The sequence below is a fragment of the Achromobacter sp. ACM05 genome (assembly GCF_019218915.1).
Taxonomy (GTDB): domain Bacteria; phylum Pseudomonadota; class Gammaproteobacteria; order Burkholderiales; family Burkholderiaceae_B; genus Achromobacter; species Achromobacter animicus.
The window spans coordinates 738,034-851,716 of sequence record NZ_JAHUWQ010000002.1 but is presented as its reverse complement, the minus strand read 5'-3'; the positions used below and the strand labels follow the sequence as shown (position 1 = coordinate 851,716).

Here is a 113,683-nt window from a genome sequence, read left to right as displayed (position 1 = left end):
AGAGCGGCGGCAAGAGCTGGTACTTCATCACCACCGATTACGTCTTCGGCAAATCGCTGGAAAGCAACGCGTCACGCTTCGTCGAGGCCGCGGGCGGCAAGGTCGTGGGCAGCACGCGCCATCCGCTGGGCGCGATGGACTTTGCGTCGTTCCTCATCCAGGCGCAGTCATCCAAGTCCGACGTCGTGGGCCTGGCCAGCGCCGGGGGCGACCTGGTCAACCTCATCAAGCAGGCGCAGGAGTTCGGCCTGGCGGGCGGCAAGCAGCGGATGCTGACGTTCCTGACCTTCATCAACGACGTCCATGCAATGGGGCTGCCCGTTGCGCAGGGGCTGACCTTCCCCACCGGCTTCTATTGGGATGCCGACGAGGACACCCGCGCCTGGACCCAGCGCTGGCAAAAGAAGATGGGCGTCACGCGCGCCCCCTCCATCGTCCAGGCCCTGAGCTACGTGGCCACCACGCATTACCTGCAGGCCGCGCAGGCCGCCGGCACCTTCGACGCCGCGGTGGTCAACCAGAAGATGCGCGAATTGCCCATCACCACCAAACTGATCAAGAATGCCCGGGTGCGCCCCGAAGATGGCCGCGTCATCATGGACCTGTACCTGGTCGAGGTGAAAAAGCCCGCCGAGTCCAAGCATCCGAACGATTACTACCGCATCCTGTCCACGGTGCCCGGCGAAAAGGTCTTCGTGTCGCTCGCCGACAGCGAATGCCCCCTGGTCAAGAAATAGGTCACGCCGGACGCGCCGGATTCCGGTCCGGCCGCAGGGTGCAGGCAATTACATAAAGGAGACAACCATGAAGTGCTATTGCGTCGTCAATTTCCGCGAACCGCTGCAGGAAATGGACCAGCCCACCCCCACGCCGCAAGGGTCGCAGGTCCTGCTCAAGGTTCGCGCGGCCGGCGTGTGCCACAGCGATATTCACTTGTGGGAAGGCGGCTACGACCTGGGCCAGGGCCGGACCCTGTCGCTCAAGGACCGGGGCGTGTCGCTGCCGCTGACCATGGGCCATGAAACGGTGGGCGCCGTCGTGGCGGCCGGCCCCGACGCGCAGGGCCTGGCCACCGACCGCAATTACCTCGTCTATCCGTGGATCGGCTGCGGCAAGTGCCCGTCGTGCATGGCCGGCATGGAAAACCACTGCACCGTGCCGGCCTGCCTGGGCGTCCACCGCGCTGGCGGCTACGCGGACCACATCGTCGTGCCGCATCCGCGCTACCTCATCGACATCGGCGACCTGGACCCCACGCAGATCGCGCCTTACGCGTGCTCAGGGCTCACCACGTACTCCGCGTTGCAGAAGATCGGCGCAGACATCTACCGCGAGCATCCCGTCGTGATCTTCGGCGCGGGAGGCCTGGGCCTGATGAGTCTGACGCTGATCAAGGCGCTGGGTGGCGCGGGCGCCATCGTGGTCGACATCGACCCCGCCAAGCGCCAGGCGGCGCTGGATGCGGGCGCGCTGGCGGCCATCGACGGCGCCGCCCCGGACGCCGCGCAGCAGATCATGCAGGCGGCGGGGGGCAAGCCGGTGCGGGCCGCGATCGATCTGGTCGGCGCACCGGCCACCACCTCGCTGGCGTTCGACTTCCTGACCAAGGGCGGCAAGCTCATCATCGTTGGCCTGTTCGGCGGCGGCTCCACCTGGCCCATCGCCTTGATTCCGATGAAGGCGCTGTCCATCATCGGCAGCTACGTGGGCAACCTGGCCGAACTGAAGGAACTGATGGAACTGGTGCGGGCGGGCAAGGTGCCGCCGATGCCCGTCCACCGCCACGCATTGGCCGAGGCGGACAGCGTGCTGGCCTCTCTGCGCGAAGGCAAGGTCGTGGGCCGGGCGGTGTTGACGGTTGATTGAAGCTTTTGCGGCGATTGCGACTGAACGCGCCCGGCAGCGGGCGCGTTCTTTTTGACGCCTGATTTTTCACGCCTGCCTTTGGACGCCTACGCCGGCCGCAACCGCGGATCGTAGACGAAGCGTTCGCGCCGCACCACCACGATATCCTCGGCGTCCGGATGCGCCGGATTGATCAGGAAATTGCAGTCCGGCACGCCGCGATACGGCACGATCGCGCTGGGCAGTTCCAGCAGCGCCGACACCCCCGACGCCACCCAGTTGTCGCCCACGGCCTGCGACGCTTCGGCAAAGGGCACCGCGTCCCAGAACGGATAATCGTCCTGCAGTTGCGCCAGCGACAGCGACTGGCGCGCTTCGAAGATGCTAGTGGGCACGGCCAGTTCAATCAGGTAGCGGTTGGCGTGCTCGGACGCGCGCGCGGCAAAATGCACCACCGTTTCCAGCACGGCCAGCGCCACACTGGCCGAGGCATACACCACCGGCGTGCCCGGGCTGTTGTAGCGTCCGCCCACCGCGGCCGCGCCGGCGCCGGAGAGGTCGTCCGCCCGGTACTTGCCCGCCGTGGTGCCAATGCGCCAGAGCGAAACGTAATCGGTCATGCGTAGACGCCCGCGGCGGCGCGGGCCAGCGTGTCTTCGACGATGCGGCTGCTGGCATCCGACGTCAGGAGCGACAGCGGCTTGACGTTGCCCAGCGCCGGCACGGGCGTGTTCAGCCACAGCACCGCCTCCTCGTCGCTGCCCAACACCTGACGGGCGACACGCACCACGCGAGCGACGCGGGCAAGCCGGTCGGATTCACCGAGCGGCAGCGCCTGCCCTTCGCGCGTCCAGCGCGACAGCGACGCCGCCTTGACCTCCGTGATCGCCATGATTTCCGACTTGGGCACCTGCAGGTAATCGGCAGCATCGTCGACCATCTGCGCGGGCAGTCCGCGGTGCACATCCCGCGCAATATCGGTCAGCGGACTGTCGATCAGGCCGCGAAAAAGCTGCCTGGGGCGCGGCGGGCGCTTGGTGGAGGCGCCGCGCTTGGCGGGCGATTTGTCAGTCAGCGCGATGGTCATGATCTGCTCCGGGCGCCGCGTGGACGAAGCGAAAGCCGGAGAAACCGGCCAGACTTGCTCAGCGGCTGAATTACCAAATTGAATTTATAATATCCCATTTGGAAATCGGCTTGCAAGACGGCGGATGCCGAGCCGGCCGCGGGCCGCGCTTTGCCCTCGTCCGCGGCCCCGTCATGCACCATATTTGGGCCTATCATAGGCGGCGGCAAATTCGCCCCTCGCATTTCTCTCAAGGACACGCAATGACGGACCGGCAGCTCACCATACTCGCGGCGATCAACCTCATGGTGGCGGTGGGCGCCGGGGCATTCGGCGCGCATGGCCTCAAGCGCATCCTGACGCCAGAACTGCTGGCCGTCTGGCAGACCGGCGTCATGTACCACCTGGTCCACGCCCTGGGCATGTTCATCATCGCGTTGCTGGGCGCCCGCTTCGGGTCGCCGTTGCTGTCGGCCGCCGGCGTTGTCATGTTCGTCGGCATCGTGCTGTTTTCGGGCAGCCTGTACCTTCTGACGCTGACCGGCACCCGCTGGCTCGGCGCGGTGACACCGTTTGGCGGAACGGCCTTTCTGGCCGCCTGGGCAATGGTCGCCATTGCCGCCTACCGCGCGCAGAGCTGAAAGGCCTTCGCGTTCTTCACCTATCCGTTCTTCACCCTCCGGCGGCAGGAACCGCCGCCCTTGCAGGTTTCAGATGTCCCCAAGCACCGCATTACCCGCCGTCCGTGAACATTCCGCCGCCGCAGGCATCGCCTGCGTGGCGGGCGGCATCTTCTTTCTGACGCTCAGTGACGCCAACGCCAAATGGCTGGGCGCCAGCTACAACCCGCTGCAGATCCTCTTTCTGCGCGCGCTGATCGCGCTGCCCTTCGTGACCGCGCTGGCCTTGTGGCTGGGCGGACGCCGCGTGCTGCGTACGACGCATCCCGGCCTGCACCTGACGCGCGGCGCCATCAACGTGGTCTCGGCCTGTTGCTTCTATCTGGGATTGCAGGCGCTGCCGCTGGCCGAGGTCACCGCCATCGCGTTCGCCGCGCCGCTGTTCGTCACGGCGCTGTCGGTGCTGATCCTGAAGGAACGCGTGGACGGCAAGCGCTGGCTGGCGGTGCTGGCAGGCTTTGCCGGCGTGCTGATCGTGGTTCGCCCTGGCACGCAGGCCTTCCAGGCCGCCACCCTGCTGCCGCTGACCACCGCCCTGCTCTACGCGGTCATGATGATCACCGCGCGCGGCATCAACCGCGCAGAAGGCATGCTGACCACCACTTTCTACATCGTGTTGGGACAACTGGTGTGCAGCGCGATCGGATTGCCGTGGGTGTGGCGCGCGCCGGCCATGGAGGACCTGCCCTATTTTGGCGGCGTGGCGCTGTTCAGCACGTTGGGCCTGGCGCTCATCACGCAGGGATTCCGCATCGGGCCCGCGTCTGTCGTGGCGCCTTTCGACTACACCGGTCTGGTCTGGGCCACGATCCTGGGATGGATCTTCTGGCGCGAGGCGCCCGACGCGTATGCGTACCTGGGCGCCGTTTTCATTGCCGGCAGCGGCGTGTACATCGCCGTGCGCGAAGCGCGCGGAAAATCGCGCCGGCGTGCCGCCACCTGAAGCTGCCCGCGTTATTCGGTGGGCGGCGGAAAGTGCCGCCGCAACACCCGGGCCACGTTCGGTTCCAACGCTGCTTCGCGGGCGACAGCGGTCAATGCCGGACACATCGCGCTGAACCACGACGGGCCGGGACGCCAATGCGTCATGACCGTCACATACAGGTCCAGCGCTGAAAAACGCCGCCCCAGCATGTGCGGCGCGCCGGCCTGGCGTTCCAGCTCCTGCCACAGCTCGGCGCGGCGCGTGTGGACCCTTTCGCGCAGCAGGTCCACCGCATCGCCCGGCGTCGTCCACTGCGCGGGATCGTCGCCGTACGTGAACGTCGGGTAGACCGCCGCCACGATCCGCACCAGCAGGTTCAGAAAGCGCGCCCGTTCCGGCTTGTCCGGTGCGGGGGCAAGACCGGCCTGCGGCGCCAGATCGTTCAGATGCAGGATCATCGCCGCGCTCTCGGTCATGACCTCGCCGTCGGGCAGGATCAGCGTGGGCACCTGCCCCAGCGGATTCAGATGCAGCAGCCGGTCCCGCTCGGGACCGGGCTTCAGGTACGGCACGTCCGTCAGGACGTGCGGCACATTGGCCAGCACCAGCGCCATCTCGACAATGGCGGAGCCGCACCCCGCGGACCCGATGAGCTCATAGGTCTTCATGACGGTCACCCTCCTGTTTCGGCCGGCGCCACCCGCAGCAGTTCGCCCGGGGAAGCGTCCGTCAGCACATACACATAACCGTCCGGCCCCTGCCGCACGTCGCGGATCCGACGCTTGCGGTCGACCAGCAGCCTTTCCTTCTCGACCACGTTTTTGCCGTCGACGGTCAGGCGGATCAGGTTCTGGTTGCCCAGCGCGCCGATGAAGAGCGAATTGCGCCAGGCCGGAAAGCGATCGGCGTCGTAGAACGCCATGCCACTGATGGCGGGCGATTTCGGCCACCAGTAGACCGGCGGCTCCATGCCCGGCAGCGTCTCGCCCTTGGCTTCCGGAATCTTCAAACCCGAATAGTTGATGCCGTAGGTCGCCAGCGGCCAGCCATAGTTCTTGCCCGGCTGCACCACGTTGATCTCGTCGCCGCCGCGCGGCCCGTGTTCGTTTTCCCAGAGCTCGCCGGTCCAGGGATTGAGCGCCATGCCTTGTGGATTGCGATGGCCGTACGACCAGATCTCGGGCCGCGCGCCCTGCTTGCCCACGAAGGGGTTGTCGTCAGGCAGCGCGCCGTCGGCCTTGAGCCGCACGACCTTGCCCTGCAGCTTGTCCAGGTCCTGCGCGGTTGGCCGCTGGTTGTTCTCGCCCAGCGCAATGTAGAGGTAACCCTTGCCGTCAAACACCAGGCGCGAGCCGAAATGCAGCCCGGACGACAGCTTGGGCTCCTGGCGGAAGATGACCTTGAAGTCTTCAAGTCCGCTGGCATCGTCGGCCAGCCGGCCGCGTCCGACGGCCGTGCCGCTCTTGTCGCCGTCCGACTCCGCATACGACAGATACACGTAGCGGTCGGTCGCAAAGTTTGGCGACAGCGCCACGTCCAGCAGACCGCCCTGGCCGCGCGCGGCCACCTTGGGCACGCCGGTCAGCGGCTTGGACAACCCGCCGGGCGTACGCAACAGCCGCAGATTCCCGGGACGCTCGGTGATCAGGATGCCGCCGTCGGGCAGGAACGCCATGGACCACGGATGATCCAGGCCGCCGACAACCGGCATCACGCGCGCAGGCGCCGAGGGCGGTTCCTGCGAGGCTTGCGCGATGGCGGGCGCAGCGGCGCAGGCGAGGGTCAAGGACAAGAGAAAGGGGATCGCGCGCGTGCTCGCGGCGGTGCGTGACTGCATGGACATCTCCGGCGGCGACAGATTGAAAAGCGGGCGCGGAAGGCATGACAGAGAGACGCGGGACCACTCGCGAATGGCATACCCGGTTGGCGTACCATAGCGCCCACGGACGGGAGCTCTCCCGTTCTTCCTTCCAGGAGTCTCCGACAGATGAAACTGTACTACATGCCCGGCGCGTGCTCGCTCGCTTCCCATATCGTGCTCGAATGGATCGGCAAGCCGTATGAAACGCACAAGCTCACCCGCGAGGCGCTCAAGGAGCCCGAGTTTCTGCGGATCAATCCGATGGGCGCCGTGCCGGCGCTGACCGATGGCGACTGGACCCTGACGCAGAACGTATCCATTCTGGAGTACCTGGCCGAACAGGCGCCCGAAAGCACGCTGCTGGGCGACGGCTCCGCACGTTCGCGCGCCGAAGTGCGCCGCTGGGTCGGCTTCATCAATTCCGACGTCCACAAGACGTTCTCGCTGCTGTTCGGCGCGCAGCGTTATTTGAAGGACGAAGGCGCGCAGAAGGAACTGGCCGCTTCGGCCTCGGCGCTGCTGACCAAGCTGTTCGCGCAACTGGACACGCAACTGGCCGGCAAGCAATACCTGGCGGGCGCCGCGCCTTCGGTTGCCGATGCCTACCTGTACGTCGTGCTGCGCTGGGCGCACGCCAAGGAAGTGGACCTGACCGGCCTTTCCAACCTGTCCGCGTTCTTCGAGCGCATGCAGGCCAACGCCGGCGTCAAGGCCGCGCTGCAGGCCGAAGGGCTGTAAGGGTCTGCGCTGCCCCGCTGACGCCCGGAAGCCCTATTCCGGCGTCACGCCGGGCAGCGCCTCGCTCTCGAGGATCTTCTTGACGGCGGCCAGAAAGCGCCGCGCCAGCAGGGGTGGCGCACTCAGGTTGGAATGCGTCGCCCAGATCTCAACGCTGGCCTCGGGCGTAATCGGACGCAGCGCCATGTGCGCGGCCTGGTCCGGCGTGACGCACCAGGCATCCACCAGTGCCGGGCCCAAGCCCTGCTGCACGAAGGAACAGGCGGTCACGGGCGAATGCACCTCGATCGCCGCCGCGCAGTGCGGGCCTTCGCCAAAGAACGGCTGCAGCGCGCGTCCCAGCGGCGTATCGCGGGGATAGCCGATCCACGCCGCCGACGAAAAGTCCTCCGGCCGCACCGCGTCGTGGCTGGCAAGCGGATGCCCGGGCGGCAGCACGCACACTACCGGCACCCGCGCCAGCCGGACCGACGTCAGGTTCGGATGATCCGGCGGCTGCATGGAAATGCCGATGTCCGCCTGTCCCGACAGAAAGTACGCCGCCAATTCATCGAACGTCACGCTGCGGTAATCGACGCGCGCGCCCGCATTGCGACCGCGAAACCGCTCCAGCGCCATGGGGATCAGGCGCTGCCCGAAACTGGCGCTTGCCACGATCTTCAGCATGCCCGCACCAGACTGCCCCAGGCTGGCGGCCAGGTCGTTCACGCGCTGGATGCCGCCGTACACCTGCTCGACCTCGGCATACAGACGCCGCGCCTCGGCCGTAGGGGACAGCCGGCTCTTGACGCGCTCGAACAGCCGATAGCCCAGACGGCTTTCCGTGAGGGCAAGCACCCGGCTCACAGCCGGCTGCGACACGTGCAGCATGCGCCCCGCTCCGCTGATCGAGCCGGCCATCATGATGGCGCGGAACACCTCGATCTGGCGCAGGTTCAGCGGCCGCCCGGCGCTCGGCCCGGCCTCGTCGGCATACGCATCGGCTTCCATTTCTTCCCCTTTTCCAATAACGAGGGATTATAGGTTTGAGACATTTTTCGATGACGCAGTGCCGCATGGCCGGGTGTAATCTGCCCGCTCCACAAAACAAAACCAGGGGAAATCCACCATGCGCAGCACGCTCCTTCGCAGTCTTTCCATGGCGGCGCTCAGCGTCGTCTTCGCCGGCGCCGCCTCGGCCGCCGGCTATCCCGACAAGCCCATCACTTTCGTGGTCCCGTCTGCCGCCGGCGGCTCGCCTGACGTGCTGTCGCGCCTGATCACCACGCAGATTGCCCGCGACACCGGCGCAACGATGGTCATCGAAAACCGCCCGGGCGCCGCCGGCAACATCGGCATCGCGCTCATCAAGCGCGCAGCGCCGGATGGCTACACGGTCGGCTACGGCAACATCAACACGCTGGCGGTGAACCGCTCGCTGTTCAAACGCCTGCCGTACGACGTGGACAAGGACCTGACGCCCGTCGCGCACATGTTCGACCTGTACAACGCCCTGATCGTCCCGGCCGACTCGCCCGTCACCAGCGTGCAGGACCTGATCGACCGAGCCCGCAAGGAGCCGGGCCGCTTGTCGTATGGCGCGTCGGGCGTCGGCACCACCGGCCACATGGGCGGCGAACTCTTCAAGAGCATGGCCAAGCTGGACGTGATGTTCATCCCCTACAACGGCGGCCCCGCCGCCATCCAGGATCTGCTGGGCGGCCGCCTGGACTACCTGTTCGTCAACACCTCCGAGGCCGCGCCGCTGGTCAAGAGCGGCAAGGTCCGCGCCATCGGCGTCAGCAGCCTGAAGCGCCTGGCGCTGATGCCCGACGTGCCCACGCTGGACGAGTCCGGCCTGAAGGGTTACGAGACAGTCGCCTGGGGCGGCGTGGTGGCGCCCAAGGGCACGCCCGACGACGTGGTGGCCACGCTGAACGCCGCCATCCAGAAGGCGCTGCAAGCGCCGGAAGTGCGCCAGGGTCTGGCAACGCTGGGCGCCGAACCGGCCACCGGCTCTCCCGCCGACTTCAAGCAGCTGATCGATCGCGAAACCGCCAAGTGGCAGCAGATCATCGACAACGCCGGCATCGAAAAACTCGACTGAGCACGCTTCATGACGGCAGACACCTTGCAGGCTGACTTCATTGTCGCGGGCGCCACGCTCATCGACGGCTCGGGCGGGCCCGCCACCCAGGGCGACCTGGCCGTGCGCGGCGGACGCATCGCGGCGGTGGGCAGCTTTGCCCATCCCGCCGGCGTGCCGGTCATCGACGGCCGGGGCCAGGTCCTGGCGCCGGGCTTCATCGACTCGCACACCCACGACGACGGCTACCTGCTGGCGCATCCCGACATGCTGCCCAAGGTGTCGCAAGGCATCACCACGGTCGTCACCGGCAACTGCGGGATCAGCCTGGCGCCCCTGGCGCGCACGCAGATCCCGCAGCCGCTCGACCTGCTGGGTCCGCCGGCGCTGTTCCGCTTTGGCACCTTCCGCGCCTGGATGGACGCTCTGCGCGACACGCCGGCCGCGGTCAACGTGATTCCGCTGGTGGGCCACACCACCTTGCGCGTCGCCGTCATGGACGACACTTCGCGCGCGGCCAACGACGCGGAACGGGCCGCCATGCGCGACCTGATGCAGGAAGCGCTGGATGCCGGCGCGTTCGGCGTGTCGACCGGCACCTTCTATCCGCCGGCCAGCGCCGCGCCCACGGACGAGATCATCGACGTGTGCCAGCCGCTGCGCGGCCGCGCCGGCATCTATGCCACGCACCTGCGCGACGAGGCCGACCACATCGTGCCCGCCATGGAAGAGGCCCTGCTCATCGGACGCGAAACCGATTCCCGCGTCGTGTTCTCGCATCACAAGCTGGCGGGCGAACGTAATCACGGCCGCACCCGCGAAACGCTGGACCTCATCAGCCGCGCCGCGGCGGCGCAGCCGGTCTGCCTGGACTGCCATCCCTATCCGGCCACCTCGACCATGCTGCGGCTGGACCGCGCGCGGCTGGCCAGCCGCACGATGATCACGTGGTCCACGGGCTACCCGGAGGCCACGGGCCGTGACTTCAGTGACGTCATGGCCGAACTGGGCCTGGACGACGAAGCCGCGGTCGCCCGGCTGGCCCCGGCCGGCGCCATCTATTTCCTGATGGACCCGGCGGACGTCAAACGCATCTTTGCCCATCCGCTGACCATGGTCGGCTCGGACGGCCTGCCCTTCGACCCGCATCCGCACCCCCGTCAATGGGGCACGTTCACCAACGTGCTGCGCACCATGGTGCGCGAGCAGAACCTGCTGTCGCTCGAATCCGCCATCCACAAGATGACCGGGTTGGCCGCCGCCCAGTACGGCGTCGCCGGGCGCGGCCTGCTCCGGGAGGGGTATCATGCTGACCTGGTGCTGTTCGATCCCGCCACCGTCACCGACGTGGCCACTTTTTCAGCGCCCATTCAGGCAAGCCGGGGCATCCACGCCGTGTGGGTCAACGGCAGGCAGGTCTGGGACGGGGAACGGACGGGCACCGAACGCCCGGGCCAGGTCCTGACGCCCGGTGATGCATGAGCACGGAGTACTTAAAGTGAAGACGTTTTCCCAGGGCTGCTACCTGGGTGTATTGGGCGGAATGGGCCCCATGGCCGGCGCGGCCTTTGCCCTTCGCCTGGCGGCGCTGACGCCCGCCACGGTTGACCAGCAACACATCCCTACCCTGCTGCGCAACGATCCCCGTATTCCCGACCGCTCCAGCGCCTACATGGCCGGCGGCGAGAATCCCCTGCCCCACATGGTCGATGGCGTGCGCTTCCTGGAACAGGCCGGCGCCCAGCTCATCGCCATCCCGTGCAACACCGCCCACCTGTGGTTCGACGACATCGCCGCGTCCACGCGTCTGCCGGTGCTGCACATCATCGAAGCGGTCATCGAAGACCTGCGCCGCCTTGGCCTGCCCAGCGGCCGCATCGGCCTGATGGGCACCGCCGCCACGCTCAAGCTCGGCCTCTACCAGCGTCACCTTGAAGCCCAAGGCTACGAGTGCATCGTGCCTGACGACGACGAAGTCGAACGCTTCTGCATGGGCTCGATCCGCGCGGTCAAGGGCAACCAGCTCGAAGACGCCTTTGCGCCCGCCGCCGAATGCATCGCCCGCCTTAAGGCCCGCGGCGCCGACGCCGTCGTGCTCGGCTGCACGGAACTGCCCCTGGCGGTCCCGCACGCCCTGCGCCCCAGCCTCGGCGTGACCCTCACCGACTCCATCGACGCCCTCGCCCGCGCCGCCATCGCGCACTACCAGGCCGACCAGCCGGCCGAACGCATCGCCGCGTAAAAAAAAAGGGCGCATCTTTCGATGCGCCCACTTCCTTCGCGGGGAAGAGGTCAACCGCCCAGGTACGCCTTGCGGACCTTGTCGTTGACCAGCAGGTTGGCGCCGGTGTCCTGCAGGACCACGCGGCCGTTTTCCAGCACGTAACCGCGGTCCGCCACGCCCAGCGCCTTGTTGGCATTCTGCTCGACCAGGAACACGGTCACGCCCTGCTCCCGGATCTCGCGGATGATGTCGAAGATCTGGGCGATCACCAGCGGGGCCAGGCCCAGCGTCGGTTCGTCCAGCAGCAAGAGGCGCGGCCGGGTCATCAGCGCGCGGCCGATGGCCAGCATCTGCTGTTCGCCGCCCGACATCAGGCCCGCACGCTGGCTGGCGCGTTCCTTCAGACGCGGGAACAGACCGTAGACGTGGTCAATCCCCGCCTCGATCTCGTCGCGCTTGGAAAAGAAGCCGCCCATCATCAGGTTCTCGGCGACCGTCAGGTCCTTGAACACGCGCCGCCCTTCAGGCGAAATGGCGATGCCACTGCGCATGATGTGGTGCGTGTCCTTGTTCGTGATGTCCTCGCCTTCGAACGTGATCTTGCCTTCGCGCGCCCGCGGATTGCCGCACACGGTCATCAGCAGCGTCGTCTTGCCCGCGCCGTTGGCGCCGATCAGCGTGACGATCTCGCCCTGGTTGACGTCCACCGACACGCCGTTCAACGCCTGGATCGCGCCATAGTACGTGTGTATGTTTTCCAGCTTCAGCATCATTCCTCCCCCAGGTACGCCTTGATGACGCGCTCGTCGTTGCGCACCTGCTCGGGGGTGCCGGTCGTGATGGGCTTGCCATGTTCCATGACCAGAATGCGGTCCGAAATGCCCATGATCAGGCTCATGTCGTGCTCGATCAGCAGCACGGCCACGCCGAATTCGCGGCGAAGCTGGTCGATGAGCGATTGCAGATCGCGCTTTTCCTGAGGATTCAGGCCGGCCGCCGGCTCGTCCAGCATCAGCAGACGCGGCTTGGTAATCATGCAGCGCGCGATCTCCAGGCGCCGCTGGTGGCCGTAAGCCAGATTGCCGGCTTCACGGTTGGCGAACTCGCGCAGGCCCATGAAATCCAGCCACTGCGCCGCACGCGACAGCGCCTCGGATTCAGATTGGCGGTAGCCGCGGGTCTTGAGCAGGCCGGGCAGCAGGCGCGATTCCACCTGCGTATGCTGCGCGACCAGCAGGTTTTCCAGCACCGTCAGCTGCTTGAACAGGCGCACGTTCTGGAACGTGCGCACCAGCCCATGGCGCGCCACCTTGTGGCTGGCAAGACCCGTGATGGGCTTGCCGTCCATGATGATTTCACCGGCGGTCGGCGCGTAGAAACCGCCCACGCAGTTGAACACGGTGGTCTTGCCCGCCCCGTTCGGGCCGATGATGGCAAAGACCTCGTCGGACATGACCTCGAAACCCACGCTGTCGACGGCCAGGAGGCCGCCGAACCGCATGGTCAGGCCGGAAACTTTCAGCAATGCCTCGCTCATTTAGCCAGCTCCACGTGGGGACGCTTCATGGGCAACAACCCCTGCGGACGCCACATCATCATCAATACCATCACCAGACCGAACATCAGCATCCGGTACTCGGCGAACTCGCGCGCCAGTTCGGGCAGCACGGTCAGCAGGATGGCAGCGAGGATCACACCGACTTGCGAACCCATGCCGCCCAGCACCACGATGGCCAGGATCAGCGCGGACTCGATGAACGTGAAGGACTCCGGATTCACCATGCCCTGGCGCGCTGCGAAGAACGCGCCGCCAAAGCCGGCGAACATGGCGCCCAGCGTGAACGCGGACAGCTTGATGCGGGTGGGATTCAGGCCCAGCGAACGGCAGGCGATCTCGTCTTCGCGCAGCGCCTCCCAGGCGCGGCCGACCGGCATGCGGATCAGGCGCGTGGACACGAACAGCGTCACCAGCGCAAGCAGCAGCGCCATCATGTACAGGTAGATCACCATGTCCTGGTTCTGGAACGTCAGCCCGAAGAACTCATGGAACGTGGTGCCACCCTCGGTGCTGGGCCGGCGCGTCATTTCCAGGCCGAAGAACGTGGGCTTCGGAATCCCGGAAATGCCGTCCGGACCGCCGGTGACCTGGTTCAGGTTGATCAGCAGCAGGCGGATGATTTCACCGAAGCCCAGCGTCACGATGGCCAGGTAATCGCCGCGCAGCCGCAGCACCGGAAAGCCCAGCACGAATCCGAACAGCGCCGACATCGCACCGGCAAACGGCAGCGCTTCCCAGAAGCTCCAGCCGCCCCAGTGATAGAGCAACGCGTAGGTATAGGCGCCGACGGCGTAAAAGCCGACGAAGCCCAGATCCAGCAGCCCGGCAAAGCCCACCACGATGTTCAGGCCCAGGCCCAGCATCACGTAGATCAGCACCAGCGTGGCGATGTCCACCGAACTGCGGCCCGCGAAGAACGGCCAGATCACCGCAATGGCAAGCAGCAGCACCATCAGCGGCTTGTGGTTGCGGGCCGGCGCCGACGACAGCGTGGGCAGGCCGGTCTTGAGCTTCTTGAACGGAATGGCAAGCCACGGACGCAGCAGCTGGAACACGAACACCACCGCCGCGGCCAGCGCCACCAGCGACCAGTTCGACTCCATCGACGTGCGCGCACCCTGGCGGATGAGCTGCAGACCGAAGACCGGGGTGACGATGACCGCCGTCAGCACGGCCGCCATCGTGGCGTTTTTGAGATTGTTGGTCGACATCAGACTTTTTCCACCTCAGGTTTGCCCAGCAGCCCGGTGGGACGGAACAGCAGAATCAGGACCAGCAGCGAGAACGCCACGATGTCCTTGTACTGCGACGATATGTAGGCCGCCGCAAAGGTTTCCGCCAGGCCCAGCAGCACGCCGCCCAGCATGGCGCCGGGGATGCTGCCGATGCCGCCGAGCACCGCCGCCGTGAAGGCCTTGATGCCGGCCAGGAAGCCGATGAAGGGATTGAGTTTGCCGATGGTGATGGCGATCAGCACACCGCCGACCGCCGCCAGGATCGCACCCATCACGAACGTGAACGAGATCACGCGGTTGGTGTCGATGCCCAGCAGGTTGGCCATGTGCATGTCCTGCGAGCAGGCGCGCGATGCGCGGCCCATACGGGAATACTTGATGAACAGCGTCAGCGCGATCATCAGCACCACCGTCACCACGATGATCATCAGGCGCGAGTACGGCACCGTCACATCGAAGTCCGAGCCCATGTGGAACTGCATGGCGCCGGACACCAGCGAGGGCACGGCCATGTCGCGCGCGCCCTGGCCGAGGGCCACCCAGTTCTGCAGGAAGATCGACATACCGATGGCGGAGATCAGCGCCACCAGACGGGGGCTGCCGCGCACCGGCCGATACGCCACGCGTTCGACCGAGAAGCCGTAGATGCCGGTAACCGTGATGGCCACGAGCAGCATGGCCGCGATGATGAACGGGGTCGGCAATCCGCTGTTGGTGCCGATCGCCGTCAAGGTGACCAGGCCCACATAGGCGCCGATCATATAGATTTCGCCGTGGGCGAAGTTGATCATCCCGATGATGCCGTAGACCATTGTGTAGCCGATGGCAATCAGCGCGTAGATCGCTCCCAGGGACAATCCGTTGAAGAATTGCTGGGTAAGTTGGGGTATGAGGTCGGACATGATTCCAATGCTCCAAATAGTTCCGGCTCCGGTAGTGAGACCCGGAGCCGGAAACCTGGGCGTATTTTATAAGGGCCTGCCGGCGCCGCCTTGCCGGCCGCACAGCGCTTTTGGCGCATCGCTACGCGGATTTCGGCAAGACGGAGACAGCAGGCCCTACACGCCGGCAACACGCCGGCGGGATCGCGAGTTTACAGCTGGGTCTTCTTTCCGTCCTTGTCCCACTTATAGACGGCGAACTCAAAGTCCTTCAGATCGCCCTTGGCATCGTATTCGACCTTGCCGATGCCCGTATTGAACGTGGTCTTGTGCATGTAGTCGGCAACCTTGGCCGGATCTTCGCCGACAGCGTTGATGCTGTCCGCCAGGATCTGGACCGCGGCGTAGGCCGGCATCTGGAAGGCGCCGTCCGGATCGCGCTTGGCGTCCTTGAAGGCCTTGACGATGCTTTCGTTGCCCGGCAGCTTGGTGAAGTCGGCCGGCAGCGTGACCAGCAGGCCGTCGATGGCCGGACCGGCAATGGCCACCAGATCCTGGTTGGCCGTGCCTTCCGGACCCATGAACTGGACCTTCAAGCCCTGTTCACGCGCCTGGCGCAGCAGCAGGCCCAGCTCGGGGTGGTAGCCGCCGAAGTAGACCAGGTCCACGCCAGAGGACTTCAGCTTGGTGATGATGGCCGAGTAGTCGCTGTCGCCGACGTTGATGCCTTCGAACAGCGCGACGTTGACCTTTTCCTTGGCCAGCGCGTCCTTGACCTGCGTGGCCACGCCCGAGCCGTAGGTCTGCTTGTCATGCAGCACGGCAACCTTCTGCGGCTTCAAGGTCTTGGCGATGTAGCCGGCGGCGTACGGACCCTGCTGGTCGTCGCGGCCGATCGTGCGGAAGAAGAAGTGCGGCTTGATCGTGTCGGTGACCAGCGGCGACGTGGCGCCCGGGGTGATGCCGACGATGCCCTCTTCCTCGTAGACCTTCACGGCGGCGACCGTGACGCCCGAGCACGCATGGGCCACGGCGAACTTGGCGCCGGAGTTGACCACGCGGTTGGCGGCGGGCACGGCCTGCTTGGGTTCGCAGCCGTCGTCGATCAGGATCGGCTCGAGCTTCTTGCCCTTGACGCCGCCCTTGGCGTTGATGGTCTCGATGGCGGTCAGCGCGCCGGCCTGGATCTGGTCGCCGTATTGGGTGTTGGGACCGGTCATGGGCTGGGGAATGCCGATCTTGATCGTGTCGGCGGCGTGCGCGGCGCCAGCCAAGGCAAGTGCCCCAAGCGCCATGGCTACCGGGGTAAGGCGATTCAGAAACTTCATGCGGAGTTCTCCAGCGAGGTTTTGAGCGGCTCTGTCCAACACGGTTTATCGGGAGAGTACCCCTACGTCCGCATTGCCCGTCGCCGGCTTCTTGGGCAAAAACACGGTGTGGGCGGTATTCTGAAAGCAAGCCGTCATACTGTCACTGCGTGTAATCCCCAATATTTCACGCGGGGCTTTTATTCGTGACGGATAGGCCGCGTAGTGCCGTGAATTCGTTGGAGAAATCGCAATTCCGGCTACGTTGTCTGCTGGCGCTTTTCCGGGATTTATGGTTGGGCGATTAATACCGAGTGGATTAATACGGTGTTTAAACTCGCATTTAAATACAGTGCTTACGCGGGACTTACTACATGCCGCGGAAAGGCCTCAGACATAATGTCCGGCGCATTAATGAAAAACGCGCGCCCTGCTGAGATCAGCATCGGACGCGCGCATTCATTACGCCGCGAAGGCGGGTTGAAGTTTGGCTAGGCGTTTGCAGGCTTTGCCAGATTCCACATCAAGGCACGGAATGGCGCCAGCATGCTGATATTGACGACCAGCTTGATCGCCAGATCGCCCAGCATCCATGTGACCCACGGCGCCCCGGTAGCGGCGAATGCCACGCTGAAGAACACCGCCGTATCCAATATGGCGCCCAGCACGCCCGACGCCAGCGGCGCGCGCCACCAGCGCTGGTCGCGCAGGCGGTCGAACACCTGGATGTCGACGAGCTGCGCACATATATAAGCCAGCCCCGACGCCAACGCAATGCGCGGCGACGCCACCCAGACCGACACCGCCAGTGCGGCGGCAAAGCCAAACCACACCACGCGCCGGGCGGCGGCCGGGCCGAATCGCCGGTTGAGAACATCGGTGACCAGGAAAGCCACCGGATACGACAGCCCGCCCCATGTCAGCCAGTCATTGAGCGGCACCTGGACCAGGATATTGGAACCCACCACGACGGCCAGCATGCACAGCACCGAAATGCCGAACTGCAGGCGCGTCATGGCGGGAAAGCGCACGGCGGAAGGTTTCATTTGCGACCCGCCTCGGCCGCGCCGCGCGCCCGTCCGGCGCTCGCCATGCGCGTCATCGGCCCGTCAATGCGCGACGAATGACGTCTCCAAGCCGCAACACCTTGCATGTTCCGTGTCGCGCCGGCGAACAGCCCGCCAGCATACGCGCGCGGGGCGCCACAAACCCGCACACCGGCCGTGTCACGACCCTGCCCGGCACCGCGCGCTTGCTCGTTTATGTCAATGACATGAACGCCCCGCACGGCGCATACTTTGGCAGCCGCGCGCGAGGCCGTCGCAGGCGGCCGTCTGCCCGCGCCGGTGAACGCAATCGAAAGTTCGTTTTCCATAGGCGGCGATTGTAAACGGTCGGCTCCCTGCGGATAGCGCGGCGAAATGTTCGTTCGCGCCTGAAACGCGCAATTTGACAGGCGCAGGGAGTGATGTGAAAGTCACGGTTTTGTCACAAACAATTCATAAGGTGTCGTGTTTCATGCGGCCGGACAACCCGTTCGCAACACGCCCAACTGGAGAACCCTTTATGCGATCCCATCGTATTGCACTGACCTTTGCCGCCATCATGACGGCTTTCGCCGGCGCTTCCGCGCAAGCAGCCACCGAGATCCAGTTCTGGCATTCGATGGAAGGCGCCCTGGGCGACCGCGTCAACGGCCTGGTCGAGGAATTCAACAAGCAGAACCCCGACTACCAGGTCAAGGCCATCTACAAGGGCAACTACGGTGAATCCATGAACGCCGGCATCGCCGCGTTCCGCGCCGGCAACGCGCCGGACATCCTGCAGGTATTCGAAGTCGGCACCGCCACCATGATGTACGCCAAGGGCGCCATCAAGCCGGTGCAACAGATGTCCGAAGAAGCCGGCAACCCGATCGATCCCAAGGAATTCATCGGCGCCGTGGCCGGCTACTACTCGTCGGCCGACGGCAAACTGGTGTCGATGCCGTTCAACAGCTCGACCGTCGTCTTCTACTACAACAAGGACGCCTTCAAGAAGGCTGGCCTGGACGCCGACAATCCCCCCAAGACCTGGGAAGAACTGGCCGCCGCCGGCCAGAAGCTGAAGGCCGCTGGCCAGGAATGCGGCTACACCACGTCGTGGCCGTCGTGGACCCAGCTCGAGACCTTCTCGGCCTGGCACAACGTGCCGTACGCCACCAAAGACAACGGTTTCGGCGGCCTGGATGCGCGCATCGCCATCAACACCCCGCTGCACGTGCGTCACCTGGAAAACCTGGCCAAGCTCGGCAAGGAAGGCATCTTCATGTACGGCGGGCGCGGCGACGAGCCGAACTCGCTGTTCATCAGCGGCAAGTGCGCCATGATCACCGGTTCGTCCGGCCTGCGCGCCAACATCGCCAAGAACGCCAAGTTCGAATTCGGCACCTCGACGCTGCCCTACTACGCCGACGTGCAAGGCGCGCCGCAGAACACCATCATCGGCGGCGCCTCGCTGTGGGTCTTTGCCAACAAGAAGCCCGAAACCTACAAGGGCGTGACCGCGTTCTTCAAGTTCCTGGCCAGCCCCGAAATCGCCGCCCGCTGGCACCAGCAGACCGGCTACGTGCCCGTCACCAAGGCCGCCTACGAGCTGACCAAGAAGGAAGGCTTCTACGACAAGAACCCGGGCACCGAAGTCGGCGTCAAGCAATTGAACGTCGAAACCACCGCCCAATCGCGCGGCCTGCGTCTTGGCTTCCTGCCCCAGATCCGCGAAATCGAGGATGCTGAAATCGAACGCATCGTCTCGGGCAAGGTTGCTCCCAAGGACGGCGCCGAGAACATCGTCAAGCGCGGCAACGAGCTGCTGGAAAAGTTCGAGAAGAGTGTAAAGTAACGCCCTTTCGCGCGACTTGACCGCCGCCTTGTCAATCGGCATTTTCCATGTTGCGACAAGGACATACGAGGCTTAAAGCCCTGGTTTTTCAGGGGCTTTAAGCCTATCGTGCTTTTTATGAGTGCCGGTGCTTTCGGGCTCCGGGCGCCACGCGCGACACGCGCGCTGGCGGTTTCAGGCGGCGGTTATTTCAACCGCCGCTTTTCTGTACCTTGGGTTCCCCCTATGGAAAAACGCGTTGTATTCGGGCACAAGACCTTGCCCTATCTGCTGCTCCTGCCGCAGCTGATCATTACCGTGGTGTTCTTCTTCCTGCCCGCCGGACAAGCCATGTGGCAGTCCATGCGCCTTGAAGATCCCTTCGGTCTGTCCTCGCAGTTCGTCGGCCTGGACAACTTCATGGAACTGTTCTCGCAACAGAGCTACCTGGATTCCTTCCGCGTCACCGCCGTATTCTCGGTGCTGGTGGCCGGCGTTGGCCTTGGCGTGTCACTGGTGCTGGCCGTGATGGCCGACCGCGTGATCCGCGGCGCCGGGCTCTACAAGACCCTGCTCATCTGGCCGTATGCCGTGGCGCCCGCCGTCGTCGGCGTGCTGTGGCTGTTCCTGTTCTCGCCGTCGGTCGGCATCCTGGCCGTGGCCCTGCGCAAATCGGGCGTGGACTGGAATCCCCGCCTGGACGGCAACCAGGCGATGACCCTGGTGATCATCGCGGCCGTCTGGAAGCAGGTGTCGTACAACTTCCTGTTCTTCCTGGCCGGCCTGCAATCGATCCCGCGCTCGCTCATCGAAGCCGCCGCGATCGACGGCGCCAGCCCCGCGCGCCGCTTCTGGACCATCGTCTTCCCGCTGCTGTCGCCCACCACGTTCTTCCTGCTGGTGGTCAACATCATCTACGCCTTCTTCGACACGTTTGCCGTGATCGACACGACGACGCAAGGCGGCCCGGGCACGGCGACCTCGATCCTGGTCTACAAGGTGTACAGCGACGGCTTCCGCGGTCTGGACCTCGGTTCGTCCGCCGCCCAGTCCGTCGTCCTGATGTTCATTGTGGTTGCCTTGACGGTCGTACAGTTCCGGTACGTCGACCGCAAAGTGCAGTATTGATCTTGTCCGAGGCTGATAACAATGGTTGAACGCCGTCCCTGGCTGGATATTCTGGCCCACGTCATTCTGCTTTGCGGCGTGGCGATGGTGGCATTTCCGCTCTACGTCACTTTCGTCGCGTCCACCCAGACCGCGCAGGAAGTTGCTCAGGCGCCGATGTCCCTGATTCCCGGTCCGCATTTCGTGGACAACTACATGCAGGCGCTTTTTGGCGGTTCGTCAGGCGGCTCGTCGGGCGCGCCCGTCGGCCGCATGATGTACGTGAGCCTGATCATGGCGCTGGCGATCTCGATCGGCAAGATCGCGATCTCGCTGCTGTCGGCTTTTGCGGTCGTGTACTTCCGCTTTCCGGGCCGCATGTTCTTTTTCTGGATGATCTTCGTCACGCTCATGCTGCCGGTCGAAGTCCGCATCGCGCCCACCTACAAGGTCGTGGCCGATCTGGGCCTGCTCAACAGCTATGCGGGCCTGACCCTGCCGCTGATCGCGTCCGCCACGGCCACGTTCCTGTTCCGCCAGTTCTTCCTGACGGTGCCGGACGAGCTGATCGAGGCTGCGCGTATCGACGGCGCCGGTCCCGTGCGCTTCTTCTTTGACGTGCTGCTGCCCTTGTCCAAGACCAGCATCGCCGCGCTGTTCGTGATTCAGTTCATCTACGGCTGGAACCAATATCTGTGGCCCCTGTTGGTCACCACGCAGGAAGACATGTACCCCGTCGTCATCGGCATCAAGCGGATGATCAGCGGCGGCGACAGCGTGACCGAATGGAACATCACCATGGCCACCGCCATGCTCGCGATGATCCCGCCGGCGCTGGTCGTCATCCTGATGCAGAAATGGTTCGTCAAGGGTCTGGTCGACACTGAGAAGTGATCGCGCCCATCCCTCGCCTACCGAAAACGACTTCGAACACGAATAACTCATGGCTACTCTCAGCTTCCGCAACGTCAAGAAAACCTATGCCGGCAACGTGCCGGTCATCCATGGCATCGACATGGACGTCAAGGACGGTGAATTCATCGTCATCGTCGGCCCGTCGGGCTGCGGCAAATCCACGCTGATGCGCATGGTCGCCGGCCTGGAAACCGTGACCAGCGGCGACATCGTCATCGACGACAAGGTCGTCAACAACCTGGAACCCGCCGAGCGAGACATCGCCATGGTGTTCCAGAACTACGCGCTCTACCCGCACATGACCGTGTTCGAGAACATGGCCTATGGCTTGAAGATCCGCAAATTCTCCAAGGACGAGATCAAGAAGCGCGTCGACATCGCCGCGCAGATCCTGGAACTGGGTCACCTGCTGGACCGCCGTCCGCGCGCGCTTTCGGGCGGCCAGCGCCAGCGCGTCGCGATGGGCCGCGCCATCGTGCGTGAACCCAAGGTGTTCCTGTTCGACGAGCCGCTGTCCAACCTGGACGCCAAGCTGCGCGTGGCGATGCGTCTGGAAATCATGAAGCTGCATCGCCGCCTGGGCACGACCAGCCTGTACGTGACGCACGATCAGGTCGAGGCCATGACGCTGGCGCACCGCATGATCGTCATGTATCAGGGCGTTCCCGAGCAGATCGGCACCCCGATGGAAGTGTTTGAAAAGCCCGCCTCGACATTCGTCGCCGGCTTCATCGGCTCGCCCCCGATGAACCTGATGGAAGTCCAGGTCGCCGGCGACGGCACGGTGCAGACCGCCGACGGCAACCAGCTCGAGATCTCGCCGCTGCAGGTTCCCTCGCAGGTCCGCGGCCGCAAGATCATCATGGGCATGCGCCCCGAGCACATGCTGCTGAACACCCAGGGCATTCCCGCCGAAGTCGAAATGGTCGAGACGTTGGGTTCCGAGCAACTCGTGCACGCCCGCTGCGGCAAGAGCACGCTGGTCGTGCGCTGCACGACGCGCCAGCTTTCCGAGTCGTCCGCCAAGGTCGGCATGCAGGTCAACGTGGGCCCGGACGGCCGCCATCCCCTGCACTGGTTCGAGGCCGACACCGGCCGCCGCGTCCAGGGCCTGTAAGTCGGCGGGGCGTCAGCCTTCTGCCCCACGCCCCGCAAAAACAAACCGGGCCGCAAGCTGATCGCTTGCGGCCCGGTTCTCTTTTGCAGCGCCTGATGCGTGTGGCCAGATGCGCTGCATCCAACACGCGCCGCCGTTCGTTCGCGTGAAGCGGGCCTGGAACGGCCCGCCGCGCAGTGATTTACTTGTAGACGGTCTTGGAGCCGTCCTTGTGCCAGGTGAACACGTCGAATTGGAAGTTCGTCAGGTCACCCTGCTTGTTCCACGACACCTTGCCGATCGGCGTGTCGAAGGAATTGGCGTGCAGGTACTTGGCCACCTTGGTGGGATCGTCCGAGCCCGCGCCCTTGATGCCGTCCGCGATGACTTGCGTGGCCGCGTAGGCGGTCATCTGGAACGCGCCGCTGGGATTGCGCTTCTTGGCTTCGAAAGCCTTGACGATGTCGGCGTTGGCCGCGTTCTGCGTGAAGTCGGCCGGCAGCGTCAGCAGCATGCCTTCGACGGCGTCGCCCGCGATGGCGTTGATGTCCGGGTTGCCCGTGCCTTCCGGACCCATCCACTTGGCCTTCACGCCCTGTTCGGCCGCCTGGCGCAGCAACAGGCCCATTTCGGGGTGGTAGCCGCCGTAGTAGACGAAATCCACGCCCTGGCTCTTGAGCTTGGTGATGACCGCCGAGTAGTCGCTGTCACCCGCGTTGATGCCTTCGAACACGGCAACGGCCACGCCGCCCTTTTCCAGGTCGTTCTTGACCGCGGTGGCGATGCCCTGGCCATACGACTGCTTGTCGTGCAGCACGGCGACCTTCTTGGGCTTGATCTTGTCGAGGATGAACTTGGCGGCGGCGGGACCTTGCTGGTCGTCACGGCCAATGGTGCGGAAGATGAACTCGTAGTTCTTGCCGTCGGTCAGTGCCGGCGACGTGGCCGACGGGGTCACCATGACCACGCCTTCGTTGTTGTAGATGTCGGCGGCGGCAATGGTGGCGCCCGAGCACACGTGGCCCACGACGAAACCGATCTTGCTGTTGACGACGCGGTTGGCGGCGTTGGGACCCTGCTTGGGTTCGCAGCCGTCGTCGATGACCACGGTTTCCAGCTTCTTGCCATTGATGCCGCCAGCGGCGTTGATGCGCTCGACCGCGGTATCGACCCCTTCACGGACCATATCGCCATACTGCGTGACCGCGCCGGTGGTGGGGCCGACGACGCCGATCTTGATGGTCTGCGCGTGCGCGGCCGCGCCAAACGTCAAACCAGCGGCGACGCCCAGCGCTGCGATGACCGGGGTCAGACGGAAAACTGGCTTCATGAGTGGACTCCTCGAATGACTTTTAATCGTTGATCCATCAACGGGCTGACGGCCGGAAACGTAGATGTCATGCCCGTTGGCGGTGCATTTGCCCGGCAAGCATACACTGAAATTTCGCGGCTTTTGGGCCGGTTGGCGCAGGGTTTTCCGGGGTTTTTTTATTGCACCGCGGCATGACTCGCACCGCCGGCCTTATTCCGAACGCCGTATATGCAAAAGACCATTAATTCGTTTGAGTTACTAAACGGCGGCGGCATCATGTGCCGCATGAGACTCCAACCGATAATCGTCCCGGGCTGGAAAAACTCCGGCCCCGACCACTGGCAGTCCCGGTGGCAGGCCCTGTTGCCCAACGCCCGGCGCATCGAGCAGCACGACTGGGAAAATCCCCGCGCGGCCGATTGGATATCCCGTCTGACCGCCGAGGTCGACGAAGCCCGCAGCCCGGTCCTGCTCGTCGCGCACAGCCTCGGCTGCCTGATCAGCGCCGCCCTGCCCGTGCCCTTGCGCGCCAAGGTCGCAGGCGCGCTGCTGGTCGCGCCCGCCGACGTCGAACGCGCCGACATGCCCGAATGCCTGCGCGCCTTCGCGCCCATTTCGCGCCAGCCGCTGCCTTTTCAGAGCGTGGTGGTTGCCAGCGACAACGATCCCTATTGCACGCTGGAACGCGCGCGCGTCTTCGCGGCGGACTGGGGAAGCCGTGTCGTCGTCCTGCCCGGCGCCGGTCATATCAATGCGGAAAGCGGCCTGGACGACTGGCCACAGGGGCTGAAACTGCTGGGCGCGCTGCGCCGCAGAGCGTCGTGGCGAATTCCGCCGCCGGCCAAACGCATTCCGCCGATTCCGGTGTACGACTTGTAGCTGGAGTCCCGTTGTTAAAAAAATGGCCGCCCATCCGGACGGCCATTTAACTTGAGCCTGAGGAATCGGCCGCCCTTCCTTGAAGAAAGCCGGCCGTACCGATTACTGCAGCAGGCTGCGCAGCATCCACGCGTTCTTTTCATGCACGTCCAGACGTTGCGTCAGCAGGTCGGCCGTGGGCTGGTCGTTGGCGGCGTCGGCCTTTTCGAAGGCTGCGCGGGCGGTCTTGGCGACCGATTCGTTGCCGTCCACCAGCAGGCGCACCATTTCCAGCGCGTCCGGCACGGTTTCCGGTTCAGAGATCGATGACAGCTTGGCGTATTCGCGATACGTGCCCGGCGCGTAGTGGCCCAGCGCGCGGATACGCTCGGCGATGCTGTCCAGCGCGTTCCATTCTTCGGTGTACTGCGTCATGAACATCTGATGCAGCGTGTTGAACATGGGCCCCGTGACGTTCCAGTGGAAGTTGTGCGTCATCAGGTACAGCGTGTATGAATCGGCCAGCAACTTGGACAGTTCGCCGGTAACCGCGGCGCGGTCCTTGTCCGAAATACCGATGTTGATGCGCGGAACGCTCGAGGTCTTCTTGGTGGACTTGGCCATTGCTAGCTCCTATGGAAAAAGGCGGAAATAAGAATACCACTGCAAACACGACAGAACAGGCGTTGTGGAGGCGCCGTTCTCACGATGGGCTGCGACCAATTGACGCGGTGCATGGGGCGCGTCTTTCGCAATGACGCCCACGCAAAACCGCGCCGGCCATTGGCCGTCGTTTAGCGTTCAATCTTGCACGGCCGCCGCTTCGCCGGCCAGCATCTTCACGCCCGGCAGCTCGCATTCATAGACGGCCTGCGCCAGCGCTTCGATTGCCGCCAGGCGCGGGAAGCTGCGCCGCCATGCAAGGACGACGCGGCGCTCGGGCACATGGCCTTCGAACGGCAGATAGCGCAACAGGCTGTTGGAGGGCGGGTTTTCGGGGACGGCGGTGACCGGAAGCACGGTGACGCCGATGCCGGCCGCGACCATGTGGCGGATGGTTTCGAGCGAGGAGCCTTCGAAGGTGCGCTGGATGCCATCGCTAGCGGCCGAAAAGCGCGACAGTTCCGGACAGACTTCAAGCACCTGATCGCGGAAGCAATGGCCACTGCCCAGCAGCAGCATGGTCTGCTGTTTCAGATCCTGGGCGTCGATGGACTTGCGCTGGGCCAGTTCATGGTCGTTGGGCACGGCCACCACGAAGGGCTCGTCGTAGAGCGGCTGCATGACCAGGCCGGCTTCGGGCAGCGGCAAGGCCATGATGGCGCAGTCGATCTCGCCCTGGCGCAGCAGTTCGACGAGACGGACGGTGAAGTTTTCCTGCAGCAGGAGCGGCATCTGCGGCGTGCGGCCGATCTGCACGGGCACCAGCTTGGGCAGCAGGTAGGGTCCGATGGTGTGGATCACGCCAACGCGTAGCGGGCCGGCCAGCGGATCGTGGCCCTGCCGGGCGATCTCCTTGATGCTGGCGCTTTCCTCGAGCACCTTCTGCGCCTGCGCGACGATGCGCTGGCCGATGGGCGTCACGCCGACTTCGGAGCCGCCGCGTTCGAACAGGGTCACGCCCAGTTCGTCCTCGAGTTTGCGGATGGCCACGGACAGCGTCGGCTGGCTGACGAAACAGGCCTCGGCCGCGCGGCCAAAGTGCCGCTCGCGGGCGACGGCGACGATGTACTTGAGTTCGGTGAGAGTCATGGTGGACTACGCCCCCGGGGTTACGCGCCGGCCCGGTGGCCGGCGCTTGAGGATTCAAGAGAGTGGATGGGCCGCATGTCAGGTGCGCAGGAAGTCTTCGCGGCCACGCATCCAGCGGGCCAGATGGGCCTCGACGACGGCGGGATGTTCGGCGCGCAACCACACGGCAGCGTCGCGCGCGTCTTCGGCGATCGCGGCGTCGGTCTCCAGGTCGGCAAAGCGCAGGAGCGCCATGCCCGACTGACGTGTGCCCAGGAATTCACCCGGGCCGCGCTGTTCCAGGTCGCGCCGGGCGATCTCGAAGCCGTCGGACGTTTCGAACATGGCGCGCAGCCGTTCGCGCGCAACCTGCGAAAGCGGCGTCTGGTAGAGCAGCACGCACACGGACTCGGCCGTGCCCCGCCCCACGCGCCCGCGCAACTGGTGAAGTTGGGCAAGGCCGAAGCGCTCGGCGTGTTCAATCACCATCAGCGACGCGTTCGGCACGTCCACGCCGACTTCAATGACGGTCGTGGCGACGAGCAGGTCGATGTCGCCGTCGCGGAATGCCTGCATCACGGCGGCCTTCTCGGCCTGCGGCAGGCGGCCGTGCACCAATCCGATCCGCAGGTCCGGCAGATCGGTCCGCATGCCTTCATAGGTGTCGACGGCGGTTTGCAATTCGAGGGCTTCGCTTTCCTCGACCAGCGGACAGACCCAATAAGCCTGCTGGCCGCCGCGCGCGGCCTGCGCGATATGGGCGATAACCTCTTCGCGCCGCGCGTCCGAGACCAGTTTGGTCACGACGGGGCTGCGGCCGGGTGGCAACTCGTCGATCACGGACACGTCCAGATCGGCGAAAAAAGTCATGGCGAGGGTGCGCGGAATGGGCGTGGCGCTCATGTTGAGCTGATGCGGCACGATGCGGCCGCGGACAGTTTCACCTTTGCGTGTCAGCGCAAGACGCTGGCCGACGCCAAAGCGATGCTGCTCGTCGACGATGGACAGGCCCAGCCGGTGGAACTCGACGTGATCCTGGATCAGCGCCTGCGTGCCGACCACAAGCTGCACGCTGCCGTCGGCAGCGGCGGCCGCGGCTTCGCGCCGGGCTTTCGCGGTCAGGCTGCCGCTCAACCACGCGACGTTCACGCCCAGGGGGGAAAGCCAGGACACCAGCTTGCGAAAGTGCTGCTCGGCCAGGATTTCCGTGGGCGCCATCAGCGCCACCTGCGCCCCGCCCGCAATGGCCTGCGCCGCCGCGATGGCCGCCACGACGGTCTTGCCGCTGCCCACGTCGCCCTGCAACAGCCGGTGCATGGGATACGGCTTGGCCAGATCCGCCGAGATTTCCTCCACGACGCGCTGCTGCGCGCCAGTCAGCTTGAACGGCAGCGTTTCATACAACCTTGCGACCAGCCCGCCTGCGCCGTTCTGCACCGGCAGCGATTCGGCTTCCTTGATGCGGCGTGCCGCACGCGCGGCGGCGAGCGAGAGCTGCTGCGCAAGCAGCTCGTCGAACTTGATGCGGCGCCATGCCGGGTGCACGCGATCCATCAAGGCCTGTTCGGATTCGCCCTGCGCGGGCGTGTGCAGCGCGCGGATGGCGGGCTCGAACGGCGGCAGGTCGTAGCGCGCGCGAGCCTCCTCGGGCAGCGTGTCGGATAGGTCAGCAGTATTCAGCGCCTGTGCAATGGCGCGCCGCAAGGCCGGCTGAGGCAGCCCTTCGGTAGTGGGATAAACGGGGGTGAGAGCAGTCGGCAGCGGCGAATCCGCATTGGTCAGCCGCGGATGCACCATCTCGCGGCCGAACAGCCCGCCACGCACTTCGCCGCGGGCGCGCAGGCGCTTGCCCACGGTCACTTGTTTCTGCTGGCTGGGGTAGAAGTTTAGCCAGCGCAATTGCAGTTCGCCGCTGTCGTCCGCCAGTGTGGCGGTCAGTTGGCGGCGCGGCCGGTACAGAACTTCGGATTTGGTGATCTCGCCTTCGACCTGGCCGGCAAAGCCGGGGCGCAGCGAGCTGATCGGGATGATGCGTGTTTCGTCTTCGTAGCGCAGCGGCAGGTGCAGCACGAAGTCCTCGGGCAGCACCAAACCCAGGTTACGAAGCTTGCGCTCCGTATCCGTCATCGGTTTGCCGGCGCCGTTCTTGTCGGCGCCGGTACGCTTGGAGGCCACGGCTGCGGCCGGCATGTAGGAACGAACCCCTGAAATGAAACGTCCGGGCGCGCCTTACAGGACCATGATGGCTTCGACTTCGAACTGTGCTCCCTTGGGCAGGCTGGCCACGCCGATCGTGGAGCGCGCCGGGAACGGCTGGGGGATGATCTCGGCCATGATGGCGTTGGCCGCCGTGAACTTGCCCAGGTCGGTCAGGAACAGCGTAAGCTTGACCACGTTTTCCAGCGTGCCGCCTGCAGCCTTGATGACTTCCTGCATGTTGGCAAACGCCTGACGCACCTGCGCGTCGAAGTTTTCAGAGACCAGGTCGCCGGTGCCAGGCTCCAGGCCGATCTGGCCCGAGAGATAGACAGTCTTGGTGCCGCTGACGGCAACCGCTTGCGAGTAAGGGCCGACGGCGGCGGGCGCGGTGTCGGTATGAATGATTTGCTTGCTCATGGGCGGAATCCTTCTGGTGACGGATAGAAGCTACAACTATCGGAGTTTATCCAGCAATAGACTTTTGCGAAAGTAGCGGTTCGCCGTAAAGAGGGTTTAGGACTGATCCTGCGCAGCCGGCGGATGCCCTGCCCCGCCGATATCGCCACGATGCGCAATCAGCAGTTCGGCCAGCGCCTGCGCGGCCACGGACAGGCTGCGTCCTTTACGGCGCACCAGATACAGGGGCCGCGTCAAGGCGCGGCCCGCCAAAGGTACGACACGCAGGTCGGCGCTGCGGAAGTGAAAAAGCGTCATCGCGGGTACGACCGACACACCCAGCCCTGCACGCACAAGACCCGTGACGGTCGCCAGATGCTCGACCTCGAAAACCGGCAGCGGCGCCTCGGCGCCCAGCGCTTCGTCCAGATGTTTGCGCACACTGCTGCCGCGCGCAAGCTGGATGATCGGGTGCCGCAGCACGTCGCGTAGCCGCACGCGAGGCTGGTCCGCCAAAGGATGGTCCACGCGGCACACCAGAAAGTAGCGATCGGCATGCAGGAATTCGCTATCCAGATCGGTCATGTCAGGCCGCCTCGAGGCCACGGCAAAATCGGCCACCCCGCTCTGCACCATGTCCAGGCAAGGATCGAGCAAGGCGTCCCGCAGGTCCAGCGCGATGCCAGGATGATCTTGCCGGAAGCGCGCCAGCAGATCCGGCAGCCACCCCGCCGCAAGCGACGGCAGCGCGGCCAGCGTCACCCTGCCCCGCCGGCGGTCCGCCATATCCCGCAAATCGCCCATTGCAAGGTCCATGTCCGCCAGCAGGCGCCGCGCGGTCGCGTCCAGCACGCGGCCTTCGGCAGTCAGCTCGACGTGCCGCGTGCTGCGATCAAAGAGCCGGACGCCGGCACTGTCTTCCAGCGAACGGATCAACGCGCTGAAGGCCGGCTGCGTCAGGTGGCAGCGCTGCGCGGCACGCGTGAAGTGCCGTTCATCGGCAAGCGCCACGAAGGCACGCAATTGGCGGGACGATAGATTCATGGCTTTCTTGTATTAATCAATCCGATTTTTCTATTTTACGGATGATCGCGCCTTGCCTATAGTCGTCCCAACCCCTTGAACGCGCCAGGACTGCTCATGCCTCAATCTCCCTTGCTTATCGGCTGCGCCTCCGGATTTTCCGGCGATCGCACCGATGGCGCTGCGGCCGTGGTCCGCACCTTGGCCGCCCAAGGCGGCGGCACGCTGATCTTCGAGACGCTGGCTGAGCGCACGCTGGCGCTGGCGCAGCTTGCGCGCAACGACGATCCGAACCGCGGCTATGAACCCCTGCTGGACGAACTGGTGGGTCCGGTCCTGGGCGACTGCCTGCGCCACGGCATCAACATCGTCAGCAATTTCGGCGCGGCCAATCCGCCCGCCGCCGCGCGCCGTATTGCCGACCTGGCGCGTGAACAAGGCTTGCCGGTTCCGCGCATCGCTGTCGTGTATGGCGACGCGCTGAACGGCGCCGAGCATCGCGACCTGCTGGCGCATCGACTGGGCGCCGCACTGGACGGCCTGGACATCGTGAGCGCCACTGCCTATCTGGGCGCCACCGAAATCGCCGAGGCGCTGGCCGCCGGCGCGCAGATCGTCGTGGCCGGCCGCGTGGCCGACCCGTCGCTGACCCTGGGACCGGCACTGGCGCACTTCGGCTGGGATCCCGCCGACTGGCCGCGTCTGGGACGTGCCACCATGGCCGGCCACATGCTCGAATGCGGGCTGCAGGTGACCGGCGGCTATTTCTGCGTGCCGGGGCTGAAGGAAGTGCCGGACGTCCATGCGGCCGGTTTCCCCATCGCCGAGATCCAGGCCGACGGCGAATTCGTGATCGGCAAGGCCGATGGCACCGGCGGCGCCGTAGACGCGCGCACGGTGAAAGAACAATTGCTGTACGAAGTCCACGATCCGGCGCGGTATCTGACCCCCGACGTGGTGGCGGACCTGAGCCAGGCGCGTGTCGTCGAACTGGGCGGCAACCGGGTTGCGGTCCATGGCATTACGGGTCACGCCCGGCCCGACGAACTGAAGGTGAACGTCTGCTATCGCGGCGGCTGGCTGGCTGAAGCGGAGATTTCATATGCGGGCGTGCAGGCCGAAGCCCGAGCACGGCTCGCGGCAGATATCGTCCAGAAGCGCCTGGGCGCCGGCTACAAGCTGCGCGCAGACCTGATCGGCGCGATCAGCATCCTGGGCGACGACGCGGGCGAGATGCGCCGCGCGCTGCCCGACAGCCATGCCCGCGACGTGCGGCTGCGTCTGGCCACCGAAAACGCCGATCGCGCACAGGCCGAACGCGTGTTGCGCGAAGTGACCGCGCTCTATACCTGCGGCCCGGCCGGCGGCGGCGGCGTGCGCACTGCACTGCGCCCGCGCTTGAACATGATGTCCTGCACCATTCCCCGCGAAGCCGTAAAGAGCGGCTGGAACTTTCTGGAGGAGATCGCGCCATGAACCAGACTTTGCTCGCCGTGCCGCTGTACCGCCTGGCCCACAGCCGATCCGGGGACAAGGGAGATATCTCCAACCTGAGCCTCATCGCCTGGGATCCCGAATGCTATGACGTGCTGGCCGCGCAAGTGACCGAAGCGCGCGTCGCACAGTGGTTCGCGTACCGCCATCCGAAACGTGTGACACGCTATGCGCTGCCAATGCTCAACGCAATGAATTTCGTGCTGGAGGGCGTGCTGGACGGCGGCGTCAACGACGCGCTGAACCTCGACACGCACGGCAAGAGCCTGTCTTTCAGATTGCTGGACATGACGGTGGAGGTCAGCGCAGCGCTGGCGAGCCGTCTGCCAGACATACCCGGCGACCGTCCCGCGGCCGCCTGATTTGCAGTTCCGATAAAAAAACACCACAGGAGACACACATGCGCATCGCTACCAAGGGCCGGCTGGCCCTGCTGTTGGCCGCCGCCCTGCCCCTTTCGGCCATGGCGCAATTCCCGACCAAGCCCATCACCTTCATCGTCCCGTTCGCTGCCGGCAGCGCCACCGATCAGATCGGCCGCGCCATCGGCCAGGGTGTCACCGAACAGACCGGCCAAGCCGTCGTCATCGAGAACAAGCCCGGCGCCAGTGCGATGATCGGCGCGGCAGCCGGCGCGCGCGCAACGCCCGACGGCTACACGGTCCTGATCACCACCAACACCACGCATGCTGCCAACGAGCACCTGTACAAGTCGCTGACCTACGATCCCGTCAAGGATTTCGCGCCCCTCACGCTGCTGGGCAAGGGCGGACAGATCATGGTCGTCAATCCCAGTTCGCCCGCCAAGACGGTAGGCGACTTCCTGGCACAGGCCAAGCAGTCGCCGGGCAAGCTGAGCTTTGGCAGCGGCAGCTCCAGCAGCCGCATCGCCGGTGAACTGCTGCAGCAGATGGCCGACGTGCAACTGCTGCACGTTCCCTACAAGAGCAATCCGCTCGCCGTCACCGACCTGCTGGGCGGCCAGATCGACATGATGATCACCGACACCGCCACGGGCTTGCCGCAGGTCAAGTCCGGCAAGCTGCGTGCGCTGGGCGTCACGGGCCAGGCACGCTCGCCGCTGGCGCCCGACGTGCCGACCATTTCGGAGGCCGGCGTGCCCGGCTACGAGATGGGCTACTGGTTTGCCGCCTATGCGCCGGCCGGCACACCGCCCGACGTGGTCAAGCGCCTGAACGAATTGCTGGTCAATGCCACCAAGGCCAAGCCCGCTCAGCAGTTCTACGCGCAGACCGGCACGGACGCGGCGTCGTCGACACCCGACGAGCTGGCAAAGTTCCAGCAAGCGGAATCGAAGAAGTGGGGCGACATCATCAAGAAGGCGGGCATTCAGCCGGAGTGATTCACACCAGGCGCACCAAAGCAAAAAACCCATCGCTTGCGATGGGTTTTTTTTGAACCAGAAAGCCGGAACCGCTTGGCTTATTTGTCCACGAAGGCGCGCTCGACGACGTAGTCGCCCGGCTGGCCCACGCCCGGCGACACCGCGAAGCCACGGCTATCGAGCATGGCGCTGATGTCAGCCAGCATGTGCGGGCTGCCGCAGATCATGGCGCGGTCGGTTTCGGGGTTGATTTGCGGAATGCCGATGTCGGCGCACAGCTTGCCGTTTTCGAGCAGTTCGGTGATGCGGCCTTGATTGCGGAAAGGTTCGCGCGTCACGGTGGGGTAGTAGACCAGCTTGTCGCGCACGATGTCGCCGAAGAATTCGTTGTTCGGCAGTTCGTTTTCGATGTAGTTGGCGTAAGCCAGTTCGCTGACCCAGCGCACGCCGTGCACCAGGATGACCTTGTCGAAGCGTTCGTAGACGTCCGGGTCCTTGATGATGCTCATGAAGGGCGCGAGGCCGGTGCCGGTGCCGAACAGAAACAGATGCTTGCCGGGCTTGAGGTCGTCGACGACGAGGGTGCCGACCGGCTTGCGGCTGACGAGGATGGTGTCGCCTTCTTTCAAGTGCTGCAGGCGCGACGTGAGCGGGCCGTTCTGCACCTTGATGCTGAGGAATTCGAGGTTTTCTTCGTAGTTGGCGCTGGCGATGCTGTAGGCCCGCAGCAGCGGCTTGCCTTCAACTTCGAGGCCGATCATCACGAAGTGGCCGTTGTGGAACCGCAAGGCCGAATCACGCGTCGTGGTGAAGGAAAACAGGGTGTCGTTCCAGTGGTGCACGCTAAGTACGCGCTCAGTGTTGAAAGCAGCCATGTCGTATTCAGTAAGGGCGGATCGTGGTCGGGCGAAGCCCGGCTGTGCCGCGAGGTCATTCCGAACCGCAAAAAAAAGGCCGCGGTCGGCATTAGGGTTGTCCCTATTCTACAGGGTCTTGATGATAACTGCTCTCATTATTCCGTAATACCCTTATTCCAGTTTGACGGGGATCAACGTCTTGAACCCAACACTTACTGCTAGTTGAACGGCGCAATGCTTCCTGTTATTGTCGCGTTCTCACTTGATAATCATTTTCGTTAGCAGACCGTTTTTCGCAATGGCGCGCCTCGAATTAAGGCGGAGCCGTGCGGCAACACTTGTTTCGGCCCTAGCTGGAGTTCCTTCATGATCAAGCGTCCCCAATTGAATTCCCTGCTGCGCGCGCTGGCGCTCGCCGGCGCCGCTGCCTTCACCGTGTCGGCCAACGCCGCCGAGGAAGTCAGCCTGTACACCACCCGGGAACCCAAGCTGATCCAGCCGCTGCTGGATGCTTTCACCAAGGAAAGCGGCATCAAGGTCAACACCGTCTTCGTCAAGGACGGTCTGCTGGAACGCGTCAAGGCCGAAGGCGCCAAGTCGCCCGCCGATGTGCTGATGACGGTGGATATCGGCAATCTGCTGGATCTGGTGGACGGCGGCGTGACGCAGTCGGTCAAGTCCGACACGCTGAATTCGGTCATTCCCGCCAACCTGCGCGGCGCCGATGGCAAATGGTACGCCCTGTCGCTGCGCGACCGCGTGTTGTATGTCGAAAAGGACCTGAAGCTGGAATCCTTCCGCTACGAAGATCTGGCCGATCCCAAGTGGAAGGGCAAGGTCTGCATCCGTTCCGGCCAGCACCCCTACAACACCGCGCTGGTCGCTTCCATGATCGCGCATGACGGCGCCGAGGCCACCGAAAAATGGCTGCGCGGCGTCAAGGCCAATCTGGCCCGCAAGGCCGCCGGCGGCGACCGCGACGTGGCGCGCGACATTCTGGGCGGCATCTGCGACATCGGCCTGGCCAACGCCTACTATGTCGGCCACATGAAGAACGCCGAGCCCGGCACCGACGCGCGCAAGTGGGGCGATGCCATCAAGGTCATCCGCCCGACCTTCGCCAATGCCAAGAGCGGCGGCACGCACGTGAACGTCAGCGGCGCGGCCGTCGCGGCGCACGCTCCCAACAAGGCCAACGCGGTCAAGCTGCTGGACTTCCTGGTGTCGGAACCGGCCCAAGCCCTGTACGCGCAGGCCAACTACGAATACCCCGTCCGCAAGGGCGTGAAGCTGGACCCGGTTATCGCAAGCTTCGGCGAACTGAAGGTCGATCCCCTGCCCTTGACCGAGATCGCCAAGCATCGCAAGCAAGCCAGCGAACTGGTCGACAAGGTCGGCTTCGACAACTGATAAGCTGCCGGACCGCCGTGCCTTCGGGCATGGCGTGACCTTGATGCAGTGACACGCGAGCGCCTTTCAACGCGCATCGCGTAGGGCCTGTTCCCGCTTTTCCGGGGGAACAGGCCTTGCCATTGATGCAACCGACTTTGAAGCATGCACACACAATCCTTGCCCACGCCGCTGCGGCTGCGCTGGTCTGAACGCGGAACCGGCTGGCTGGTTGGCGCGGCCCTGATCGCGCTGGCGGTGCTGGCGCCGGTACTGACGCTCGGCTGGTGGGCGATGGGCGGCAGCCTGGAACACTGGCAGCATCTGGCCAGCTATGTACTGCCGCAGGCGTTCGCGAATACCGTCATGCTGCTGGCCGGAGTGGGCATCGTCGTGACCTTGCTTGGCACCGGCGCCGCATGGCTCGTGACCGCGTATGAGTTTCCCACGCGCCGGGTCCTGACCTGGGCGCTCCTGCTGCCGCTGGCGGTGCCCACCTACATCATTGCGTTTGCCTACCTGGACCTGCTGCACCCCATCGGGCCCATCCAGTCGGCGATCCGCGCCATGCTCGGCTTCGACAGCCCGCGCCAATTCCGCCTGCCCGACCTGCGCTCCATCTACGGCGCGATCTTTGTCCTGGGCTTCGTGCTGTACCCCTATGTCTACCTGAGCACCCGCGTCATGTTCATGACGCAGGCCGCCAGCCTGCTCGAAGCTGCCCGCACGTTGGGCGCGGGCCGCGTGGCGGTGTTCTGCCGTGTCGCCCTGCCCCTGGCCCGTCCCGCGATCGTGGTGGGCGTGAGCCTGGCACTGCTCGAGACCCTGAACGATATCGGGGCCTCCGAATTCCTCGGCGTGCAAACGCTGACCGTCTCCGTCTACACCACCTGGGTCACCCGTTCAGACCTGGCTGGCGCCGCGCAGATTGCGCTGACCATGCTCGCGATCGTCATCGGGCTGATTCTGCTGGAACGCCACGGCCGCAAGCGGCAGCGCTACGCCAACACGCAGCGCATGCGCCCGATGCAGCCGCGTCGGCTGCGTGGCGCGGCGGCTGCCGTCGCGGCCGTGCTGGGCTGGATTCCCGTCCTGATCGGGTTTGTCGCGCCGGCGCTGTATCTGGTCGTTGAAACCTACAAGCGGCTTCACCTGGTGGGCGGTGTGTCGGACCAGTTGATCGGCGGCCTGAGCAACACCCTGATCGTCGCGTCCAGCGCCACCGTGGTCACCCTGCTCTGCGGGCTGATCGTTGCGTGGGCGGGCCGCACACTGCGCGAAAGCGCCGGCTTCAATCCGGGCCGCGCCTGCGCGCGCATCGCCAGCCTGGGCTATGCGGTGCCTGGCACGGTGCTGGCCATCGGCCTGTTGACCCCCTTCGTGTGGATCGACACCGCGGTCGCGCGCGTGTTCGGCGGCACGGGCCTGTTCCTGATGGGCTCGATGGGCGCGCTGGTGTGCGCCTATGCGATCCGCTTCCTGGCGATTTCCACCGGGGCGCTGGAAGCCGGCCTGGCGCGCATCCCGCCGTCCTTGGAACAAGCGTCGCGCCTGCTTGGCGAAACCTCCGGCGGCACGTTGCGCCGCGTCCACCTGCCGTTGCTGCGGCCCGCGTTGGCCGCGAGCGCGCTGCTGGTGTTCGTGGACGCCATGAAGGAACTGCCCGCCACCCTGCTGCTGCGCCCCATGAATTTCGACACCCTGGCCACGTGGCTTTACGCGGAAGCCGCGCGCGGCACGTATGAAGAAGGCGCCGTGGCCGCGCTGGCCATCGTGCTGGCCGGCCTGCTGCCGGTCATTCTGCTGGCGCGCACCAATCTGAAAATGGGACATTGATCATCGTGCCCGATCTGCTAGAAATCGACCACATCTCCCTGGCCTACGACACACCCGCTGGCTTGAAACCCATCGTGCAGGACCTGTCGCTGGGCTTGCCCGCCGGCCACATCGGCTGCCTGCTGGGCGAGTCCGGCTGCGGCAAGACCACCGTGTTGCGCGCCATTGCCGGGTTCGAGCCGGTGCGCGCCGGCCGCATCCTGCTGGACGGCACGGTGATCTCGTCGCCCACCGAACAGGTCGCGCCCGAGCTGCGCCGCGTGGGCATGATGTTCCAGGACTACGCGCTATTTCCGCACCTGACCGTGGCGCTGAACGTGGCGTTCGGCCTGCGCAAGCTGCCGCGTCCGGACCGCGCCCGCCGTGTCGAAGAAATGTTGGAACTTGTCGGCCTGGCACACGCCGCCAACAGCTATCCGCATGAGATTTCCGGCGGCCAGCAGCAACGTGTGGCCCTGGCCCGCGCGCTTGCGCCCTCGCCCGACCTGTTGCTGCTGGACGAACCGTTCTCAAACCTGGATGTGGACACCCGCGAGCGGTTGGCCTTCGAGGTGCGCGAGATCCTGAAGACCACAGGCCACACCGCGATCCTGGTCACGCACAACCAGGCCGAAGCGTTCGCGATCGCCGACCGCATCGGGGTGATGGCCAAGGGCCGCATCGCGCAATGGGATACGCCCTACAACCTGCACCACAACCCGGCCGACACCTTCGTGCGCGACTTCATCCGCCGTGAAGCGCTTGAAGAACAGCGCGAACAGGCGCTGGCTCGCGGCCGGTAGCGGGACCTGCGAGGCCCGCGCGGGCCTCGGCGCCCCCGCGTCCCGCAAGCCCCGCACTGCAGATCAATCCGCCGACAGCTTCACCTTCTGCGACAAGGCCTTGAAGGCCTCGTGCTGGCTTTGGGTCAGCCGCTCGACTTCCTGCGGCGACGAGCCATAAGGCATGAAGCCGGCCTTCTCCAGCTTGTCCTTGACGTCCGGCATCGCAAGCGCCGCCTGGAAGGCGTCGCTCAGCACGCGCGTCACGTCGGGCGACATGCCGGCCGGCCCATAGACCGCGAACCACGGATCCACGACCGCGCCCGAATACCCCAGTTCGGCCAGCGTCGGCACGTCGGGCAACGCCGGCGCGCGCTTGCTGCCGGTGACCGCCAGCGCGCGGACCTTGCCCGCATTGATGTGCGGCAGCGACGCGGGCAGGTTGTCGAACATGACCGGCAAGTGTCCGCCCAGCAGATCGTTCAACGCCTGGGCGCTGCCCTTGTAGGGCACGTGCTGCATCCCGGCCCCGGTCAACTGGTCGAACATCACCCCCGCCAGGTGCATGGAGGTGCCCGTGCCGGGCGTGCCGTACGACGTATTGGGATTCGCCTTGGCGTACGCGACCAGGTCCTTGACACTGTCCACCTTCACCGACGGGCCCACCTCCAGCACCACGGAAGACGCCCCCAGCATGCTGATGCCCGTGAAATCCTTGGTCGGATCGAACGGCATTTTCGGGTACACGAACGGATTGAGCGCGTTCGTGGATATCGCGCCGAAGCCGATGACGTAGCCGTCCGGCGCGGCCTTGGCGACGGCGTCCATGCCGATGTTGCCGCCCGCGCCGGGACGGTTCTCGACGATGACCGGCTGCCCGAGCTTTTCGGCCACTTTCTGGCCCGCCGTGCGCGCGACCAGATCGGTCGTGCCGCCCGCGGTGTACGGCACGATGAAGGTGATGGGCTTGGCCGGATAGCCGGCGGCGTGCGCGGGCACGGCGCCCTGGATCAACGCCAGCGCGGCCAGGCCGCGCAGCGCATTGTGGGTGTAGCGATGCATGATGTCTCCCTCCCGTTTGTCGTTATGCACGGGTAGCGCATCTTATCGCCGGACAGCGGCGTCGCACAGCGCGATCCGCCTCGCTTATTCCGCCAGGTATCAATTCATGTTCCGCCGCGGGCGTTTATCGCCTGCGCGCCCGCTCCTATAGTTCGTCTCACTGTCTGAGCGCGCAGGCACCCTCAAATGCCAAACCGGAGTATTGAAATGTCGAACAAGACTGTAGTGATTACAGGCGCGTCCAGCGGAATCGGATTTGCCCTGGCGCAGGAATACCTGCGCCGCGGCGACAACGTGGTGGGCAACGCCCGCAGCCAGGAAGGCCTGAACGCGGCCGCCGAGCGGCTGGCTAAGGAAGGCCTGGGCTTGCCCGACCGCTTCCTGGCCGTGGCCGGCGACATCGCCCTGGCCAGCACTGCCCGCGATATCGTGCGCCAGGCCACGGAGCGGTTCGGCCGCATCGACGTGCTGGTCAACAACGCGGGGATCTTCATTCCCAAGCCCCTGGGCGACTACACCGACGATGACCTGGACCGCATCATCGATACCAACCTGAAGGGCTTCTTCCACATCACCCAGCAGGCCGCCGCGCACATGTCGGAATACCGCGACGGCCACATCGTCAACATCACGGCCAGCATCGCCATGCAGCCCAGCAGCCGCGTCCCGGCGCTACTGCCCGTGCTGATCAAGGGCGGCCTGAATCACGCCACGCGGGCGTTGGCGATCGAACTGTCTGACCGGAACATCCGCGTCAACGCGGTGGCGCCCGGCATCATCGAGACGCCGATGCACGATCCGGCCACGTTCGGCTTCCTGAATTCGTTGCAGCCTGCCGGCCGCATGGGCAAGGTGGACGACATTGTCGGTGCGGTTACCTATCTGACCGATTCGGCCTACACCACCGGCGCGATCCTTCCGGTCGATGGCGGCGCCGCTGCGGGTCATTGGTAGCATCACCACGACCGCCCGCCGCGCGGCGGGCGTCCTCACCTTGAGAGACCCACCATGTCCATTGAAGCCAGACTGGCCGAACTTGGCCTGATCCTTCCGCCCGCCCCCCAGCCGCTGGGCCAGTACACCGCCGTCAGCCAGGCGGGCGACCTGCTGTTCATCTCGGGCCAATTGCCGTTGCGCGACGGGCGCGTGGTGTGGCAGGGCCGCGTCGGCGTGGAGCTGACCGTTGACCAGGGCCGGCAGGCCGCGGAACTGGCCGCGCTGAACGTGCTGGCGCAGATCCGCCAGCACACCGGCAGCTTCGACCGGCTGGACCACCTTGTCCGCGTCGAGGGTTATGTCGCCAGCGCGCCGGGCTTTCTGGATCAGCCCGCCGTGCTGGATGGCGCGTCCGGCCTGTTTGCACGGGTGCTGGGCGAGAAGGCCGGCCACGCGCGCACCGCCAATTCGGTTGCGCAGCAGCCAGGCAACGCGGCAGTGATCCTGGTGGTGATCGCGCAGTTGAAAGGCGTCTGACGCCGCTCAGTCCGCTAGCTTGTCGACCAGGAAATCGACGAACGCCCGCACGCGGCGCGATATGTGCCGGGCATGCGGGTACAACAACACGAACGGCCGGGTGCTGCCGCCATGTTGCTGCAGCACCTCGGTCAGCCTGCCCGCGCGCAGATCGTCTTCGACCACGAAGCGATACGTCTGAAAGAGGCCGGCGCCCGCACGGGCCAGCGTCACGCCGCCCAGTACATCCTCGGCCGTGCCATAGGCGCCGTCGGTCACGATGTCGACCGCTTCGCCCTCCACCTGAAATGTCCACGGAATGCGCCGCCCGCTGCTAGGCCGGTCGAACTGGATGCAGTCGTGCGCAGCCAGATCCTCCAGCGTTTGCGGCGTGCCGCGCCGGCGCAGGTATTCCGGCGCGCCGACCACCACCAGTTCCGCGTCCTCCAGCTTGCGCGCGATCAGCGCCGAGTCGTCGGGCGCGCGCCCGCGCACCGACAGGTCATAACCGTCATCGGCGAAATCGACATTGCGGTTGCTGATGTGCACGTGCACGTCCACGTTGGGATACTTGTCGCGAAATGCGGGCAGCAGCGGCAGAACGCGGTAATGCGCATAGGGCGTCGGCAGGCTGATGCGCAGCCGCCCGGCCGCGCCCTGCCCGCCCACCTGGCGTTCGGCGTCGACCAATTGCGCAATGGCGGGGCGCACCTGCTCGAAATAGGCACGCCCTTCGTCGCTAAGCCGGATATGCCGCGTGCTGCGCACGAACAGCCGAATGCCCAGCCGCGCCTCCAGCCGCGAGACGCTGCGGCTGACGGCTGCCGGCGTGACGCCCGCAGCATTGGCGGCGGCCGTGAAACTGCTGAGTTCCGCAGCCAGGCAGAACATCTCGATGCTGCCCAGCTGCAGGTCGTCAAAGTGGCGCGTCATGCAGGCTCCTGCCGTGAAATCCGGCCGGGGCAACCATCAGGACGCCCCCGTCGGTCAGCGCCCCAACACATCGATGATGCGCTGGGCGATGTACTGGCCGTGAGTTTCCAGCGCGAAGTGGCCGGTGTCCAGCAGTTCAACCACGGCATCCGGGTTGTCGCGGCGATAGGCCTCGGCGCCCGGCGGAATGAAGAACGGATCGTTGCGGCCCCAGATCGCCAGCGTGGGTACCTGGGCCTGACGGAAGAACGCCTGGAAGGCGGGGTATTGCGTCAGGTTGTTCGCGTAGTCCAGGAACAGGTCGAGCTGAATATCCTTGTTGCCCGGCCGTTCAAGCAGGGCCGCGTCCAGCGTATAGCCTTCGGGCGCGACGCTGTCCGGGTCAGCCACGCCGTGCACATACTGCCACTTGGTGCCTTCGAAGTTCAGGATGGCATCGTGAATGGTCTGGCGGTTCGCGGGCGACGGGTCGTTCCAATAGGCGCGGATGGGGGCCCACGCGTCGCCCAGGCCATCGAGATACGCGTTGCCGTTCTGCGAAACCAGACCGGTCACCCGCTCGGGGTGCGCCACCGCCAGCCGCAAGCCGGTCGGCGCGCCATAGTCGAAGAAATACATCGCGTAGCGGGTCAGCCCCAGTTCGTCGACAAACGCTTCCAGCGACTTGGCCAGGTTGTCGAAGGTGTAGCGGTAGCCGCGCTCGGCCGGAACCTCGGTAAAGCCGAATCCGGGCAGATCGGGCGCGATGACGCGAAAGTGTTGGGCAAGTTGCGGGATGACGTTGCGGAACTGATGCGAAGACGTGGGAAAGCCGTGCAGCAGCAAAAGCACGGGCGCCTGCGGGTCGCCGGCTTCGCGATAGAAGAAGCGCAGGCCGTCGGCTTGCGCATGGCGGTAATGGACGGTGTTGTCGGGCTGGGCGGTCATGAGGATCTCCGGTATTCGGGCAAGGAATGACGATGGGATTTCGAAGCTTCACGGCACAGTCTACGCATTTTACGTAACCTGTCAATAGGCTATTTACCGGTTACTCAACATCGAATCGGCGTGTGATGCGGTGCTGGAATGTGGCGGTGCGGGCCGCCCGGCTCCCAGATCAACCCGACGCCACCAATGAAAAAGCCCGGCATGAGCCGGGCTGAGAACCATCGATCGTTGTCATTTCGCCCTGGCACTGGCGTCCGCGGCCTCGCGCTGCCGGAACGCCGCCACCTTGTGCCGGTTGCCGCACAGCGCCATGCTGCACCACCGCCGCTTGTGCGACCGCGTCCTGTCGTAGAACCACAGCGAGCACGCATCGCTTTCGCACTTGCGCACCAATCCAAAATCGCCATGCGCGAGCAGGTCGGCCGCCGCCTCGGCCACCGGCAGCAACCACTGTGCTGCGGTTTGCGAGGGATAACGGCGCGACACCACCAGACTGCCATCGCCTGCCGGCGCAAGCTCGAGGTGACTGCCCCCCGCCGCCAGGGCGCGATTCAGCGCGGAAAGCGCCAGCGGCGCGTGCGCCTTGCGCTGGGCGACCAACTCCCGAACGGTTTCGCGCAGGCCGCGCGCGCTTTCCAGCAGACCGGCCGGCGCGGGGCCCTGCGCGGCGGCGAATCCCGCCAGCGCCAGCCAGCCCGCCACGTCCGCATCCGATTGCCATCGGTCGACCGGGCCGGCGCTACTCTGCTCGACGGTGTTGATCAGATCCAGGGCGACGTGGTCGCCCAGTTGGCGGAATTCGGGTGCGTGGCTGGTGTTCATGGTGATCTCCAGCGCCAGTGTAACCCTCAAAAATAAACAATAAAAGTTACACGATCATGAGGGGCATTACGCCCCCCATCACGCATTGTCATCCCGTCCCGCTCAGGCGCGGGCTTCCGGCAGCGGGATGTACTCGGTCTCATCGCCCGGCACGATCTGATCGAACCGCGTGCGTTGCCAATCCTGCTTGGCCTGTTCGATGCGGTCTTTGCTGCTGGACACGAAGTTCCACCACACGAAGCGCGGGCCATCGAGCGGCTCGCCGCCCAGCACCGCGAACCGCGCGGCCGTCCTGGCACGGATTTGCACCGGTTTGCCCGGGGCGAACACGACCAGGCGCCCGCTTTCGTACGTCTGGCCGTCGATTTCGACCTCGCCCTGCGCCAGATAGGCGGCGCGCTCTTCGTGTTCGGCCGGCAGCACCGTGGTCGCGCCTGCCTGCAGTTGCAGGTCGCCATAGAACAGGGGCGACAGCGTCTTGACCGACGAGGTCTTGCCGAACAGCGAACCGGCCACGACCTGGGCGCGCACGCCCTCGCCTTCGATCACCGGCTGCGCGTCCAGCCCGTAGTGCGTGAACCCAGGATCGGTCTCTTCGTGCGCCTTGGGCAGCCCGACCCAGATCTGCAGGCCACAGAGGCGCTGCGGCGCAAGCCGGCTTTCCGGCGAGGAACGTTCGGAATGGACGATGCCGCGACCGGCCGTCATCCAGTTCACTTCGCCCGGCAGAATGGTCTGCGTGTGACCCGCGCCGTCGCGGTGGACCATGGAACCTTCGTACAGGTACGTCACGGTGGACAGGCCGATGTGCGGATGGGGACGCACGTCGATGCCGGCGCCCACGTCGAAGTCCGCCGGTCCCATCTGGTCCAGGAAGACGAACGGACCGACGCTGCGGCGCTGCATGGAAGGAATGGCGCGGCGGACGGAAAAACCGCCCAAGTCGCTGGTGCGCGGCACCACAACGGTTTCGATCTGGCTTTCGCCGGCTTGGGACAGGGTCGACATGGTGCAATGCTCCGCAATGGGTAGGCCTGGGGCCATCTTAATGGCCTCGCGGCTGGTATTGTGTGAAAGCGGGCGGATTCCAGGATCCGCCCGGCAGTTGGCGTCAGGCCAGGTCGAAGACCAGCACTTCGGCGTCCTTGCCGCCCGACACCTCGACGCTGGCGGCGTCCGTGATCGCCACGGCGTCGCCGGCATTCAGCGCGGCGCCGTTGACCGTCACGCTGCCGCGGGCCACGTGGACCCAGGCGCGGCGGCCGGCAGCCAGCGGCAGCGAGGCCGACTCGTCGCCGTCGAACAGACCGGCGTACAGACGGGCGTCCTGATGGATCGTCATCGATCCGTCAGCGCCGTCGCCCGTCACCAGGGCTTGCAGACGGCCGCGCTTTTGCTCATCGCTGAAGGCGCGCTCTTCGTATTCCGGCGCGATGCCGGTCACGTTCGGCTCGATCCAGATCTGCAGCATGTGCGTTTCGGCATCGGGACGGGGGTTGAACTCGGAGTGCATCACGCCGCGGCCGGCGCTCATGCGCTGGACGTTGCCCGGCTGGATTTCCGAGCCGCTGCCCATGCTGTCCTTGTGGGCGATGGCGCCGTCCAGCACGTAGGTGATGATCTCCATGTCCCGGTGGCCGTGCGTGCCGAAGCCGCGGCCGGCCGCAATGCGGTCGTCGTTGATGACACGCAGCGCGCCGAAGCCCATGTGAGCCGGGTCGTAGTAGTTGGCAAAGGAGAAGGTGTGGAACGAATCAAGCCATCCGTGGTTGGCATGACCCCGTTCTGCAGCGCGGCGAATCGTAAGCATCTTGAACTCCTGTTTCAATAATATGAATGATTAGGGGGTGCATCCTGGCTGGCTTTCTGCCTTGCCGTTTGTCTGCATCCCCGGCATGAGTGGTATTCTGCGCGCCTTGCCCCTCGGTTTTGGCGCTATATTTTGATGACTTCGTTCAAATTATTTGAATACCCGTTCTTCGCTCTCTGACATGCAGCCCATCACCCCGGAACTTCTTGTCCTTGTCGACGCGATCGCACGCCACGGCAGCTTTGCCAAGGCGGCGCGCGAACTGGGCAAGGTGCCCTCCGCCGTCACCTACTCCATCCGCAAGCTCGAAGACGGCTTGGACGTGCTGCTGTTCGACCGCTCGGGGCACCGCGCGCTGCTGACCCCGGCGGGCGAAGCGCTGCTCAAGGATGGGCGGCATCTGCTGCAGTCGCTGGACGAGCTGGCCAGCCGGGTCAAGCGCATTGCCACGGGATGGGAAGTGCAACTGCGCATCGCCGTCAGTGCCGTGATTCCGTGGCGGCCCATCTACGACCTGATCGACGAATTCCATGCGGTGGGCAGCGCCACGACGCTGCGCTTTTCCACCGAGGTGCTGAGCGGCAACTGGGACGCCCTGACGTCGGGCCGCGCCGACCTGGTGATCGGCGCGGGCGCGGCGGGCGAACCCACGGGCCCGTATCGTTCACAAGCGATCGGCGTGATGCAGTTCGGATTCTGCGTGGCGGCGAATCACCCGCTGGCCTCATTGCCGCAGCCGCTCAGCCGCGCGGACATCACGCGTTACTGCGCCGTGGTGATTGCCGATACCTCGCGCAACCTGCCCGTGCAGTCGCGCGGCATCCTGTCGGAGCAGCCGACGCTGGTGATGCCGTCGATGCAGGCCAAGATCGACGCGCAGGTGCGCGGCCTGGGCTGCGGCTATCTGCCGCTGACGCTGGCCGCACCCTACCTTGCGCAAGGGTTGCTGGTGGTGTGCGAAACGGATGAAGGCATGTCCCTGACGGAACACGTGGCGTACGCGTGGCGGGCGGAGCCGCCCGGCGAGGCCATGAAGTGGTGGCTGCAGAAACTGAAGTCGCCGCGCCTGTGCGAAAGCCTGCTCGGCTTGTAGGCCGGCCCGAGCCCACATGCGCTCGGGTCCGGCGTCCGGAACCGGCCCACTGCCGGGCCGGCGCCGGATCGGTTACTCGTCTTCGATACCCAGCTCGCGCAGCTTGCGCGTGATGGTGTTGCGGCCGATCCCCAGGCGCGAGGCGGCTTCCACGCGACGGCCCCGGCTGGCATCCAGCGCGCTTTGCAGCAGGATCTTCTCGAACTGGCGCGTCAGTGTCGCCATGACTGCGGGCTCGCCGCGCTCCAGCCGGTACTGCGCATCGCGCAGCAGCGAATCCTGCCAATTGCGCGGCGCGCCGTCCTCAGCCGGTTCCGCGGCGTAGGCGCCCGACTGAACCACCGTACCCACGCCAGCCGTCGGCGTCGCGGGCCGCATGGGTGCGGACCCGGGCTGCGGCTGATGTTCCATGGCCCGGATTTCAGGCGGCAGGTCGATACGATCCACTGTCTGGCCCGGCGCCATCACCGTCAGCCAGTGGCAGAAGTTTTCCAGCTGGCGCACGTTGCCCGGGAAGTCGAACTTGGTCAGCACGGCCAGCGCCTCGGGCGTCAGCCGCTTGACGGGCACGCCCAGCGTGCGCGCACTGGCGGTCAGGAAGTGCTGGGCCAGCGCGGGAATATCCTCGACCCGCTCGCGCAGCGGCGGCAGCCGCAGGCGGATCACGTTCAGGCGGTGAAACAGGTCTTCGCGGAAGAGGCCCTGCTCGACCCGCTGCTCCAGCGGCTGGTGCGTGGCGGCCACGATGCGCACGTCCACGCGCACGGGCTGCGCGCCGCCGACCCGGTAAAAGCTGCCCTCGGCCAGCACGCGTAGCAGTCGCGTCTGCAACTCGATCGGCATGTCGCCGATTTCGTCCAGGAACAGCGTGCCGCCATGCGCCTCTTCGAAGCGGCCGCGGCGCAGGTTATTGGCGCCGGTGAACGCGCCGCGCTCGTGGCCGAACAGTTCGGCCTCCAGCAGGTCGCGCGGAATGGCTGCGGCGTTCAGCGCCACGAACGGTCCGCTGGCGCGCACGCCGTGGCCGTGCAGCGCGCGGGCCACGAGTTCCTTGCCGGTGCCGGACTCGCCGGTGATCAGGACGGTGACCTTGGACTGCGCCAGCCGGCCGATCGCGCGAAAGACTTCCTGCATGGCGGTGGACGACGATTGCGTCATCATCCAGCGCTCGTTGTTCTGCGCCGCTTCGCCCTGCCCGTCCGGGCTTTCGGGTTGGGCCGATTCCTGCATGGCGCGCTGGATCAGCGCGACGGCCTCGTTCACGTCGAACGGCTTGGCCAGGTAATCGAACGCGCCGCCCTGGAAGGCGGAAACGGTGCTGTCCAGATCCGCAAACGCGGTCATCACGATGACCGGCAGACCGGGATGCCGCTCTTTCAGTTGGCGCAACAGCTCCAGGCCGTTGCCGCCGGGCATGCGGATATCCGACACCAGCGCCACGGGCGTTTCACGCGAAAGCGCCTCGAGCACGTCGACCGATTGGGAAAAGCTGCGGGTGGGGACGCCAGCGCGGGCCAGGGCCTTTTCGAGGACCCAGCGGATGGCCTGGTCGTCGTCGACGATCCATACGGGTTTCATCAGTTTGCGGGCTCCATCGGGAGGACCAGGCGAAACTCGGTGCGCCCCGGTCGGGATTCAAATTCGATGATGCCGCCGTGCTGTTGCACGAAGTCCTGCGCCAGGCTCAAGCCCAGGCCGGTACCGCCAGCCCTGGCCGTGACCAGCGGGTGGAAGATGCGGTCACGGATGTGGTCCGGCACGCCCGGACCGTTGTCGATGATGGACAGCACGAGCGCCAGGCGGTGCTGCCGGTGCGCCAGCATGACCTGCCGCGCCACGCGGGTGCGCAGCGTCACCACGCCGGGTTCGGTCTGCGGACCCTGCGGGCGCGCCACCAGTTCCTGCGCGGCGTTGCGCGCCACGTTGAGCACGGCCTGCATCAGGCGGGCGGCGTCGCCCTTCAGGTCCGGCACCGAGGCGTCGTAGTCGCGCTGGATCGTGACGTCGTTGCGGAACTCGGCCTGGATCAGCGCGCAGACGCGCTCGCAGATTTCATGGATGTTCACCGGCCGCGCATTGAGCGGCACACGTTGCGGGCCGCTCAGGCGGTCTACCAGCGCCTGCAGGCGGTCGGCTTCGGAAATGATGACCTGGGTGTATTCGGCCAGGGCTGCGCTGGGCAGCTCGGCTTCCAGCAGTTGCGCGGCGCCGCGCAGCCCGCCCAGGGGATTCTTGACTTCATGCGCCAGGTTGCGCAGCAGTTCGCGGTGGGCTTCGATCTCGTCCACCAGCCGGTGGTTGCGGTCGGCCAGCACGCGTTGCTCGATTTCGCGGGTCTCGATCAGCACCGGCCAACGCTGGCCGGTCAGTCCCACGGTGGTCACGGCGACTTCCACGGATTCGGCGGCGCGGCGCAACGAGGCCAGTTGCCTCACGTCGGCGTACCTGCCGCCCGCGGCGCGGTCGATGGATGACTGGATATTCTCGGGATTGTCGAACAGGGTGGCGGCGGAATGCCCGCCCAGTTGCTTGCGCGAGCGGCCGAACAGGTCCTCGGCGGCGGCGTTGGCGTATTCGATGTGGCCGCGCTCGTTGACCAGGAAGACTGACGTGGCTAGCAGATCGAGAGCTTCAACATTCATTTTCAACGTACCCGAATGGACAGGGGAAAGCGGAACGCGTCCGCGACGGGCGCGCCAACCCGGCGCCCTGCCCGCCGGCGCGGGGCCGGGCGGGCAATTCGTCGGGCGGCTACCTGGTGGTGCGCGTGGTGTAAGCCGTGCTTCTGCCTACCTCATCGCGCTCCCCCCAGCCACGGCCTCAAACCATCAGAGGCTGTAGTACATGTCGAATTCGACCGGGTGCGTCGTCATGCGCAGACGCGTCACATCGGCCATCTTCAGGTCGATGTAGGCGTTGATCATGTCGTTGCTGAACACGCCGCCACGGGTCAGGAACTCGCGATCCTTGTCCAGCGATTCCAGCGCTTCTTCCAGCGAGGCGCAGACGGTCGGGATCTTCGCGTCTTCTTCCGGCGGCAGGTCGTACAGGTTCTTGTCGGCCGGATCGCCCGGGTGGATCTTGTTCTGGACGCCGTCCAGGCCAGCCATCATCAGCGCCGAGAAAGCCAGGTACGGGTTGGCCAGGGGGTCCGGGAAGCGCGCTTCGACGCGGCGGCCCTTCGGGTTGCCGACGTACGGAATACGGATCGAAGCCGAACGGTTGCGGGCCGAGTAGGCCAGCTTCACGGGCGCTTCGAAGTGCGGGACCAGACGCTTGTACGAGTTCGTGCCCGGGTTGGTGATGGCGTTTAGGGCCTTGGCGTGCTTGATGATGCCGCCGATGTAGTACAGGGCGAATTCGGACAGGCCGGCGTAGCCGTTGCCCGCAAACAGGTTCTGGCCGTCCTTCCAGATGGACTGGTGGACGTGCATGCCGGAGCCGTTGTCGCCAACGATGGGCTTGGGCATGAACGTGGCGGTCTTGCCGTAGGCATGGGCCACGTTGTGCACGACGTACTTGACGATCTGGGTCCAGTCGGCGCGCTGCACCAGCGTGCTGAACTTGGTGCCGATTTCGAGCTGGCCGGGAGCAGCCACTTCGTGGTGGTGCACTTCAACCGGCACGCCCATCTGTTCCATCAGCAGGCACATTTCCGAACGCATGTCCTGGAACGAATCGACCGGCGGAACGGGGAAGTAGCCGCCCTTCACGCCCGGACGGTGGCCCGTGTTGCCGCCTTCGAATTCCAGGCCGGTCGACCACGGGGCTTCTTCGGACTTGATCTTGACGAACGTGCCCGACATGTCGGTGTTCCAGGTCACGCCGTCGAACACGAAGAATTCGGGTTCCGGACCGAAGTAGGCGGTGTCGCCCAGGCCGGAGGACTTCAGGTAGGCTTCAGCGCGCTTGGCCAGCGAGCGCGGGTCGCGGTCATAGCCCTTCAGGTCCGACGGTTCGACCACGTCGCACGACAGGATCAGGGTCGGCTCTTCGCGGAACGGATCCAGGTTGGCGGTGGCGCAGTCGGGGATGAGGAGCATGTCGGAGGCTTCGATGCCCTTCCAGCCCGGGATCGACGAACCGTCGAAAGCCTGCCCGCTTTCCAGCTTGTCTTCATCGATAGCGGTGGTGGGCACGGAAACGTGGTGCTCACGGCCAACCGTATCGGTAAAGCGGAAATCCACGAATTTCACTTCGTTATCGGCGATCTGTTTCAGGACGTCTTTCGGGCTTGCCATGTCATCTCCATTAGATAAAAGGGTCGAGGGCTTTGCCCGTCGACTGGCATAAAAGAGGGAAGCAATAAGCGTGCCAGGTTTAGTCCCGGTATTCCCGGGGGGAGGCACGGCAGTCTTGGGGCAATGTAGCACCATCGTGGTGCAAAAGATGGGGCATGATCGCCCCATTTTGGTGCTTGCACCTTACAGGAACATTTCCTGAAGGTCATTGAGGAAGCGCCAGCCCAGGGGCGTCGCGCGCAGGCGCGTGGGATCGGCGTCGAGCAGGCCCCGTTTCGAGGCTGCCTCCAATTGGTGCGCAATGACGGCAAGCGACAAACCGGTGCGTTCGTTGAACGCCGTGGCGGCCACGCCGTCCTTCAGGCGCAGGGCGTTGAGCATGAACTCGAACGGCAGCTCGTCCGGCCCGACCTGCCGGCTCTCGGCCAGATGGCTGCCGTCGCGCGCCATGGCGGCCTGCATCCACGAATCCGGACTGCGCAGCCGCGCTTCGCGCACGATGCGGTCATGAAACGAGAGCTTGCCGTGCGCGCCGGGGCCGATGCCCAGGTAGTCTCCGAACTCCCAGTAATTCATGTTGTGGCGGCAGCGGGCGCCCGGTTTGGCGTAGGCCGATACCTCGTAGCGCGCAAGTCCCGCCGCCGCCAGCTCGGCTTCCACCGCGTCCTGCATGGCGGCGCTCGTGTCGTCGTCCGGCAAGTCTTCAGGCGGAAACTTCGCGAAGACCGTGTTCGGCTCCATCGTCAGGTGATACAGCGACAGGTGCTCGGTGCCGAACGAAATCGCCTGCCGCAGATCGGCCGTACAGGCCTCCAGCGTCTGGCCGGGCAAGGCGAACATCATGTCCAGATTGACGCGGGCCGCCGCCTGCTGCGCCATCTCGATGGCCGCGCGCGCCTGGTTGGCATCGTGAATGCGGCCCAGCTTCTTCAACTGCACATCGTCAAAGCTCTGGATGCCCAGCGAGAACCGCGTGACGCCGCTGGCCGCATAGTCACGAAAGCGCCCCGCCTCGGCCGTGCCGGGGTTGGCTTCCATCGTGATTTCGGCATCAGGCCACAGGTTCAGGTACGCCCGCAGCATTGCCAGCAGCTCGTCCAGGCCGGCCGCCGACAACAGGCTGGGCGTGCCGCCGCCGATGAATACGGATATGACCTGCCTGCCCCAGATGGAAGGCAGCGACTGTTCGAGGTCGCTGCGCAGCGCATCCAGATAGGCGCGTTCGGGAATCTCGCCCGGCGCGGCGTGCGAGTTGAAATCGCAGTACGGGCACTTGCGCACGCACCACGGCACGTGGACGTAGACCGACAGCGGCGGCAGGCTGGTCAGCGTGGCGCCAGCGGGAACAACGAGGCGCGACTTGGTCGCGCCCATATCGTTGCGGATGGGAATGGTGATGGACATGCGAAAAAATTCCTGGCGCCTTGGCGGCGCCGTGGTCAAGCGTGGCTCAGCTTGCTGAGCAGCTCGCGCAGCGCCCGGGCGCGATGGCTGACCCGGTTCTTTTCATCGGGATCCAGCGACGCGGCGGTCAGCGCCATGTCGGGCAGGTAGAAGTGCGGATCGTAGCCAAAGCCGTTGGCACCTTCGGGCACGTCGATGATCTCGCCGTGCCACAGGCCTTCGCCGATCAGCGGACGGGGGTCGTTCTCGGAACGCACCAGCGCCAGGACCGCCACATACCAAGCGCTGCGGTCGGCGACGGACGCCAGGTTGCGCACCAGCAGTGCGTTGTTGGCTGCATCGGACTTTTCGCCGCCGTTCATCTTGGCATAGCGCGCCGAATACACGCCCGGCGCGCCGTCCAGCGCGGCCACGCACAGGCCCGAGTCGTCCGCCAACGCGGGCAATCCGGTCAGGCGACTGGCATGGCGGGCTTTGGCCAGCGCGTTCTCCACGAACGTGACGTGCGGCTCTTCGGCTTCCGGCACGCCGAGGTCGCCCTGCGGCACCAGCTCGATGCCCAGCGGCGCGAACAAGGCGGAAAACTCGCGCAGCTTGCCGGCGTTATTGGACGCCAGGACAACACGGCGCAGGGAGTCGGGAATCTTGGGGGAAGTCATAGGCCGGATTGTATAGGGCGAGGCCGGCGGCGGGCGGGCATCCCACGATACTGGCGTGGGTACCACGTACGTGAGAATTCGTTGTTGACACGGATGTAACAGCGACTGAAGATTGCACGTCACGACATGGCGCAACAACGCAGACATATTTTGTTGTCAATATGACCGATCTTGTCACTGATCGTATCTCAATGCCCCGGCGATGAACTCCATTCACGCTTTGCCACGGCCCGCCGCGGCCCGCGCTCCGCTCAATCCTCCCGGCGGCGCGCCCGCGCACGCCAGCCTGGCTGGCATTCTGCGCGAAAGATTATTGCGGCCGCGCTTCCAGCCTGTGGTCGACCTGTCGCACAGCCGCATCTACGGCCACGAAAGCCTCATCCGCGGTCCCGCCGACACCCCCCTGCACTTTCCCGACGCCCTGTTCGCCGAAGCGCGACGCCAGGGGCTGCACCCGCAGCTTGAACTGGCCAGCTTCCGCGCGGGCGCACGCGGATTCGAACAGAACGACGCTGCGGGCAAGCTGTTCCTGAACCTGTCCGGCTCCGCCCTGCTCCATTATTGGACCCTCTGGGGCCACGACATGCCCGGCAGGCTGCTCAAGGACTGCGCGCTGGAACCGGCCAGCATCGTCGTCGAACTGACCGAGCAGGATCCGCTGTCGGACCGCATGGGCGAACTGCACAACGCCTTTGCCTGCCTGCGCGAGGCCGGCATGCGCATCGCGCTCGACGACTACGGCGTCGGTAATTCCAACCTGCAGCTCTGGGCCGAAACCCAGCCCGAGCTGGTCAAGATCGACCGCTATTTCTTTGACGGCATCGGCCACGACGAGCGCAAACAGAACATGGTGCGCGCCATCCTGAAGGTGGCGCAGCACCTGGGCACGTCAGTCATCGCCGAAGGCATCGAAACCGCCGAGGACCTGGCCGTCGTGCGCGAGCTGGACATCCGCTACGCGCAGGGCTGGTTCCTGGGGATGCCCGACGAAACCCTGCTGACCGAACTGACCCCGCCCCTGCGCGACTCGCTGCGCTCGCGCACGTCGGCGCCGGTGTCGCAGCGCGCCGCCGGCGGCACGGCCATCAGTCTGCGGGTCGAGGCCCCCGCCGCGCTCCTGACCAAGCACACCAACGACGACGTGCATCGCCTCTTCATCGAGCACAAAAACCTGCACGCCGTGGCGGTGGTCGACGCCGACAACCGGCCGGTCGGCATCATCAACCGGCGGGACTTCTCCGAACACTACGCGCAGCGCTACACGCGCGAGCTCTTCGGCCGCGACGCCTGCTCCACCTTCATGAACGCCGAGCCGGTGCTGGTGGACGTGAACGTATCGATCGACCAGCTGAGTCACGTGCTGATTTCCGAGGACCAGCGCTACCTGATGGACGGGCTGATCATCACGCGCGACGGCCGCTATGACGGGCTGGCCACGGGCGAAACCCTGGTGCGCTCGGTGACCGAGATGCGTATCGAGGCAGCGCGCTACGCCAACCCGCTGACGTCCTTGCCCGGTAATATCCCCATCAGCCGGCACATTGCCACGCTGCTGGAAGACGCCGCGGACTTCACGATCTGCTACGGGGACCTGAACAACTTCAAGCCCTTCAACGACGTCTACGGCTACTGGCGCGGCGACGACATGATCATGCTGACCGCCGACGTCATCAAACGCCATTGCGACCCGCAGCGCGATTTCGTGGGGCATGTGGGCGGTGACGACTTCGTGGTGCTGCTGCGCAGTCCGGACTGGATGACGCGCATCGAGCGCATCATTGCCGAATTCAACGAGGGCGCCATGGCCCTGTACGACGAACAGGGCCGCCGCAACGGGGGCATCGAGGCCGAAGACCGTTACGGCGTGCCGCGCTTCTTTCCGTTCGTGACGCTGGGCGTGGGCGCCCTGACCGTCACGCCCTCGTTATGCGAGCGCATCCGCCCTGAGGACATCGCCTCGGCGGCTGCCCATGTCAAGCACAAGGTCAAGCACGGGAACCTGTCGCTCGTGGCCGAGCGCTACACGGGCGCCATCCTGCCGCAGCTCACCGGCTGAGGCTTCGCGCGCCGCCGCCTGCGCGCCCTGCGCAATCTGGAATTTGGCCACGGCCCGGCGCAGTCCCTGCGCCTGGGCTTCCAGCGCCGCCGCAGCGGCCGCCGTCTGTTCGACCATGGCGGCCGTTTCCTGCGTGGACCGCTCGATATCGGCCACCGCATCGTTCACCGACGCAATACCGGACGCCTGTTCGGCGGTGGCGCTGGAAATCTCGTTCACGATCTGCGTCACACGGTCCACGGAAGCCACCATATCGCGCATGGTGTCGCCCGCCAGGTTCACGTGACGCACGCCCGCATCCACGCGCGCGGCCGAGTCTTCGATCAGGCCCTTGATCTCGCGCGCCGCCTGGGCGCTGCGCTGCGCGAGCGACCGCACTTCCCCCGCCACGACGGCAAAACCCTTGCCCTGCTCGCCCGCGCGCGCCGCTTCCACGGCCGCGTTGAGCGCCAGGATGTTGGTCTGAAACGCAATGCTGTCCACCACGCCCACGATCTCGCCGATGCGCCGCGCGCTGTCGGCGATGCCCTGCATGCTGTGCACCACTTCGTCGACGGCCTGGCCGCCGCGCTGCGCCAACTGCGTGGCGCTGACCGCTTGCCGGCTGGCCAGGTCCGCGTTGCCGGCGGTCATTTGCACGGTGTGCGCCAGCTGCGTCATGTTGGCCGACGCTTCCTGCAGCGAGCCCGCCTGCCGGGCCGCGCGGTCCGACATGTCCGCGCCGCCGGCTGCGATTTCGCCGGCGCCGGTATGGATCTCTTCGACGCCCAGACGCACCGACGCGACCGCGGTCGACAGCCCTGTTTGCATGCGGCGCATGGCCGAATACAGCACGCCGATCTCGTTGTCGCCGCGCTGCGTGATCGCGCCGGTCAGATCGCCGTCCGCGATGCGGTCAAAGTGCGCCCCCGCCTCGTTCAGCGGCCGCACGATGCTGCGGCGGAATCCCAGCCGGATCAGGATCGCCAGCACCAGGACGAAACCCAGCACGGCGGCCGCCACCACGATCACACGCTCCAGGGTGCGGCTTGCGCCGGCCACCGCCTCCTGCCCGTGTTCGCGGGCGTAGGCTTGGTAGGCCTCGACCTGCTTCACATAGCCCGCGCCACTGGCGGGCAGCGCCTTGTCCGTCAGCCGGTTGACCTCGATGCCGTTCCAGCCCTGGATCGCCTTGCTCATCGGCGCAAGCGTCTGGTCCGCAAAGGCGGCATAGGCCGTCAGCACCTGGCCGAACAGCGGCGCGCCCTGGGCACTGTCGTCGGGATTGGCGCGCAGGCGCGCCAGACTGGCGGCGGCCTGCTTGAGCAGCCCATCGGCCTGGGCCAGCGACGCGTTGCGCGCGTCTTCCAGCCCGCCTTCCATCGCCGTCTTGGCGTCGGTCAGCGCCGCGCGCGCCTGAAACAGCCGGCTGGTCATATCCGCGAGATCACTCGCCCTTTCGATGCTGCCCCGGCCCAGGGCCTCGATATCGGCGCGGTTGTCGCGCAAGACCGTGATACCCGCCGCCGCAGCGACAGCGAACAGCACGACGAACAACGCAAGAATGGCCGATAGCGCCGTCGTGACTCTCAGATTTTTCCGCATATCCATCCGTGTATAGCCTTGGCCGCCTTCGCGGCAGTGCCACGGATTATGGAGATGCAGTTTGGCAATTTCTTGACACAACCTTGGCGGAAACATGACGCACAGCGGTCATGAAGGTGCGCTTTTGCGTTCAGGAACCCCGTATTAATGATTCGTGAATTGGCACCTGGCCGCCCTTGCGGCACATTCGATCCTGTACCGAACCATTCCTTCACATAGAACAGTCAGCCACATGCACCAAGCCTCCCACGCCTACCAGGACATCCGCGAAGCCGTGCGCGACCTCTGCGCACAATTCCCCTCCGAATATTTCCGCAAGGTCGACGAAGAGCGCGGCTATCCCGAGGACTTCGTCCGCGCCCTCACCGAAGCCGGCTGGCTGGCGGCGCTGATCCCGCAGGAATACGGCGGCTCGGGCCTGGGGCTGACCGAAGCCTCGGTCATCATGGAAGAAATCAACCGCAGCGGCGGCAATTCCGGCGCCTGCCACGGCCAGATGTACAACATGGGCACGCTGCTGCGCCACGGCTCCGAAGCCCAGAAGCGAGAATACCTGCCCCGCATCGCCGCCGGCGAACTGCGCCTGCAGTCGATGGGCGTCACCGAACCCACCACCGGCACCGACACCACCAAGATCAAGACCACCGCCGTCAAGCGCGGCGACCGCTATGTCATAAATGGGCAGAAGGTCTGGATCTCTCGGGTGCAGCATTCGGACCTGATGATTCTGCTGGCGCGCACCACGCCGCTGGATCAGGTCACGCGCAAGTCCGAAGGCATGTCGATCTTCCTGGTCGACCTGCACCACGCGGTCAAGCACGGCATGTCGATCCGCCCGATCCCCAACATGGTCAACCACGAGACCAATGAGCTCTTCTTCGACAACCTGGAAATCCCCGAAGAAAACCTGATCGGCGAAGAAGGCAAGGGTTTCAAGTACATCCTGGATGGCCTGAACGCCGAGCGCACGCTGATCGCCGCCGAGTGCATTGGCGACGGCTACTGGTTTGTCGACAAGGTCACCGCCTACGCCAAGGAACGCGTGGTGTTCGGCCGCCCCATCGGCCAGAACCAGGGCGTGCAGTTCCCCATTGCGCGCGCGCACATCAACGTTGAAGCGGCCAGCCTGATGCGCTACGAGGCCTGCCGGCTGTTCGATGCCCACGAGCCCTGCGGCGCCCAGGCCAACATGGCCAAGCTGCTGGCGGCGGACGCATCCTGGGAAGCCGCCAACGCCTGCTTGCAGTTCCATGGCGGCTTCGGCTTTGCCAATGAATACGACGTCGAACGCAAGTTCCGCGAGACGCGCCTTTACCAGGTGGCGCCCATCTCGACCAACCTGATCCTGTCGTACGTCGCCGAACACATCCTGGGCCTGCCCCGCTCCTTCTGACACGCCATCTTCCGACATGACCGCAGACAAAGACACCCCGCACCTGAGCGCCGAACTCGCGGCCTTTGCCGCCAACCTGCGCTACGAAGACATTCCCGCCCCGGTGCTGCGCCGCGCCGAAGACCTGCTGCTCGATTGCCTAGCTTCCATCCTGGCCGGCGCGTCGGCCCGCGCAGTCCAGGCGATCGACCGCTATGCCGCCGCGATGGGGCCGGCGGATGGTCCCAGTGAAGTCCTGATCACCCGCCGCCGCACCACGCCGCTCTTTGCCGCCATGGTCAACGCGGCGGCCGCGCACGTGGTGGAACAGGACGACGTGCACAACGGCTCGGTCTTTCACCCGGCGGCCGTGGTGTTTCCTCCTGCCCTGGCCGTGGCGCAGGCGCTGGGCTCCTCGGGCCGCGATCTGCTCACCGCCGCCGTGGCCGGCTACGAGGTCGGCATTCGGGTCGGCGAGTTTCTGGGCCGCTCGCACTACAAGATCTTCCACACGACCGGCACGGCTGGCACGCTGGCCGCCGCGGTTACCACCGGCCGGCTGCTGGGCCTGTCCCCTGAGCAGATGCTGCACGCGCTGGGCTCGGCCGGCACGCAGGCCGCGGGGCTGTGGGAATTCCTGCGCGACGCCGCTGATTCCAAGCAATTGCACACTGCCAAGGCGGCCGCGGACGGCATCACCGCGGCCTACCTGGCGCGCGAAGGGTTCACCGGCGCACGCCACATCCTGGAAGGCCCGCAGGGCATGGCGGCCGGCATGTCCACCGACGCCGACCCCAGCCGCCTGTGCGACCGCCTGGGACAGCGCTGGGCGCTGGCCGAAACCTCGTTCAAGTTCCATGCCTCGTGCCGCCACACGCATCCGGCCGCCGACGCGCTGCAGCAGGCGCTGCGCGACAACCACCTGACCGAGGACGACGTCGAACGCGTCGTGGCGCACGTCCACCAAGGCGCCATCGACGTTCTTGGTCCAGTCGTCAATCCGCAGACGGTGCACCAATCAAAGTTCTCGATGGGTACGGTGCTGGCTCTGATCGCGCGCCAGGGCCGGGCCGGTCTGGCGGAATTCGACGCTGGCCTGGACGACCCGGGCGTCGCCGCCTTCCGCGGCAAGGTCGAAATGGCGCTTGATGCGGAAGTCGATGGCGCCTACCCGCAACGCTGGATCGGCAAGGTCACGGTGTACACCCGCGACGGCCGCGTGCTGCATGGCCGCGTCGACGAACCCAAGGGCGACCCGGGCAACACGCTCAGCCGCCCCGAAATCGAGGACAAGACGCTCAGCCTGGGCAGGTACGCCGATGCGGCGACGGAACAGGAGCTGCGCGGATTGATTGCGACGATCTGGGGGCTTGAAAAAGTAGGCAAGGTGGAGGCGCTGTTGCCGAAGTAATTCGCGAATGCCTGAAACTCAGGCACAAACAAAGCCGCATCTGCGGCTTTTTTTGCGTTGTGGCTACGCTGCAAGTGTCTGCGGCAGAAGTCAGACACCGGATTCGCACGACGGACCAGGCGCCACACAGCTCACGCCAGCGCGGCGCGCTGGGCCTTCACCAGGTTGGCAATCCCGTTTTCCGCCAGCACCAGCATCGTGTCCAGCTCAGCCCGCGTGAACGTCGCGCCCTCGCCCGTGCCCTGCACTTCCACGAATGCGCCGCTGCCCGTCATGATGACGTTCACGTCGGCGTCGCAGGCCGAATCTTCCGGGTAGTCCAGATCCAGCACCGCCTGGCCGTTGACCAGGCCCACCGACACCGCAGCGACGGCGTCGCGGATCGGATTGGTGGCCAGATCGCCACGTTTCATCAGCAGACCCACCGCGTCGGCCGCCGCGACCCAGGCGCCCGTGATGCTGGCGCAGCGCGTGCCGCCGTCGGCCTGCAGCACGTCGCAATCAAGGTGCAGCGTGCGTTCGCCCAGCGCCTTCATGTCGAACACCGCCCGCAGGCTGCGGCCGATCAGGCGCTGGATCTCCTGCGTGCGGCCGCTCTGCTTGCCGCGCGCGGCCTCGCGGTCGCCGCGCGTGTGCGTGGCCCGCGGCAACATGCCGTATTCAGCCGTTACCCAGCCTTCGCCCTTGCCCTTCAGAAAAGGCGGTACCTTGTCCAGGACGCTTGCCGTGCAAAGCACATGGGTGTCGCCCGCCTTCACCAGCACGGAGCCTTCGGCGTATCGCGTAAAGCCACGCTCCAGGCTGAACGGACGCAATTGGTCGGCGGCGCGGCCCGACGGCCGGACATTCGTGGGGATGGTGGTCACAACTGGCTCCAGACTTGGCTTAGATTCGCGGCATTGTACGGGCAGGCGTCACAAGACAATCTCGCTTGGAGTATCCTGCCGCGATGTATCCGGTTGAAAACACAGACCCGCTGCCCAGGACCTGGGCGCCGCGGGCCCCGGCGCAACCGGCTCCTATTCCAAGAATCACCAGGACACGCACACCATGATCCGCAGCATGACCGCCTTCGGCAACGCCCGAGCAGACTTAGAACAAGGCACTCTCGCCATAGAACTGCGCAGCGTCAACAGCCGCTTTCTCGACCTGTATTTCCGTCTTCCCGACGAACTGCGCCACGTGGAAACGCCCCTGCGCGAGCTGCTGACCACCAACCTGGGCCGCGGCAAGGTCGAAATCCGCGTGTCCTTCACCCGTGCGGCCAACGCCGACCTGTCCAAGCTGGATCCCGCCTGGCTCGACAGCCTGGCCGAACAGCTGCAGGCCGCGCGCCGCATCATTCCGGACATCGCATCCCCGCGTCTGGCCGAACTGTTCAACTGGCCCGGCCAGCGCGGCAACGACGCCCTGGACCCGCAGATCTGGGGCGCCGCGTGCCTGCAGGCCGCGCAGCAGGCCCTGACCCAGCTTCAGGAAGGCCGCGAGCGCGAAGGCGAACGCCTGGCCGGCATGATGCGCGAATGCGCCGATGGCGTCGCGCGCGTCGTGGACATCGTGCAGGCGCATCTGCCGCAATTGCTGGCTGACCACCGCGAGCGCCAGGCCGCCAAGCTGCGCGAAAGCGTCGAATCCGCATTCCCCGGCGGATTCACCCACATTTCCGGCGCGGAACTGTCCGAACGCCTGTCGCAGGAAGCCAACCTCTTTGCCCTGCGCATCGACGTGGCCGAAGAACTGTCCCGCTTGCGCTCGCACCTGGAAGAACTGCGTCACCTGCTGTCCGACGGCGGCGGCAAGCCCGCGGCCGGCAAGAAGAACGCCGGCAGCGCGGGCAAGCGCCTGGATTTCCTGTTCCAGGAAATGAACCGTGAAGCCAACACGCTGGGTTCCAAGGCCGGCAGCATGGAAGTCACCCGCGCCGCCATGGACCTGAAGCTGCTGATCGAGCAGATGCGCGAGCAGGCGCAGAACATCGAGTAAGGGGCGCGGCGCCCGCGGGGGTTGCTACCCCCGCCTGCCGGCCACCCTGTTAGCGGCTCTCGCCCGTCGCCGGCTCGCCCCGCAGGGCCGAATCCAGGTATTCGCTACGGGCGCGCGCGTCCGGAAAACGCATGTCGCGGTAGCTGACAAAGCGCGAACCGCGCGTCAGGCGGTAGCCGGCCCAGATCAGCAAAAAGAGCGGAATGCCGATGTAGGTGGCGACCACGCCGCCCCACTGGATCTTGTCCTCCAGGAACGCCTGGTAGTTCTGACCCAAGGTGATGATCAGGCACAGCACGAACGCGAAGATCGGACCGAAGGGGAAGAACGGGGACACATACGGCAGATCCGCCAGGCTGTTGCCCTGCTTCACGTAACCCCGCCGGAATCGGTAATGGCTGATGGCAATGCCCAGCCACGCAATGAACCCGGTCATCCCCGACGTATTGAGCAGCCAGATATAGACGTCGTTGGGACTGAAGAGAAAGGTGAAAAAGCACAGCGCCGCGACGACGGTGGTGGCCAGCAGCGCCCACAGGGGCACGCCGCTACGCGAAATCCGGCCGAAGATCCGCGGCGCCTTGCCTTCGCGCGCCAGGCTGTAGAGCATGCGCGTGGCCGCATACATGCCCGAATTGCCGGCGGACAGCACCGACGTCAGCACCACGGCGTTCATCACGGAGGCCGCACCCAACAGTCCTGCGCGTTCGAAGATGAGCGCGAACGGGCTGACGCTGATGTCCTCGACATCGTTGCGCAGCAAATGCGGATCGGTATAGGGAATCAAGAGGCCGATGACCAGGATCGCCGCCACGTAGAACAGCAGAATGCGCCAGAACACCTGGCGCACCGCGCGCGGCAGATTGCGGGCCGGATCCTTGGATTCTCCTGCGGCAATGCCGATCAGTTCGGTGCCCTGGAACGAAAATCCCACCACCATCGCCACGCCGATCAGCGCGGCAAAGCCGCCCGCGAAGGGCGCGTCGCCCACCGTCCAATTGGCCAGCCCGCCCGTCTCGCCACCGCGGATGATGCCCAGCAGCATCATCACGCCCATGGTGACGAAGGCCAGCACCGCAATCACCTTGATCAGCGCAAACCAGAATTCGGCCTCGCCGAACCCACGGGCGGACATGGCGTTCAGTCCGAAAGTGATGGCCAGGAACAGCGCGCTCCAATAGAAGCCGGGCACGTCGGGAAACCAGTACGCCATGACGAGCTGCGCCGCGACCAGGTCGACCGCCACCGTCACCGCCCAGTTGTACCAATAGTTCCACCCGAGCGCGAAGCCGAAGCCGTCTTCGACATAGCGCGCGCCATAGGTCGAGAACGAGCCGGACACCGGCATGGCGGCCGCCAGTTCGCCCAGGCTGGTCATCAGGAAATAGACCATGATGCCGATCAGCACATAGCCCAGCAGCGCGCCGCCGGGGCCGGCCTTGGCGATGGTCGCGCCCGACGCCACGAAGAGTCCGGTGCCGATGGACCCGCCGACCGCGATCATGGTCAGGTGGCGCGCCGACAGCGTGCGCCGCAATTCGGACGGCCTGTCCGCCTGCGCGTTGCGCGTGCCGCCTGAGCGACGGTCATCGTTTTCCGATGGTGCCAAAATGCGTTCCTTCACGTCTGGATGGCGCTCGCGCAATACGCTGCGAACGCCCTGGGATTACCGAGCAACGCGCGAGAATAGCGCAATCGGCCCCGACATGAAAAATGGCCGGGAGCTGGGGACGGATTCGCCCCGGAGCCCTCCCGGCAGCGGCCGTCTTATTGAAACGCCGTTTCCATGAACGTGCGCAGCTTGCGCGAATGCAGCCGCTCCGGCGGCATGTCGCGCAGCCGCTCCAGCGCCCGGATGCCGATTTCCAGATGCTGGTTGACCTGACGCCGGTAAAAGGCGCTGGCCATGCCGGGCAGTTTCAGTTCGCCGTGCAGCGGCTTGTCCGACACGCACAGCAAGGTGCCGTAAGGCACCCGGAAGCGGAATCCGTTGGCCGCGATCGTGGCCGATTCCATGTCCAGCGCAATCGCGCGCGACTGGGCAAAGCGTTCCACCAGATCGACGTGGTCGCGCAACTCCCAGTTGCGGTTGTCGATTGTCGCCACGGTGCCCGTGCGCATGATGCGCTTCAGGTCCCAACCGGACAGCCCGGCCACTTCTTCGACCGCCTGCTCCAGCGCCACCTGCACTTCCGCCAACGCCGGCACGGGCACCCAAGTGGGCAGATCGTCATCCAGCACGTGGTCTTCACGGACATAGCCGTGCGCCAGGACGTAGTCGCCCAGGCGCTGGGAATCTCGCAGGCCGGCGCAATGGCCAAGCATCAGCCACGCGTGCGGACGCAGCACGGCGATGTGGTCGGTGATCGTCTTGGCGTTCGACGGCCCGACGCCGATGTTGACCAACGTGATGCCGGAGTGATCGCCGCGCACCAGGTGGTAAGCCGGCATCTGCGGCAAGCGCACGGCCTGGGCCTCGTCGCCCGGACCGCTTTCGCCACGGCGCGTGATGCGGTTGCCGGGCTCGACCAGCATTTCATAGTCTTCGTTGCCGCTGGACATCAGGGCGCGGGCCCGGGCGCAGAACTCGTCGACATAGAACTGGTAGTTGGTGAACAGCACGAAATTCTGGAAGTGCGTGGGCGCCGTCGAGGTGTAGTGCTGCAGCCGGTGCAGCGAATAATCCACGCGCTGCGCGGTAAACGGCGCCAGCGGCTTGGGTTCGCCTTCCTTGCCGCGCCACGATCCGTTCACGATGGCGTCGTCGGTGACCGCCAGATCCGGCACGTCGAACAGGTCGCGCAGCGGGCGCTTGAGCGCCTCGAGGTGCTCGCCTTCCACGTAGGCGCCCTCGGGAAACGCGAAATGCAGCGGAATCGGGGAATCCGACTCGCCCACTTCGACCGCCACCCGATGGTTCTGCAACAACTGGCCGATCTGCTCGATCAGGTAATCGCGAAACAGGACCGGCTGTGTGATGGTGGTCTGGTAGTAACCCGGTTCGGCCACGTGGCCATAGGAAAGCCGGGTGTCGATGGGATCGTAGGTTTCGACGACGATGCGGATGGCCGGGTAGTAGGCGCGGAATCGCGCGCTGCCATTGCCCGTGCCCTTCAAGACCTCGCGAAACGCGGTACGCAGGAACGCCGTATTGCGCGCATAGATTTCCGCCAGCCGGTCTACGGCGGACAACGCGTCCTGGAAGGGTTCAAACGGCAGGGCCTCAGGCCGGTTCATGGACGACAAAGGGTGTACTGCGTTCATCATTGAGCTTTACTCCGCCTTCTTATCTGTCTTTTTTGGCATCGGCTTTGCGCAACGGCAATACCGAGGGCCGATGCGGTCGATTATGCCCGAGGCGTTGGGCAATGAAATGTCATCAGGGCCGCCGTCGTGGCTATCGCACGCAACGGCCCGCTCATACGCGATTTCCGATGAGCCTGTTACGTGGCGCGGTGGGCGCACAGTAACAACAGGCCGGTGATTATGCTGCATTGCACTACAAATGTAATGAAACATTATTACACTATAATCTTGAGGCGTTTCTTGCTTTCTGCCTGGAAACCGCTCCCCTTTCCGCCGGCTTGCCTCATAGGCAAAGCCATGCCGCCCACTCCGATTTCTGAAGTGACGTAATGACGCCGCCCACGCGAAAGTTTCGCTTTACCCAATTCCGCACGCCCGCATTTCTGTCAGCGCCCCTGCTGGCCCTGACGCTCTCCTGGATTCCTGGCGCCGCCCAAGCCTCGCTGGCCGCCGAACAAGCCCGCCCCACCCTCAGCGGCTTAAGCCTCGCGCAAGAGCCCACCGTCCTGACGCTGCGCGAGCGCGTCGTGCAGGCCGGCCTGGAGGCCATCGGCACGCCCTACAGCTGGGGCGGCGATGACGCCGACGGCTTCGATTGCAGCGGGCTCGTCCTGTATGTCTACCGCGAAATCGCGGGCCTGGAGCTGCCGCGCACCGCGCGCGCCCAGCGCAGCGAAGGCAAGACCGTGTCCGCCAAGAAGGAACTGCGCCCCGGTGATCTGGTGTTCTTCGCCACCCGTGGACGCGGCGTCACCTCGCACGTCGGCATCTATATTGGCCAGAACAAGTTCGTTCATGCCCCCCGCCGCGGCACCAAGGTACGCGTCGACGACATGAAGACGGCCTACTGGTCCAAACGTTACCTGGGCGCCCGCGCCTATCTGGATACCCCGCCCAAGCAACTGCTTGCTCAGGCCTCACGCTAAGCGCAAGGCCGGCGGACGGCGCCCACTGGGCGCCTGGGGATGAACGCAAAAACGCCGGCACGCTCGTGCCGGCGGTTTCGTTCCTTAAATGACGCTCAGCCCCGGCCCACGAACGGCATGTTGGTGGCCATGAGCGTCATGAACTGCACGTTGGCGTCCAGCGGCAGACGGGCCATTGCGGCCACGGCCTGCGCCACGTGCGCAACGTCCATGCGCGGTTCGACCTTGGTGCTGCCATCGGCCTGCAGGATGCCGGCAGCCATGCGCTCGGTCATTTCCGTGGCGGCGTTGCCGATATCGATCTGGCCGCATGCAATGTTGTAGGCCCGGCAATCCAGGGAGATCGACTTGGTCAGCCCGGTCACCGCGTGCTTGGTGGCGGTATAGGCAATGGAAAACGGCCGCGGCGCGTGCGAGGAAATCGAGCCGTTGTTGATGATGCGGCCGCCTCGCGGGTTCTGCGCTTTCATGATGCGGATCGCAGCCTGCGCGCACAGGAACATGCCCGTCAGGTTGGTGTCGACGACTTCGCGCCACACGGCAACCGGCAATTCCTCGATCGGCACGGCCGGCGCGCCGCGCCCGGCGTTGTTGAACAGCACGTCCAGGCGGCCGTATTCGCGCTGGGCGGTATCGAAGAGATCGCGGACTGCCTGCTCGTCGGATACGTCCGTGGGCACGACGAGTGCCCGCAGACCGTCTTCCCCGGCGGCCGTCCGGGTGGCTTCCAGGGGCTCACGCCGGCGGCCCGCCAGCACGACCCGGTAACCCTGCGCCAGGAATTCCAGCGCGACTGCGCGGCCAATGCCGGTGCCGGCGCCCGTGACCAGGGCGACGCGGGGCGGATCGATCTCGTTCGTGTTCATCGGATTCTCCGTCTTATGAATGCGCGAAATCCTACCCGAATCGTCTTACGGATGCTGCAAGCGAAGGTTCCAGGCGCGACACACTTTCTACATTCCCGCCAAAGGGATGACACGCGCCCGTTGCGCCGCCCACACTGCGCGTCGGTAGTCTGGATCCAACGTCCGCCCGGCTGGATCCAACGTCCGCCTGGCATGGCTTCACGCGTTGCCGGAGCGCGCGGCCAACCGCGCGATTTGCTATTCTTCGAGTCTCAGCATCACAGCCGGTCACATTCATTCATGCACGCCACTCCCGGAAACGTCTTCATGGTCGTCGCGCCCAGCGGCGCCGGCAAGTCCAGCCTCGTGAAGGCCCTGCTTGCCCAGGACTCCTCCATCCTACTTTCCATTTCCTGCACGACGCGCGCGCCCCGCCCCGGCGAAGAAGACGGCCGCGAATACCGGTTTGTTTCGATCGACGATTTCAAGCGCATGCGCGAAGCGCAGAACCTGCTGGAATGGGCCGAAGTCCACGGCAATTTCTACGGCACGCCGCGCGACCGCATCGACGAGGCGACCAGCCAGGGACGTGACGTGCTGCTGGAAATCGACTGGCAAGGCGCGCGCCAGGTGAAGCAGCGTTTTCCGCGCGCGATCGGCATTTTCGTGCTGCCCCCGTCCATCGACGAGCTCGAAAGCCGCCTCAAGGCGCGCGGCCAGGACGAGCCCCAAGTCATCGCCCGCCGGCTGATGGCCGCAGGCGGCGAAATCGCCCATGCGCCTGAATGCGAATATGTTATTATTAATCAAGAATTTAGCGTAGCCCTGTCGGAGCTGACCCAAATCGTCAGCGCCGCACGGCTGCGTTTTTCGTCTCAGGCCGCCCGTCACGCCGAGTTGTTTGCGCAACTTGGCATCCCGGCCGAACACTGAGCCGAACGCATTCTCCCCATCATCCATCAGCACCAGGTGTCCTAATGGCTCGCATCACTGTCGAAGACTGTCTGAATCAAATCCCCAATCGTTTCAAGCTCACGCTGGCCGCGACGTACCGCGCCCGTGAATTGGCGCAAGGCCACGCCCCGCGCCTGGACAGCAAGGACAAGCCCACGGTCACGGCCCTGCGCGAAATCGCTGGCGGACTCACCGGCGTGGAAATGCTGCGTAAAGTTCCCACCTGATACGCTCCGGGGGGCTGCAAGCATGGCTTTTCCCGGGCTGAAGTACGCTTCATCTGGTCTGCTTGCCGCACTACGTGCCGGCTCCCGTCTCGGGCGCCGCACGGGCAAGAAAGACAAGAATTCCCCCACGCCACCGTCCGTCGCCGCACAAGAAGCGGCGGACGCGACCGGATCCCCGGTCGCCTCGCTGGCGCCGCTGACCGAAATCATCGGCAGCTATCTCGACAAGAATGATGTAGAGCGCGTGCGCGAAGCCTATCGCTTTGCGGACCAGGCGCACCTGGGCCAGTTCCGCGCCAGCGGCTCGCCCTACATCTCTCACCCCATCGCCGTCACCGAAATCTGCGCGGGCTGGAAGCTCGACGTCAACGCGCTGTCTGCCGCCCTGCTGCACGACGTGATGGAAGACCAGGGCATCGCCAAGCACGAGCTGGCCGAGAAATTCGGTCCGGAAGTCGCCGAGCTGGTCGATGGCCTGTCCAAGCTGGACCGCCTGGACTTCGCCACCAAGGCCGAACAACAGGCAGAGAGCTTCCGCAAGATGCTGCTGGCGATGGCGCGCGACGTGCGCGTCATCCTCATCAAGCTGGCCGACCGGCTGCACAATATGCGCACGCTGGACGCGGTCAATCCCGAAAAGCGCCGCCGCATCGCCCGCGAAACCTTGGACATCTATGCGCCCATTGCGCATCGGCTCGGCCTGAACCTGCTGTTCCGCGAACTGCAGGATCTGTGCTTTGCCGCGATGCACCCGAACCGCTACCAGGTGCTGTACAAGGCCGTCCTGGCTGCGCGCGGCAACCGCCGCGAGGTCATCACCAAGATCGCCGACTCCGTACGGGCCGCCCTGCCCGCGGCCGGCATCGAGGCCGAAGTCAGCGGCCGCGAAAAGACGCTGTTCGGTATCTACCGCAAGATGGTCGACCAGAAAAAGTCCTTCTCGGACGTGCTGGACATCTACGGTTTCCGCATCGTGGTCCACACGCTACCCGAGTGCTATCTGGCGCTGGGGACGCTGCATCAGCTGTTCCGCCCGGTGCCCGGCAAGTTCAAGGACTACATCGCCATCCCCAAGGTGAACGGCTATCAGTCCCTGCACACGACGCTGGTCGGCCCCTACGGCACGCCGGTCGAGTTCCAGTTCCGTACGCGCGACATGCACCACGTCGCCGAGGAAGGCGTCGCCTCGCACTGGCTATACAAGGGCGCGGATCTGACGCTCAACGATCTGCAAAAGCGCACGCACCAGTGGCTGCAATCGCTGCTGGACATCCAGAGCCAGACCGGCGATTCAGGCGAATTCCTCGAGCACGTCAAGGTCGACCTGTTCCCGGACGCCGTGTACGTTTTTACGCCGCGCGGCAAGATCATTTCGCTGCCCCGCGGCGCCACGCCCGTCGACTTCGCCTACGCGATTCACACCGACATCGGCAATCAGGCCGTCGCGGCCAAGGTCAATGGCGAGTTCGTGCCGCTGCGCACCGAACTGAGCAGCGGCGACACCGTGGAAATCGTCACGTCGCCGGCCTCGCGCCCCAATGCGCAATGGCTGAACTATGTGCGCACCGGCCGGGCGCGTTCTGAAATCCGCCACTACCTGCGTACCGTCAAGTACGAAGAGTCGGTGGCTTTCGGCGAACGCTTGCTGGCCCAGGCAATGCAGGAATTGCACATGCCTTTGCCCGCCACCGACGACCCGGGCTGGCAAAAGCTGGCGCGCAGCACCGGCGCCAGTTCGCGCGAGGAAATCCTGGCCGACATCGGACTGGGCAAGCGGCTTGCCGCGGTGGTTGCCCGCCGATTTGCGCCGGAGCACCAACTGGTCGCCACCACGGCCGCCGCGGTCGACGAACTGACCTCGGCGCGCAGCGCCCCCATCCTGATCCAGGGCAACGAAGGCCAGGCGGTGCAGCTGGCGCCTTGCTGCGGTCCGCTGCCCGGCGATCCCATCGTGGCCGGAATGCGCATGGGTCACGGCCTGGTGGTGCACACGGCCGATTGCCCCGTCGCGTTGCGCCAGCGCCTGCGCGAGCCCGAGCGGTGGATCAACGTGGGCTGGGACGCGCAGACCGCCAAGCATCTGGCGACGCGTCTGGACATCGTCACGCGCAATGAACGCGGCGTGTTGGGACGGCTGGCAGCGGAAGTCACCGCCGCCGACGCCAATATCATGCATGTCACGATGCACGACGACGCCGTGTCCACCGTGTCGCTGCACCTGACCATCCAGGTCGACAGCCGCAAGCATCTGGCCCAGGTCATCCGCGCCATCCGGCACGTGCCGCAGGTGCAGAAGATCGTCCGCGTGAAGGGCTGAGGCCCTACTTACCGCGCACACCAAAAAAAGGCGTCCGGCCACAAGCCGGACGCCTTTTTCATGTCAGGTCACGTGCTGCAGGAAGTCCTTCAAGCGCTGGCTGGGCGGATTGCTGAGCAGCTCCTCCGGCGGACCATCATGAGCGATCTTGCCGGCATCGATGAAGATCAGCCGGCTGCCGACCTTGCGCGCGAATTCCATCTCGTGCGTCACGACTACCATCGTCATCCCCTCCTCGGCCAGGTCGCGCATGACCTTCAGCACTTCGTGACGCAGTTCGGGATCCAGCGCGGACGTGGGCTCGTCGAACAGCATCAGCTTGGGCATGATCGCCAGCGCGCGGGCAATTGCCACACGCTGCTGCTGCCCCCCGGACAGTTCCGAAGGGTAGTGATTCATGCGTTCGGCCAGCCCCACCTTTGCCAGCAACCCCTGAGCAAGCTGACGGGCCTCGTCGCGGCTCTGACCCCGGGTGTGGACGGGTCCGAACATGACGTTTTCCAGTGCCGTCATCTGCGGGAACAGATTGAACTGCTGGAACACCATGCCCGCCTCGCGCCGGATCTCGCGTACGGTGGCCGGGTCGCCTTTCACACTGAGGCCATCGACCAGCAGGTCGCCGTCGTTGATCGTCTCCAGCACGTTGATGCAACGCAGGAAAGTGGACTTGCCCGAGCCTGAAGGCCCGACCACCACTACGACCTCGCCAGCATCGATGTTGAGCGAGATGCCGTTCAGCACCGTCGAGTCGCCAAAGCGTTTGGTGACGTTATGAAATTCAACCATGCTCATATGATGCGCATCCTCTTTTCGACCAGATGCAGGGTCAATGCCATCAGCCCCGTGAGGATCAGATAGATGATCGCCACGGCGGACCAGATTTCGACCGCCCGGAAATTGCTGGCCATGATTTCCTGCCCTTGACGGGTCAGTTCCGCCACGCCGATCACGATGAACAGCGACGAATCCTTAAGGCTGATGATGCACTGGTTGCCCAGCGGCGGAATCATGCGCCGGAACGCAACGGGACCAATGATGTGCAGCAGGATCTTGTGAAACGGCAGGCCCATCGCCTGCCCTGCTTCCTTCAGGCCCTTATGGACCGACAGCAGCGCCCCCCGCACGATTTCCGAGATGTACGCCCCCGAGTTGATGATGAGGGTGGCGATCGCCGCGAATTCGGCGTCGACCCGGATGTCTGCCAGCAGCGGCAGCGCAAAGTAGATGAACATGACCTGCACCACGATCGGCGTGCCGCGGATGACCGCGACATAGACCTGCGCGATGCCCGACAAGATCGCGTTCCCGTAGGCCCGCGTCACGCCCGACAGCGCCCCGAGCAGAAAGCCGCCCGCCAGGCCCCAGAACGTGATCTTGATGGTCATGAGCGTACCCGTCAGCAGATTGGGTAACGCTTCCTCGATGACAGCCCAGTCAAACTCCACGATCTTCCCCCTATGGCGCGCAGCGGCGCGCCCGCATCATGGCGGACGCGCCTCGCGGTCGGGAGCGGTGACGCTTGCCACCACCGAATCCGGCAACGCGCCGGACCCGGTCCTTCACCGCGGCTTACACGGCGCGTCCGTGAAAAGTGCCGCTTGCCGAGCCGGTCAGGGCTTCTTGCCGAACCACTTGGTGTAGATCGCGTCGTACTCGCCGCTGGCCTTCAGGTTGGCGAGCGCCTTGTTGACCTCGGGGACCAGTTCGCTGCCCTTCGGGAAGGCAATGCCGTAGAAGTCGCCGCTCTTGACCGAGCCGACCACCTTCACGCGGCCCTTGCCGGCCGTATTGGCGTAATACTGGACGTTCGGCGTGTCGTGGACGGCGGCATCGACCCGGCCGGTGGCCAGTTCAAGATACGCGTTGTCGATGTTGGGGAACAGCTTGAGCTTGGCGTCCGGCACCTGGGCCTTCAGGAAGTCCACGGTCGCGGTGCCCGTCTTGACGGCGACGGTCTTGCCGGCCAGGGACTTGGCGTCCTTGATGTCGGTGTTCTTTTCGCCCACCAGGATGGCCAGGCCGCTTTCGTAGTAGGGATCCGAGAAGTCGATGACCTTCTTGCGGTCGTCGCGGATCGTGATGCCCGCAAGCGCGGCGTCGATGTTCTTGGTCTGCAGGCCGGGAATGATGCCGGCGAAGTCCATCGGTTGCAGCTTGTACTTGAGGTTGAGTTCCTTAGCGATGGCCGCCCACAGATCGACGTCGAAGCCGACGTACGTGTTGCCCTGCTTGAATTCGAACGGCACGAAAGCGGTATCGGTGGCCACCACCAATTCCCTGCCCTGGGCCTGAGCGGCCGACGCGGCGCCGAACAGGGTCAGGGACAGGCCCACCATAGCGGCGGCGACTTTACGTTTGATCATGAAACTCTCCTCTTGGGGAGCGCCAGGCACCCCGGGCTTGTTGTAAGGGCATGATTCCTGGGCCGCGCCGGGTTCGCCGGCGCAACTTATCGACGATCTTAACGCATCGGATGGAGCCCGGCGGAACGGCAGACCCCGTACAATCCGCGAGACATCCGGAGGTTTTCGATGGCCTGCAAATACGTACGCATCGCTGGAAACCGCCGCCAGGTCGGCGTGGCGCTGGGCAAGCTGGCCCGTCCCATCATGGGGTCCTATCTGGAACAGAGCGGCACCTGGGAAGCCCTGCGGCCGTGGCGCGGTCATCCTTTCGTCGACGAGCTGGCGCAGCAGACGCAGGCCGCCCTGCCGCAGATCTGGGATGAATTCGAAGGTTTGGCCGAAGGTCTGCGCATGCCGCTCAAGGACGTGCTGCTATGGCATTGCCGCGGCGATCTGCTGCACAGCACCACGGATGGCTGCACATCGGCCGCCCTGCGCACCGCAGACGGCACGCGCTGGATCGGCCACAACGAGGACGGCGACCCCTATCTGTATGGCCGCTGCCATCTGGTGGACGTGGCGCTGGACGACGCGCCGGGTTATCTCAGCTTCTATTACCCAGGCTCCCTGCCCGGCCACACCTTCGCCGCCAATCGCGTGGGCCTGGTGCAGACCATCAACAACCTGCGTACCCGGCAGCGCCATGCGGGCGTGCCCCGCATGTTCGCGGCGCGCGCGGTCCTGGACTGCACGACGCTGGACGAGGCGGTGGCGCTGCTGCACGACCTGCCCCACGCCGGCGGTTTTCATCACACGCTGGGCGCGGCGTCGGACCCACGCCTGCTCAGCGCCGAGGTCACGCCGGGTTCGGTGTCCATTCAGGAGATCGGCCGGCGCTACGGCCACGCCAACCACATGGTGCACGCGGCCACCCGCGGCCAGGCGCAGATCGTCACCGATTCGTCGCGGGCGCGGCAGAACCGGATCGAAGGCCTGGTGGATGGATGGCTGCCGGAATCAGGCAGCGCCGACATGCTGGCTGCCCTGCTGGATACCGAGGGCAAGCTGCCGATCCTGCGGACCGCCAAGGACGATCCCGACGACGAGAACACCTTGGCGACGGCGATGTTCGAAATAACCGATGAGGCGGTCGTCCTGCGCGTCTACGACCGTAAGGCACGCGCCGATATCGCGCTGGACGTGATGTCCGATCCCGAGTGATCGGGACCGGACACCCTGGCGTGCATCACTGCGCGCCGTAACCGCCGCCTCCGGGCGTTTCCACCACGAAGACATCGCCCGGACGCAGTTGCGCGCTGTCCTGCGGACCGAGTTCCTCGATGGTGCCATCCACGCGTTCAACCGTGTTGCGGCCCATGGCGCCCGGCTCGCCGCCCGCCAGACCAAACGGCGCGTAACGCCGGTTGTTCGACAGGATGGCCGCGGTCATGTCTTCCAGGAAGCGGATGCGGCGTATGCCGCCGTCGCCGCCGGGATACCGGCCCTTGCCGCCCGAGCCCTTGCGAATCTCGTAGGACTCCAGACGGACCGGGAAGCGGAACTCCAGCACTTCCGGATCGGTCAGGCGCGAGTTGGTCATGTGCGCCTGAACGACCGACGTACCCGCAAACCCTTCGTCGTGGGGACCCGCCGCGTCGATGCGCACCGGACCCGCACCCGTGCCGCCCGAGATGGTCTCGTAGTACTGATGGCGCGCGTTGCCGAACGTGAAGTTGTTCATGGTGCCCTGGCTGGCGGCCAGCACGCCCAGCGCGCCATACAGCGCGTTGACGATGCACATGGACGTTTCCACGTTGCCCGCGACCACCGAAGCCGGCGGGTTCGGACGCAGCATCGAGCCTTCCGGCACGATGATGGACAGCGGCACCAGGCAGCCGTCGTTCAGCGGGATGTCGTCGTTGACCATCGTGCGGAACACATACAGCACGGCGGCCACGGCGATCGCGCCCGGCGCGTTGAAGTTGTTGTCCAGCTGCGCCGAGGTGCCCGTAAAGTCGACCACCGCGCTGCGCGCTTCGGTGTCCACCCGTACGGCCACGCGAATCACCGCGCCGTTGTCCAGCGGGTATTCGTAGCTGCCGTCCTTCAGCACCGAGATCACGCGGCGCACGGCCTCTTCGGCGTTGTCCTGCACGTGGCCCATGTAGGCGCGCACGACATCCAGGCCGAAGTGATCGCACATGCGCAAGAGTTCCTGCACGCCCTTTTCGTTGGCGGCGATCTGCGCGTGCATGTCGGCGATGTTCTGATCGGGGTTGCGCGCCGGCCAGCGGCCTGATCCCAGGATCCCGCGCGCGGCCGCTTCGCGGAACTCGCCGTCCTTGACGAGCTGGAAGTTCGTGAATAGCACGCCTTCGTCTTCAACCGTCTTGGAATCCGGCGGCATCGAGCCGGGCGTGGTGCCGCCGATGTCGGCGTGGTGGCCGCGCGATCCCACGTAGAACAGGATCTCGCGCCCCGCCTTGTCGAACACCGGCGTGATGACCGTGACGTCAGGCAAGTGCGTGCCGCCGTGGTACGGATCGTTCACGACGTACGCGTCGCCGGGCCTCATCTTGCCGGCATTGGCGTTCATGACCGTGCGCACGGACTCGCCCATGGAACCCAGGTGCACCGGCATGTGCGGCGCGTTGGCGATCAGGCGGGCCTGCGCGTCGAAGATGGCGCAAGAGAAGTCCAGGCGTTCCTTGATGTTGACCGAGTACGCCGTGTTCTGCAGGCGGTAGCCCATCTGCTCGGCGATCGACATGAAGAGGTTGTTGAAGACCTCGAGCATGACGGGATCCGCCTGCGTGCCGACCTTGCGCTGCTCGCGGCGCGCTTCCACGCGGCGGATCACGAAGTGATCCTGCGCCGTCAGTTCGGCCTGCCAGCCCGGCTCGACGACCGTGGTCTGGTTGGGCTCGGAAATGATCGCGGGGCCTGCAACCACATTGCCGCCAGCCATGTCTTCACGCACGTAAAGCGGCGTGTCGCGCCAGGCGCCGGCGCTGTACATGCTGACCACGCGGCGGGCTGTCAGCGCGCCTTCGCGGGTGCGCGACGTCGACGCTTCGCCCACGCGCTCGCCGCCGCCGGTTGCCTCGACCGAGATGGTCTCGACCACGAGTTCGCGGTTGGGCATCAGGAACGAATAGCGCTGGCGGTAGGCGGCTTCGAAGTCGCGGCGCGCCTGATCCACGTCCGAGTACGCCACTTCCAGCGCGGTGTCGGTGCCGCGGTACTTCAGGTGCAGGCGGCGCTGCACCGTGATGTCGGCTTCGGCGACGTGCTGGCGGCGCAGTTCGCCGACCGCCTGGCCCGCCAGAACATCCAGTTCGTCCTTCAACTCGCCCATCAGGCTCGCGTCCAGCACCTTCTCGACCGTCTTCTGGCGCATGTCGGTCTGATCCGCCAGCCCCATGCCATAGGCCGACAGCACGCCGCCCAGCGGGTGCGCGAACACTGTCGTCATGCCCAGCGCGTCGGCCACCAGGCAGGCGTGCTGTCCGCCCGCGCCGCCGAATACGGTCAGCGCGTACTCGGTGACATCATGGCCGCGCTGCACCGAGATGCGCTTGATGGCTTCTGCCATGTTGCCCACGGCGATCTCGAGAAAGCCTTCGGCAAGCTGCTCGGGCGACATCTCGCGGCCCGTGGCGGCGCGCACTTCATCAGCCATCGCGGAAAAGCGTTCGACCACGGCGTCGCGGTCCAGGGCCTCGTTGGCATCGGGACCGAACACCTTGGGGAAGAAATCGGGCTGGATCTTGCCCAGGAGGACGTTGCAGTCCGTCACTGCCAGCGGACCGCCGCGGCGATAGCACGCCGGTCCCGGATTGGCGCCCGCGGAATCGGGACCGACGCGCAGCCGCGCGCCGTCGAAATGCAGGATCGAGCCGCCACCGGCTGCGACCGTATGGATGCTCATCATCGGCGCGCGCATGCGCACGCCGGCCACCTGGGTTTCGAATTCTCGTTCGAACTCGCCCGCGTAATGCGACACGTCGGTGGACGTGCCGCCCATGTCAAAGCCGATCACCTTCGGGAAACCGGCGATCTCACTGGTGCGCACCATGCCGACGATGCCGCCGGCCGGGCCCGAGAGAATTGCGTCCTTGCCGCGGAAGCGGTGCGCGTCGGTCAGGCCGCCGCTGGACTGCATGAACATGAGCCGGATACCCGGCAGTTCGCTGGCCACCTGATCGACGTAGCGCTTCAGGATGGGCGACAGGTAGGCGTCCACCACGGTCGTGTCGCCGCGCGAGACGAACTTGATCAGCGGGCTGACCTCGTGCGAGACAGACACCTGGGTAAAGCCGATCTCGTTGGCGATGCGCGCGGCCTGCTGTTCGTGGCCGGTGGCGTGCCAGGCGTGCATGAAGACGATGGCGACCGCGCGGATGCCGTCGTCGTACGCTGCCTGCATGTCGCGGCGCAGCGCGGCTTCGTCCAGCGGCTGGATGACCTCGCCGTCCGCTGCGACGCGCTCGTCCGCCTCGACCACGGATTCGTACAGCATCTCGGGCAGCAGCACGTTGCGGTCAAAAAGCCGCGGGCGGTTCTGGTAGGCGATGCGCAGCGCATCGCGGAAACCGCGCGTCGTGACGAGCAAGGTGCGTTCGCCCTTGCGCTCGAGCAGCGCGTTGGTGGCCACCGTGGTGCCCATCTTCACGCACTCGACCTGGTCGGCGGGCACCGGCTGGCCGGGTGCGATGCCCAGCAGCTTGCGGATGCCGGCCACTGCGGCGTCGCGGTACTGCTCGGGGTTTTCCGACAGCATCTTTGCGGTGGTGGTCGTGCCATCGGGACGGCGCGCCACGATGTCGGTGAAGGTGCCCCCACGGTCAATCCAGAATTGCCACTTCATAGGTGTCCTTGAAAACAAGAGACCGCCGGAGCGCGTTCGGCCACGGTCGGGTTGCTGACAGATCGGGGCGTTGCCCCGCATGTTGGGTTCAGAGAGATGTCGCGGCGCGGGCCGCCTGGTCGTACAGGCCGGACAGCGCGCGCAGCGTGTGCGCCAGTTGCCGGCTGAATTCCAGACCGCCGCCGCCCGGGCCATCCAGGCCCGCGGTCAGGCATTGCTCGCGGATTTCGCCGTAGCGCTTGAGAATCGCCGCGCCCTCGGGCGTGACGCTGTAGAAGACTTCCTTGCTGCTGCGTTCGCCGCGCACCACGCCCAGCCGATCCAATTTCTTTAGCGCATAGCTGACGATGTGGGTGTCTTCGACGTTGAGCGTGAAGCAGATGTCGGCCAGCTTTTTGGGCCGCTCGCGGTGGTAGACGTGGTGAAACACCATCACATCAGTGGGCGTCAGATCGGGCAGGCCTGCGGCCGCCATGCACCGCACCGTCCAGCGGTCGAATGCGTGGCTGGCGATCATGAGGCCGAACTCCACCTCGGAAAGATCGGGCGCGCTGCCGCCGGCAAGATGCGCCGACGAGGCAATCAAAGTGGGGGTCATAGGAGCGGACGGCGGGGTTTAACTGAGCGAAATACTAATAATTTATCTATATTTCATCAATAAAAAATACTAGAACGGGGCAAAAAATCCCTCGTTTCGAGGGAATACCCCTACCGCACGGGCGGCGCCGCGGGCACTTACGGTGCGGTCCACCCCATGGGCAGATTGGCCCGGATCAGCCAGCCCGCGATGGAAATGCGGGCCGCGATGTCGGGCATCTCGTCGCCCGGGCCGAACCAACGGGCGTCGGCGATCTCGTCTTCCTGGATGCGGATGTCGCCTGACACGTAGTCCGCGGTGAACGCGACCATGAGCGAATGCGGGAACGGCCACGGCTGACTGCCGAAGTACTGCAGATTGCCGACCTTGAGGCCGACTTCTTCGAAGACCTCCCGATGGACCGTCTGCTCGATGCTTTCGCCGGGTTCCACAAAGCCGGCCAGCGCTGTGTAGCGCGCCGCTGGCCCATTGGCATGTCGCGCCAGCAGGATGCTGTCGCCCTTGCGGATAAGGACCATCATGGCCGGCGAGATGCGCGGATACGCGGACAGGCCGCAGGCCGGGCAGCGCAGGCAGAATTCGTGCGCCACACGTTCGGCGGGCGTGCCGCAGGCGCCGCAGAACCGGTGGGTGCGCGCCCATTCGGCGATCTGATAGGCGCGGCCGGCCAGCGCCATGCCTTCGTCGTCGAATACGCCGAAGAGCGAACGCAGCTTCTTGAAGGCGTAGCCTTCGGGCGCTTCGAGACCGGGGTCGACGCAGACCGTGCGATACGGCGACCCGGTTTCCATCCAGACCGGCTGCAGAGCCGCAGCCGCCAAGCCAATGCGTTCACACAACGCCGCATCCGGCAACACGCTGGACGATGCTTCGACCAGCAACTCATCACGGCGAAAAACGAAATTCACGCGACCCTCTTCACCACATCTGCGATTCCGCAATCTTAGAAGAAAAAAATGCGCGCCGGATGGCTTGCCATCAGCGCGCAACGCAAACTTCGCGGGGTCATTGAACCTTCAACCAATGAACAACAACTCCCCCTAGGAATTACCCGTAATACGGCGATTTCCCGCGCTTTGTTACCGCACAGCAACATAGAATGGCACGGCATTCAGGCGGCGCGACGCGGCGCCGCGCTTTCTTTTTTTCGCAATGCCTATCGGGTCAGCCCCGTCTTCATCATTCGCAAAGAAGGACCACCATGTACAAGAAAATCTCGCTGTTGACCGGCAGCATCGTCCTGGCATTCAGCGCGGGCGCACAGGCCCAGACCAAGTGGGATCTGCCCAGCGCCTACCCGGCCAGCAACTTCCACGTCGAGAACCTGACGACCTTCATCAAGGACGTCGATTCGCTGTCGCAAGGCAAGCTCAAGATCACGCTGCACAACAATGCCTCGCTGTACAAGGCGCCTGAAATCAAGCGCGCGGTGCAAGGCAACCAGGCGCAGATCGGCGAAATCCTGCTGACCAACTTTGCCAACGAAGACCCGATCTACGAACTGGACGGCCTGCCCTTCCTGGCCACCGGCTACGACGCGTCGTTCAAGCTGTATCAGGCCCAGAAGCCGTTCCTGGAAAAGAAGCTGGCCTCGCAAGGCATGACGCTGCTGTATGCGGTGGCATGGCCGCCCCAAGGCATCTTCGCCAACAAGGACATCAAGCAGATCAACGACATGAAGGGCCTGAAGTGGCGCGCTTACAGCCCCGTCACGGCCAAGATCGCCGAACTGGTCGGCGCGCAGCCCGTGACCGTGCAGCAGGCCGAACTGGCCCAGGCGCTCGCCACCGGCGTGATCGACTCGTACATGTCGTCGGCGTCCACCGGCTACGACACCAAGACGTACGAGTACATCAAGAAGTTCTACGACACCCAGGCCTGGCTGCCCAAGAACGCCATCATCGTGAACAAGAAGGCATTCGACGCGCTGGATCCCGCCACGCAGGAAGCGCTGAAGAAAGCCGGCGCGCAGGCCGAGGAACGCGGCTGGAAGCTGTCGCAGGAAAAGAACAAGTGGTACCAGGCCGAGCTTGCCAAGAACGGCATGGAAACCGTCCAGCCCACGGTCGAGCTCAAGGAAGGCCTGAGCGTGATCGGCAAGCGCATGCTTGAAGACTGGCTCAAGAAGGCCGGTGCGGACGGCCAGGCCATGATCGACGCCTACAAGAAGCAGTGATATCGCCATGCGCCGTTTTCTAGATAGCCTGTACGGCGCGGCCGGCCTGCTGGCCGGCCTGTGCACGATAGGTGTGCTCGTCTCGGTGCTGGCGGCGATCATCGCCCGCCAGCTTAGCTTCAACATACCCGGCACGGACGCCTATGCCGGGTATTTCATGGCCGCTGCGGGCTTCCTTGCGCTGGCCAGCACCTTCAAGCACGGTGAACACATCCGTGTGACGCTGCTGCTCAATTCGCTGAATCCCGCTGGCAGCCGCCGTCTGGACATTTTCGCGTTGGCCGTCGGCTGCCTGCTGGCTGCCGCCTTCGCCTTCTTCAGCATCAAACTGACCTACGACTCCTGGCTGTTCAACGACGTGTCCACGTCGAACGACGCCACGCCGCTCTGGATCCCGCAAACGACCATGGCCGTCGGCACCGTCCTGTTCTTCGTCGCCCTGGTCGATGAACTGGTCCGCCGTTCGCGCGGCGTCGCCGCCGCCACTTCGCAGCAAACCCATGAATGAACTTCTCGTCATTACCTTATTGGTCGTTTCGATCTTCGTCCTGCTTGGCTGCGGGGTCTGGGTCGGCCTGACCCTGGCGGGCACCGCGTGGATCGGTATGGAGATCTTCTCCAGCCGTCCCGCCGGCGACGCCATGGCCGTCACGATCTGGGGCGCCTCGTCCAGCTGGACGCTGACCGCCCTGCCGCTCTTTCTGTGGATGGGCGAGATCCTGTTCCGCACGCGGCTGTCCGAAGACCTGTTCAAGGGGCTCGCGCCCTGGCTGAACCGGCTGCCGGGCCGCCTCTTGCACACGAACGTGATCGGTTGCGCGATCTTTGCCGCCGTGTCGGGCTCGTCCGCGGCCACCTGCGCCACGGTCGGCAAGATGACCATCCCCGAGCTGACGCGCCGCGGCTACCCCGAGGAAAAGATTCTCGGCACGCTGTCCGGCGCGGGCACGCTGGGCCTGCTCATTCCGCCCTCGATCATCATGATCGTGTACGGGGTGGCGGCCGATGTGTCGATCGCCAAGCTGTTCATCGCCGGCATCATTCCGGGCATCCTGCTCGCCTTGCTGTTTAGCGGCTACATCGCCTGGTGGGCCATCCGCAATCCCGGACAGGTGCCGGCGGCGGATCCCGGCCTGACCTTCATGCAGAAGCTGTCCCGCTCACGCCACCTGATCCCGGTGCTGCTACTGATCGGCGCGGTGCTGGGCTCCATCTACACCGGCATCGCCACCGCCACGGAAGCGGCGGCAGTGGGCGTGGTGGGCGCGCTGATCCTGTCGGCGCTGCAGGGATCGCTGAACGGCTCGACGTTCATGCAGTCGCTGCTGGGCGCCACCCGGCTGTACTGCATGATTGCCCTGATCCTGGCGGGTGCGCAGTTCCTCACGCTGGCGATGGGCTATATCGGCCTGCCGCGCGCGCTGGCTGAATGGATCGGCGGATTGGGCCTGTCGCAGTTCGGCCTGATCATGGCGCTGATGGTGTTCTTCATCATCCTGGGCTGCTTCCTGGACGGCATCTCGATCGTGGTGCTGACCATGGGCGTGCTGTTGCCGACGGTGCAGGCCGCGGGCATCGACCTGATCTGGTTCGGCATCTTCATCGTGTTCGTGGTGGAAATGGCACAGATCACGCCGCCGGTGGGGTTCAACCTGTTTGTGCTGTCCGGCATGAGCGGACGTGAACTGCCCTACATCGCGCGCGCATCGCTGCCGATGTTCTTCCTGATGATCGCGGCCGTGCTGCTGCTCTATGCGGTGCCTGGCATCGCCACCTGGCTGCCGCTGCACATGACGCTGTAACGTCGCGCTGACGCCACAAAACCCCGTTCCCGCGAACGGGGTTTTTTCTTTTCAGTTCGCCCGTCAACGGGGCGGCGCGGGTTTATCGGCCTGTAAACCCGGGAAAACGCCGAATATTTTCGATATTCGCCATCCCCCAACTTACTTAGAATCCCCAGTCGCTCGTGTCCGGCAACGGCACGGCGCATTTCTGCAAGCTGGCCTCTGCTCCGGACCCGCGCCAACCCTGGCGTCGGTGCAGCGGCCAGGCATCCGGCTAACCGCCGGGCGCAGCAAGCCAAGCCACAAGCGCGGCGCAACCACAAATCAGCTACACCTGGAGGAGTCCAACATGAAGCGCATCACCTTATCGCTGGCTGCGGCCGGCCTTGGCCTGGCCGCAGGGGCGGCAAGCGCCGAAACCAGCGTCACCCTGTACGGCATCGCCGACGTCAGCATCCGCTACCTGAGCACCAGCTCGGGCGCCGTGGGCGAAGACGGCAGCCGCATCTCCATGGAAAACGGCGCCATCTCCAACAGCCGCTGGGGCCTGCGCGGCTCCGAAGACCTGGGCAACGGCAACCGCGCCTTCTTCCGCTTGGAAAACGGCATCAATCTGCAGAACGGCCGGGGATCGGACACGTCCAAGGCCTTCAGCCGCCTGGCTTATGTCGGCCTGGACGGCGGCAGCATCGGCACCCTGACCCTGGGTCTGCAGAACACCCCCATGTTCGACCTGCTGGCCGACTACTTCGACCCGCTGACCGTCGGCAACTACGAACAGAACGCCTGGCTGCCCGCCGCCATGTCGCGCGTGCGCACCAACAACATGACCAAATACGCCAACACGTTCGGCAATCTGGCCGTGGTGGCATCCTGGGCAAACGGCGACGACTGGGAAGACCGCAAGGCGGGCCAGCAGTACGGCGCCAGCCTGCGCTACACGATCGGCCAGCTTGGCCTGGGCGCCGCGTGGCAGCAAACCTATGCCGCCACCGATTCCGACGAGCGCCAGCGCGCCTGGAACCTGAACGCGTCCTATCAGTTCGAGTCGGCCAAGGTCTTCGCGGGTTACTTCAACGGCCGCGATGAAACGGGCTGGGTCAACGGCGTCATGGGCGGCACCACTACCGCCAGCCTGGACCGCAAGGACAACGGCTACTTCGCCGGCGTGACCTGGCAGGCCACCCCGCGCTGGGCCATCACGGGCGCCGCGTACTACGACCGCAGCGAGAACGTGGTCGTCGAAGGCGACAAGGGCAAGCGCTATGCGCTGGTCGCCGTGGCCGAATACTCGCTGTCCAAGCGCTCGCAACTGTACGGCACCGTCGACTGGAACAAGGTCAGCGATGCCGCCAGCGGCGAAATCGCGGGCAAGAGCAACCAGTTCGGCGCGGCCGTGGGCTACCGCCACATTTTCTAACCCTGTTCCCCCCAAACGCGGGCCCCCTCACGGGCCGGCGCTTGACCCCGCCGCCCCGCGTCCCCAACCGGGGCGGCGCCCCTCCCCGCATCCCCCGGCAGTCTCTCCCCCCACGGCGGCGTTCACAGCCGCGCCACACGTTTTCCCTCCCCCTTGATCGCCGCCGGAACCACGGCGACAATCCTCGCGTCCCTTCGCCGATTCGCGCCAACCCCCAACACGCACCGGGCCCATCGCATGCGCTTTCTCGAAGCCCGCTCACTTGCGTCGCCGCTATGCCGGTGGTGGGCCGCCCGCGCCGTCCTGGCGGCGTGCTTGACGGCGCTGTTGGCCGCCTGCTCCTCGCCCGTGCAGTTGATGCCCACCCCGGTCAAGTTCACGACCGGCCAGGTGGAGCCGTTTGCGCACAAAACCGCGCTCGACGGCACGTCGATTCCCCTGCTCTACGCCACCAACCGCGCCGTCTTCCTGGAATCGCGCCAGCCGTTCTATTCCATTTTTCCCAGTGACACGCTGCGCATGGGCGTTGCCGAAGTGCAGATTGGCGACGGGACGCTGGACTGGGATCAATTGCGCCAGCTTTCGGCCTCGGGCAGCCAGCGAGGCCGGCCGGTACTAAGCCTGGAGCGCATGGAGGAACTTGTCGCCCTCACCCCGCAAAGCGATGCGGAGACGTCTCCTGAGGCCCAGGCCTACTTCGCGCTAATCAACGACGCCCTGGCGGTCAGCCGGCACCGCGACCTGATCGTCTATGTGCACGGCTTCAACAATGCCGTATGGCGCGGCACCGCCCAGGCCGCGCAGTTTCATCACTTTACGGGCCGGCAGGCGGTCGTCCTGGCCTTTCTGTGGCCGTCCGCCGGCAGTCTGCTGTCCTACGCCACGGATGTCCGCACTGCGCGGGCATCGGTGCCCGCCTTTGCGCGCCTGCTGGAACTGCTCGCGCGCAACACGAATGCCCAGCACATCAACGTGCTGGCGTTCAGCGCGGGCGCGCGCATCGCCAGTGAAGGGCTTGCCACCCTGGCGCAGCCCCGCGAAGGCGAAAGCCGCGAGGCGTTGCGCGCGCGGCTGCGCCTGGGTCAGATCTATTTCGCGGCGCCCGACGAGGACACCTACCGGTTCGTAACGGACCTGCGGCAGTACATCGACCTGACCGAACGCGTGAGCCTGGGCGCCAATCTGGGCGATCGCGCCTTGCGTTTCGCGGCGCGCCACCAGCGGGCGTCACGGGCCGGGCGTCCCGACGCGGACGATCTGACCGAGGAGCAGGTGGATTTCGTCAACGCCGCCTCGCAGCGGCTGAACTTCGACATGATCTGGGTCGATCCGCGCGCCATCCCCGATCTGAATCGCCGCGCCCACAGCTTCTGGTTCGGCAACGCGTGGGTCAGCAGCGACGTGCTGATGCAGTTCCTGTGGCACAAGGCGCCGGCCGAGCGCGGACTGCAGGAAGGCTTTACGCAGCAAGGCATGCGCTTCTGGACCTTCCCGCCCGACTACGACCAGCGCGTGAAGGCGCTGATGCAACAGCGCTGATGCCCAGCCGACAAACCAACCTGGGGCCGCGCCCGGATCAGAACACCGCCATGCGGCTGTTGATGAGGTCGGTGACCAGCATGTGGCCGGGCGCATGCGTAATGCAGAATTCCGGCCGCACCGCCGCCACCACCGATTGCGGCGTCACGCCGCACGCCCAGAACACCGGCATTTCGCCAGGGCGGATCTCCACGGGATCGCCGTAATCGGGGGCATCGATATCCGCGATGCCGATGAGCGACGGATCGCCAATGTGAACGGGCGCGCCATGCACCGACGGGAATCGCGACGTCACCTGGATCGCCCGGATCGCGTCGGCGGCCTTCAGGGGCCGCATCGACACCACCAGCGGACCGCCGAACACGCCAGCCGGCTGCGTTGCGATGTTGGTGCGGTACATGGGCACATTGCTGCCCTGCTCAATGTGACGCACGGGCAGGCCGTTATCCAGCATCGCCTCCTCGAAAGAGAACGAGCAGCCGATCAGGAAGGACACCAGATCGTCGCGCCACAGGTCGCGCACGTCTGTCGGCTCCGCCACGAGCTCGCCGTCCTTCCAGACGCGGTATCGCGGGATGTCGGTGCGGATGTCGATATCCGCGCCCAGCTCCGGCAACGCCGGGTCACCCGGCTCGGACATGGCCAGCAACGGGCACGGTTTGGGATTGCGCTGGCAGAAGTGCAGGAAATCCGCCGCCAGCGCGCGCGGCAAAATCGCCAGGTTGGCCTGAACGTGCCCAGGCGCCAGATTCGCCGTGGGACCCGTCAGGCGCCCGCTGCGGGCATCCAGCCGCGCCTGGCGGGCGAGCGCGAGGCTGGTTCTAACGTTATCGGCGTCTGGCATGGGTTCTCTCGTTGCAGGTAAGCGCCGCTCAGCGCGCGGCGAACAGGTCTTCGACCGACAGGCCGATGCCCAGGACGCGGCGGTCCGCGCCATTGCTGGCCGCGATCATCAGGCCCACGGGCGCCGTGCCGGCCGCGTGGCAGGGCAAGGACAGCGCGCAGCCGTCCAGGAAATTGATGAGGGTGGGATTGCGCAGGATGAGTCCGTTGGCGGCGTAGTAGGCTTCGTCGGAACCCTGCAGGTCCGCGACCGGCGGCGCCACGATGGGCGTCGTGGGCATGATCAGCGCGTCGTAACCGGCAATGCGGTGGTCCACGGCGGCTACCCACGCCTCGCGCGCATCGAGCAGTTCGATGTAATCGGCCGCCGTCATATCCTGGCCGCGCATGATGCGCGACACGACGCGCGGGTCGTAACGCTTGCCCGCGCGCGCGATCAGGTCGCGGTGCCAGGCCCAGGCCTCGGCGGCGGTGAAACCGCCCTTGCTGTTGATGGCGGCCAGTTCGGCGAATTCCGGAATCTCGATCCGGTCGATCAGCGCACCGGCGTCCTCCAGACGTTGCACCGCCGCCGCGAAGGTGTCGGAGACATGCTTGTCCATGGCGTCCAGCGCCAGCGTCGTCGGAATGGCCAGACGCAGGCCACGCACGGGCAGCGCCTGCGGCAAGGGACCCGCATCGCCCGACAGGATGGCGTCGAGTTCGGCGCAGCACCGCACGCTGGCGGCGATGGGGCCGATGGAATCCAGATTGGCCGACAGCGGCAGCACGCCCTGCATGGACACCCGCCAGGCGCTGGGCTTGAACCCGGTCAGACCGCACAGGGCGGCAGGAATGCGCACGGAGCCGCCCGTATCCGACCCGATGCCCGCGGCGGCCATGCCGTCCGCAACCGACACCGCCGCACCGGACGACGAGCCGCCGGGAATGCGGCCGGTGGCGCGGTCATACGGATTCAGCGGCGTGCCGTAGTGGGGATTGATGCCCAGGCCCGAATACGCGAATTCGGTCATATTGGTGCGGCCGATGATGACGGCGCCCGCGGCGATCAGGCGCTGCACGACCTCGGCATTCGCTTCGGCCGCCGGCTCGCCTTCGCGCGCCACGGAACCGGCCATCGTGGTCTCGCCCGCGATGTCGAACAGGTCCTTGATGCTGATGGGCAACCCTTCGATCGCGGACCGCACGATGCCGGCCGCGCGCAGCGTGTCCGACGCGCGCGCCTGCGCCAGCGCCGAATCGGCGTAGAGCTTGGTGAAGGCGCGAGCGCCCTCGCCCGCCGGATCCTGAGCCCGCGCCAGCGCGGCTTCGGTCAATGCGACGGAAGTGCTGCGGCCCTCACGCAGGGCCGAGGTCAGATCATTCAGGGTCGAAACCATCATTGTCCTAATGCCGCCTGGCGGCGTAAGTGTTCGGACGGGCGCCTTCGCGGGGAACGCGCCCGGATTCAGCGCCGAGCGTGGCGGCCATCAGGCGACCACGGGCAGCGACTCGACATGATAGCGGTGGCGCAGCGTGCGGTTCAGGCGCGGATCGTGCAGTTCCATCGTGAAATCCGCGGCCGGGCGGATGCCGCCGATGGCGGCCACCGTGCCGCAGGTCATGCCCGCGCCTTCCGGCAGCACGGCGCCGCCGCCCGTGTAGCCCGCGATCAGGTCCTGCGGCGTGCGCAACGTGGACAGCGGCCCTTCCTGGTACAGCACCTTCTCGCCGTTCTCAACGATGTAGGCGCGGATGATCAGTTCGTCCCAGTGCCCCGCCACGTCCGCAAGCCGCCAGGCTTCGGCGCCCACGGGCTTCACGCAGACCTGCTTGGACATCGCCACGCTGACGGTCTCCAGCTTGCGGTCGGTATGGTCGGACGCGATGCTGACGTACATCTCGCCGTCAACGGCAAAAACAAACGTCTCGACCTCGCCCGACGATTCCTCGCCCAGCGCCTGCACGTTGGCCGACTGCGTAAGCTGGTTCTCGGCGATGCGGTAGTACAGCGGCACGCTGCTCGGACGCGGCACGCCAATGGCGGCCAGTTCCTCGATGTGGTGTTCGATGGCAGCCATGTCACGCCCGGCCCAGCCCGCCACGATCACGCTGTTGAAGGCCACTTCCACCTGGCGGGGATTGGCGTCGTCGATCTTGAATACGGCTTTCATATCAGTCCTGCGAAGAAGGAGTGGGAAGCGGCGCAGCCGATGGGCCGCGCCGGAATCAAAGAGTCATCAACCGAAGACGCGCGGCAACCACAGCGCGATGTCGGGCCAGAACGCCAGCAGCGCCAGCATCACGAACATGGCCGCCACGAACGGCAGGCTGCCGACGATCACGGCGCTCATCGAGCCGCTCTTGCGCAGGCTTTGCACGACGAACAGGTTCAGGCCCACGGGCGGCGTGATGAGGGCCGCTTCCACCAGCACGATGATGACGATGCCCAGCCAGATCGGGTCGTAGCCCAGGCCGATCATGATGGGCGCCACGATGGGGATCGTCGTGATCATCATCGACAGCGTTTCCATGAAGCAGCCCAGCACCAGATAGAAGATCACCACGATCAGCAGCATCCAGCCGGGGGACAGGCCGAGGCCGGTGATCGACTTGGTCAGCGCATCGGTCAGGCCCGTCGCCGACATGACGAAGTTCAGGAAGCTGGCGGCAATGACGATCAGCATGATCATGGCCGTGGACCGCATCGTGCCCTCCATCACCTCGCGCAGCATCGACCACGTCAGGCGGCGGAACCACGCGGCCAGGATGAACGCGCCCAGCACGCCCAGCGCAGCGGCCTCGGTCGGCGTTGCCAGGCCCGCATAGATCGATCCGACCACCAGGAAGAAGATGCCCAGCGGCGGCGCCAGATGCACAAGGCTGGCGATCCGTTCGCCCCACGTTGCGTGGATCTTCTTCCCGCCCCACGACGGTTTGGCCACGCAGGCGATCACGACGGTCAGCATGAACAGCGCCGCCATCGCGAACCCCGGGATGATGCCGGCCAGGTACAGCTTGGGCACCGACGAGTTCGTCAGCACGCCATAGATGACCAGGTTGATCGATGGCGGGATCAGGATGCCCAGCGTGCCGCCCGCGGCAAGGCTGCCGAGAAACAGGGGCTCGTTGTAGCCATACTTGCGGATCTGCGGAATGGCGACGGTGCCGACGGTGGCAGCCGTTGCCACGCTGGAGCCGGAGGTTGCCGAGAACAGCGTCGAGGCGCCGATGTTGGCGTGCATCAATCCGCCCGGCAGCCACGACAGCCACAGGCTCATCGCGCTGTACATGCGTTCGGCAAAGCCGGCGCGCAACAGGACCTCGCCCAGCATGATGAACAGCGGAATCGCGACCAGCAGGAACTCGTTGTTCGAACTCCAGGAGATCTCGCCGATGGCGCGCGTCAGCGGCAACATCGAGAACATCGGGTCAAGGATCAGGCCCAGGACGCCAAGCGCAGCGCCCACGGGGATCGACAGACCGATCAGGACCAGCAGCAGTGTCAAAGCGGTGGCAATCATGCGGCTTCTCCCTTCACCATGCGCTCGCCGGCGGCGGCTTCCTCGTCAGCCTCTTCCTGCGCCGAACGCACGCCGCAGATCTGCTTGACCAGTTCGATATCGCCCGTGACGAGCGCGGCGGATGCCCGCGCCAGCATCAGCGCGACCGTGATGCACATCCATGCCAGACCCAGCACCCACAATCCCTGTGGAATCCACAGTGGCGTGGCGAGCGGCGTGTTGGCCGCGGACTTCTGCGTCCAGGACGTCACCACCACGTCGTACGCGTAATACGTCAGAAACACCATGAAGACGGCCAGCGCCACCATGGAGATCCAGTCCAGCACGGCCGACAGGCGCACGGGCAAATATTGATAGAGCACGTCGACGCGCACGTTCGCGCGCTGCAGGGTGGCAAACGCCAGCGCCCAGGAGGTGCTGATGGCAAACGCGTAGCTGGACAGTTCGTCCGCGCCCCCGGTCGTGAAACCCAGGAATTTGCGGGCCAGCACGTCGAAAGAGATCAGCAGCACGCTGGCCACGGTCAGGCCGCCGCCGGCCCATACGGCAGCGCGGGAAAAGCTTTCCGCGCGCCGCAACAGGCCGCCGAGCAGACGGAAGTGTTCGGTTTGAGTCATGAATGGAACCTCAGGTGGCACGGCCTGCCATCGCGTGCGGGCGCCGCGGACCTCATGCCAAGGTCAGGGACCACCGCGCGCCATCACCGGCCGGAATTCGCGCCGGCCCGCGGGCCGGCGCGTCCTGGCGCTTACTTGCTGGCGGTCAGGTTCAGCGTCTTGCCGACCGTGGCATTCCAGTCCTTCACGCACTGCGCCGAGCAGCGGGCGGCCCACTTGGGCAGGACGGCCTCTTGCGCCACCTTCTTGAGCAGCGCCTTGTCGGCGTCGGAGGGTTGCACCAGGACCATCTTGCCCTTGACCGGGAACGGGCACGCAGCCGCGCCGGTGTTGCAGTCATAGCCTTCCTGCGTCTGGCGCGCGGCGGCATCCCAGATGTTGTCGACCAGCGTCTTGACGTTGTCCTGCAGGAACGTGCGCACCTTCGGATCCAGCTTGTCCCAGGCCTTCTGGTTGACGGCATGGATCTGCTGGTTCCAATTGATCGGCAGCGCCACCAGGTGCGTCGACACCTCGTACCACTTGGCGGAGTAGCCCGACAGCGAGCCCGTGATGGCGCAATCGACCACCTTGTTCTGCAGCGCGGGAACGACTTCGCCGAAAGCCATCGTCACGCTCGAACCGCCCAGTGCTTCGACGAATTCGGCCGTGGTGCGGCTGCTGGTGCGGACCTTCTTGCCCTTGATGTCGGCCAGGCCCTTGATCTCGGCATTGCAGAACAGCACCTGCGCCGGATAGGTGGAGATGCCCAGCAACTTGACGTTGTTGCCTTCGCCGTACAGCTTGGCGTAGACGGGCTCGAAGGCTTCGGTCACGGCGCGCGCGGTCTTGACGTCGGGCGCGAGGCCGGCCAGGTCGATGGCTTCGTTGATCGGGTTGTCGCTGGCGAAGTAGGACAGCGTGGCGGTGCCGAATTCGATGACGCCCTGCGACATCAGGCGCAGCAGCTCGGGCCCCTTCAAGCCCATTTCATTGAAGCCCTTGATCTCCGCCGTGACCTGTCCCTTGGACTGCTCGGGAATGGTCTTGGTCCAGAACGGCTTTTCGTAGTCGTTGTAGGCGGTCAGGTTGGACAGGCCGCCCACGATCTTCAAGTGGGTCTTGGGAAGGTCCTGGGCGTGGACGGCGCCGGCCAGAAGGCTGGCGGCGATGGCGGCAAAAGCAAGGGACTTCTTCATGGAAAAACTCCTGGCTGCGGGATCGTGTGCCGCGCGCGGGATCCCGTTGTCCTGGTTGCGCGCCGGTAGGAATCGGTGGTCTCGGATGTGTATCCAGCCGCTACTCCGTTATGAGCGCCATTGCAGCGTCAGGGGCGGCGAGCGTCCAATCGTAAGTTCCGATGTGGGGGTATAAATATTTTTTGGGTCTCGCGGCGAGCGGCGGCGCCAATCCGCGCAAACGACGCATCGGCGCGGCTTTGCGGCCGACGGGCAATCGCGGTGGCACCCTTCCCGCTTATGCAACAAGGCAATCCGCGACGCCGCCCGCTCGGGAAAACACCTACGGCCAAATCGCCGTTCAGGTCTGCGCGGCAACCTTCTGCGCCATCTGCGCGATGACGCGCACGGCATGGCTGTCCGGCCCTTGCACCCACGTGGCGGTGAAGCTCAACTCGGGCAGCGGGTCAGCCTGCACCTGCAGAATGCGCAACTCGCCACGCGCCAGCTCCTTGCCCAGAAACACGGGGGCGATCACGCTGGTGCCGATGGCGTCCTGCGTCATCCGCACCACCATGGACATCGAGGCGCTGCCATACATGCGCGGCGACGTGACACCCGCACGGGTCAGCATGTCGCGCACCACGCGGTACGGCGAACTATTGGAGGGATACGTGATGATCGGCAGCTTGCCGATCGTTGCAAGCGTCAGGGGCTCGGGCCCCAGATCGAGCAGCGGACTGGCGACCCACGCCAGCGGATAGGTGCACAGCGGCAGATTCTCGACCCGTGCCTCAAGCACCGGCCCCATCAGAAACGCCAGATCGATCTGGCGCGACATCAGGTGCGAGCGCAGCACATGCGTGGTATCGACTTCGATTTCCAGCACCAGCGCGGGATACGTCGCGTGGATCAGTTCAATGAGCGCGGGCAGCCAGGTCTGCACGATGGTCTCGGCCACGCCGATGCGCACGGTTCCCGACATGACGTTCTGCTCGCGCGCGGCTTCGAACATGTCGCGCCGCACCTGCAGCATGCGCTCGGCATGCGACAGCAGTTCGTGTCCCTTGGCGGTCAGCTTGACGCCGCGCGCATCACGCTCGAACAGCTTGACGCCCAGGTCGGCTTCAAGCGAAGCGATGCGCTGCGAGACGGCGGGTTGCGTGGTGTTGAGTTTGTCGGACGCGGCGCGAAAGCTGCCCAGCGTGGCGACCCAGAAAAACGTTTCGACGTTGCGTAGTTCTATCATTGGCCTTTTCCCCCGGCGCGATGAGCGTATCATGTCAGCCGCCCATCGCCCCAAAGGCGCCATGCCTCGTGCACGCTGAAAGGAGTACCCTCCATGTCCCCGGCCGATAACGGTCGCCCGCGCTCCGGCGCGTCCGCCGCGCGCGGCCCGATGATCGGTGTGCTGCTGCTGGTGCTGTCGATGTGGACCCTGTCGTGCCTGGACGCGAGCGGCAAGTGGGTCATGGACGCGGGCGTACCTTTGCTCGTGCTGTCGTGGTTCCGTTACGCCATCCACCTGGTGCTCGTGCTGGCGCTTGTGCTGCCCGCGCGCGGCATGGGCGTGTTGCGCAGCACCAAGCCGCGCGAGCAGCTCATCCGCGGCGGCTCGATGTTCCTGGCCACACTCATGTTCTTCACGACGCTGAGCTACATCCCCCAGGCCGAGGCCACGTCCATCAATTTCCTGGCGCCGTTGCTCGTGCTGTCGCTGGCGCCCTGGATCCTGAAGGAACCCGCGCGCATGTCACGCTTTGTCGCGGCGGGCATCGCCTTTGTCGGCGTGCTGATCGTCATCCGCCCCGGCGGCGGCTTGCATCCGGTGGGCACGATCTTCGGCCTGCTGACGGCCTGTTGCTTCACGGCCCAGTTCATCGCCACACGCCGCGTCGCCGGCGACGACCCCTTCACCTCGCTGATCTGGAGCGGTGCGGTGGGCACGATCTGCCTGACCCTTGCCCTGCCCTTCATCCTGCCGCCCGCGCTGCCTTTCCTGCAGGCCTTGTCTGCGTTCGACTGGGCCGTGCTGATCTCCACCGGCATCACGGGCTGCGTGGGCCACCTGTTCCAGATCGCCGCCTACCGCCGCGCGCCGGCGTCCACGCTGGCCCCGTTCATCTACCTGCAGATCATCAGCGCCACGTCCGTGGGCTGGCTGGTATGGGGCCATTTTCCCGACCCGCTGACCTGGCTGGGCATCGCCATCATCTGCGCCAGCGGCGTGGGGATCGGCATGATCGAATGGCGCCGGGGCCGCGCGCAAAGCGCCGCGGCGGCGCGGGCTGCCCGCGGCACGTAAGCCCGGCGTTGAACGGCGACAGATTCGAAATCGCGGGCCGGCCGCCTCCCGTACAATGCGCTTCGCCTGATGCCCATTCCCGCATCCGTCCCTGGCGTATTCCCAACAAGAGGCTCCCATGATCATCAAGCCCCGCGTGCGCGGTTTCATCTGCGTCACCACCCATCCTGCCGGCTGCGAAGCCAACGTGAAGCAACAGATCGACTACGTGAAGGCGCAAGGACCGGTGCCCGGGGGGCCCAAGCGCGTGTTGATCCTGGGCGCGTCGACGGGGTATGGGCTGGCCGCACGCATCAGCGCGGCCTTTGCCTGTGGCGCGCAGACGCTGGGCGTCTTCTTCGAACGGCCGGGCGACGCCGCCAAGCCGGGCACTCCGGGCTGGTACAACAGCGCCGCGTTCCACAAGTTTGCCGAGGCCGAAGGCCTGTACGCCAAGAGCATCAACGGCGACGCCTTTTCCGATGAGATCAAGCAAAAGACCATCGCCGCCATCAAGGCGGACCTGGGTCAGGTCGATCAGGTCATCTACAGCCTCGCGGCCCCGCGACGCACGCACCCGAAGACGGGCCAGGTCTACACCTCCACGCTCAAGCCCATCGGCAAATCCGTGACCTTGCGCGGCCTGGACACCGACAAGGAGCTCATCAAGGACGGCGTGCTGGAACCCGCCTCGCAAGATGAAATCGACGCCACCGTCGCCGTGATGGGCGGCGAAGACTGGCAGATGTGGATCGACGCGCTGCTGGAGGCCGGCGTGCTGGCGGAGGGCGCCACCACCACGGCCTTTACCTATCTGGGCGAAAAGATCACGCACGACGTCTACTGGAACGGGTCCATCGGCGCGGCCAAAAAAGACCTGGACCAGCGCGTGCTGGACATCCGGGCCAAGCTTTCGGAACACGGGGGCGACGCGCGCGTGTCGGTGCTCAAGGCAGTGGTCACGCAGGCAAGCTCGGCCATCCCGATGATGCCGCTGTACCTGTCCCTGCTCTTTAAGGTCATGAAGGAAGACGGCACGCACGAAGGCTGCATCGAGCAGGTGTATGGGCTTTATCGCGACAGCCTGTGCGGCCCGTCGCCGATCCTGGACGACGAAGGCCGGCTGCGCGCCGACTACAAGGAACTGGACCCGAAGGTGCAGGCGCGGGTGCAGGCGCTGTGGGATCAGGTCGATACGGACAGCCTCTATGCGCTGACCGATTTTGCTGGCTACAAGCGCGATTTCCTGCGGCTGTTCGGGTTTGAAATCGACGGCGTCGATTATGCGGCCGACGTCGATCCGGTCGTAGAGATCCGCAATCTGGGGTGAACGCAGGCCGGTAGCGCTGACCGCGCGTTGCTCGTGCTGTCCCGGCGCACCGGGACGGCGCCATTCCTACAGGTATTCCAGCGTCACCAAATAGCGCTTACCCGCGGCCCGGTCTTCGGAAGTGTCCGCAGGCACTTCCCGCACGGAGGTTTTGACCCGCGGCGCCGGATCCACTGCGCGGGTCCGGGATTCAGGCACGCAGACCACGCGGGGGAGTCCACCGGCGCTTGCCGGCGTCACGCGCGGCCGGCAGACCGCCGGTTCCACGATGCCCCCGACAAAGCGGATGACACCACCGCTCGCGCCGGCAACGGCGGGCGCCAGCAACGCAACAACCAAGAACGCATGGATGGATGTACGGGCAGACATGGCAACTCCTTGAGTTAGCCTACTCCCGTACATTTGCGACAGCAATGGGTATTCGTCTCAATCGTCCGTGACCATGCGGCCGGCCGCCAGCACCAATTGCCGTCCGCAGCGCGCCGCCAGTTGCGGATCGTGCGTGACCAGCACAAGCGTCGTCCCGTGCTCGCGGTGCAGGTCGAACATCAGATCGATGACCGTCACGCCGGTTGCGGCATCCAGGCTGCCGGTGGGCTCGTCGGCAAACAGCAGGTCCGGCTGCACGACAAACGCACGGGCCAGCGACACGCGCTGCTGTTCGCCGCCCGACAGCGTGCGCGGATAGTGGTGCAGGCGCGCGCCCAGCCCCACCCGTTCCAGCATGGCCTGCGCGGCCTCGCGCGCGGATTGGCCGGCCAGCTCCAGCGGCAGCATCACGTTTTCCAGCGCGGTCAGGTTGGGCAGCAACTGGAAGGACTGGAACACGAAGCCGACGTGATTGGCCCGCAGGCGCGCGCGGCCGTCTTCGTCCAGGGCGAACAGGTCCTGCCCGGCAAGGTGTACGCTGCCCACGCTGGGAACATCCAGACCGGCCAGCAGTCCCAGCAGAGTCGACTTACCCGAGCCCGAGCTGCCCGTGATGGCCACGGCGCTGCCCGCCGCGACCGTAAAATCAATTCCTTCCAGGATAGAAAGCGATCCACCGGCATCGGCCACCCGCTTGCCCAGCCCTTTCACCACGATTGAGTTATTGCTATCCATGCGCCTATTTTCCCGTCTGCTTCTTGTGACTGCCTTCGCGACCGCCGCGGCGGCGCCCGCCCACGCTCAGACCGCCGCGGCGCCCCAGGGTTCCACGCCGCGCACTGTGCTGGTGGTGGGCGATAGCCTGTCCGCCGAGTACGGCATCAAACGCGGCACGGGCTGGGTGCCCCTGCTGTCCGCGAGGATCTCAGAACAATACCCGAAGTTCCAGGTCGTCAATGCCAGCATCAGCGGCGACACGACCAGCGGCGGCGTTGCCCGCCTGCCCGCTTTGCTGCGCCAGCATGCACCGGCGGTCGTCGTGCTGGAGCTGGGCGCCAATGATGCCTTGCGCGGCCTGCCCCTGAACATGACCGAGCAAAACCTGCGGACCATGACCCAGGCGGCGCGCAAGGCCGATGCCGAGGTGCTGATTGTCGGGATGCAGATTCCGCCCAATTACGGGCGGGACTACGCCCAACGCTTTGCCGCGGTGTTTTCCAATGTGGCCAAAAACGAAAACGCCCGGCTCGTGCCCTTCCTGATGGAAGGTATCGCGACGAACCGGGCGATGTTTCAGGCTGACGGCATCCACCCTAACGAGGATGCCCAGCCTCAATTGCTGGACAACGTGTGGCCGGCGCTGCGGCCCATGTTGAACTGACTATCTGCCAGGGCGATCAGCCCGCGGCCTGGGCCTGATCGCCGCGGATGACATCCGCGGCGGCGGGCGTGACGTTCACCTCGTACTGCTGGCGCAGCATGCGGATCAAAGCCTCGTTTTCGGCTTGGCCCCATGCACCCGACAGTTGCTGCGCCAGGCGCTCCATGTCGGCCGCATCGGACTTGCCGGCTTCCACCTTTTCCAGACGCACCAGCGTGTAGTCCACGCCGGACTGCACGCCCGTGAAGGCCGGCAGCGTGGCCGACGGCAGGCGCATCACGGCGTCCAGCACCGGGCGCGACAGATCCTGGGGATTCTGGCGCGTCACACTGATGGCCGGGCCGAAGCCTTCGGGCGTCGCGGCGGGATCGGCCTTGGCGGCCGCCAGGGCCGCCTCGCCGGCCTTCTTGGCGGCTTCGGCGGAGCGCTCGTCGAGCAGCTTGGCGCGAATGACTTCGCTGACCTTGTCCAGCGGCGGGACGTGGGCCGGTTCAACGGAGGCAACGCGCACGGCCAGCATCGTGTCGGGCGCGAGTTCGATCACACCGGAATTCTGCTTTTCGCGCAGCACGTCGGGCGAGAACAGCACTTGGCGCACGCGCGGGTTGTCCAGCAGCGCGGCGTCGGGGCTGTCGGCGGCGGAGCCCGGACCGGCCTTCTCGGCGGGCAGCAGGCCTTCGCGGGTGACGCCGGAAGCGGTGCGCAGCTTCAGGCCGACGGCGTCGGCAGCCGGTTGCAGGCTGTCGCGCTGGTCGTAGACCTGCTTGTTCAGCTGGCTGGCCATCTCGGAAAAACGCTGCGCGGCGATCTGCTTGCGGACTTCTGCGGTGATCTGGTCCTTGACCTCGGCCAGCGGCTTGACGGCGCCCGGGCTGATTTCCGTGACCTTGACGATGTGCAGGCCGAACGGGCTTTCGACCACGCCGGACACCTGGTTCTGGGCCAGGCCGAAGATGGCCTTGTCCAACGGGCCGGGCTGCGCACCCGGGGCAATCCAGCCCAGGTCACCGCCCTTGGCGGCCGAGCCGGCGTCCTGCGAATTCTTGGCAGCCAGTTCGGCGAACTTGGCGGGATCGGCGGCGGCCTGCTTGGCGATGTCTTCGGCCTTGGCGCGCGCGGCCTTGCGGGCGTCTTCGCCCGACGGCAGCTCGATGAAGATGTGGCTGGCGCGGCGGCGCTCGGGCTGGCCAAAGCGGTTCTTGTTCTGTTCGTAATACGAAGCCAGGTCCTCGTCCTTGACCTGCACGCCTTGCGTGGCGGCGGCTTCGTCCAGCACCAGGTACTGCACCTGCACCTGTTCCGGCACCTGCAATTGCTGCTTGTTGGCGTCGTACCAGGCCTGGATGTCAGCCGGGTTCACGGTGACTTGCGAGCGGAAGTCCGCGGCGGAGAAGTTGCGCAGTTGCACGGTGCGGGCCTGGGTCAGCGCCGATTCCACGGCGGCGACCACTTCGGCCGGCGCGCGGGCCGATTCGCCGACGGGCTCGAGCACACGGGCGATGGCCAGGTCGCGGCGCAGGCCGGCTTCAAACGACGTCGGCGACATGCCCTGCGCGGCCAGCACCTGGCGATAGCGTTCGGGCGAGAAGCGGCCGTTATCCTGGACTTCCGGGATGGCGGCGATCGTGTTGCGCAGCGTCTCGTCGGACACCGAGAAACGGTTGTCGGCGGCCACGTTGGCGAGCAGGCGCTGGTTGATGAGCTGGTTCAGCAGGCCTTCACGCAGGGCGGGCGTATCGATCACGGCCGGATCGAACTGGGCGCCCAGGCGCTGGCGGAACTGGTCAAGCTGGTTGCGGTGCGCCTGATCAAACTCGGCGCGGGAAATCGGCTGGCCAGCCACCGTCGCCAGCTCGGGCTCCCGACTCATGAAGCTGTCATAGCCTTGAATCCCGACCAGGAAGAAGGAAGGCACGATCAAGATCAGCAGGATGAACTGCATCCAGCGCCGATGGCTGCGAATAAATTCGAACATGGAATCCCTGTTGCCGCGCTCCGGGGGTAGACGCCCGGGGCCGCACGAAAACGCATAAAAAAAGGCGAAGTCGATTCGCCTCTATTCCCATACCGGTTCAAACCGGGTTCAGCGGGCGGATTTTACCATTTCTCATTCATTGCGCGGCCATTGTCCAAGCCAACGGGCAATGCGCGGCGTCGTGGACCATCCGTCCCCACGGAGGACGAGGTCCGTCAACCCGGGAATCCCCCATTACCGCCCCCGCCCCGCGCTCGTATCGTGGACCTGGGGTTAGCCCGCAGATCGAGGGCCGCCCTGCCAGGCCGGCACAAGGCCGGTTTCCCTTCCCGCGCGCAAAAAGGTCACCCACGATGCCGTTCATGCCTTCCCGCCTCCCGTTGCTGAAGTCCTGTGTCGCTTTGATGTTTCTGAGCTGCGCCCACGCCGCGCAGGCGGCCCCGGTTGCCAATGTGCTGGAGGCGGCCAAGGGCCAGCAGCAGGCCATGCTCGATACCATGCGTGATCTGGTGAATATCGAGTCGGGCAGCAAGGATGTCGAAGGCGTTGAACGCATCGCCGAACTGATCCGCGACCGGCTCAAGGAACTGGGCGGCGCCGTCGAAATCATTGCGCCTACCGACGTATTCCGGCTGGACGACACCCCCGAGAAGGTCGGGCCGATGGTCCACGCCGAATTCAAGGGCGGCGGCAGCAAGAAGATCATGCTGATCGCCCATATGGACACGGTGTACCGCAACGGCATGTTGAAGGACCAGCCGTTCAGGATCGACGGCGACAAGGCCTATGGCCTGGGAATTGCCGACGACAAGCACGGCGTGGCGGCCATCCTGCACACGATCGCGCTCCTGAAAACACTGAAGTTTGCCGACTACGGCACGCTGACGGTGCTGATCAACGGGGACGAAGAGATCAGCTCGCCCGGCGCGCGCAGCACCATCACCCGCCTGGGCGCCGACCAGGATGCGGTCTTTTCGTTCGAGGGCGGCGGCATGGAACCGCGCCTGACGCTGGCCACCAGCGGCATCGGGGCGGCGTACCTGACCGTGCAGGGCAAGACCTCGCACGCAGGCGCCCGGCCGGAGGGCGGCGTCAATGCGCTCTACGAGTTGTCGCACCAGCTCCTGCAGCTGGACGATCTTTCCAAGCCCGACGAGGGGCTGAAGCTGAACTGGACCGTCGCCCAGGCAGGCACCAACCGCAACGTCATTCCGGGATTGGCCACCGCCCAGGGCGACGCGCGGGCACTGCGCGTGTCCGACTTCGATGCCCAGGCGCGCACGCTGGAGGAACGCATCCAGAAGAAACTGCTGCCCGAGTCCAATGTCAGCGTGAAGTTCGAGGTCCGCCGCCCGCCGCTGGAGGCGACTGCGGCGTCGCGCGCCCTGGCCCAGCACGGCGTGAAGGTCTACCAGGAGCTCGACCTGCCGCTGAAGGTGGTGGACCGGGCCAGCGGTGGCGGCACGGATGCCGCCTTTGCGGCGCTGAAGGCCCGCGGACCGGTCATCGAGGGCATGGGACTGAGCGGATTCGGCGCGCATTCGAATGACGCCGAGTACGTCCTGGTCAACAGCATCGTGCCGCGCCTGTATCTGGCCACGCGCATGATCATGGACGTGTCGCAGAACAAGGTATCCTTGCAACCTGTCCCAAAAGAACCCCAAAGCAGCACCAAATGACCGCAAACCTTCCCTCCTGGCCTTACTCCCGCCACATCGCGCACCGCGGTGGCGGCCGTCTGGCGCCGGAGAACACGCTGGCCGCCATGCGCGTCGGCGCCGAACACGGCTTCACCATGTTTGAATACGACGTGAAGCTCAGCAGCGACAACGTGCTGGTGCTGATGCACGACGACGACGTCGACCGCACCTCGAACGGCAAAGGCCCTGCCGCCGCCAAGACCTACGCCGAACTGGCGCAGCTTGATTTCGGTAGTTGGCATTCGGCGGCCTACGCCGGCGAACCGCTCCCCACCTTTGCCGCCGTCGCCCGCTACACGCTGGCCAACGGCATCGCCAGCAACGTCGAGATCAAGCCCTGCCCCGGCCGCGAAGCCGAAACCGGCCGCGCCGTCGCCCTGGCGGCCCGCGAACTGTGGCAAGGCGCCGGCACCGCGCCGCTGTTGTCCTCGTTTGCCGAAGAAGCCTTGGAAGCCGCCCGCCAGGCCGCTCCCGAATTGCCGCGCGCCCTGCTCGTGGAAAAGGTCCCCGCCGACTGGCGCGAACGCCTTGCCAAATATGAATGCGTGGCGCTGAACATCAACCAGAAGGACGCCACCCGCGAACTGATCGACGCCGTGCACGCCGCCGGCTACCGCATCGCGGCCTGGACCGTCAACGACCCCGAGCGCGCGCGCCTGCTGCTCGACTGGGGCATCGACGGCATTTTCACCGACGAGCTGGCCGCCATCCGGCCCGCCGCCTGAGGCAGAAAGCCCCGTGTTCAGCTACCGCCACGCCTTTCACGCCGGCAACCATGCCGACGTGCTCAAACACGCCATCCTGGTCCATACCCTGGACTACTTCAACAAGAAAGACGCCCCGTACTGGGTCATCGACACCCATGCGGGCGCCGGCCTCTACAGCCTGGACAGCGACTGGGCAGCCAAGACGTCCGAGTTCGCGGACGGCATCGGCCGCCTGTGGGAAGCGCAGGATCTGCCGCCGCTGCTGGCCGATTACGTTGCGCGCATCCGCGACTACAACACCAACGGCCGGCTGCGCCGCTATCCGGGCTCGCCGTGGCTGACGCTGGACGCGCTGCGCCCGTCCGACCGCCTGCGCCTGTTCGAGATGCATCCCACCGAAATCGACACGCTGGTCGGCAACCTGGAGCACCAGGGCCGCGCAGCGCAGCGCCAGACCACGATCTACGGCGACGACGGTTTCGAGGGCATCAAGGCGCTGCTGCCGCCGCCCACGCGACGCGGCATGGTGCTGATCGACCCGTCGTATGAGGACAAGCACGACTATCGGCGCACGCTCCTCACCGTGAAGGAGTGCATCAAGCGCTTTGCCACCGGCACGTATGCCATCTGGTATCCGCTGGTGCAACGCCGCGAGGCCAGCGAGATGGCGCGCCATTTCGAAAACCTGAAGGTCAAGAGCTGGCTGCACGCCACCCTGACCGTCAAGAAGGCGACCATCGATGGTTACGGCCTGCACGGCAGCGGGATGTTCCTCATCAACCCGCCCTGGACGCTGCACGACGCGCTGAAACAGGCCATGCCGTATCTGGCGCGCGAACTGGCGCAGGACGAACGCGCAGGCTTCACGCTGCAATACCGCGAGAACCCGTTCCCAGTGCCGAAGAAGCAATCGGACGACTGACGCCCTGCCCCGCGCCGGGGCAATGCGGCCGCGCCGACGACAAAGGGCCGCGCCTTCATGGCGCGGCCCTTTTTTTGCGATCGCGATCCTATGAGGTCCGCGACCCTTTTACGTCAGCGACCCTTTGCGACCGCGGCCCGCTTACGTCTGCGACCCGCTTACGTCTGCGACCCGCTCACGTCTGCGACTCGCTCACGTCTGCGGCGCTCAGACCGTTTCCACGTCGGCCTGTCGCATCGCTTCCTGCGCCAGCGCCAGCTTCGACGCGGCATCGCGCAGCGCGGTGCGCAAGCCTTCCTCGATCACCGGGTGGTAGAACGGCATTTCCAGCATGCGCGCCACCGTGAGCTCCTGCTGCACGGCCCACGCCAGCAGATGGCCGATGTGCTCCGCGCTGGGTCCGATCATCTCGGCGCCCAGGAAGCGGCCCGTTTTAATATCGGCGTAAACATGCAGCATGCCGCGGTTCTTCAGCATGACGCGCGAACGGCCCTGGTCGCTGAAATCCACTGCACCGGTAACGAACGTGCCCGGCACCAGCTTGGCGTGTCCTGCGCCGACCAGCGCAATCTGCGGATCCGAAAAGACCACGCCCAGCGGCGCACGGCGCAATCCCTCGCGCACTTCCGGGAAGCGCGCCGCGTTCTCGCCCGCAATGCGGCCTTCGTCGGCGGCCTCGTGCAACAGCGGCGCGTCGGCGTTGGCGTCGCCGGCAATGAAGATCGGCGAGCTGCCCGCCTGCATCGTCAGCCGGTCAAACTGCGGCACGCCTTGCGCGTTGAGCGCCAACGACGTGTTTTCCAGACCAAGACCATCGACGTTGGGACGGCGGCCCGTGGCGACCAACGCGTAGTCGAAGCGCTCGGTGCGCTCGCTGTTGTCCAGCGCCACGTAACGCACTTCCACCTCGTCGCCGACGCGGCTGGTTTCCAGGACGCGGGCATCGGTGTCCAGATAGAACTCGCGCTGAAAGATCTTGCGGGCGGTTTGCCGCACCTGCGGATCGCTGATGCCGCCCAGGCTGCCACTCATGCCGAACACGCGCACTTCCACGCCCAGCCGGGCGAGCGCCTGGCCAAGCTCCAGCCCGATCACGCCGGGCCCGAAAACCGCCACACGGTTAGGCAGGTCGTCCCACGCAAACACGTCATCGTTCACAACGAGGCGATCGCCCAGCGCGCGGAAAGGCGGCGGCACGGACGGCCGCGAGCCGGTGGCGATCACGACACGCGAGGCCTGGATTTCGGTGTGGTCATCCACACGCAGCACGGTGTCGGACACGAATTTCGCGTAGCCGCGCACCTTGTCTTCGGCCGGAATGTTTTCCACGCCGTCGACAACGAAGCCCACAAAGCGGTCGCGCTCGCGCTTGACGCGGTCCATGACCTCGGCGCCGTCGACCGTGATCTCTCCGCCGACATGCACGCCGAACGCATCGGTGTGCGCCGCCGCGTGCGCCGCCTCGGCGGCCGCGATCAGCAGCTTGGACGGCATGCAGCCGACGCGGGCGCAGGTCGTGCCGTAAGGACCGCCTTCGATAAGCAGCGCGCGCTTGCCCGCCGCCTTGGCGGCTCGGTAAGCAGCCAGGCCTGCGGTGCCGGCGCCGATGACAGCAATGTCGGTATGCAGCGTCTTCATGATTGGGAGTCCCCCGTAGTCGCGTAATGATCAGAATGTGAAGGCAAATTCCACCTTGTTGCGTGCCCTCGAGGCAAACGCCGTCCTGCGTCCTGATTGCGGACGCACGGCGCCCGCACAAGGGCGCAAAAGAAGGGAAACTTGCGGGAGTAGCGCGGCGGCTACGTTGCCGGCCCCTTGCGCCGGAGCGCGCGGCGGCCAGTGCGGAATCAACCGCCGCGCGTCCGGGCGACCGGGCGGGGGCCATGCCCCTGCCCGGCCGTCTCGCCGGTCTATCAGGCGAAGTGCGCCTTCAGGTCTTCCAGGCCGCCGATCAGGGCGCCGTTGATGAACACCTGCGGGGCCGTGCCCTTGCCGGACACTGCGCCGATCACGCGGCCGCGGACCTTGTTTTCCAGCGGGATCTCGATCGGGGCGTAGCCCTTGCTGTCCAGCAGCGCCTTGGCTTCGACGCAGAACGGGCAGCCCGGCTTCGAGAACACCACGACCTGGTCAGGCTTCTTGGCGGACGGCGCGAAGTGAGCCAGCATGGTGTCGGCGTCCGACACTTCAAACGGATCGCCTTCCTTTTCCGGCTCGATGAACATCTTTTCGACGACACCGTCCTTGACCAGCATGGAATAGCGCCAGCTGCGCTTGCCGAAGCCCAGGTCGCTCTTGTCGACGAGCATGCCCATGCCTTCGGTGAAGGCGCCGTTGCCGTCGGGCAGCAGCGTGATGTTGGCCGATTCCTGGTCCTTGGCCCATTCGTTCATGACGAAGGTGTCGTTGACCGACACGCAGACGATGCTATCGACGCCGGCGGCGAAGAACGCGGGAGCCAGTTCGTTGTAGCGCGGCAGGTGGGTGGACGAGCAGGTCGGCGTGAAAGCGCCGGGAAGCGAGAAGACCACGACCGTCTTGTTCTTGAACAGGTCGTCGGTCGTGACCTTCTTCCACGTGTTGTCCTCACGAACGGGGAACGTCACATTCGGAACACGTTGGCCTTCGCGGTTTTGCAGCATTCGATTCTCTCCTTGGTTTGATAACTTAAGTGGCGAGTTTCTGGCCCGCCATGAAAAGAATCATAAATCTCGACTATCAATTAATCCAATTTAATTAACTTAATTGATCGATAGCTTTTGGCGATTACAAAATATTTTGCGAAAGACCGAAGCTATCACAAAGCCGCGTTCGCGTCCTCAGACGCGGGCCGGCTCGTAACCCGCGTCGCGGATGGCGGCTTCTACCTTGTCGGCCTGGTCGGTGCCGGTGATGGTGACGCGATGCGTGGGCAGATCCACGGCGACCACGGCGCCCGGGACAGCCTCGTTGACGGCGCCGGTGATGGTCTTGACGCAATGGCCGCAGGTCATGTCGGGCACTTGGAAAGCGATGCTCATGGTTTTCTCCAAAAGTTGACGGCGGCGCTTGAGCCACCATGTCGGGCAGGTTAAACATTCCCATCATGTCAAGGTCAAGCGTAGAATGGCGCTTGACCTTCCCACGATGGGAAGGATGAAACTGGGCGCTCCCATCCAGATCGAGATAGTCATGCACGCAGCACGCTCGTCCTCATTTTCCGAATTGGAACTCGCCATCGAAGGCATGACCTGCGCATCATGCGTCAAGCGCGTGGAAAAAGCGCTGGCGAATGTTCCCGGCGTTGCGCAGGCGCAAGTGAACCTTGCAACCGAGCGCGCGCGGGTCTCATTCGACCCCACTGCTGCCGAGCCGCAGGCGCTCGTCGCCGCCGTCGGCAAGATGGGCTATGAGGCGCGCCCGATCGTCGCCCAGGATGACCATGCCGAGCGGCAGTCCGAAGCCCGCGACGCCGAGGCGCACCGCCTGCAACGTGCATTCATCGCCGCGCTGGTCCTGACGCTGCCGGTGTTTGCGCTGGAGATGGGATCGCACCTGATTCCCGCCATGCACCATTGGGTGATGGAAACGATTGGCCGGCAAAACAGCTGGCTGCTGCAGTTTGTACTGACCACCGCCGTGCTGGTCTGGCCGGGCCGGCAGTTCTTCACCAAGGGGCTTGTGGCGCTGTGGCGCCGCGCGCCCGAAATGAATTCGCTGGTGGCGCTGGGCGCGGGCGCGGCCTGGGGCTATTCGGTTGTCGCCACGTTTGCGCCGGGCTTGCTGCCGGACGCGGCGCGCAACGTCTATTTTGAAGCTGCCGCCGTCATCGTCACGCTGATCCTGCTGGGCCGCATGCTGGAAGCCCGGGCCAAGGGCAAGACGGGCGCGGCCATCAAGCGGCTGATCGGGCTACAGCCGCGCACCGCGCGCGTACTGCGCGACGGCCAGGCGCAGGACATCGAGATCGAACGCGTGCGCACGGGTGACATCGTGATGGTGCGGCCGGGCGAGAAGATTCCGCTAGACGGCGACATCATCGAAGGCAGCTCGTACGTCGACGAATCCATGCTGACGGGCGAGCCCGTGCCCGTGGAAAAGCAGCCGGGCATGCAGGCCACCGGCGGAACGCTGAACACGTCCGGCAGCTTCACGTTGCGCGTCACGCACACGGGCGCGGACACCATGCTGGCCCGGATCATCCGCATGGTCGAAGCGGCCCAGGGCGCGCGGCTGCCGATCCAGGCGATGGTGGACCAGGTGACCGCATGGTTTGTGCCGGCGGTCATGGCGGCCGCCCTGCTCACTTTCCTGACGTGGTTCTTCATGGGCCCCGAACCGGCGCTATCCCATGCGCTGGTCAACGCGGTGGCCGTGCTGATCATCGCCTGCCCGTGCGCCATGGGGCTGGCCACGCCCACGTCCATCATGGTGGGCACCGGGCGCGCCGCCGAAATGGGCGTGCTGTTCCGGCAGGGCGATGCGTTGCAGACGCTGCGCGACGTCAACGTCGTGGCCTTCGACAAGACGGGCACCCTGACGTTGGGCAAGCCCACACTCACCGAACTGGAGCCCTCGCCGGGCCAGGATCCGCAGCAGGTCCTGCAGTGGGTGGCGTCAGTGCAGGCGCGCTCCGAGCATCCCATCGCGCTGGCCATCGTGGCCGCGGCTGCCGAACGCAAGATTGAACTGCTTCCCGCCGAAAACTTTGCCGCCATTACCGGCGCCGGCGTCGAGGCCACGGTGGCGGGCCGCAAAGTGCTGGCGGGCGCAGCGCGTCTGATGGCCGAACGTGGCGTCGACGTCAGCGCATTCGGCGCACGCGCCGCCGACTGGGGCAACGAAGGCAAGACGCCAATCTACGTCGCCATCGACGGCCAGGCGGCCGCCATGATCGCCGTGACGGACCCGGTCAAGCCGTCGGCCGTCTCCGCCATCGCCGCGCTGCACGCGCAAGGCCTGAAGACCGCCATGATCACGGGCGACAACCGCCACACCGCGCAGGCGGTCGCGCGCCAGTTGGGCATCGATGAAGTGCGCGCCGAGGTGCTGCCGGACGGCAAGGTCGAGGCTATCGCGACGCTGCGCGAAGGCGGCCGCAAGGTGGCGTTCGTGGGCGACGGCATCAACGATGCGCCCGCATTGGCCGCAGCCGACACCGGCATCGCAATCGGCACCGGCACGGACGTGGCGATCGAGGCAGCGTCCGTCGTGCTGATGGCCGACGACCTGCACGGCGTGCCCAACGCCATCGCGCTCAGCCGCGCCACGCTGGCCAACATCCGCCAAAACCTGTTCTGGGCGTTCGCCTACAACGCGGCGCTGATTCCCCTGGCGGCGGGCGCGCTGTATCCGGCCTTCGGTCTGTCGCTGTCGCCGATCTTTGCGGCGGGCGCGATGGCGCTGTCCAGCGTCTTCGTGCTGGGCAATGCGCTGCGCCTGAAGGCATTTCGCCCCCACGGGAGGCAAGCATGAACATCGGACAAGCCGCCAAGCAATCCGGCATCTCGGCCAAGATGATCCGCTATTACGAAAGCATCGGCCTGATCAGCCCCGCCGTGCGCACCGATTCCGGCTACCGCGTGTACAGCGATCATGACGTGCACACGCTGCGCTTCGTGCGCCGAGCGCGCGATCTGGGGTTTTCGGTGGAGCAGATGAACGAGCTGCTGGCGCTCTGGCAGGACCGCAGCCGAGCCAGCGCAGACGTCAAGCGCATTGCGCTTGAGCATGTTGAGGAGCTGGAGCGCAAGGCGGAGGCGCTGCGCGAGATGGCCGCCACGCTCAAGCATCTGGCGCAGCATTGCCATGGCGACGAGCGGCCCGACTGCCCCATTCTGGAAAATCTGGGCTGCTCGCACTGACGACACGCGGCGGAAGTTTTCCAGCCGCGGGATAATGCCCGGCGCGGGAGACGCCCGCCGCGGGGTACGCCCGCCGCGGGGTACGCCCGCCGCGGGGTACGCCCACCGTGGGGTACGCCCACCGTGGGGTACGCCCGCCGCGGGTTCGCCCACCGCGGGTTCGCCCGCCGCTGCTTTTTACTGGTCCGCCTGCGCCTCGGCGGCGACACGGGCCTCGTAAGCTTCGGTGGCAGCCTGCTTGGCTGCCGCCTTTTCAGCCGCTGCGGCCAGCTTGGCTTCCTCGGCGGCCGCCGCATCGGCCGCTGCCTGGATCGCGCGCTGACGAGCGCGTTCCTTTGCCTCCAGCACCCCCTCGGCATCCAGCGTTTCGAATACGGCGATGGATTCCACATGGCCCGTGTGCGGGAACATGTTGATCACGCCGGCGCTCTTGAGCACGTAGCCGCCTTCGTGGACCAGGATGGATGCGTCGCGCGCCAAGGTGCCGGGATTACAGGACACATAGACGATGCGGCGCGGCCGCTCTTCGTACGTGAGATCGGACAGCGCCTGCGACACGGCGTGGGCGCCTTCGCGCGGCGGATCGATCAGCATGCGGTCGAAGTAGCCCAGGCTGCGCAGCCAGGTCGCGTCGACTTCAAAGAGGTTCAGCGTGGCAAAGCTGGTGCGGTCGCCCAGGCCGTGGCGCGACGCCGCATCGAAGGCGCGGTCGGTCAGCGCCTTGCTGCCTTCCACGCCCACGGCCTCGCGGCCCTGCGTGGCCAGCGGCAACGTGAAGTTGCCCAAGCCACAGAACAGATCGGCCACGCGGTCGGTGGGCTGCACGTCCAGCAGTTTGAGCGCGCGGGACACCATTGCGCGGTTGATGGCGTGGTTGACCTGCGTGAAGTCGGTGGGCCGGTACGGCATGCGCAGGCCAAACTCCGGCATGGTGTAGGACAGCGCATCGTTATGCTCGCGCTCCAGCGCGTGCACCGTTTCCGGACCCTTGGACTGCAGCCACCATTGCACGTTGTGCTTGGCCGCGAAGGCGCGCAGGATGGCGATGTCGCCGTCGGTCAGCGGCAGCAGATGGCGCAGCACCAGCGCCGTCACGCCTTCGCCGAGCGCCACCTCGATCTGGGGCATGCGGTCAGGGGCGGACATGGACGCGATCATTTCGCGCAGCGGGATCAACAGATCGCTGACGTGGCGCGGCAACACATGGCATTCGCGCATGTCGGCCACAAAGCTGCTCTTGCGTTCGTGAAAGCCCACGAGCACCCCGCCCTTCTTGGGCACCACGCGCACCGACAGGCGCGCGCGATAACGGTAGCCCCAGGTCGGCCCCTGCAGCGGCGGCAGGATCAGCGCCGGGCGCAGCTTGCCGACATGCCAGAACGTGTCTTCGAGCGCGCGCTGCTTGATCGCCACCTGCGTGGTGGGCTCCAGATGCTGCATGGCACAGCCGCCACAGACGCCGAAATGCGGGCAGCGGGGTTCCACGCGTTGCGAGGAGGGACGCAGCACCTCGTCGACACGGGCGGTTTCATAGGAAGGCTTGCGGCGCAACGTGACCGCGGTGACCCGTTCGCCCGGCAAGGCGCCTTCCACGAAAATGACTTTCCCGTCGCGGCGGGCGATCCCCCTGGCTTCCAGGTCCAGGGATTCGATACTCAAAACGTCAGACATCTCACGCAGTCCAGAATTGCACGCAACCCGTGATTGTAGAAGGACTTCGCGATTTACCGGAAATCGGGTTTGATGGGGCCGGAGCGGCCCGCACCACGCCGCGTGGTGCTGCGCCCCGCGCGGGTAAAAAAGGGGCTGTTCCGGCCCGCCGCCGGGCAAGGCGGCGTGCCGGAACAGCCCCAAAAGGCCGGCGCCGTTCAGGCGCCGCCACGGATATCAGAACGAGCGCGCCACCGAGAAGACGGCGCCGATACGGCCCGACGGGTGACCGTACTTGGTGGGCAGCCAGTTGTCCTTGGTGGCGCCGACGGCCGCCAGACCGAGGATCCAGCCCTTCAGGTCCTTGGTCACGCCCACCTTGTAGTCGACGTAATGGCCGATCGAGTCGCCGTCCATGTTGGTCTGGTTCTTGAGCTTCTGGTAGCCCAGATGGCCCAGCAGTCCCCAGCCGTCGCCCAGGTCGAATGTGGCCGTGCCGTCCAGGTACCAGGTGCCCTTGCTGTCCGGCGTGCTGAAAAAGTCGCTGGGCGTGTACGAATACTTGAGGCTGTAGTTGCCGTAGGACGCGCCCAGGTAGAGGTCCGTGTTGTTGTAGTTCCCGCCCTTGGGGGAACTGGAGCCGGGATAGTAGTAATGCAGCACGCCCGCATCCAGCGTGAAGCCGCCGCCCACGTCACCCTTCCAGCCGCCGTAGAAATCCATTTCCAGGTTGCCGTCGGTGAACACGAAGCTGGAGACGTTGGAGTTCCAGTTGCCCAGGTAGAAGCCCGAACTGTGGTTCAGGTCAAAGCCCAACTGAACGGCGGGACGGAAGTCGGTCTGCGAATAGCCGCGGAAGCGGTAATCGCTGACTATGGTCGCGTTACCGCTGAGCGAAAAGCCGCCACCCAGATCGGTGGGTTCGGCTTGCGCCACACCTGCAAAACAAGCGGCAAGCGCGAGGGGCAAGGCTAGCAACGTCTTATTCATGGTGCGAAGGTCCTGATCGGATAGTCGAAAGAGCGGACGGCGCGCGGCGCATCCGGCTGGCCGGCTTGTGCAGGTAAAGCCGGCTCAAATCCCTTCAAGCAATGTCCGTGCCAGGTTTCAGCGCCAGCGTACGGCCTGCCGCAGTGTCCTTCGGGCGCTGGCAATGCACCATCCTGGTGCCCTCTTATGGGGCGCGGCCAAGGCCCATGCGTCAAAACGGGGAAATCCGGCCTGGCCCCGCCTGGAAAACAAACACCCCGGCACGCGGGAAGCGTGTCGGGGTGCTGTTCAAGCGGAGCGTTGCTCCGCTTTGCGGCCAGTGTGATGGCCTAGGACTTGCCGGCTCAGTTGGCCTGGGGCGCGGCAGGCGGCGGGGGCGGCGGGACGTCGCCGGCAGCCGGCGGAGGCGGCGGCATGCCGGGACGACCGTCGGCGCCGCGCATGCCGGGGCGACCCTTGCCGTCCGCGCGGGCTTCCATCTTGGCGTGGCGCTCGGCCATGCGGGCTTCGCGCTCCTTGACGATCTTGGTCACCTGGCCGCGTTGCGTGTCGTTCAGGCTATCCCAGACGGCCAGCCATTGGTCGCGCACCTGCTTGGCTTGCGGGCCGAACGCGTCGCGGCGCTTTTCCGACTGCTCGATGAGCGCGCGGGGATCCAGCTTGCCGCTGTCCAGCTGCGACTTGAGCAGGTCATGGCGCGTACCGCGGTCGGCGCGCATCGCTTCGTGCAGGCTGCGCTGCCCTTCCTGGGCGGTCTTGAACAGGGCCTCCTGTTTGGCGTCGAGCTTCAGCTCGGCGACCTGGGCCTTGGAGACGGGGCCCAGACCGGGGATCAGCAGGCCGTCGCGCATGCCCTTGTGGAAACCACCGCCGCGATGGCCTTCGTGCATGGCGGCCGGACCGCCCTCGGCGGGAGGAGGCGGCGCAGCCATTGCGGAGCCAGCCGCGAAACCGCTCGACGCGGCGACGATAGCAAGGACGGCCAGATTGGAGCGGATAGCGAATCGGGACATGGATGTCTCCTGAAAGTGAAGAAAGCGAGGCCATTGTGCGATCCGCCTGGTTTCATCCAGGTTTCGTTTACGGCCGTCTTGTTTCAGTCGATTGCTTGCCCGCCAGACGCGAGAACGGGGCCATGCAGGCCCCGTCGGTATCCCCTGACCCGTGCGCATTGGCAAGGATTCAGACTGGCTGGCCGCCCGCGCGGATCAGCCCGCGTCCCAGGCCGCCATGTATTCCTTCCAGTGCGGCGCATCGCTGGCCGAGAGCGTGTCGCGCACCAGCGCGATTTCGGTCTCGTAGGCGGTGCGGTCGAGTTCACCGCGCAGGAAGCGGAAGCGGCAATACACCAGCCACGTATTGACCACGTCGGTTTCACAGTACGCGCGCACTTCGTCGGCGCGGCCCGTGCTCCAGGCCTCCCAGACCTTGCTGCCGTCCATGCCGAGCTTGCCGGGAAAGCCGCACAGCTTGGCAAGTTCGTCGAGCGGCGCGTTGGCGCGGCCGTTGTACTTGGCCAGCACGTCCATCAGATCGATGTGACGGTTGTGATAGCGCGAAATGTAGTTGTTGAACTTGAAATCGCGGTCTTCTTCGCCCATGTCCCAGTAGCGCGGCGCGGGCACACCCTGGATCAGGCTGCGGTAATGCAGGACGGGCAGGTCAAAGCCCGAGCCGTTCCAGCTGACGAGCTTGGGCGTATAGCGTTCGATGGTCTTGAAGAAGCCCGCGAGCAAGGCCGCTTCGGGATCGTCCGGCTGGCCCAGCGTCTTGACGCGAAAGCCCTGGTCGTCACGGAATACGCACCCTACCACCGCGACCTTGTGCAGATGCAGCGGCAGGAAGTCGTGGCCCACGGCCTCACGCCGCGCGGTCAGCGCGCGCTCGACCACTTCGTGGTCCGGCACGTCGGCGCCCCAGCCGTTGAGCTTGCGCAGCCCGTCGGCGTCAGGGATGGTCTCGAGGTCGAATACCAGGGTGGGCGTCATTTGGGCGGCAGGTATTGCATCGGATCCACCGGCGTACCCTGGCGGCGGATTTCAAAGTGCAGACGCGGCGACGTCGTGTCGCTCTGACCGAGTTCAGCGATCTTGGCCCCGCGCTTGACCGTCTGGCCGGTCTTCACGAGCAGCGCACGGTTGTGCGCGTAGGCCGTGATGAAGCCGTTCTGGTGCTCGACGATGATGAGGTTGCCCAGGCCGCGCACGCCATTGCCGCTGTACTTGACCAGGCCATCCGCCGCGGCGGTGATCGGGTCGCCCAGCGCGCCGGCGATGTCGATGCCCTTGCTGCTGGCATTGAACGCTTGCACGATCTGGCCGTTGGCCGGCCAGGCCCAGTTGATGACGCCCGCATCGGCCGCACGCGTGGCTGGCTTGGTGTCCACCGGCGCCGGAGGCGGCGTGGGCGTGGCATCAGGTGCGGGCGTGGTGGCCGCGGGAGTCTCGGGTTGGTCAAGCGGACGCGGTTGCGGCCGGTTGCTGGCAATCGGCGCGGTCTGCGCGCCGCCGCCGGTGGCGCCGCCGGACATGCGCAGCACCTGCCCCACCGAGATCTGGTTGGGGTCGCTGATGTTGTTCCAGCGCTTGATGTTTTCGATGTCGACGTTGTTGGCGCGGGCGATCTTGTAGAGCGTGTCGCCCGGCTTGACCACATAGCTGCCGGACGTGGCCGTCGGCGCGGGTTGCCCGCCGGTCATGTCGACCACCGGGGCACGAGTACCTTTGGATGCGCAGCCGGCCAGGATGGCGAGGCTGAGAACCCCCACTGCGAAGAGCGGGCGGCGAAGACGCGTCATGGACGCGCCCAAATTCATATCGGTCAGTTGCAACTGCCCGTTGAGCATACGTTTCTCCTGTCGCTCAAGATTGTATTCCGGACCGTAGCGGCACAAAGCGCACGGCCTCTAGTTCGGTTCTTTTCCAGCTTGCCGCGCCCGTGCGTTCGATCAGAACCAGGCGCTGGTTCGAGCCCCCTTCGGGAGCGATGAGACGGCCGCCCGGAGCAAGCTGCGTCAGCAGCGCTTGCGGGATGGCCAGACCTGCGGCAGCCACAACGATAGCATCGAACGGCGCCACGCCGGGCAGCCCCAAAGTGCCGTCTCCATAGATGAGCCGGATCCTTGTAGTGAGCCGCAAGGCGCGCAGATGCTCGCGCGCCAGCTCGTACAGCCCGCGTATGCGTTCGATGGTGTGGACGTCGCGCACGAACTGCGCGAGCACCGCGGCCTGGTATCCGCAACCGGCGCCGACCTCGAGCACACGGGTAGGCGCGCGGTCTTCGCAAGCAGCCGCGATCATACGCGCCACAACCCACGGCTGGGAAATGGTTTGCGAGTGACCGATGGGCAACGCGGCGTCTTCATACGCGCGGCTGGCAAGGGCCTCGTCTACAAACAGATGGCGCGGTACTGCGGCCATGGCGTTCAGCACGCGTTCGTCGGTGATGCCCTGAGAGCGCAGACGCTGCACCATGGCCTGGCGCAAGCGCTCGGAGTTCAGGCCAAGGTTGCTGCCCGCTTGCGGCACGGGCGTCTGCGCCTGCCGCTGCAAGGTGGCGGCCGAGATGCGCGTGTTGCTGTTCGCCGGCGTATACCCCGGGCCGAGTCGGCCGGCGTCGTGGCGGGCCGGGCTGCCGCGGCCGGCGCCGGGGGTGATGTCCGGCTGGCTTATGCGTTTGCGCATAGCGGCTCTGCCCAGGTGCGGATCTCGTCGAGCTGGCTGTGCTGGGTCAGGTCCAGACGCAACGGGGTGACGGACACGATGCCCTGCTCGACGGCGTGAAAGTCCGTGCCGGGCGTGGCGTCGGCGGCCAGTCCGACCGGTCCGATCCAGTAGACCGTGTCGCCATAGGGCGTGGTGGTGCGCACGACGGGCTGCGACGGATGCCGCTTGCCCAGCCGCGTGACCTCAAACCCGTGCATGTCTTCAAAACGGCGGCTCGGGATATTGACGTTGAGCAGCACCGGCGCCGCGAGCGGCTGGGCCAGATGGCGCTCGACGACCAGGCGGGCGGCGCGTGCGGCCGAGTCGATGTGCTCCCAGCCCTTTTCCGCCAGCGAGAACGCGATGGCGGGGATGCCGAACAGATAGCCTTCGCTGGCGGCGGCGACGGTGCCCGAATAGAGGGTGTCATCGCCCATGTTGGCGCCGTTGTTGATGCCCGACACGACCAGGTCGGGGCGCGTATCCATCAGGCCGGTCAGCGCGACGTGCACGCAATCGGACGGCGTGCCGTTGACCGCGATGAAGCCGTTTGAAGCGGTGCGCACCGACAGCGGCCGGTTCAGCGTGAGCGAGTTGGAGGCGCCGCTGTGGTTGGTCTCGGGCGCGACGACGGTCAGATCGCCCAGCCCTTCCAGCGCGGCGACCAGCGCTTCCAGGCCAGGGGCCGAATAGCCATCATCGTTCGAAACCAGAATTCGCATTGTGCATCCGAAAGAAAATAAAACGCGGGTGACGTGGCGGATTGTACCCGCGGTAGAATCCGCAGCCACTACTACAACAACGGACTCCCCTTCCATGGCGATAACCGAACCCTCCCTGGCATTTACCGTCGCGCTCGTCGTGCTGGCCTACCTGATCGGCTCCGTGCCCTTCGCCGTGGTGGTCAGCAAGCTGATGGGTCTGCAAGACCCCCGCAGCTATGGGTCCAAGAACCCCGGCGCGACCAACGTGCTGCGCACCGGCAACAAGACCGCCGCCGCGCTGACGCTATTGGGGGACGCCGCCAAG

Annotated in this window: 105 protein-coding genes and 1 pseudogene (2 of these 106 running past the window's edge); 46 read left to right on the top strand and 60 right to left on the bottom strand. The window is 65.6% G+C overall.

Annotation, left to right across the window (positions count from 1 at the left end; all coding sequences use genetic code 11):
• Both KW836_RS14850 and KW836_RS14845 read left to right on the top strand, forming a co-directional pair.
• Positions 1–737, top strand: partial view of an ABC transporter substrate-binding protein gene (locus KW836_RS14850; protein WP_175185323.1) — the 3' portion only. The gene continues 472 nt to the left of window position 1, outside the view; the window shows 737 of its 1,209 coding nt (coding positions 473–1,209); the start codon falls outside the window, past its left edge; its stop codon occupies positions 735–737.
• A gap of 67 nt (positions 738–804) precedes the next feature.
• Positions 805–1,866, top strand: a complete 1,062-nt coding sequence (locus KW836_RS14845; protein ID WP_218343742.1) for an alcohol dehydrogenase — start codon at positions 805–807, stop codon at positions 1,864–1,866.
• Between the two features lie 86 nt (positions 1,867–1,952).
• Here KW836_RS14845 and KW836_RS14840 read toward each other — a convergent pair whose 3' ends face one another.
• Positions 1,953–2,465, bottom strand: coding sequence for an RES family NAD+ phosphorylase (locus KW836_RS14840; protein ID WP_175121614.1), 513 nt, complete (start codon positions 2,463–2,465; stop codon positions 1,953–1,955).
• Positions 2,462–2,932 carry an antitoxin Xre/MbcA/ParS toxin-binding domain-containing protein gene (locus KW836_RS14835; protein WP_191578705.1) on the bottom strand — a complete coding sequence of 157 codons (471 nt, stop codon included), beginning with the start codon at positions 2,930–2,932 and terminating at the stop codon, positions 2,462–2,464. The genes KW836_RS14840 and KW836_RS14835 overlap by 4 nt, the downstream gene beginning before the upstream one ends.
• A gap of 242 nt (positions 2,933–3,174) precedes the next feature.
• Between KW836_RS14835 and KW836_RS14830 the strand changes: the two genes are divergently transcribed.
• Both KW836_RS14830 and KW836_RS14825 read left to right on the top strand, forming a co-directional pair.
• A complete protein-coding gene (locus KW836_RS14830; RefSeq protein WP_218343740.1) occupies positions 3,175–3,552 on the top strand; it encodes a DUF423 domain-containing protein in 378 nt (125 codons plus the stop codon).
• 73 nt (positions 3,553–3,625) lie between these two features.
• Positions 3,626–4,534 carry a DMT family transporter gene (locus KW836_RS14825; RefSeq protein ID WP_218343737.1) on the top strand — a complete coding sequence of 303 codons (909 nt, stop codon included), beginning with the start codon at positions 3,626–3,628 and terminating at the stop codon, positions 4,532–4,534.
• An 11-nt stretch (positions 4,535–4,545) separates the two neighbouring features.
• Here KW836_RS14825 and KW836_RS14820 read toward each other — a convergent pair whose 3' ends face one another.
• Positions 4,546–5,184, bottom strand: coding sequence for a glutathione S-transferase family protein (locus tag KW836_RS14820; protein WP_175136569.1), 639 nt, complete (start codon positions 5,182–5,184; stop codon positions 4,546–4,548).
• A 5-nt stretch (positions 5,185–5,189) separates the two neighbouring features.
• Positions 5,190–6,353: a PQQ-dependent sugar dehydrogenase gene (locus tag KW836_RS14815; RefSeq protein WP_175121619.1), complete on the bottom strand. Its 1,164-nt coding sequence runs from the start codon at positions 6,351–6,353 to the stop codon at positions 5,190–5,192.
• 150 nt (positions 6,354–6,503) lie between these two features.
• Here KW836_RS14815 and KW836_RS14810 point away from each other — a divergent pair, with 150 nt between their 5' ends.
• The gene (locus KW836_RS14810; protein WP_218343734.1) at positions 6,504–7,115 is read left to right on the top strand and encodes a glutathione binding-like protein; all 612 of its coding nucleotides are present in this window, start codon (positions 6,504–6,506) and stop codon (positions 7,113–7,115) included.
• 33 nt (positions 7,116–7,148) lie between these two features.
• On the opposite strand, the gene KW836_RS14805 is transcribed toward KW836_RS14810, so the two are convergent.
• Positions 7,149–8,105: a LysR family transcriptional regulator gene (locus KW836_RS14805; protein ID WP_191578701.1), complete on the bottom strand. Its 957-nt coding sequence runs from the start codon at positions 8,103–8,105 to the stop codon at positions 7,149–7,151.
• Between the two features lie 118 nt (positions 8,106–8,223).
• Between KW836_RS14805 and KW836_RS14800 the strand changes: the two genes are divergently transcribed.
• From KW836_RS14800 to KW836_RS14790, 3 genes are read left to right on the top strand one after another with little or no spacing between them, the layout of a single operon-like run.
• On the top strand, positions 8,224–9,201 hold the full coding sequence (locus KW836_RS14800) for a tripartite tricarboxylate transporter substrate binding protein (RefSeq protein ID WP_218343732.1): 978 nt from the start codon (positions 8,224–8,226) through the stop codon (positions 9,199–9,201).
• 9 nt (positions 9,202–9,210) lie between these two features.
• The gene (locus KW836_RS14795) at positions 9,211–10,662 is read left to right on the top strand and encodes an amidohydrolase family protein (protein WP_218343731.1); all 1,452 of its coding nucleotides are present in this window, start codon (positions 9,211–9,213) and stop codon (positions 10,660–10,662) included.
• Between the two features lie 16 nt (positions 10,663–10,678).
• Positions 10,679–11,422 carry an aspartate/glutamate racemase family protein gene (locus tag KW836_RS14790; RefSeq protein ID WP_175121624.1) on the top strand — a complete coding sequence of 248 codons (744 nt, stop codon included), beginning with the start codon at positions 10,679–10,681 and terminating at the stop codon, positions 11,420–11,422.
• A 50-nt stretch (positions 11,423–11,472) separates the two neighbouring features.
• Here the strand turns inward: KW836_RS14790 and KW836_RS14785 are convergent, their stop codons facing one another.
• From KW836_RS14785 to KW836_RS14760, 6 genes are all read right to left on the bottom strand, one after another.
• Positions 11,473–12,174 (bottom strand): ABC transporter ATP-binding protein, encoded by a 702-nt coding sequence (locus tag KW836_RS14785; protein ID WP_175122001.1) that lies wholly within the window; start codon positions 12,172–12,174, stop codon positions 11,473–11,475.
• Positions 12,174–12,941 (bottom strand): high-affinity branched-chain amino acid ABC transporter ATP-binding protein LivG, encoded by a 768-nt coding sequence (gene livG, locus KW836_RS14780; RefSeq protein ID WP_175121625.1) that lies wholly within the window; start codon positions 12,939–12,941, stop codon positions 12,174–12,176. The genes KW836_RS14785 and livG overlap by 1 nt, the downstream gene beginning before the upstream one ends.
• Positions 12,938–14,173: a high-affinity branched-chain amino acid ABC transporter permease LivM gene (locus tag KW836_RS14775; protein ID WP_175121626.1), complete on the bottom strand. Its 1,236-nt coding sequence runs from the start codon at positions 14,171–14,173 to the stop codon at positions 12,938–12,940. The genes livG and KW836_RS14775 overlap by 4 nt, the downstream gene beginning before the upstream one ends.
• Positions 14,173–15,099, bottom strand: a complete 927-nt coding sequence (gene livH / locus KW836_RS14770) for a high-affinity branched-chain amino acid ABC transporter permease LivH (protein WP_175121627.1) — start codon at positions 15,097–15,099, stop codon at positions 14,173–14,175. Before livH ends, KW836_RS14775 begins: the two co-directional genes overlap by 1 nt.
• A gap of 191 nt (positions 15,100–15,290) precedes the next feature.
• The gene (locus tag KW836_RS14765; RefSeq protein WP_105238831.1) at positions 15,291–16,406 is read right to left on the bottom strand and encodes a high-affinity branched-chain amino acid ABC transporter substrate-binding protein; all 1,116 of its coding nucleotides are present in this window, start codon (positions 16,404–16,406) and stop codon (positions 15,291–15,293) included.
• 470 nt (positions 16,407–16,876) lie between these two features.
• Positions 16,877–17,431 (bottom strand): queuosine precursor transporter, encoded by a 555-nt coding sequence (locus KW836_RS14760; RefSeq protein WP_175121628.1) that lies wholly within the window; start codon positions 17,429–17,431, stop codon positions 16,877–16,879.
• Positions 17,432–17,951: 520 nt separating this feature from the next.
• Between KW836_RS14760 and ugpB the strand changes: the two genes are divergently transcribed.
• The 4 genes from ugpB (at position 17,952) to KW836_RS14740 (ending at position 22,383) form a co-directional block, all read left to right on the top strand.
• On the top strand, positions 17,952–19,265 hold the full coding sequence (gene ugpB, locus KW836_RS14755; RefSeq protein ID WP_175121629.1) for a sn-glycerol-3-phosphate ABC transporter substrate-binding protein UgpB: 1,314 nt from the start codon (positions 17,952–17,954) through the stop codon (positions 19,263–19,265).
• A 225-nt stretch (positions 19,266–19,490) separates the two neighbouring features.
• Positions 19,491–20,372 (top strand): sn-glycerol-3-phosphate ABC transporter permease UgpA, encoded by an 882-nt coding sequence (gene ugpA / locus KW836_RS14750; protein ID WP_175121630.1) that lies wholly within the window; start codon positions 19,491–19,493, stop codon positions 20,370–20,372.
• Between the two features lie 21 nt (positions 20,373–20,393).
• Positions 20,394–21,245 (top strand): sn-glycerol-3-phosphate ABC transporter permease UgpE, encoded by an 852-nt coding sequence (gene ugpE / locus KW836_RS14745; protein WP_175121631.1) that lies wholly within the window; start codon positions 20,394–20,396, stop codon positions 21,243–21,245.
• Between the two features lie 49 nt (positions 21,246–21,294).
• The gene (locus KW836_RS14740) at positions 21,295–22,383 is read left to right on the top strand and encodes a sn-glycerol-3-phosphate import ATP-binding protein UgpC (RefSeq protein ID WP_175121632.1); all 1,089 of its coding nucleotides are present in this window, start codon (positions 21,295–21,297) and stop codon (positions 22,381–22,383) included.
• 181 nt (positions 22,384–22,564) lie between these two features.
• Here KW836_RS14740 and KW836_RS14735 read toward each other — a convergent pair whose 3' ends face one another.
• Positions 22,565–23,692 (bottom strand): branched-chain amino acid ABC transporter substrate-binding protein, encoded by a 1,128-nt coding sequence (locus KW836_RS14735; RefSeq protein WP_175136576.1) that lies wholly within the window; start codon positions 23,690–23,692, stop codon positions 22,565–22,567.
• A 267-nt stretch (positions 23,693–23,959) separates the two neighbouring features.
• Between KW836_RS14735 and KW836_RS14730 the strand changes: the two genes are divergently transcribed.
• Positions 23,960–24,553 carry an alpha/beta hydrolase gene (locus KW836_RS14730; protein WP_175136577.1) on the top strand — a complete coding sequence of 198 codons (594 nt, stop codon included), beginning with the start codon at positions 23,960–23,962 and terminating at the stop codon, positions 24,551–24,553.
• A 102-nt stretch (positions 24,554–24,655) separates the two neighbouring features.
• Here KW836_RS14730 and KW836_RS14725 read toward each other — a convergent pair whose 3' ends face one another.
• The 5 genes from KW836_RS14725 to KW836_RS14705 form a co-directional block, all read right to left on the bottom strand.
• Positions 24,656–25,156, bottom strand: a complete 501-nt coding sequence (locus KW836_RS14725) for a Dps family protein (protein ID WP_175121647.1) — start codon at positions 25,154–25,156, stop codon at positions 24,656–24,658.
• Positions 25,157–25,333: 177 nt separating this feature from the next.
• Complete coding sequence (locus KW836_RS14720) at positions 25,334–26,284, bottom strand: LysR substrate-binding domain-containing protein (RefSeq protein ID WP_175121648.1); 951 nt, start codon at positions 26,282–26,284, stop codon at positions 25,334–25,336.
• 78 nt (positions 26,285–26,362) lie between these two features.
• Positions 26,363–28,453, bottom strand: coding sequence for an ATP-dependent DNA helicase RecG (recG, locus tag KW836_RS14715; RefSeq protein ID WP_218343730.1), 2,091 nt, complete (start codon positions 28,451–28,453; stop codon positions 26,363–26,365).
• A 39-nt stretch (positions 28,454–28,492) separates the two neighbouring features.
• Complete coding sequence (locus KW836_RS14710) at positions 28,493–28,879, bottom strand: Rid family detoxifying hydrolase (protein ID WP_056561027.1); 387 nt, start codon at positions 28,877–28,879, stop codon at positions 28,493–28,495.
• Between the two features lie 96 nt (positions 28,880–28,975).
• Complete coding sequence (locus KW836_RS14705; RefSeq protein WP_175136596.1) at positions 28,976–29,902, bottom strand: LysR family transcriptional regulator; 927 nt, start codon at positions 29,900–29,902, stop codon at positions 28,976–28,978.
• 96 nt (positions 29,903–29,998) lie between these two features.
• Between KW836_RS14705 and KW836_RS14700 the strand changes: the two genes are divergently transcribed.
• The 3 genes from KW836_RS14700 to KW836_RS14690 are packed head-to-tail and all read left to right on the top strand — an operon-like array spanning position 29,999 to position 32,738.
• A complete protein-coding gene (locus KW836_RS14700; protein ID WP_218343729.1) occupies positions 29,999–31,357 on the top strand; it encodes an acyclic terpene utilization AtuA family protein in 1,359 nt (452 codons plus the stop codon).
• Positions 31,354–31,737, top strand: a complete 384-nt coding sequence (locus KW836_RS14695) for a hypothetical protein (protein WP_218343728.1) — start codon at positions 31,354–31,356, stop codon at positions 31,735–31,737. The genes KW836_RS14700 and KW836_RS14695 overlap by 4 nt, the downstream gene beginning before the upstream one ends.
• Before the next feature lie 38 nt (positions 31,738–31,775).
• Complete coding sequence (locus tag KW836_RS14690; RefSeq protein ID WP_175136599.1) at positions 31,776–32,738, top strand: tripartite tricarboxylate transporter substrate binding protein; 963 nt, start codon at positions 31,776–31,778, stop codon at positions 32,736–32,738.
• An 80-nt stretch (positions 32,739–32,818) separates the two neighbouring features.
• Here the strand turns inward: KW836_RS14690 and KW836_RS14685 are convergent, their stop codons facing one another.
• A complete protein-coding gene (locus tag KW836_RS14685; RefSeq protein ID WP_175121654.1) occupies positions 32,819–33,595 on the bottom strand; it encodes a ferredoxin--NADP reductase in 777 nt (258 codons plus the stop codon).
• A 348-nt stretch (positions 33,596–33,943) separates the two neighbouring features.
• Here KW836_RS14685 and KW836_RS14680 point away from each other — a divergent pair, with 348 nt between their 5' ends.
• The 3 genes from KW836_RS14680 to KW836_RS14670 all read left to right on the top strand — a co-directional run bounded on the left by KW836_RS14680 (position 33,944) and on the right by KW836_RS14670 (position 37,584).
• Positions 33,944–34,987, top strand: a complete 1,044-nt coding sequence (locus tag KW836_RS14680) for a Fe(3+) ABC transporter substrate-binding protein (RefSeq protein WP_105238804.1) — start codon at positions 33,944–33,946, stop codon at positions 34,985–34,987.
• Between the two features lie 144 nt (positions 34,988–35,131).
• Positions 35,132–36,802 (top strand): iron ABC transporter permease, encoded by a 1,671-nt coding sequence (locus KW836_RS14675; RefSeq protein WP_175185340.1) that lies wholly within the window; start codon positions 35,132–35,134, stop codon positions 36,800–36,802.
• Between the two features lie 5 nt (positions 36,803–36,807).
• Entirely contained in the window at positions 36,808–37,584 is a 777-nt protein-coding gene (locus tag KW836_RS14670) for an ABC transporter ATP-binding protein (RefSeq protein WP_218343727.1), read from the top strand.
• A gap of 63 nt (positions 37,585–37,647) precedes the next feature.
• Here the strand turns inward: KW836_RS14670 and KW836_RS14665 are convergent, their stop codons facing one another.
• A complete protein-coding gene (locus KW836_RS14665; RefSeq protein WP_175121657.1) occupies positions 37,648–38,625 on the bottom strand; it encodes a tripartite tricarboxylate transporter substrate binding protein in 978 nt (325 codons plus the stop codon).
• A 207-nt stretch (positions 38,626–38,832) separates the two neighbouring features.
• On the opposite strand from KW836_RS14665, the gene KW836_RS14660 reads away from it, so the two are divergent.
• Both KW836_RS14660 and KW836_RS14655 read left to right on the top strand, forming a co-directional pair.
• Positions 38,833–39,579 (top strand): SDR family NAD(P)-dependent oxidoreductase, encoded by a 747-nt coding sequence (locus tag KW836_RS14660; RefSeq protein ID WP_218343726.1) that lies wholly within the window; start codon positions 38,833–38,835, stop codon positions 39,577–39,579.
• A 54-nt stretch (positions 39,580–39,633) separates the two neighbouring features.
• On the top strand, positions 39,634–40,098 hold the full coding sequence (locus KW836_RS14655) for a RidA family protein (RefSeq protein WP_218343725.1): 465 nt from the start codon (positions 39,634–39,636) through the stop codon (positions 40,096–40,098).
• A gap of 6 nt (positions 40,099–40,104) precedes the next feature.
• Here the strand turns inward: KW836_RS14655 and KW836_RS14650 are convergent, their stop codons facing one another.
• From KW836_RS14650 to KW836_RS14630, 5 genes are all read right to left on the bottom strand, one after another.
• On the bottom strand, positions 40,105–41,010 hold the full coding sequence (locus tag KW836_RS14650; RefSeq protein ID WP_175121660.1) for a LysR family transcriptional regulator: 906 nt from the start codon (positions 41,008–41,010) through the stop codon (positions 40,105–40,107).
• A gap of 54 nt (positions 41,011–41,064) precedes the next feature.
• Entirely contained in the window at positions 41,065–41,937 is an 873-nt protein-coding gene (locus KW836_RS14645) for an alpha/beta fold hydrolase (protein WP_175136601.1), read from the bottom strand.
• A 231-nt stretch (positions 41,938–42,168) separates the two neighbouring features.
• Complete coding sequence (locus KW836_RS14640) at positions 42,169–42,759, bottom strand: ABATE domain-containing protein (protein ID WP_218343723.1); 591 nt, start codon at positions 42,757–42,759, stop codon at positions 42,169–42,171.
• Positions 42,760–42,861: 102 nt separating this feature from the next.
• On the bottom strand, positions 42,862–43,767 hold the full coding sequence (locus tag KW836_RS14635; protein ID WP_175136602.1) for a pirin family protein: 906 nt from the start codon (positions 43,765–43,767) through the stop codon (positions 42,862–42,864).
• A 103-nt stretch (positions 43,768–43,870) separates the two neighbouring features.
• On the bottom strand, positions 43,871–44,569 hold the full coding sequence (locus KW836_RS14630) for a pirin family protein (RefSeq protein WP_175121664.1): 699 nt from the start codon (positions 44,567–44,569) through the stop codon (positions 43,871–43,873).
• A 181-nt stretch (positions 44,570–44,750) separates the two neighbouring features.
• Between KW836_RS14630 and KW836_RS14625 the strand changes: the two genes are divergently transcribed.
• Positions 44,751–45,662 (top strand): LysR family transcriptional regulator, encoded by a 912-nt coding sequence (locus KW836_RS14625; RefSeq protein ID WP_175121665.1) that lies wholly within the window; start codon positions 44,751–44,753, stop codon positions 45,660–45,662.
• A gap of 72 nt (positions 45,663–45,734) precedes the next feature.
• On the opposite strand, the gene ntrC is transcribed toward KW836_RS14625, so the two are convergent.
• From ntrC to rdgB, 5 genes are all read right to left on the bottom strand, one after another.
• The gene (ntrC, locus tag KW836_RS14620; RefSeq protein ID WP_218343718.1) at positions 45,735–47,240 is read right to left on the bottom strand and encodes a nitrogen regulation protein NR(I); all 1,506 of its coding nucleotides are present in this window, start codon (positions 47,238–47,240) and stop codon (positions 45,735–45,737) included.
• Entirely contained in the window at positions 47,240–48,304 is a 1,065-nt protein-coding gene (glnL, locus tag KW836_RS14615; protein ID WP_056560977.1) for a nitrogen regulation protein NR(II), read from the bottom strand. Before glnL ends, ntrC begins: the two co-directional genes overlap by 1 nt.
• A 186-nt stretch (positions 48,305–48,490) precedes the next feature.
• Positions 48,491–49,903, bottom strand: a complete 1,413-nt coding sequence (gene glnA / locus KW836_RS14610; RefSeq protein WP_175136605.1) for a type I glutamate--ammonia ligase — start codon at positions 49,901–49,903, stop codon at positions 48,491–48,493.
• Positions 49,904–50,086: 183 nt separating this feature from the next.
• Positions 50,087–51,307: a radical SAM family heme chaperone HemW gene (gene hemW / locus KW836_RS14605; RefSeq protein ID WP_218343717.1), complete on the bottom strand. Its 1,221-nt coding sequence runs from the start codon at positions 51,305–51,307 to the stop codon at positions 50,087–50,089.
• Between the two features lie 35 nt (positions 51,308–51,342).
• Positions 51,343–51,966 (bottom strand): RdgB/HAM1 family non-canonical purine NTP pyrophosphatase, encoded by a 624-nt coding sequence (gene rdgB / locus KW836_RS14600; RefSeq protein ID WP_175121668.1) that lies wholly within the window; start codon positions 51,964–51,966, stop codon positions 51,343–51,345.
• Between the two features lie 202 nt (positions 51,967–52,168).
• On the opposite strand from rdgB, the gene KW836_RS14595 reads away from it, so the two are divergent.
• Complete coding sequence (locus tag KW836_RS14595; protein ID WP_255595646.1) at positions 52,169–54,022, top strand: EAL domain-containing protein; 1,854 nt, start codon at positions 52,169–52,171, stop codon at positions 54,020–54,022.
• A 150-nt stretch (positions 54,023–54,172) separates the two neighbouring features.
• On the opposite strand, the pseudogene KW836_RS14590 reads toward KW836_RS14595, so the two are convergent.
• Positions 54,173–55,606 (bottom strand): annotated as a pseudogene (locus KW836_RS14590) (methyl-accepting chemotaxis protein); the annotation flags it as partial.
• Positions 55,607–55,838: 232 nt separating this feature from the next.
• Here KW836_RS14590 and KW836_RS14585 point away from each other — a divergent pair.
• Together KW836_RS14585 and KW836_RS14580 are read left to right on the top strand one after the other, a co-directional pair.
• Positions 55,839–56,999, top strand: coding sequence for an acyl-CoA dehydrogenase family protein (locus tag KW836_RS14585; protein ID WP_105238791.1), 1,161 nt, complete (start codon positions 55,839–55,841; stop codon positions 56,997–56,999).
• Between the two features lie 16 nt (positions 57,000–57,015).
• Positions 57,016–58,389, top strand: coding sequence for an MmgE/PrpD family protein (locus KW836_RS14580; RefSeq protein WP_218343716.1), 1,374 nt, complete (start codon positions 57,016–57,018; stop codon positions 58,387–58,389).
• A gap of 131 nt (positions 58,390–58,520) precedes the next feature.
• On the opposite strand, the gene rph is transcribed toward KW836_RS14580, so the two are convergent.
• On the bottom strand, positions 58,521–59,255 hold the full coding sequence (rph, locus tag KW836_RS14575) for a ribonuclease PH (protein WP_175136609.1): 735 nt from the start codon (positions 59,253–59,255) through the stop codon (positions 58,521–58,523).
• 184 nt (positions 59,256–59,439) lie between these two features.
• On the opposite strand from rph, the gene KW836_RS14570 reads away from it, so the two are divergent.
• Positions 59,440–60,372: a YicC/YloC family endoribonuclease gene (locus KW836_RS14570; protein ID WP_218343715.1), complete on the top strand. Its 933-nt coding sequence runs from the start codon at positions 59,440–59,442 to the stop codon at positions 60,370–60,372.
• 49 nt (positions 60,373–60,421) lie between these two features.
• Here the strand turns inward: KW836_RS14570 and KW836_RS14565 are convergent, their stop codons facing one another.
• Both KW836_RS14565 and KW836_RS14560 read right to left on the bottom strand, forming a co-directional pair.
• On the bottom strand, positions 60,422–61,981 hold the full coding sequence (locus tag KW836_RS14565) for an amino acid permease (RefSeq protein WP_218343714.1): 1,560 nt from the start codon (positions 61,979–61,981) through the stop codon (positions 60,422–60,424).
• A 158-nt stretch (positions 61,982–62,139) separates the two neighbouring features.
• Positions 62,140–63,639 (bottom strand): AMP nucleosidase, encoded by a 1,500-nt coding sequence (locus KW836_RS14560; RefSeq protein WP_370633028.1) that lies wholly within the window; start codon positions 63,637–63,639, stop codon positions 62,140–62,142.
• Positions 63,640–64,007: 368 nt separating this feature from the next.
• Between KW836_RS14560 and KW836_RS14555 the strand changes: the two genes are divergently transcribed.
• The gene (locus tag KW836_RS14555) at positions 64,008–64,604 is read left to right on the top strand and encodes a C40 family peptidase (RefSeq protein ID WP_175121673.1); all 597 of its coding nucleotides are present in this window, start codon (positions 64,008–64,010) and stop codon (positions 64,602–64,604) included.
• 95 nt (positions 64,605–64,699) lie between these two features.
• Here KW836_RS14555 and KW836_RS14550 read toward each other — a convergent pair whose 3' ends face one another.
• The gene (locus KW836_RS14550) at positions 64,700–65,470 is read right to left on the bottom strand and encodes an SDR family oxidoreductase (protein ID WP_175121674.1); all 771 of its coding nucleotides are present in this window, start codon (positions 65,468–65,470) and stop codon (positions 64,700–64,702) included.
• A 279-nt stretch (positions 65,471–65,749) separates the two neighbouring features.
• Between KW836_RS14550 and gmk the strand changes: the two genes are divergently transcribed.
• From gmk to KW836_RS14535, 3 genes are read left to right on the top strand one after another with little or no spacing between them, the layout of a single operon-like run.
• Positions 65,750–66,382, top strand: a complete 633-nt coding sequence (gene gmk / locus KW836_RS14545; protein WP_175121675.1) for a guanylate kinase — start codon at positions 65,750–65,752, stop codon at positions 66,380–66,382.
• A gap of 44 nt (positions 66,383–66,426) precedes the next feature.
• Positions 66,427–66,630, top strand: a complete 204-nt coding sequence (gene rpoZ, locus KW836_RS14540) for a DNA-directed RNA polymerase subunit omega (protein ID WP_006219679.1) — start codon at positions 66,427–66,429, stop codon at positions 66,628–66,630.
• A 22-nt stretch (positions 66,631–66,652) separates the two neighbouring features.
• On the top strand, positions 66,653–68,947 hold the full coding sequence (locus KW836_RS14535) for a bifunctional (p)ppGpp synthetase/guanosine-3',5'-bis(diphosphate) 3'-pyrophosphohydrolase (protein WP_175121676.1): 2,295 nt from the start codon (positions 66,653–66,655) through the stop codon (positions 68,945–68,947).
• Positions 68,948–69,010: 63 nt separating this feature from the next.
• Here KW836_RS14535 and glnQ read toward each other — a convergent pair whose 3' ends face one another.
• From glnQ to glnH, 3 genes are all read right to left on the bottom strand, one after another.
• Positions 69,011–69,739, bottom strand: a complete 729-nt coding sequence (glnQ, locus tag KW836_RS14530) for a glutamine ABC transporter ATP-binding protein GlnQ (protein WP_175121677.1) — start codon at positions 69,737–69,739, stop codon at positions 69,011–69,013.
• Positions 69,736–70,392, bottom strand: a complete 657-nt coding sequence (gene glnP, locus KW836_RS14525) for a glutamine ABC transporter permease GlnP (protein ID WP_175121678.1) — start codon at positions 70,390–70,392, stop codon at positions 69,736–69,738. The genes glnQ and glnP overlap by 4 nt, the downstream gene beginning before the upstream one ends.
• Before the next feature lie 165 nt (positions 70,393–70,557).
• Positions 70,558–71,310, bottom strand: coding sequence for a glutamine ABC transporter substrate-binding protein GlnH (gene glnH / locus KW836_RS14520; RefSeq protein ID WP_175121679.1), 753 nt, complete (start codon positions 71,308–71,310; stop codon positions 70,558–70,560).
• Between the two features lie 168 nt (positions 71,311–71,478).
• Here glnH and KW836_RS14515 point away from each other — a divergent pair, with 168 nt between their 5' ends.
• Positions 71,479–72,513: a C45 family peptidase gene (locus KW836_RS14515; RefSeq protein WP_218343712.1), complete on the top strand. Its 1,035-nt coding sequence runs from the start codon at positions 71,479–71,481 to the stop codon at positions 72,511–72,513.
• 25 nt (positions 72,514–72,538) lie between these two features.
• Here the strand turns inward: KW836_RS14515 and KW836_RS14510 are convergent, their stop codons facing one another.
• From KW836_RS14510 to nudC, 3 genes are all read right to left on the bottom strand, one after another.
• Positions 72,539–76,162 (bottom strand): hydantoinase B/oxoprolinase family protein, encoded by a 3,624-nt coding sequence (locus KW836_RS14510; RefSeq protein WP_218343711.1) that lies wholly within the window; start codon positions 76,160–76,162, stop codon positions 72,539–72,541.
• Between the two features lie 88 nt (positions 76,163–76,250).
• Positions 76,251–76,760, bottom strand: a complete 510-nt coding sequence (locus KW836_RS14505) for a winged helix DNA-binding protein (protein WP_191578669.1) — start codon at positions 76,758–76,760, stop codon at positions 76,251–76,253.
• A gap of 137 nt (positions 76,761–76,897) precedes the next feature.
• Positions 76,898–77,668: an NAD(+) diphosphatase gene (gene nudC, locus KW836_RS14500; RefSeq protein ID WP_175121683.1), complete on the bottom strand. Its 771-nt coding sequence runs from the start codon at positions 77,666–77,668 to the stop codon at positions 76,898–76,900.
• Positions 77,669–77,716: 48 nt separating this feature from the next.
• Between nudC and KW836_RS14495 the strand changes: the two genes are divergently transcribed.
• The 6 genes from KW836_RS14495 (at position 77,717) to KW836_RS14470 (ending at position 83,679) form a co-directional block, all read left to right on the top strand.
• Positions 77,717–77,986, top strand: coding sequence for a hypothetical protein (locus tag KW836_RS14495; RefSeq protein ID WP_218343710.1), 270 nt, complete (start codon positions 77,717–77,719; stop codon positions 77,984–77,986).
• Positions 77,962–78,936: a TRAP transporter substrate-binding protein gene (locus KW836_RS14490; protein WP_218343709.1), complete on the top strand. Its 975-nt coding sequence runs from the start codon at positions 77,962–77,964 to the stop codon at positions 78,934–78,936. Before KW836_RS14495 ends, KW836_RS14490 begins: the two co-directional genes overlap by 25 nt.
• 7 nt (positions 78,937–78,943) lie before the next feature.
• A complete protein-coding gene (locus KW836_RS14485; protein ID WP_175121685.1) occupies positions 78,944–79,444 on the top strand; it encodes a TRAP transporter small permease in 501 nt (166 codons plus the stop codon).
• Entirely contained in the window at positions 79,437–80,738 is a 1,302-nt protein-coding gene (locus KW836_RS14480; protein ID WP_175121686.1) for a TRAP transporter large permease, read from the top strand. Before KW836_RS14485 ends, KW836_RS14480 begins: the two co-directional genes overlap by 8 nt.
• Before the next feature lie 331 nt (positions 80,739–81,069).
• A complete protein-coding gene (locus tag KW836_RS14475) occupies positions 81,070–82,140 on the top strand; it encodes a porin (RefSeq protein ID WP_218343708.1) in 1,071 nt (356 codons plus the stop codon).
• A gap of 237 nt (positions 82,141–82,377) precedes the next feature.
• On the top strand, positions 82,378–83,679 hold the full coding sequence (locus KW836_RS14470) for an alpha/beta hydrolase (protein WP_218343707.1): 1,302 nt from the start codon (positions 82,378–82,380) through the stop codon (positions 83,677–83,679).
• 37 nt (positions 83,680–83,716) lie between these two features.
• Here the strand turns inward: KW836_RS14470 and KW836_RS14465 are convergent, their stop codons facing one another.
• From KW836_RS14465 to KW836_RS14435, 7 genes are all read right to left on the bottom strand, one after another.
• Entirely contained in the window at positions 83,717–84,523 is an 807-nt protein-coding gene (locus tag KW836_RS14465; RefSeq protein ID WP_175136619.1) for a putative hydro-lyase, read from the bottom strand.
• 28 nt (positions 84,524–84,551) lie between these two features.
• A complete protein-coding gene (locus KW836_RS14460) occupies positions 84,552–85,901 on the bottom strand; it encodes an amidase (protein WP_218344284.1) in 1,350 nt (449 codons plus the stop codon).
• A gap of 90 nt (positions 85,902–85,991) precedes the next feature.
• Positions 85,992–86,675 carry a DUF2848 domain-containing protein gene (locus KW836_RS14455; protein WP_218343706.1) on the bottom strand — a complete coding sequence of 228 codons (684 nt, stop codon included), beginning with the start codon at positions 86,673–86,675 and terminating at the stop codon, positions 85,992–85,994.
• A gap of 66 nt (positions 86,676–86,741) precedes the next feature.
• Entirely contained in the window at positions 86,742–88,025 is a 1,284-nt protein-coding gene (locus tag KW836_RS14450) for a TRAP transporter large permease (protein WP_218343705.1), read from the bottom strand.
• Positions 88,022–88,642, bottom strand: a complete 621-nt coding sequence (locus tag KW836_RS14445; RefSeq protein WP_218343704.1) for a TRAP transporter small permease subunit — start codon at positions 88,640–88,642, stop codon at positions 88,022–88,024. Before KW836_RS14445 ends, KW836_RS14450 begins: the two co-directional genes overlap by 4 nt.
• A 131-nt stretch (positions 88,643–88,773) precedes the next feature.
• Complete coding sequence (locus KW836_RS14440; RefSeq protein WP_105238771.1) at positions 88,774–89,820, bottom strand: TRAP transporter substrate-binding protein; 1,047 nt, start codon at positions 89,818–89,820, stop codon at positions 88,774–88,776.
• A gap of 340 nt (positions 89,821–90,160) precedes the next feature.
• Positions 90,161–91,048 carry a LysR family transcriptional regulator gene (locus KW836_RS14435; protein ID WP_175121693.1) on the bottom strand — a complete coding sequence of 296 codons (888 nt, stop codon included), beginning with the start codon at positions 91,046–91,048 and terminating at the stop codon, positions 90,161–90,163.
• Positions 91,049–91,141: 93 nt separating this feature from the next.
• Between KW836_RS14435 and KW836_RS14430 the strand changes: the two genes are divergently transcribed.
• Together KW836_RS14430 and fabV are read left to right on the top strand one after the other, a co-directional pair.
• Positions 91,142–92,104, top strand: coding sequence for a DMT family transporter (locus KW836_RS14430; protein ID WP_218343703.1), 963 nt, complete (start codon positions 91,142–91,144; stop codon positions 92,102–92,104).
• A gap of 118 nt (positions 92,105–92,222) precedes the next feature.
• Positions 92,223–93,413: an enoyl-ACP reductase FabV gene (gene fabV, locus KW836_RS14425; protein WP_218343701.1), complete on the top strand. Its 1,191-nt coding sequence runs from the start codon at positions 92,223–92,225 to the stop codon at positions 93,411–93,413.
• A gap of 66 nt (positions 93,414–93,479) precedes the next feature.
• Here the strand turns inward: fabV and KW836_RS14420 are convergent, their stop codons facing one another.
• Both KW836_RS14420 and KW836_RS14415 read right to left on the bottom strand, forming a co-directional pair.
• Positions 93,480–93,782: a hypothetical protein gene (locus KW836_RS14420; protein ID WP_218343700.1), complete on the bottom strand. Its 303-nt coding sequence runs from the start codon at positions 93,780–93,782 to the stop codon at positions 93,480–93,482.
• Between the two features lie 57 nt (positions 93,783–93,839).
• Positions 93,840–94,517 carry an ABC transporter ATP-binding protein gene (locus tag KW836_RS14415; protein ID WP_105238766.1) on the bottom strand — a complete coding sequence of 226 codons (678 nt, stop codon included), beginning with the start codon at positions 94,515–94,517 and terminating at the stop codon, positions 93,840–93,842.
• Between KW836_RS14415 and KW836_RS14410 the strand changes: the two genes are divergently transcribed.
• A complete protein-coding gene (locus tag KW836_RS14410; RefSeq protein ID WP_175136625.1) occupies positions 94,516–95,163 on the top strand; it encodes an arylesterase in 648 nt (215 codons plus the stop codon). The two genes, KW836_RS14415 and KW836_RS14410, sit on opposite strands and share 2 nt — an antisense overlap.
• 16 nt (positions 95,164–95,179) lie before the next feature.
• On the opposite strand, the gene KW836_RS14405 is transcribed toward KW836_RS14410, so the two are convergent.
• Complete coding sequence (locus KW836_RS14405; protein WP_218343698.1) at positions 95,180–97,138, bottom strand: SurA N-terminal domain-containing protein; 1,959 nt, start codon at positions 97,136–97,138, stop codon at positions 95,180–95,182.
• Positions 97,139–97,491: 353 nt separating this feature from the next.
• Here KW836_RS14405 and KW836_RS14400 point away from each other — a divergent pair, with 353 nt between their 5' ends.
• From KW836_RS14400 to KW836_RS14390, 3 genes are read left to right on the top strand one after another with little or no spacing between them, the layout of a single operon-like run.
• Positions 97,492–98,817 (top strand): M20/M25/M40 family metallo-hydrolase, encoded by a 1,326-nt coding sequence (locus KW836_RS14400; protein WP_218343696.1) that lies wholly within the window; start codon positions 97,492–97,494, stop codon positions 98,815–98,817.
• The gene (ugpQ, locus tag KW836_RS14395; RefSeq protein WP_175136628.1) at positions 98,814–99,563 is read left to right on the top strand and encodes a glycerophosphodiester phosphodiesterase; all 750 of its coding nucleotides are present in this window, start codon (positions 98,814–98,816) and stop codon (positions 99,561–99,563) included. The genes KW836_RS14400 and ugpQ overlap by 4 nt, the downstream gene beginning before the upstream one ends.
• Before the next feature lie 13 nt (positions 99,564–99,576).
• Complete coding sequence (locus KW836_RS14390) at positions 99,577–100,467, top strand: 23S rRNA (adenine(2030)-N(6))-methyltransferase RlmJ (RefSeq protein WP_175121701.1); 891 nt, start codon at positions 99,577–99,579, stop codon at positions 100,465–100,467.
• A 207-nt stretch (positions 100,468–100,674) separates the two neighbouring features.
• Here the strand turns inward: KW836_RS14390 and KW836_RS14385 are convergent, their stop codons facing one another.
• The 3 genes from KW836_RS14385 to KW836_RS14375 all read right to left on the bottom strand — a co-directional run bounded on the left by KW836_RS14385 (position 100,675) and on the right by KW836_RS14375 (position 103,487).
• Positions 100,675–102,105 carry a dihydrolipoyl dehydrogenase gene (locus KW836_RS14385; RefSeq protein WP_218343695.1) on the bottom strand — a complete coding sequence of 477 codons (1,431 nt, stop codon included), beginning with the start codon at positions 102,103–102,105 and terminating at the stop codon, positions 100,675–100,677.
• A 275-nt stretch (positions 102,106–102,380) separates the two neighbouring features.
• The gene (locus tag KW836_RS14380; protein WP_108005634.1) at positions 102,381–103,109 is read right to left on the bottom strand and encodes a glutathione peroxidase; all 729 of its coding nucleotides are present in this window, start codon (positions 103,107–103,109) and stop codon (positions 102,381–102,383) included.
• A gap of 177 nt (positions 103,110–103,286) precedes the next feature.
• Positions 103,287–103,487, bottom strand: a complete 201-nt coding sequence (locus KW836_RS14375) for a heavy-metal-associated domain-containing protein (protein WP_175185363.1) — start codon at positions 103,485–103,487, stop codon at positions 103,287–103,289.
• A gap of 151 nt (positions 103,488–103,638) precedes the next feature.
• On the opposite strand from KW836_RS14375, the gene KW836_RS14370 reads away from it, so the two are divergent.
• Together KW836_RS14370 and cueR are read left to right on the top strand one after the other, a co-directional pair.
• Positions 103,639–105,921, top strand: coding sequence for a heavy metal translocating P-type ATPase (locus tag KW836_RS14370; RefSeq protein ID WP_218343694.1), 2,283 nt, complete (start codon positions 103,639–103,641; stop codon positions 105,919–105,921).
• A complete protein-coding gene (gene cueR / locus KW836_RS14365; protein WP_175121705.1) occupies positions 105,918–106,310 on the top strand; it encodes a Cu(I)-responsive transcriptional regulator in 393 nt (130 codons plus the stop codon). The genes KW836_RS14370 and cueR overlap by 4 nt, the downstream gene beginning before the upstream one ends.
• Before the next feature lie 177 nt (positions 106,311–106,487).
• Here cueR and rlmD read toward each other — a convergent pair whose 3' ends face one another.
• From rlmD to surE, 7 genes are all read right to left on the bottom strand, one after another.
• Complete coding sequence (gene rlmD, locus KW836_RS14360; RefSeq protein ID WP_218343693.1) at positions 106,488–107,981, bottom strand: 23S rRNA (uracil(1939)-C(5))-methyltransferase RlmD; 1,494 nt, start codon at positions 107,979–107,981, stop codon at positions 106,488–106,490.
• A 216-nt stretch (positions 107,982–108,197) separates the two neighbouring features.
• A complete protein-coding gene (locus tag KW836_RS14355) occupies positions 108,198–108,950 on the bottom strand; it encodes a TorF family putative porin (protein ID WP_175121707.1) in 753 nt (250 codons plus the stop codon).
• A 344-nt stretch (positions 108,951–109,294) separates the two neighbouring features.
• Positions 109,295–109,963, bottom strand: coding sequence for a hypothetical protein (locus tag KW836_RS14350; protein WP_175185366.1), 669 nt, complete (start codon positions 109,961–109,963; stop codon positions 109,295–109,297).
• Between the two features lie 195 nt (positions 109,964–110,158).
• The gene (locus KW836_RS14345; protein ID WP_175121709.1) at positions 110,159–110,938 is read right to left on the bottom strand and encodes a 3'-5' exonuclease; all 780 of its coding nucleotides are present in this window, start codon (positions 110,936–110,938) and stop codon (positions 110,159–110,161) included.
• Complete coding sequence (locus tag KW836_RS14340) at positions 110,935–111,795, bottom strand: peptidoglycan DD-metalloendopeptidase family protein (protein WP_218343692.1); 861 nt, start codon at positions 111,793–111,795, stop codon at positions 110,935–110,937. The genes KW836_RS14345 and KW836_RS14340 overlap by 4 nt, the downstream gene beginning before the upstream one ends.
• 16 nt (positions 111,796–111,811) lie before the next feature.
• Positions 111,812–112,633 (bottom strand): protein-L-isoaspartate(D-aspartate) O-methyltransferase, encoded by an 822-nt coding sequence (locus KW836_RS14335; RefSeq protein WP_255595626.1) that lies wholly within the window; start codon positions 112,631–112,633, stop codon positions 111,812–111,814.
• On the bottom strand, positions 112,618–113,376 hold the full coding sequence (gene surE, locus KW836_RS14330; protein ID WP_218343691.1) for a 5'/3'-nucleotidase SurE: 759 nt from the start codon (positions 113,374–113,376) through the stop codon (positions 112,618–112,620). Before surE ends, KW836_RS14335 begins: the two co-directional genes overlap by 16 nt.
• Before the next feature lie 94 nt (positions 113,377–113,470).
• Here surE and plsY point away from each other — a divergent pair, with 94 nt between their 5' ends.
• On the top strand, positions 113,471–113,683 hold the 5' end (the start) of the coding sequence (plsY, locus tag KW836_RS14325) for a glycerol-3-phosphate 1-O-acyltransferase PlsY (protein WP_175121713.1). It continues 426 nt past the right edge of the window; the window shows 213 of its 639 coding nt (coding positions 1–213); its start codon is at positions 113,471–113,473; its stop codon lies off the right edge, out of view.

Coding starts and splice junctions, on each gene's coding strand:
- KW836_RS14845 (WP_218343742.1), top strand. CDS start 805: ATGAAGTGCTATTGCGTCGTCAATTTCCGCGAACCGCTGCAGGAAATG.
- KW836_RS14840 (WP_175121614.1), bottom strand. CDS start 2,465: ATGACCGATTACGTTTCGCTCTGGCGCATTGGCACCACGGCGGGCAAG.
- KW836_RS14835 (WP_191578705.1), bottom strand. CDS start 2,932: ATGACCATCGCGCTGACTGACAAATCGCCCGCCAAGCGCGGCGCCTCC.
- KW836_RS14830 (WP_218343740.1), top strand. CDS start 3,175: ATGACGGACCGGCAGCTCACCATACTCGCGGCGATCAACCTCATGGTG.
- KW836_RS14825 (WP_218343737.1), top strand. CDS start 3,626: ATGTCCCCAAGCACCGCATTACCCGCCGTCCGTGAACATTCCGCCGCC.
- KW836_RS14820 (WP_175136569.1), bottom strand. CDS start 5,184: ATGAAGACCTATGAGCTCATCGGGTCCGCGGGGTGCGGCTCCGCCATT.
- KW836_RS14815 (WP_175121619.1), bottom strand. CDS start 6,353: ATGCAGTCACGCACCGCCGCGAGCACGCGCGCGATCCCCTTTCTCTTG.
- KW836_RS14810 (WP_218343734.1), top strand. CDS start 6,504: ATGAAACTGTACTACATGCCCGGCGCGTGCTCGCTCGCTTCCCATATC.
- KW836_RS14805 (WP_191578701.1), bottom strand. CDS start 8,105: ATGGAAGCCGATGCGTATGCCGACGAGGCCGGGCCGAGCGCCGGGCGG.
- KW836_RS14800 (WP_218343732.1), top strand. CDS start 8,224: ATGCGCAGCACGCTCCTTCGCAGTCTTTCCATGGCGGCGCTCAGCGTC.
- KW836_RS14795 (WP_218343731.1), top strand. CDS start 9,211: ATGACGGCAGACACCTTGCAGGCTGACTTCATTGTCGCGGGCGCCACG.
- KW836_RS14785 (WP_175122001.1), bottom strand. CDS start 12,174: ATGCTGAAGCTGGAAAACATACACACGTACTATGGCGCGATCCAGGCG.
- livG (WP_175121625.1), bottom strand. CDS start 12,941: ATGAGCGAGGCATTGCTGAAAGTTTCCGGCCTGACCATGCGGTTCGGC.
- KW836_RS14775 (WP_175121626.1), bottom strand. CDS start 14,173: ATGTCGACCAACAATCTCAAAAACGCCACGATGGCGGCCGTGCTGACG.
- livH (WP_175121627.1), bottom strand. CDS start 15,099: ATGTCCGACCTCATACCCCAACTTACCCAGCAATTCTTCAACGGATTG.
- KW836_RS14765 (WP_105238831.1), bottom strand. CDS start 16,406: ATGAAGTTTCTGAATCGCCTTACCCCGGTAGCCATGGCGCTTGGGGCA.
- KW836_RS14760 (WP_175121628.1), bottom strand. CDS start 17,431: ATGAAACCTTCCGCCGTGCGCTTTCCCGCCATGACGCGCCTGCAGTTC.
- ugpB (WP_175121629.1), top strand. CDS start 17,952: ATGCGATCCCATCGTATTGCACTGACCTTTGCCGCCATCATGACGGCT.
- ugpA (WP_175121630.1), top strand. CDS start 19,491: ATGGAAAAACGCGTTGTATTCGGGCACAAGACCTTGCCCTATCTGCTG.
- ugpE (WP_175121631.1), top strand. CDS start 20,394: ATGGTTGAACGCCGTCCCTGGCTGGATATTCTGGCCCACGTCATTCTG.
- KW836_RS14740 (WP_175121632.1), top strand. CDS start 21,295: ATGGCTACTCTCAGCTTCCGCAACGTCAAGAAAACCTATGCCGGCAAC.
- KW836_RS14735 (WP_175136576.1), bottom strand. CDS start 23,692: ATGAAGCCAGTTTTCCGTCTGACCCCGGTCATCGCAGCGCTGGGCGTC.
- KW836_RS14730 (WP_175136577.1), top strand. CDS start 23,960: ATGAGACTCCAACCGATAATCGTCCCGGGCTGGAAAAACTCCGGCCCC.
- KW836_RS14725 (WP_175121647.1), bottom strand. CDS start 25,156: ATGGCCAAGTCCACCAAGAAGACCTCGAGCGTTCCGCGCATCAACATC.
- KW836_RS14720 (WP_175121648.1), bottom strand. CDS start 26,284: ATGACTCTCACCGAACTCAAGTACATCGTCGCCGTCGCCCGCGAGCGG.
- recG (WP_218343730.1), bottom strand. CDS start 28,453: ATGCCGGCCGCAGCCGTGGCCTCCAAGCGTACCGGCGCCGACAAGAAC.
- KW836_RS14710 (WP_056561027.1), bottom strand. CDS start 28,879: ATGAGCAAGCAAATCATTCATACCGACACCGCGCCCGCCGCCGTCGGC.
- KW836_RS14705 (WP_175136596.1), bottom strand. CDS start 29,902: ATGAATCTATCGTCCCGCCAATTGCGTGCCTTCGTGGCGCTTGCCGAT.
- KW836_RS14700 (WP_218343729.1), top strand. CDS start 29,999: ATGCCTCAATCTCCCTTGCTTATCGGCTGCGCCTCCGGATTTTCCGGC.
- KW836_RS14695 (WP_218343728.1), top strand. CDS start 31,354: ATGAACCAGACTTTGCTCGCCGTGCCGCTGTACCGCCTGGCCCACAGC.
- KW836_RS14690 (WP_175136599.1), top strand. CDS start 31,776: ATGCGCATCGCTACCAAGGGCCGGCTGGCCCTGCTGTTGGCCGCCGCC.
- KW836_RS14685 (WP_175121654.1), bottom strand. CDS start 33,595: ATGGCTGCTTTCAACACTGAGCGCGTACTTAGCGTGCACCACTGGAAC.
- KW836_RS14680 (WP_105238804.1), top strand. CDS start 33,944: ATGATCAAGCGTCCCCAATTGAATTCCCTGCTGCGCGCGCTGGCGCTC.
- KW836_RS14675 (WP_175185340.1), top strand. CDS start 35,132: ATGCACACACAATCCTTGCCCACGCCGCTGCGGCTGCGCTGGTCTGAA.
- KW836_RS14665 (WP_175121657.1), bottom strand. CDS start 38,625: ATGCATCGCTACACCCACAATGCGCTGCGCGGCCTGGCCGCGCTGGCG.
- KW836_RS14660 (WP_218343726.1), top strand. CDS start 38,833: ATGTCGAACAAGACTGTAGTGATTACAGGCGCGTCCAGCGGAATCGGA.
- KW836_RS14655 (WP_218343725.1), top strand. CDS start 39,634: ATGTCCATTGAAGCCAGACTGGCCGAACTTGGCCTGATCCTTCCGCCC.
- KW836_RS14650 (WP_175121660.1), bottom strand. CDS start 41,010: ATGACGCGCCACTTTGACGACCTGCAGCTGGGCAGCATCGAGATGTTC.
- KW836_RS14645 (WP_175136601.1), bottom strand. CDS start 41,937: ATGACCGCCCAGCCCGACAACACCGTCCATTACCGCCATGCGCAAGCC.
- KW836_RS14640 (WP_218343723.1), bottom strand. CDS start 42,759: ATGAACACCAGCCACGCACCCGAATTCCGCCAACTGGGCGACCACGTC.
- KW836_RS14635 (WP_175136602.1), bottom strand. CDS start 43,767: ATGTCGACCCTGTCCCAAGCCGGCGAAAGCCAGATCGAAACCGTTGTG.
- KW836_RS14630 (WP_175121664.1), bottom strand. CDS start 44,569: ATGCTTACGATTCGCCGCGCTGCAGAACGGGGTCATGCCAACCACGGA.
- KW836_RS14625 (WP_175121665.1), top strand. CDS start 44,751: ATGCAGCCCATCACCCCGGAACTTCTTGTCCTTGTCGACGCGATCGCA.
- ntrC (WP_218343718.1), bottom strand. CDS start 47,240: ATGAAACCCGTATGGATCGTCGACGACGACCAGGCCATCCGCTGGGTC.
- glnL (WP_056560977.1), bottom strand. CDS start 48,304: ATGAATGTTGAAGCTCTCGATCTGCTAGCCACGTCAGTCTTCCTGGTC.
- glnA (WP_175136605.1), bottom strand. CDS start 49,903: ATGGCAAGCCCGAAAGACGTCCTGAAACAGATCGCCGATAACGAAGTG.
- hemW (WP_218343717.1), bottom strand. CDS start 51,307: ATGTCCATCACCATTCCCATCCGCAACGATATGGGCGCGACCAAGTCG.
- rdgB (WP_175121668.1), bottom strand. CDS start 51,966: ATGACTTCCCCCAAGATTCCCGACTCCCTGCGCCGTGTTGTCCTGGCG.
- KW836_RS14595 (WP_255595646.1), top strand. CDS start 52,169: ATGAACTCCATTCACGCTTTGCCACGGCCCGCCGCGGCCCGCGCTCCG.
- KW836_RS14585 (WP_105238791.1), top strand. CDS start 55,839: ATGCACCAAGCCTCCCACGCCTACCAGGACATCCGCGAAGCCGTGCGC.
- KW836_RS14580 (WP_218343716.1), top strand. CDS start 57,016: ATGACCGCAGACAAAGACACCCCGCACCTGAGCGCCGAACTCGCGGCC.
- KW836_RS14570 (WP_218343715.1), top strand. CDS start 59,440: ATGATCCGCAGCATGACCGCCTTCGGCAACGCCCGAGCAGACTTAGAA.
- KW836_RS14560 (WP_370633028.1), bottom strand. CDS start 63,639: ATGATGAACGCAGTACACCCTTTGTCGTCCATGAACCGGCCTGAGGCC.
- KW836_RS14555 (WP_175121673.1), top strand. CDS start 64,008: ATGACGCCGCCCACGCGAAAGTTTCGCTTTACCCAATTCCGCACGCCC.
- KW836_RS14550 (WP_175121674.1), bottom strand. CDS start 65,470: ATGAACACGAACGAGATCGATCCGCCCCGCGTCGCCCTGGTCACGGGC.
- gmk (WP_175121675.1), top strand. CDS start 65,750: ATGCACGCCACTCCCGGAAACGTCTTCATGGTCGTCGCGCCCAGCGGC.
- rpoZ (WP_006219679.1), top strand. CDS start 66,427: ATGGCTCGCATCACTGTCGAAGACTGTCTGAATCAAATCCCCAATCGT.
- KW836_RS14535 (WP_175121676.1), top strand. CDS start 66,653: ATGGCTTTTCCCGGGCTGAAGTACGCTTCATCTGGTCTGCTTGCCGCA.
- glnQ (WP_175121677.1), bottom strand. CDS start 69,739: ATGAGCATGGTTGAATTTCATAACGTCACCAAACGCTTTGGCGACTCG.
- glnH (WP_175121679.1), bottom strand. CDS start 71,310: ATGATCAAACGTAAAGTCGCCGCCGCTATGGTGGGCCTGTCCCTGACC.
- KW836_RS14515 (WP_218343712.1), top strand. CDS start 71,479: ATGGCCTGCAAATACGTACGCATCGCTGGAAACCGCCGCCAGGTCGGC.
- KW836_RS14510 (WP_218343711.1), bottom strand. CDS start 76,162: ATGAAGTGGCAATTCTGGATTGACCGTGGGGGCACCTTCACCGACATC.
- KW836_RS14505 (WP_191578669.1), bottom strand. CDS start 76,760: ATGACCCCCACTTTGATTGCCTCGTCGGCGCATCTTGCCGGCGGCAGC.
- KW836_RS14495 (WP_218343710.1), top strand. CDS start 77,717: ATGCGCGCCGGATGGCTTGCCATCAGCGCGCAACGCAAACTTCGCGGG.
- KW836_RS14490 (WP_218343709.1), top strand. CDS start 77,962: ATGTACAAGAAAATCTCGCTGTTGACCGGCAGCATCGTCCTGGCATTC.
- KW836_RS14485 (WP_175121685.1), top strand. CDS start 78,944: ATGCGCCGTTTTCTAGATAGCCTGTACGGCGCGGCCGGCCTGCTGGCC.
- KW836_RS14480 (WP_175121686.1), top strand. CDS start 79,437: ATGAATGAACTTCTCGTCATTACCTTATTGGTCGTTTCGATCTTCGTC.
- KW836_RS14475 (WP_218343708.1), top strand. CDS start 81,070: ATGAAGCGCATCACCTTATCGCTGGCTGCGGCCGGCCTTGGCCTGGCC.
- KW836_RS14470 (WP_218343707.1), top strand. CDS start 82,378: ATGCGCTTTCTCGAAGCCCGCTCACTTGCGTCGCCGCTATGCCGGTGG.
- KW836_RS14465 (WP_175136619.1), bottom strand. CDS start 84,523: ATGCCAGACGCCGATAACGTTAGAACCAGCCTCGCGCTCGCCCGCCAG.
- KW836_RS14460 (WP_218344284.1), bottom strand. CDS start 85,901: ATGGTTTCGACCCTGAATGATCTGACCTCGGCCCTGCGTGAGGGCCGC.
- KW836_RS14455 (WP_218343706.1), bottom strand. CDS start 86,675: ATGAAAGCCGTATTCAAGATCGACGACGCCAATCCCCGCCAGGTGGAA.
- KW836_RS14450 (WP_218343705.1), bottom strand. CDS start 88,025: ATGATTGCCACCGCTTTGACACTGCTGCTGGTCCTGATCGGTCTGTCG.
- KW836_RS14445 (WP_218343704.1), bottom strand. CDS start 88,642: ATGACTCAAACCGAACACTTCCGTCTGCTCGGCGGCCTGTTGCGGCGC.
- KW836_RS14440 (WP_105238771.1), bottom strand. CDS start 89,820: ATGAAGAAGTCCCTTGCTTTTGCCGCCATCGCCGCCAGCCTTCTGGCC.
- KW836_RS14435 (WP_175121693.1), bottom strand. CDS start 91,048: ATGATAGAACTACGCAACGTCGAAACGTTTTTCTGGGTCGCCACGCTG.
- KW836_RS14430 (WP_218343703.1), top strand. CDS start 91,142: ATGTCCCCGGCCGATAACGGTCGCCCGCGCTCCGGCGCGTCCGCCGCG.
- fabV (WP_218343701.1), top strand. CDS start 92,223: ATGATCATCAAGCCCCGCGTGCGCGGTTTCATCTGCGTCACCACCCAT.
- KW836_RS14420 (WP_218343700.1), bottom strand. CDS start 93,782: ATGTCTGCCCGTACATCCATCCATGCGTTCTTGGTTGTTGCGTTGCTG.
- KW836_RS14410 (WP_175136625.1), top strand. CDS start 94,516: ATGCGCCTATTTTCCCGTCTGCTTCTTGTGACTGCCTTCGCGACCGCC.
- KW836_RS14415 (WP_105238766.1), bottom strand. CDS start 94,517: ATGGATAGCAATAACTCAATCGTGGTGAAAGGGCTGGGCAAGCGGGTG.
- KW836_RS14405 (WP_218343698.1), bottom strand. CDS start 97,138: ATGTTCGAATTTATTCGCAGCCATCGGCGCTGGATGCAGTTCATCCTG.
- KW836_RS14400 (WP_218343696.1), top strand. CDS start 97,492: ATGCCGTTCATGCCTTCCCGCCTCCCGTTGCTGAAGTCCTGTGTCGCT.
- ugpQ (WP_175136628.1), top strand. CDS start 98,814: ATGACCGCAAACCTTCCCTCCTGGCCTTACTCCCGCCACATCGCGCAC.
- KW836_RS14385 (WP_218343695.1), bottom strand. CDS start 102,105: ATGAAGACGCTGCATACCGACATTGCTGTCATCGGCGCCGGCACCGCA.
- KW836_RS14380 (WP_108005634.1), bottom strand. CDS start 103,109: ATGCTGCAAAACCGCGAAGGCCAACGTGTTCCGAATGTGACGTTCCCC.
- KW836_RS14375 (WP_175185363.1), bottom strand. CDS start 103,487: ATGAGCATCGCTTTCCAAGTGCCCGACATGACCTGCGGCCATTGCGTC.
- KW836_RS14370 (WP_218343694.1), top strand. CDS start 103,639: ATGCACGCAGCACGCTCGTCCTCATTTTCCGAATTGGAACTCGCCATC.
- cueR (WP_175121705.1), top strand. CDS start 105,918: ATGAACATCGGACAAGCCGCCAAGCAATCCGGCATCTCGGCCAAGATG.
- rlmD (WP_218343693.1), bottom strand. CDS start 107,981: ATGTCTGACGTTTTGAGTATCGAATCCCTGGACCTGGAAGCCAGGGGG.
- KW836_RS14355 (WP_175121707.1), bottom strand. CDS start 108,950: ATGAATAAGACGTTGCTAGCCTTGCCCCTCGCGCTTGCCGCTTGTTTT.
- KW836_RS14350 (WP_175185366.1), bottom strand. CDS start 109,963: ATGTCCCGATTCGCTATCCGCTCCAATCTGGCCGTCCTTGCTATCGTC.
- KW836_RS14345 (WP_175121709.1), bottom strand. CDS start 110,938: ATGACGCCCACCCTGGTATTCGACCTCGAGACCATCCCTGACGCCGAC.
- KW836_RS14340 (WP_218343692.1), bottom strand. CDS start 111,795: ATGCTCAACGGGCAGTTGCAACTGACCGATATGAATTTGGGCGCGTCC.
- KW836_RS14335 (WP_255595626.1), bottom strand. CDS start 112,633: ATGCGCAAACGCATAAGCCAGCCGGACATCACCCCCGGCGCCGGCCGC.
- surE (WP_218343691.1), bottom strand. CDS start 113,376: ATGCGAATTCTGGTTTCGAACGATGATGGCTATTCGGCCCCTGGCCTG.